Annotated in this window: 96 protein-coding genes, 5 tRNA genes, 3 rRNA genes and 1 pseudogene (1 of these 105 running past the window's edge); 62 read left to right on the top strand and 43 right to left on the bottom strand. The window is 37.9% G+C overall.

What is annotated here, in order from left to right; all coding sequences use genetic code 11:
* The 4 genes from dnaA (at window position 1) to gyrB (ending at window position 6,279) form a co-directional block, all read left to right on the top strand.
* Window positions 1–1,392, top strand: a complete 1,392-nt coding sequence (gene dnaA, locus PYV58_RS00005; RefSeq protein WP_004818188.1) for a chromosomal replication initiator protein DnaA — start codon at window positions 1–3, stop codon at window positions 1,390–1,392.
* A gap of 110 nt (window positions 1,393–1,502) precedes the next feature.
* Window positions 1,503–2,651 (top strand): DNA polymerase III subunit beta, encoded by a 1,149-nt coding sequence (gene dnaN / locus PYV58_RS00010; RefSeq protein WP_004718933.1) that lies wholly within the window; start codon window positions 1,503–1,505, stop codon window positions 2,649–2,651.
* Window positions 2,652–2,675: 24 nt separating this feature from the next.
* Entirely contained in the window at window positions 2,676–3,758 is a 1,083-nt protein-coding gene (gene recF / locus PYV58_RS00015; protein ID WP_004718931.1) for a DNA replication/repair protein RecF, read from the top strand.
* Between the two features lie 52 nt (window positions 3,759–3,810).
* Window positions 3,811–6,279 carry a DNA topoisomerase (ATP-hydrolyzing) subunit B gene (gene gyrB, locus PYV58_RS00020; RefSeq protein ID WP_034613335.1) on the top strand — a complete coding sequence of 823 codons (2,469 nt, stop codon included), beginning with the start codon at window positions 3,811–3,813 and terminating at the stop codon, window positions 6,277–6,279.
* Between the two features lie 170 nt (window positions 6,280–6,449).
* Here gyrB and PYV58_RS00025 read toward each other — a convergent pair whose 3' ends face one another.
* Window positions 6,450–7,457 carry a putative solute-binding protein gene (locus PYV58_RS00025; protein WP_004718925.1) on the bottom strand — a complete coding sequence of 336 codons (1,008 nt, stop codon included), beginning with the start codon at window positions 7,455–7,457 and terminating at the stop codon, window positions 6,450–6,452.
* 1,020 nt (window positions 7,458–8,477) lie between these two features.
* Entirely contained in the window at window positions 8,478–10,412 is a 1,935-nt protein-coding gene (locus tag PYV58_RS00030) for an ATP-binding cassette domain-containing protein (RefSeq protein WP_034613338.1), read from the bottom strand.
* Between the two features lie 452 nt (window positions 10,413–10,864).
* Here PYV58_RS00030 and PYV58_RS00035 point away from each other — a divergent pair, with 452 nt between their 5' ends.
* Entirely contained in the window at window positions 10,865–11,869 is a 1,005-nt protein-coding gene (locus tag PYV58_RS00035) for a putative solute-binding protein (RefSeq protein ID WP_004818191.1), read from the top strand.
* Between the two features lie 63 nt (window positions 11,870–11,932).
* Here PYV58_RS00035 and tyrS read toward each other — a convergent pair whose 3' ends face one another.
* A complete protein-coding gene (gene tyrS / locus PYV58_RS00040; protein WP_034613346.1) occupies window positions 11,933–13,147 on the bottom strand; it encodes a tyrosine--tRNA ligase in 1,215 nt (404 codons plus the stop codon).
* Window positions 13,148–13,229: 82 nt separating this feature from the next.
* Between tyrS and PYV58_RS00045 the strand changes: the two genes are divergently transcribed.
* On the top strand, window positions 13,230–14,357 hold the full coding sequence (locus tag PYV58_RS00045; protein WP_034613353.1) for an anhydro-N-acetylmuramic acid kinase: 1,128 nt from the start codon (window positions 13,230–13,232) through the stop codon (window positions 14,355–14,357).
* Between the two features lie 287 nt (window positions 14,358–14,644).
* Window positions 14,645–15,487, top strand: a complete 843-nt coding sequence (locus PYV58_RS00050) for an alpha/beta hydrolase (protein WP_034613356.1) — start codon at window positions 14,645–14,647, stop codon at window positions 15,485–15,487.
* Between the two features lie 70 nt (window positions 15,488–15,557).
* Here the strand turns inward: PYV58_RS00050 and erpA are convergent, their stop codons facing one another.
* The 3 genes from erpA to PYV58_RS00065 all read right to left on the bottom strand — a co-directional run bounded on the left by erpA (window position 15,558) and on the right by PYV58_RS00065 (window position 17,862).
* Window positions 15,558–15,893, bottom strand: coding sequence for an iron-sulfur cluster insertion protein ErpA (gene erpA, locus PYV58_RS00055; protein ID WP_004718915.1), 336 nt, complete (start codon window positions 15,891–15,893; stop codon window positions 15,558–15,560).
* Between the two features lie 129 nt (window positions 15,894–16,022).
* Window positions 16,023–17,027, bottom strand: coding sequence for a putative solute-binding protein (locus PYV58_RS00060; protein ID WP_004818193.1), 1,005 nt, complete (start codon window positions 17,025–17,027; stop codon window positions 16,023–16,025).
* A gap of 370 nt (window positions 17,028–17,397) precedes the next feature.
* Window positions 17,398–17,862, bottom strand: a complete 465-nt coding sequence (locus tag PYV58_RS00065; RefSeq protein WP_004818195.1) for a hypothetical protein — start codon at window positions 17,860–17,862, stop codon at window positions 17,398–17,400.
* 202 nt (window positions 17,863–18,064) lie between these two features.
* On the opposite strand from PYV58_RS00065, the gene PYV58_RS00070 reads away from it, so the two are divergent.
* The 8 genes from PYV58_RS00070 (at window position 18,065) to PYV58_RS00105 (ending at window position 26,226) form a co-directional block, all read left to right on the top strand.
* The gene (locus tag PYV58_RS00070; RefSeq protein ID WP_034613359.1) at window positions 18,065–19,132 is read left to right on the top strand and encodes an alpha/beta hydrolase; all 1,068 of its coding nucleotides are present in this window, start codon (window positions 18,065–18,067) and stop codon (window positions 19,130–19,132) included.
* Between the two features lie 301 nt (window positions 19,133–19,433).
* The gene (locus PYV58_RS00075) at window positions 19,434–20,000 is read left to right on the top strand and encodes a peptidylprolyl isomerase (protein WP_034613361.1); all 567 of its coding nucleotides are present in this window, start codon (window positions 19,434–19,436) and stop codon (window positions 19,998–20,000) included.
* Window positions 20,001–20,424: 424 nt separating this feature from the next.
* Window positions 20,425–21,963: ribosomal RNA gene (locus PYV58_RS00080) — 16S ribosomal RNA — on the top strand.
* 59 nt (window positions 21,964–22,022) lie between these two features.
* Window positions 22,023–22,099 (top strand) — tRNA-Ile (locus PYV58_RS00085).
* 44 nt (window positions 22,100–22,143) lie between these two features.
* Window positions 22,144–22,219: transfer RNA gene (locus tag PYV58_RS00090), tRNA-Ala, on the top strand.
* A 337-nt stretch (window positions 22,220–22,556) separates the two neighbouring features.
* Window positions 22,557–25,447 (top strand): 23S ribosomal RNA (locus PYV58_RS00095).
* A gap of 167 nt (window positions 25,448–25,614) precedes the next feature.
* Window positions 25,615–25,729 (top strand): 5S ribosomal RNA (gene rrf / locus PYV58_RS00100).
* Together the 16S, 23S and 5S rRNA genes with 2 tRNA genes alongside form the textbook arrangement of a ribosomal RNA operon.
* Before the next feature lie 185 nt (window positions 25,730–25,914).
* Entirely contained in the window at window positions 25,915–26,226 is a 312-nt protein-coding gene (locus PYV58_RS00105) for an ankyrin repeat domain-containing protein (protein ID WP_275059684.1), read from the top strand.
* A 266-nt stretch (window positions 26,227–26,492) separates the two neighbouring features.
* Here the strand turns inward: PYV58_RS00105 and PYV58_RS00110 are convergent, their stop codons facing one another.
* Genes PYV58_RS00110 through tssH form a run of 6 tightly spaced genes read right to left on the bottom strand, consistent with a single transcriptional unit; the run spans window position 26,493 to window position 34,061 of the window.
* Complete coding sequence (locus tag PYV58_RS00110; RefSeq protein WP_034617178.1) at window positions 26,493–27,476, bottom strand: M15 family metallopeptidase; 984 nt, start codon at window positions 27,474–27,476, stop codon at window positions 26,493–26,495.
* Entirely contained in the window at window positions 27,473–28,069 is a 597-nt protein-coding gene (locus tag PYV58_RS00115) for a hypothetical protein (protein ID WP_034617181.1), read from the bottom strand. Before PYV58_RS00115 ends, PYV58_RS00110 begins: the two co-directional genes overlap by 4 nt.
* A gap of 11 nt (window positions 28,070–28,080) precedes the next feature.
* Entirely contained in the window at window positions 28,081–28,881 is an 801-nt protein-coding gene (icmH, locus tag PYV58_RS00120; RefSeq protein WP_004723567.1) for a type IVB secretion system protein IcmH/DotU, read from the bottom strand.
* 14 nt (window positions 28,882–28,895) lie between these two features.
* Window positions 28,896–30,260, bottom strand: a complete 1,365-nt coding sequence (gene tssK, locus PYV58_RS00125; RefSeq protein WP_004823587.1) for a type VI secretion system baseplate subunit TssK — start codon at window positions 30,258–30,260, stop codon at window positions 28,896–28,898.
* 6 nt (window positions 30,261–30,266) lie between these two features.
* A complete protein-coding gene (tssA, locus tag PYV58_RS00130; RefSeq protein ID WP_004723563.1) occupies window positions 30,267–31,370 on the bottom strand; it encodes a type VI secretion system protein TssA in 1,104 nt (367 codons plus the stop codon).
* An 18-nt stretch (window positions 31,371–31,388) separates the two neighbouring features.
* Complete coding sequence (gene tssH, locus PYV58_RS00135) at window positions 31,389–34,061, bottom strand: type VI secretion system ATPase TssH (RefSeq protein WP_034617184.1); 2,673 nt, start codon at window positions 34,059–34,061, stop codon at window positions 31,389–31,391.
* Window positions 34,062–34,426: 365 nt separating this feature from the next.
* On the opposite strand from tssH, the gene PYV58_RS00140 reads away from it, so the two are divergent.
* The 12 genes from PYV58_RS00140 (at window position 34,427) to PYV58_RS00195 (ending at window position 48,359) form a co-directional block, all read left to right on the top strand.
* A complete protein-coding gene (locus PYV58_RS00140; RefSeq protein ID WP_051671093.1) occupies window positions 34,427–35,077 on the top strand; it encodes a hypothetical protein in 651 nt (216 codons plus the stop codon).
* A gap of 29 nt (window positions 35,078–35,106) precedes the next feature.
* Window positions 35,107–35,616: a type VI secretion system contractile sheath small subunit gene (gene tssB, locus PYV58_RS00145; protein WP_004723560.1), complete on the top strand. Its 510-nt coding sequence runs from the start codon at window positions 35,107–35,109 to the stop codon at window positions 35,614–35,616.
* A complete protein-coding gene (gene tssC, locus PYV58_RS00150; RefSeq protein ID WP_004823591.1) occupies window positions 35,609–37,090 on the top strand; it encodes a type VI secretion system contractile sheath large subunit in 1,482 nt (493 codons plus the stop codon). The genes tssB and tssC overlap by 8 nt, the downstream gene beginning before the upstream one ends.
* Window positions 37,091–37,136: 46 nt before the next feature.
* The gene (locus PYV58_RS00155; protein WP_004723558.1) at window positions 37,137–37,640 is read left to right on the top strand and encodes a type VI secretion system tube protein Hcp; all 504 of its coding nucleotides are present in this window, start codon (window positions 37,137–37,139) and stop codon (window positions 37,638–37,640) included.
* Window positions 37,641–37,703: 63 nt separating this feature from the next.
* Window positions 37,704–38,177 (top strand): type VI secretion system baseplate subunit TssE, encoded by a 474-nt coding sequence (tssE, locus tag PYV58_RS00160; protein WP_034617192.1) that lies wholly within the window; start codon window positions 37,704–37,706, stop codon window positions 38,175–38,177.
* Between the two features lie 17 nt (window positions 38,178–38,194).
* Window positions 38,195–40,003, top strand: a complete 1,809-nt coding sequence (gene tssF / locus PYV58_RS00165; protein ID WP_034617195.1) for a type VI secretion system baseplate subunit TssF — start codon at window positions 38,195–38,197, stop codon at window positions 40,001–40,003.
* Entirely contained in the window at window positions 39,967–40,959 is a 993-nt protein-coding gene (gene tssG / locus PYV58_RS00170; protein WP_034617199.1) for a type VI secretion system baseplate subunit TssG, read from the top strand. The genes tssF and tssG overlap by 37 nt, the downstream gene beginning before the upstream one ends.
* A complete protein-coding gene (locus PYV58_RS00175) occupies window positions 40,960–42,351 on the top strand; it encodes a hypothetical protein (RefSeq protein WP_034617202.1) in 1,392 nt (463 codons plus the stop codon).
* A gap of 37 nt (window positions 42,352–42,388) precedes the next feature.
* Window positions 42,389–46,291, top strand: coding sequence for a type VI secretion system membrane subunit TssM (gene tssM / locus PYV58_RS00180; protein ID WP_259192033.1), 3,903 nt, complete (start codon window positions 42,389–42,391; stop codon window positions 46,289–46,291).
* 34 nt (window positions 46,292–46,325) lie between these two features.
* Entirely contained in the window at window positions 46,326–47,285 is a 960-nt protein-coding gene (tagF, locus tag PYV58_RS00185) for a type VI secretion system-associated protein TagF (RefSeq protein ID WP_004823596.1), read from the top strand.
* Window positions 47,278–48,054, top strand: coding sequence for an OmpA family protein (locus PYV58_RS00190; protein WP_004723550.1), 777 nt, complete (start codon window positions 47,278–47,280; stop codon window positions 48,052–48,054). Before tagF ends, PYV58_RS00190 begins: the two co-directional genes overlap by 8 nt.
* A gap of 38 nt (window positions 48,055–48,092) precedes the next feature.
* The gene (locus PYV58_RS00195) at window positions 48,093–48,359 is read left to right on the top strand and encodes a PAAR domain-containing protein (protein ID WP_004723549.1); all 267 of its coding nucleotides are present in this window, start codon (window positions 48,093–48,095) and stop codon (window positions 48,357–48,359) included.
* 226 nt (window positions 48,360–48,585) lie between these two features.
* Here the strand turns inward: PYV58_RS00195 and PYV58_RS00200 are convergent, their stop codons facing one another.
* Window positions 48,586–49,128: an NAD(P)H-dependent oxidoreductase gene (locus tag PYV58_RS00200; RefSeq protein ID WP_034617210.1), complete on the bottom strand. Its 543-nt coding sequence runs from the start codon at window positions 49,126–49,128 to the stop codon at window positions 48,586–48,588.
* A 159-nt stretch (window positions 49,129–49,287) separates the two neighbouring features.
* On the opposite strand from PYV58_RS00200, the gene PYV58_RS00205 reads away from it, so the two are divergent.
* Window positions 49,288–49,854 (top strand): 5'-nucleosidase, encoded by a 567-nt coding sequence (locus tag PYV58_RS00205; RefSeq protein WP_034617213.1) that lies wholly within the window; start codon window positions 49,288–49,290, stop codon window positions 49,852–49,854.
* Between the two features lie 103 nt (window positions 49,855–49,957).
* Here the strand turns inward: PYV58_RS00205 and PYV58_RS00210 are convergent, their stop codons facing one another.
* The 14 genes from PYV58_RS00210 to ubiG all read right to left on the bottom strand — a co-directional run bounded on the left by PYV58_RS00210 (window position 49,958) and on the right by ubiG (window position 63,130).
* Window positions 49,958–50,572 carry a TetR/AcrR family transcriptional regulator gene (locus tag PYV58_RS00210; RefSeq protein ID WP_016539535.1) on the bottom strand — a complete coding sequence of 205 codons (615 nt, stop codon included), beginning with the start codon at window positions 50,570–50,572 and terminating at the stop codon, window positions 49,958–49,960.
* A gap of 859 nt (window positions 50,573–51,431) precedes the next feature.
* Window positions 51,432–52,229, bottom strand: a complete 798-nt coding sequence (locus PYV58_RS00215; RefSeq protein WP_034618290.1) for an ATP-binding cassette domain-containing protein — start codon at window positions 52,227–52,229, stop codon at window positions 51,432–51,434.
* Between the two features lie 9 nt (window positions 52,230–52,238).
* A complete protein-coding gene (gene ssuC, locus PYV58_RS00220; RefSeq protein ID WP_004723544.1) occupies window positions 52,239–53,060 on the bottom strand; it encodes an aliphatic sulfonate ABC transporter permease SsuC in 822 nt (273 codons plus the stop codon).
* The gene (gene ssuD, locus PYV58_RS00225; protein WP_034618291.1) at window positions 53,057–54,226 is read right to left on the bottom strand and encodes an FMNH2-dependent alkanesulfonate monooxygenase; all 1,170 of its coding nucleotides are present in this window, start codon (window positions 54,224–54,226) and stop codon (window positions 53,057–53,059) included. The genes ssuC and ssuD overlap by 4 nt, the downstream gene beginning before the upstream one ends.
* A gap of 22 nt (window positions 54,227–54,248) precedes the next feature.
* Window positions 54,249–55,181 (bottom strand): sulfonate ABC transporter substrate-binding protein, encoded by a 933-nt coding sequence (locus PYV58_RS00230; RefSeq protein WP_227504294.1) that lies wholly within the window; start codon window positions 55,179–55,181, stop codon window positions 54,249–54,251.
* Window positions 55,182–55,275: 94 nt separating this feature from the next.
* On the bottom strand, window positions 55,276–56,235 hold the full coding sequence (locus PYV58_RS00235; RefSeq protein ID WP_004823603.1) for a sulfonate ABC transporter substrate-binding protein: 960 nt from the start codon (window positions 56,233–56,235) through the stop codon (window positions 55,276–55,278).
* Between the two features lie 335 nt (window positions 56,236–56,570).
* Entirely contained in the window at window positions 56,571–57,926 is a 1,356-nt protein-coding gene (gene argA, locus PYV58_RS00240; RefSeq protein ID WP_034618293.1) for an amino-acid N-acetyltransferase, read from the bottom strand.
* Window positions 57,927–58,611: 685 nt separating this feature from the next.
* The gene (locus tag PYV58_RS00245) at window positions 58,612–58,974 is read right to left on the bottom strand and encodes an RcnB family protein (RefSeq protein WP_004823605.1); all 363 of its coding nucleotides are present in this window, start codon (window positions 58,972–58,974) and stop codon (window positions 58,612–58,614) included.
* A 193-nt stretch (window positions 58,975–59,167) separates the two neighbouring features.
* The gene (locus PYV58_RS00250) at window positions 59,168–59,464 is read right to left on the bottom strand and encodes an RcnB family protein (protein WP_004723538.1); all 297 of its coding nucleotides are present in this window, start codon (window positions 59,462–59,464) and stop codon (window positions 59,168–59,170) included.
* A 207-nt stretch (window positions 59,465–59,671) separates the two neighbouring features.
* Complete coding sequence (locus tag PYV58_RS00255) at window positions 59,672–60,073, bottom strand: RcnB family protein (protein WP_034614751.1); 402 nt, start codon at window positions 60,071–60,073, stop codon at window positions 59,672–59,674.
* A gap of 281 nt (window positions 60,074–60,354) precedes the next feature.
* A complete protein-coding gene (locus PYV58_RS00260; RefSeq protein ID WP_167468963.1) occupies window positions 60,355–60,510 on the bottom strand; it encodes a hypothetical protein in 156 nt (51 codons plus the stop codon).
* 227 nt (window positions 60,511–60,737) lie between these two features.
* Window positions 60,738–61,484 (bottom strand): YciK family oxidoreductase, encoded by a 747-nt coding sequence (locus tag PYV58_RS00265; protein WP_004723535.1) that lies wholly within the window; start codon window positions 61,482–61,484, stop codon window positions 60,738–60,740.
* A gap of 261 nt (window positions 61,485–61,745) precedes the next feature.
* Entirely contained in the window at window positions 61,746–62,420 is a 675-nt protein-coding gene (locus tag PYV58_RS00270; RefSeq protein WP_171077781.1) for an HAD-IA family hydrolase, read from the bottom strand.
* Window positions 62,417–63,130 (bottom strand): bifunctional 2-polyprenyl-6-hydroxyphenol methylase/3-demethylubiquinol 3-O-methyltransferase UbiG, encoded by a 714-nt coding sequence (gene ubiG / locus PYV58_RS00275; protein ID WP_004723533.1) that lies wholly within the window; start codon window positions 63,128–63,130, stop codon window positions 62,417–62,419. Before ubiG ends, PYV58_RS00270 begins: the two co-directional genes overlap by 4 nt.
* 229 nt (window positions 63,131–63,359) lie before the next feature.
* On the opposite strand from ubiG, the gene PYV58_RS00280 reads away from it, so the two are divergent.
* Window positions 63,360–63,977 carry a thiol:disulfide interchange protein DsbA/DsbL gene (locus tag PYV58_RS00280; RefSeq protein ID WP_004723532.1) on the top strand — a complete coding sequence of 206 codons (618 nt, stop codon included), beginning with the start codon at window positions 63,360–63,362 and terminating at the stop codon, window positions 63,975–63,977.
* An 81-nt stretch (window positions 63,978–64,058) separates the two neighbouring features.
* Here the strand turns inward: PYV58_RS00280 and PYV58_RS00285 are convergent, their stop codons facing one another.
* The gene (locus PYV58_RS00285) at window positions 64,059–64,703 is read right to left on the bottom strand and encodes a TetR family transcriptional regulator (RefSeq protein WP_004823610.1); all 645 of its coding nucleotides are present in this window, start codon (window positions 64,701–64,703) and stop codon (window positions 64,059–64,061) included.
* Window positions 64,704–64,877: 174 nt separating this feature from the next.
* Here PYV58_RS00285 and PYV58_RS00290 point away from each other — a divergent pair, with 174 nt between their 5' ends.
* The 6 genes from PYV58_RS00290 (at window position 64,878) to PYV58_RS00315 (ending at window position 71,181) form a co-directional block, all read left to right on the top strand.
* On the top strand, window positions 64,878–65,900 hold the full coding sequence (locus PYV58_RS00290) for a ferredoxin reductase (RefSeq protein WP_034614758.1): 1,023 nt from the start codon (window positions 64,878–64,880) through the stop codon (window positions 65,898–65,900).
* A gap of 125 nt (window positions 65,901–66,025) precedes the next feature.
* The gene (locus PYV58_RS00295) at window positions 66,026–67,159 is read left to right on the top strand and encodes an acyl-CoA desaturase (RefSeq protein ID WP_171077784.1); all 1,134 of its coding nucleotides are present in this window, start codon (window positions 66,026–66,028) and stop codon (window positions 67,157–67,159) included.
* A gap of 360 nt (window positions 67,160–67,519) precedes the next feature.
* The gene (rph, locus tag PYV58_RS00300; protein WP_004723527.1) at window positions 67,520–68,236 is read left to right on the top strand and encodes a ribonuclease PH; all 717 of its coding nucleotides are present in this window, start codon (window positions 67,520–67,522) and stop codon (window positions 68,234–68,236) included.
* Window positions 68,237–68,455: 219 nt separating this feature from the next.
* Window positions 68,456–68,584, top strand: a complete 129-nt coding sequence (locus PYV58_RS00305) for a hypothetical protein (protein ID WP_262087376.1) — start codon at window positions 68,456–68,458, stop codon at window positions 68,582–68,584.
* Window positions 68,585–68,604: 20 nt separating this feature from the next.
* Window positions 68,605–70,785: a phospholipase C, phosphocholine-specific gene (locus PYV58_RS00310; protein WP_034614766.1), complete on the top strand. Its 2,181-nt coding sequence runs from the start codon at window positions 68,605–68,607 to the stop codon at window positions 70,783–70,785.
* A 231-nt stretch (window positions 70,786–71,016) separates the two neighbouring features.
* Complete coding sequence (locus PYV58_RS00315; RefSeq protein ID WP_171077782.1) at window positions 71,017–71,181, top strand: hypothetical protein; 165 nt, start codon at window positions 71,017–71,019, stop codon at window positions 71,179–71,181.
* A gap of 14 nt (window positions 71,182–71,195) precedes the next feature.
* On the opposite strand, the gene PYV58_RS00320 is transcribed toward PYV58_RS00315, so the two are convergent.
* The 3 genes from PYV58_RS00320 to nadC all read right to left on the bottom strand — a co-directional run bounded on the left by PYV58_RS00320 (window position 71,196) and on the right by nadC (window position 75,404).
* Window positions 71,196–73,073: an alkaline phosphatase family protein gene (locus tag PYV58_RS00320; RefSeq protein WP_034614768.1), complete on the bottom strand. Its 1,878-nt coding sequence runs from the start codon at window positions 73,071–73,073 to the stop codon at window positions 71,196–71,198.
* A gap of 171 nt (window positions 73,074–73,244) precedes the next feature.
* Window positions 73,245–74,408, bottom strand: coding sequence for a tetratricopeptide repeat protein (locus PYV58_RS00325; RefSeq protein WP_034614771.1), 1,164 nt, complete (start codon window positions 74,406–74,408; stop codon window positions 73,245–73,247).
* Window positions 74,409–74,558: 150 nt separating this feature from the next.
* Entirely contained in the window at window positions 74,559–75,404 is an 846-nt protein-coding gene (nadC, locus tag PYV58_RS00330) for a carboxylating nicotinate-nucleotide diphosphorylase (RefSeq protein ID WP_004823617.1), read from the bottom strand.
* 154 nt (window positions 75,405–75,558) lie between these two features.
* Here nadC and ampD point away from each other — a divergent pair, with 154 nt between their 5' ends.
* Both ampD and murJ read left to right on the top strand, forming a co-directional pair.
* Window positions 75,559–76,146: a 1,6-anhydro-N-acetylmuramyl-L-alanine amidase AmpD gene (gene ampD / locus PYV58_RS00335; RefSeq protein ID WP_034614773.1), complete on the top strand. Its 588-nt coding sequence runs from the start codon at window positions 75,559–75,561 to the stop codon at window positions 76,144–76,146.
* A gap of 74 nt (window positions 76,147–76,220) precedes the next feature.
* Complete coding sequence (gene murJ / locus PYV58_RS00340) at window positions 76,221–77,771, top strand: murein biosynthesis integral membrane protein MurJ (protein WP_171077783.1); 1,551 nt, start codon at window positions 76,221–76,223, stop codon at window positions 77,769–77,771.
* Window positions 77,772–78,041: 270 nt separating this feature from the next.
* Here murJ and PYV58_RS00345 read toward each other — a convergent pair whose 3' ends face one another.
* From PYV58_RS00345 to PYV58_RS00365, 5 genes are all read right to left on the bottom strand, one after another.
* Window positions 78,042–78,731 carry an FKBP-type peptidyl-prolyl cis-trans isomerase gene (locus PYV58_RS00345; protein WP_034614777.1) on the bottom strand — a complete coding sequence of 230 codons (690 nt, stop codon included), beginning with the start codon at window positions 78,729–78,731 and terminating at the stop codon, window positions 78,042–78,044.
* Window positions 78,732–78,777: 46 nt separating this feature from the next.
* On the bottom strand, window positions 78,778–79,485 hold the full coding sequence (locus PYV58_RS00350; RefSeq protein ID WP_004723516.1) for an FKBP-type peptidyl-prolyl cis-trans isomerase: 708 nt from the start codon (window positions 79,483–79,485) through the stop codon (window positions 78,778–78,780).
* Window positions 79,486–79,676: 191 nt separating this feature from the next.
* A complete protein-coding gene (locus PYV58_RS00355) occupies window positions 79,677–81,872 on the bottom strand; it encodes a polysaccharide biosynthesis tyrosine autokinase (RefSeq protein WP_034614780.1) in 2,196 nt (731 codons plus the stop codon).
* A 21-nt stretch (window positions 81,873–81,893) separates the two neighbouring features.
* Window positions 81,894–82,322, bottom strand: coding sequence for a low molecular weight protein-tyrosine-phosphatase (locus PYV58_RS00360; RefSeq protein WP_034614783.1), 429 nt, complete (start codon window positions 82,320–82,322; stop codon window positions 81,894–81,896).
* Window position 82,323: 1 nt separating this feature from the next.
* Window positions 82,324–83,433, bottom strand: coding sequence for a polysaccharide biosynthesis/export family protein (locus tag PYV58_RS00365; RefSeq protein WP_034614786.1), 1,110 nt, complete (start codon window positions 83,431–83,433; stop codon window positions 82,324–82,326).
* 435 nt (window positions 83,434–83,868) lie between these two features.
* Here PYV58_RS00365 and PYV58_RS00370 point away from each other — a divergent pair, with 435 nt between their 5' ends.
* The 14 genes from PYV58_RS00370 to galE all read left to right on the top strand — a co-directional run bounded on the left by PYV58_RS00370 (window position 83,869) and on the right by galE (window position 98,934).
* Window positions 83,869–84,891, top strand: a complete 1,023-nt coding sequence (locus PYV58_RS00370) for a polysaccharide biosynthesis protein (RefSeq protein ID WP_034614835.1) — start codon at window positions 83,869–83,871, stop codon at window positions 84,889–84,891.
* Window positions 84,892–84,895: 4 nt separating this feature from the next.
* Window positions 84,896–85,984, top strand: a complete 1,089-nt coding sequence (locus PYV58_RS00375) for a DegT/DnrJ/EryC1/StrS family aminotransferase (protein ID WP_034614788.1) — start codon at window positions 84,896–84,898, stop codon at window positions 85,982–85,984.
* A 23-nt stretch (window positions 85,985–86,007) separates the two neighbouring features.
* Entirely contained in the window at window positions 86,008–87,048 is a 1,041-nt protein-coding gene (locus PYV58_RS00380) for an aminotransferase class V-fold PLP-dependent enzyme (protein ID WP_264673506.1), read from the top strand.
* A 16-nt stretch (window positions 87,049–87,064) separates the two neighbouring features.
* Entirely contained in the window at window positions 87,065–87,565 is a 501-nt protein-coding gene (locus PYV58_RS00385) for a GNAT family N-acetyltransferase (protein WP_034614795.1), read from the top strand.
* A 123-nt stretch (window positions 87,566–87,688) separates the two neighbouring features.
* Entirely contained in the window at window positions 87,689–89,194 is a 1,506-nt protein-coding gene (locus tag PYV58_RS00390; RefSeq protein WP_051671030.1) for an oligosaccharide flippase family protein, read from the top strand.
* Complete coding sequence (locus PYV58_RS00395) at window positions 89,191–90,405, top strand: glycosyltransferase (protein ID WP_034614798.1); 1,215 nt, start codon at window positions 89,191–89,193, stop codon at window positions 90,403–90,405. The genes PYV58_RS00390 and PYV58_RS00395 overlap by 4 nt, the downstream gene beginning before the upstream one ends.
* A 175-nt stretch (window positions 90,406–90,580) precedes the next feature.
* A complete protein-coding gene (locus PYV58_RS00400; protein WP_051671032.1) occupies window positions 90,581–91,522 on the top strand; it encodes an EpsG family protein in 942 nt (313 codons plus the stop codon).
* Window positions 91,523–92,293, top strand: coding sequence for a glycosyltransferase family 2 protein (locus PYV58_RS00405; protein ID WP_034614804.1), 771 nt, complete (start codon window positions 91,523–91,525; stop codon window positions 92,291–92,293). It begins immediately after the preceding gene.
* A gap of 8 nt (window positions 92,294–92,301) precedes the next feature.
* The gene (locus PYV58_RS00410) at window positions 92,302–93,468 is read left to right on the top strand and encodes a glycosyltransferase family 4 protein (RefSeq protein ID WP_034614807.1); all 1,167 of its coding nucleotides are present in this window, start codon (window positions 92,302–92,304) and stop codon (window positions 93,466–93,468) included.
* A complete protein-coding gene (locus PYV58_RS00415; protein ID WP_034614810.1) occupies window positions 93,452–94,072 on the top strand; it encodes a sugar transferase in 621 nt (206 codons plus the stop codon). The genes PYV58_RS00410 and PYV58_RS00415 overlap by 17 nt, the downstream gene beginning before the upstream one ends.
* A gap of 17 nt (window positions 94,073–94,089) precedes the next feature.
* A complete protein-coding gene (gene galU, locus PYV58_RS00420; RefSeq protein WP_034614813.1) occupies window positions 94,090–94,965 on the top strand; it encodes a UTP--glucose-1-phosphate uridylyltransferase GalU in 876 nt (291 codons plus the stop codon).
* Window positions 94,966–94,979: 14 nt separating this feature from the next.
* Window positions 94,980–96,239: a nucleotide sugar dehydrogenase gene (locus PYV58_RS00425; protein ID WP_034614816.1), complete on the top strand. Its 1,260-nt coding sequence runs from the start codon at window positions 94,980–94,982 to the stop codon at window positions 96,237–96,239.
* A complete protein-coding gene (gene pgi, locus PYV58_RS00430) occupies window positions 96,236–97,897 on the top strand; it encodes a glucose-6-phosphate isomerase (protein ID WP_034614819.1) in 1,662 nt (553 codons plus the stop codon). The genes PYV58_RS00425 and pgi overlap by 4 nt, the downstream gene beginning before the upstream one ends.
* Before the next feature lie 17 nt (window positions 97,898–97,914).
* Window positions 97,915–98,934 (top strand): UDP-glucose 4-epimerase GalE, encoded by a 1,020-nt coding sequence (gene galE / locus PYV58_RS00435; RefSeq protein ID WP_034614822.1) that lies wholly within the window; start codon window positions 97,915–97,917, stop codon window positions 98,932–98,934.
* 41 nt (window positions 98,935–98,975) lie between these two features.
* Here the strand turns inward: galE and PYV58_RS00440 are convergent, their stop codons facing one another.
* On the bottom strand, window positions 98,976–100,502 hold the full coding sequence (locus PYV58_RS00440; protein ID WP_275059685.1) for an acyltransferase family protein: 1,527 nt from the start codon (window positions 100,500–100,502) through the stop codon (window positions 98,976–98,978).
* Between the two features lie 16 nt (window positions 100,503–100,518).
* Between PYV58_RS00440 and PYV58_RS00445 the strand changes: the two genes are divergently transcribed.
* A protein-coding gene (locus tag PYV58_RS00445) for an IS3-like element ISAba21 family transposase (protein WP_085947552.1) occupies window positions 100,519–101,684 on the top strand; the annotation gives its coding sequence in 2 pieces (ribosomal slippage) (window positions 100,519–100,777 and window positions 100,777–101,684; 1,167 coding nt in all).
* Between the two features lie 42 nt (window positions 101,685–101,726).
* On the opposite strand, the pseudogene PYV58_RS00450 reads toward PYV58_RS00445, so the two are convergent.
* Both PYV58_RS00450 and PYV58_RS00455 read right to left on the bottom strand, forming a co-directional pair.
* Window positions 101,727–102,164 (bottom strand): annotated as a pseudogene (locus PYV58_RS00450) (acyltransferase); the annotation flags it as partial.
* Between the two features lie 125 nt (window positions 102,165–102,289).
* Window positions 102,290–103,660 (bottom strand): phosphomannomutase/phosphoglucomutase, encoded by a 1,371-nt coding sequence (locus tag PYV58_RS00455; protein WP_034614842.1) that lies wholly within the window; start codon window positions 103,658–103,660, stop codon window positions 102,290–102,292.
* Window positions 103,661–104,077: 417 nt separating this feature from the next.
* On the opposite strand from PYV58_RS00455, the gene PYV58_RS00460 reads away from it, so the two are divergent.
* The 3 genes from PYV58_RS00460 to PYV58_RS00470 are packed head-to-tail and all read left to right on the top strand — an operon-like array spanning window position 104,078 to window position 109,028.
* On the top strand, window positions 104,078–105,643 hold the full coding sequence (locus PYV58_RS00460) for a TolC family protein (RefSeq protein ID WP_034614829.1): 1,566 nt from the start codon (window positions 104,078–104,080) through the stop codon (window positions 105,641–105,643).
* Complete coding sequence (locus tag PYV58_RS00465; RefSeq protein ID WP_034614832.1) at window positions 105,640–107,775, top strand: type I secretion system permease/ATPase; 2,136 nt, start codon at window positions 105,640–105,642, stop codon at window positions 107,773–107,775. The genes PYV58_RS00460 and PYV58_RS00465 overlap by 4 nt, the downstream gene beginning before the upstream one ends.
* Window positions 107,772–109,028 (top strand): HlyD family type I secretion periplasmic adaptor subunit, encoded by a 1,257-nt coding sequence (locus PYV58_RS00470; RefSeq protein ID WP_096735387.1) that lies wholly within the window; start codon window positions 107,772–107,774, stop codon window positions 109,026–109,028. Before PYV58_RS00465 ends, PYV58_RS00470 begins: the two co-directional genes overlap by 4 nt.
* Before the next feature lie 182 nt (window positions 109,029–109,210).
* On the opposite strand, the gene PYV58_RS00475 is transcribed toward PYV58_RS00470, so the two are convergent.
* The 3 genes from PYV58_RS00475 to PYV58_RS00485 form a co-directional block, all read right to left on the bottom strand.
* Window positions 109,211–109,286, bottom strand: a tRNA-Gly gene (locus PYV58_RS00475).
* A 45-nt stretch (window positions 109,287–109,331) separates the two neighbouring features.
* Window positions 109,332–109,407, bottom strand: a tRNA-Gly gene (locus PYV58_RS00480).
* Window positions 109,408–109,453: 46 nt separating this feature from the next.
* Window positions 109,454–109,526: transfer RNA gene (locus PYV58_RS00485), tRNA-Gly, on the bottom strand.
* Between the two features lie 217 nt (window positions 109,527–109,743).
* Here PYV58_RS00485 and PYV58_RS00490 point away from each other — a divergent pair.
* The 4 genes from PYV58_RS00490 (at window position 109,744) to PYV58_RS00505 (ending at window position 111,811) form a co-directional block, all read left to right on the top strand.
* On the top strand, window positions 109,744–110,052 hold the full coding sequence (locus PYV58_RS00490) for a BolA family protein (protein WP_034614975.1): 309 nt from the start codon (window positions 109,744–109,746) through the stop codon (window positions 110,050–110,052).
* Window positions 110,053–110,069: 17 nt separating this feature from the next.
* The gene (locus PYV58_RS00495) at window positions 110,070–110,462 is read left to right on the top strand and encodes a SirB2 family protein (protein WP_004823649.1); all 393 of its coding nucleotides are present in this window, start codon (window positions 110,070–110,072) and stop codon (window positions 110,460–110,462) included.
* An 85-nt stretch (window positions 110,463–110,547) separates the two neighbouring features.
* Window positions 110,548–111,384, top strand: a complete 837-nt coding sequence (locus tag PYV58_RS00500) for a ParA family protein (protein WP_004723483.1) — start codon at window positions 110,548–110,550, stop codon at window positions 111,382–111,384.
* A 13-nt stretch (window positions 111,385–111,397) separates the two neighbouring features.
* Complete coding sequence (locus PYV58_RS00505; RefSeq protein WP_004823650.1) at window positions 111,398–111,811, top strand: hypothetical protein; 414 nt, start codon at window positions 111,398–111,400, stop codon at window positions 111,809–111,811.
* A 67-nt stretch (window positions 111,812–111,878) separates the two neighbouring features.
* On the opposite strand, the gene PYV58_RS00510 is transcribed toward PYV58_RS00505, so the two are convergent.
* The gene (locus PYV58_RS00510; RefSeq protein WP_004823651.1) at window positions 111,879–112,529 is read right to left on the bottom strand and encodes a DedA family protein; all 651 of its coding nucleotides are present in this window, start codon (window positions 112,527–112,529) and stop codon (window positions 111,879–111,881) included.
* Window positions 112,530–112,725: 196 nt separating this feature from the next.
* Between PYV58_RS00510 and PYV58_RS00515 the strand changes: the two genes are divergently transcribed.
* The 3 genes from PYV58_RS00515 to guaA all read left to right on the top strand — a co-directional run.
* The gene (locus PYV58_RS00515; RefSeq protein ID WP_004823652.1) at window positions 112,726–113,142 is read left to right on the top strand and encodes a DoxX family protein; all 417 of its coding nucleotides are present in this window, start codon (window positions 112,726–112,728) and stop codon (window positions 113,140–113,142) included.
* Window positions 113,143–113,266: 124 nt separating this feature from the next.
* Window positions 113,267–113,893 carry a hypothetical protein gene (locus PYV58_RS00520; RefSeq protein ID WP_034614972.1) on the top strand — a complete coding sequence of 209 codons (627 nt, stop codon included), beginning with the start codon at window positions 113,267–113,269 and terminating at the stop codon, window positions 113,891–113,893.
* Between the two features lie 120 nt (window positions 113,894–114,013).
* Window positions 114,014–115,343, top strand: partial view of a glutamine-hydrolyzing GMP synthase gene (gene guaA, locus PYV58_RS00525; RefSeq protein ID WP_004823655.1) — the 5' portion only. It continues 239 nt past the right edge of the window; only the first 1,330 of its 1,569 coding nucleotides appear in the window; it begins with the start codon at window positions 114,014–114,016; its stop codon lies beyond the right edge, outside the window.

Here is a 115,343-nt window from a genome sequence, read left to right on the forward strand (position 1 = left end):
ATGCTTTGGACGGACTGCTTAACTCGCTTGCGACAAGAGCTCTCTGATAATGTCTTTGCCATGTGGATTCGTCCTTTGGTTGCAGAAGAAGTCGAAGATACTTTAAAACTGTATGCACCCAATCCATATTGGACTCGCTACATTCAAGAACATCATTTAGAACTGATTTCTATTTTGGCAGAACAATTATCTGAAGGTCGTATTCGTAAAGTCGAAATTTTAGTCGACTCGCGTCCTGGTGCAATTCTTTCTGCTGCTGAACAGCCTGCTACCACAACGGCGGCGCTTGAAAGTTCTCCGATGCCTACACAGCATGTCAAAGCCAAAAAAGACAAAGAATATGAAGTTGTTTCTGCAAAAAATGTCAAGAAACGTCAACTTAACCCATTATTTAACTTTGCTTTATTTGTTGAAGGTCGTTCAAACCAAATGGCGGCTGAAACTTGCCGCAAAGTTTTAACACAACTCGGTGAATCTCAACATAATCCACTCTTTTTATACGGCCCTACAGGCTTAGGTAAAACGCATTTAATGCAAGCGGTTGGGAATGCATTATTACAGGCAAAGCCAAATGCGCGTGTGATGTATATGACTGCGGAAAGCTTTGTCCAAGACTTTGTCAGCTCTTTGCAAAAAGGCAAGGTTGAAGAATTTAAAAAGAATTGCCGTTCTTTAGATTTATTGTTGGTTGATGATATTCATTTGTTGGCAGGTAAAGAAGCCAGTCTTGTTGAATTTTTCTATACATTCAATGCTTTATTGGATGAATCTAAACAAATTATTTTGACCTCTGACCGTTATCCAAAAGAATTAACTGAATTGGATCCGCGTTTAGTCTCGCGTTTTTCATGGGGACTATCGGTTGGGGTTGAACCACCAGATATTGAAACACGTATCGAAATTTTGCTGAAAAAAGCCGAAAGCAGTGGCATCGATCTGCCTCGAAATTGCGCTTTATTTATTGCACAACAGGTTGTTGCCAATGTGCGAGAGCTTGAAGGTGCTTTAAACAAAGTTGTGGCAATCTCACGCTTTAAGGGGTCTGCAATTGATCTAGAAGTGGTTCGTGAATCATTGAAAGATGTTTTGGCGATTCGTGCCCGTACCATCAGTACTGAAAATATTCAACGCGTAGTGAGTGAATACTTCCGTATTCCATTGAAAGAATTGGTGGGGCCAAAACGCACACGTATTTACGCACGACCACGTCAGTTGGCGATGGGGCTTGCGCGTGAGCTTACTGGAGACAGTTTCCCTGAAATTGGGATGGCTTTTGGCGGTCGTGACCACAGTACGGTCATGCATGCCTGTGAAAAAGTGCAAAGTTTACGCGATGAAGATCCAATTTTTAATGAGGATTATAAAAACCTCATGCGCCTGTTACAAAGTTAAAATTTGTACAAATTATGCGCTTGCAATGCGGCATAAACTGCCGCATAGTACGTCATTAAAAAAAATTTATTACCCACATTTTTGTCATATTTAGTTAGAGGAATTCCACCGTGCGTTTGAAAATCGCGAAAGAGAGCTTACTTAATGTTTTGTCCCATGTGGTTGGAGCAGTTGAACGTCGCCATACTTTAAACATTCTTTCAAACGTGAAAATTCAAGCTACAAATCAAGCCCTTACGATTACAGGATCGGATTTGGAAGTGGAGCTTGTGGCAAGTACAACTCTAGCTGAAGGTGCATGTTTACAAGCAGGGGAAACTACAGTTCCTGCACGTAAGTTGGTCGATATTTGTAAATCTTTACCAGCAGCAGCTTTGATTGATTTGCAGATCACTGAAGATCAACGCTGTATTTTAAAATCTGGAAACAGCCGCTTTGTTTTAGGAACCTTACCTGCTGAAGATTATCCATTGTTAACCAATGAAAATAGCCAAGGCACTCAAGTTCAAGTCACTGAGCGTGAATTAAAACGTTTATTTGAAAAAACTTCATTTGCCATGGCTGTGCAAGATGTACGTTTTTACCTGACAGGTACATTATTGGAAATTGATGAAAATCAATTACGCGCAGTCACTACCGATGGGCACCGTTTAGCGCTGTGTGAAACATTGGCGTCTTCAACCGCTGCACAATTGGTTCAAGCCATTGTTCCACGTAAAGCAGTCGGTGAGTTACAACGTCTTTTAAGTATCGAAGATGAGCAACTGACCTTGTTAATTGGTCGTGAATTGTTAAATGTTACCATTCAAACCTCTAGCCGTGACAAAGAACAAGGCGATATTACAGTACGTTTCACAACAAAATTAATTGATGGGAAATTCCCTGATTATCGTCGTGTGATTCCACGTGGCGGTGACAAAGTGGTAAATATTCCACATGATGTATTTAAGCAATCTTTACAACGTGTTGCGATTTTAAGTAATGAAAAATTACGTGGTGTATTCTTAAACTTTAATGCTGATTCTTTGCAATTACGTGCCAATAACCCTGAGCAAGATGAAGCAATTGAAGATTTAGCTATTCAATATGCCAATGCGCCGATGGAAATGTCGTTTAATGCGCAATATATTTTAGATGTATTAAGCGTTTTAGATGGTGATGATGTCGCAATGACAATGTCTGAAGCGAATCAGTCGGTATTGGTACAAGATCCAACCCAATCTAATCAAACTTATGTTGTGATGCCGATGCGTGTTTAATTGATTTATTTTTAAATCATAGCCATGCATATTACGCGTTTAAATATACAACGTGTTCGAAACCTCAAGACGGTTGCTCTGCATGAGTTGCAACCGTTTAATGTTTTTTATGGACAAAATGGTTCAGGCAAAACTTCGATTTTAGAAGCCATTCATTTATTGGCAACAGGTCGATCTTTTCGAACACATATTCCTAAAAATTACATTCAAAATAATCAATCAGACGCCATTGTTTTTGCCCAATCTTTGACTGAAAAGATTGGTATGCAAAAGCTGCAAAGTGGTGAGCAGTTAATTAAAGTCAATGGTGATACTGTTGCAACCCAAGGGCAGCTTGCCAAAATCTTACCGTTGCAACTGATTGACCCATTAAGTACCGATATTATTGATCATGGGGCAAAACCACGTCGCCAATTGTTGGATTGGCTCATGTTTCACGTGGAACCAGATTTCTATCATGCGTGGCAATATTATTCACGCGCTTTAAAGCAAAGAAATAGCTTACTTAAAACCAAACGTAATCTAACTTTGCTCGATTTAGAGCCGTGGAACAAAATGCTCAGTGATTATGGTGAAATGTTGCATTCTCAACGGGTCGAGATTGTTGAGCAATGGAAGCTATATTTGCAAGAAGATTTGGCGCAGTTGCTACCCGATTTAAAGATTGAAATGGAATATAGTGCAGGGTTCCATGTGGAACATGGTTTGGCCAATGACCTGATTCAATATCACCAAAAAGATGTTGATCGACGTTATACCGAGTATGGACCGCATCGTGCAGATATCCGATTAAAAACCCCATTAGGCGAAGCGGATGTGGTACTGTCTAGAGGGCAGAAAAAGTTATTGATAATGGCTTTAAAACTATCACAAATTGCCATGTTACATGCCTGTAATAAAGAAACTGTGGTATTATTAGATGATGTGACAGCAGAATTAGATTTAAGCGCACAACAACGTTTAATTGAGCGATTGAGCCAACTTGGTAGTCAAGTTTTTATTACCACACTAGACCATGAATCAGTAAAAAAACATTTACATGATTTGTCTATTTCCTACCAGTTATTCAATGTTGACCAAGGTCAGGTAAGTGTTGTTGCAACATGATTTTAGATTTTAGCCAATTTTGGAAAGACCTATTTTTCACTAGGGAGAAACCATGAGTTCAGAAGATCAAATAGCTTCTCAAACAGAACCAACCATTGAAAAGGCTTATGATTCCTCTAGTATCAAAGTATTACGTGGTCTAGATGCAGTTCGTAAACGCCCAGGTATGTATATTGGTGATACTGATGATGGTTCAGGCTTACACCATATGGTATTTGAGGTCGTCGATAACGCGATTGATGAAGCTTTAGCTGGTCATTGTGATGAAATTTTAGTGACGATTCATGAAGATGAGTCAGTCAGCGTTGCAGATAATGGACGTGGTATTCCAACCGATATTCACCCGGAAGAAGGTGTCTCTGCTGCAGAAGTAATTCTTACGATTCTGCACGCAGGTGGTAAGTTTGATGATAATAGCTATAAAGTTTCAGGCGGTTTGCACGGTGTAGGTGTATCTGTAGTTAATGCACTTTCAAGCAAACTTGAACTTACGATTCATCGTGCTGGTCATATTCATCAACAAGAATATAAACATGGTGATCCGGTTTATCCGTTAAAAATTGTGGGTGATGTCGAAACCACAGGGACCATTGTTCGTTTCTGGCCAAGTACTGAAACGTTTAGCCAAACGATTTTTAATGTCGATATTTTGGCACGTCGCTTACGTGAACTTTCATTCTTGAACGCGGGTGTACGTATTGTCCTACGTGATGAACGTGTTGCCTTAGAACATGTCTTCGATTACGAAGGTGGTTTATCTGAGTTTGTAAAATATATCAACCAAGGTAAAACCCATCTCAATGAAATCTTCCATTTCACCACTCAAGCTGAAAATGGCATAGGTGTTGAAGTTGCTTTGCAATGGAATGATACCTATCAAGAGAATGTTCGTTGCTTTACCAACAATATTCCACAAAAAGATGGTGGAACGCATTTAGCTGGTTTCCGTGCAGCGTTGACACGTGGCTTAAACAGCTACATGGAAAATGAAAACTTACTCAAAAAAGAGAAAGTTGCGGTCACTGGTGATGATGCGCGTGAAGGCTTAACGGCAATTGTTTCAGTTAAAGTGCCTGATCCTAAATTCTCATCACAAACCAAAGAAAAATTGGTGTCGAGTGAAGTTAAACCTGCTGTCGAGCAGGCAATGAACAAAGCCTTTTCTGAGTATTTATTAGAAAATCCTCAGGCTGCAAAATCTATTGCAGGCAAAATCATTGATGCTGCACGTGCGCGTGATGCTGCGCGTAAAGCACGTGAAATGACACGTCGTAAGAGTGCGCTTGATATTGCCGGTCTTCCAGGTAAGTTGGCAGACTGTCAGGAAAAGGATCCAGCACTTTCAGAATTATACTTGGTCGAGGGTGACTCTGCGGGGGGTTCTGCAAAACAAGGCCGTAACCGTAAAATGCAAGCCATTCTTCCGCTCAAAGGTAAAATCCTGAATGTGGAACGTGCACGTTTCGATAAGATGATTTCATCACAGGAAGTGGGTACGCTGATTACTGCATTAGGATGTGGTATTGGCCGTGAAGAATATAACCCAGACAAGTTGCGTTATCATAAAATCATTATTATGACCGATGCTGACGTGGATGGTTCACATATTCGTACCCTGCTTTTGACTTTCTTCTTCCGTCAAATGCCAGAACTTGTGGAACGTGGTTATATTTATATTGCACAACCACCACTGTATAAACTGAAAAAAGGTAAGCAAGAGCAGTACATTAAAGACAATGATGCTTTAGAAACTTATTTGATTTCAAATGCGATTGATGAACTTGAATTACGTGTCAATGCTGAAGCGCCTGCAATTCGTGGCGTAGCATTAGAGAAAGTGATTGCTGATTATCAAACCTCCCAAAAGAGTTTGCAGCGTTTAACCGTACGTTATCCTGCGACCTTGCTGGATGGTTTATTGAGTCTTGAGCATTTTAAACTTGATCAAAATCATGACCAAGATTATGTACAACAATGGGGTGAGAAACTTCGTGCTGCGATTGAAACAACGCAACCAAGTTTACGCCCAGTGTTGAGCTTGGAGTCGTTTGATAAAGAAACTGCTGATGGGCTTAAAACGACGATTTATTTCCCGCGTATAACGATTTATGTGCACAATTTACCGCATAGCTATTTATTAGACGCAGGTTTATTGGCATCGGGCGAATATAAGCGTTTATTGCAAAACTCGAAGAGCTGGTTCACTTTGTTAGAAGAAGGTGCTTATCTGCAAAAAGGCGAACGTAAAATCAACGTTTCGACTTTCCATCAGGTTTGGCAACACATTTTGACAGATTCACGTCGCGGCATGATGATCCAACGCTATAAAGGTTTGGGTGAGATGAATGCTGAACAGCTTTGGGAAACCACAATGGATCCTGAAAACCGTAATATGCTGCAAGTGACCATTGATGATGCAATTGAAGCCGATCGTATGTTTGCATGTTTAATGGGCGATGATGTAGAACCACGTCGTGCGTTCATTGAAGAAAATGCATTAAATGCAGATATTGATGCTTAATTAAACTCATTTAAATCAATAAAAGGGAATAAACCTCGGTTTATTCCCTTTTTTATATCCGCTATTTTAATTTTGATAGTGCGACTGCTTCTATTTAAAAATTTCAAGCAAAAAAACCAGCTTATTAAAGCTGGTTTTTTTGTAGACTTTAGCTTATTTCAGCTAAAGTATTATTCACCACCAAGCGTACATTCAAAGTTGGCTTTATCTACTGAACAACGTGCCTTTTTCAACACAGACATCATACCTGCATCATAAATACCTTGTTTAGTTAGTTCTAAACGGCCATCACGCATTAATTTTTGATATTTCAGCTTATCTTCAGCGGTTAAATTCATTTTGTATTTTGCTGGAATAGTCGCTTCTAGGCGATTAATCATAGCAAAGCTTTTTGGCAAGTTTTTCACAAAATAATCACGAGATTTTTGACCAAAACCTGCAGGGAACTTTTCAGGACGGATGACAAAGTCAGCAGTTACTTGTAATACAGGGAAGTTAAACATTGCCCCATTTGCGCCTAAACCTTTTTGAATTTCAAGCGGTTTGTAGGCATAAGCTGGTGCACCGACCATATCAACTTGACCATTGTTGAATTTTGCAACAAAGTTGGTGATATCTGAAGGAACTGCTTGTGCACCAACACGTTGTACTAGAATTTTTTGAGCGCTGTCATAGCTTAACACAGCAAACTTTTTCCCAGCGGCTTTTTCAATCGAGTTGATATTTTTATCACGGACAAAAATAAATGCTGAACCAAGTGGTGCAATACCAGCAACTTCGTATTTTTTACCACCCAAGGTTGTGGTCATTTTTGCAGCATTACGCGCATCTAAGGCAAAAGTAATGGCTTTTTGTGCAATCGCATTACTTGGCACACCACCAATAGAGTCGATTGAACCCACAAATTTATTGTATTGACGCGCACGCATTGCAGTCATAAATACGCCATCGCATTTGCCTGCTTTAAAGTCGTTATCTGCAACAGCCTCATCTTGTTTTGGAATGAGATTGATATCAGCGCCCCAGCTTTTTGCTGATAATGCCCATTCTTGTGCCATTTGAAATGATTCACCTGACTTACCTAATAAGTCAAATACGCAGACATCTGTCGCAGCTTGAGATGCTGAACTAAATCCAACGATTGAAGTTGCAGCAATAGCGAATGCAATTTTTTTCATATTTTCGTCCTTATCTATTTATCCATCTTTAGGAACTTTTCCATAAGCGCAATATTAATCAGCTTTGTTTGAAAAAAATAGAGCATTTACTCCATTTATTATTTTTTTTTTGACAATTATTGTGAATTAGCGACTTAACTCTCATTTCATCGACAATCTTTTTATAAGTAAATCAGTTTTTTAAGTCTGAGTTATGCTTTTTCATTACAAATTGTTCGAAATTCATGATCTATGTAATTTTAAATAATTTTGCTGAAATCAAAAAAAATTAGATGAATGTTCATTATAAAAAGCGACGAACGGTTAAATTTTGCACTTGAATTTTGTTCTATTATTAACCAAAATAATGTTGATAAGTATGTGGGTAACTTTGCAATTAAGCCTAAATTCGATCAATACAGACTGATTTAATCACATATAAAACTTCAAAATCATTAAAAAATGCTCTCAAAGAATGAGTTAGAAGAACTGTTTTAAAATTTTAACTTATCCACAAGCAATTGATAAAAAACATTTTTAAATTCAAATGAATTGTCTTTTTTAAAGTCTTTTTTGCTATTATTTAGGTGTACTAATATGTTCCACGGTGGAAATTGTCTATTATAAATAAAAGTTATGATTGTATTTTGTCGATTTAAAGATGCTTTTAGGCTTGGACGCGGCTGTTGGATGTGGTTTGGAGGTTGAATAAAATAAGCTTATGATTTTTATTGGATTATTGTGATAAAAAGCCTTCTTTTTGATCTGGGGAAATCTAAAGTAATGAGAAACAACACCTGAGTGTGTTTGCATAGCGTGGCTATGTATTGAATTACTGATGATTTATGAGAAGAGGTATAGAACTTTAAATTTTGTTAAGGCGATGAAATTGCGGTTAAAACTTTAAATAAATAGTTTTATTGATTAACTTATTGATTTTTAATTTTATTTTATTAAAAAGCTAGAAAAGGCATTTGCCTATTTCTAGCTAATTTGAGGGGCTTACTGTCTTTAAAAGCACTTTTTAATTAAAAGCGCCTTTTAATCGAAAGAGCTTTCTAATGTTTCTAGTTCCATCATCAGTTCAAGCATTTTTTCTTCAGCTTGTTCTAATTTTACTTTTAACTCTGTCTGTTCATTCATGAGTTTGAGTAAATCATCTTTACGGTTTGCCTCATAAAGGGCTGAGTCTGCAAGTAATGTTTCAATTTCTGCAAGTCTAGGTTGAATTTTTCCAATTTGGCTTTCAATTTTCTCGATATTTTTACGAATAGGACGGCTCAGTTCGCGTTGACGAGCAGCTTCTTTACGTTGTGCTTCTTTATCGAGTTTTGAAATACTTGGCTTTTCAACCACCTGAGATTGAACAGGTGCACTAGGCTGTTGTCCATTCTTGATCATATCGATACGTGCTTGACGTAACCACGTTGCATAATCTTGTAAATCTCCGTCAAATTCCTTGCTTTGACCTGCATGAACCAAAATAAGTTCATCACAGACTGAAGCGATCAGCTGACGTTCATGGGAAACTAAAACCACAGCACCTTCAAAATCCTGTAAAGCCATCGTCAGTGCATGGCGCATATCTAAATCTAAATGGTTAGTCGGTTCATCGAGAATTAAAACATTTGGACGCAGCCAGACGATTAAAGCCAAAGCCAAACGCGCACGTTCACCACCAGAGAAGCTTTCGCTTGGGGTGTCCATACGTTCACCACTAAAGCCAAAACTTCCTAAAAAGGAGCGTAATGCTGCTTCACTGATCTTTGGGTCAGCAATGCGAGAAAGTTGTAACATCGGGCTGGCATTGCCATCTAAAGCATCCATTTGGTGCTGGGCAAAATAACCAATGTTGAGTAACTCAGAATCTTTACGTAAACCTTGAATCAGCGGTAAATCACCGACTAAAGATTTAATTAAGGTCGATTTACCTGCACCATTCATTCCCAGTAAACCGATACGACTGCTTGGTGTAATCTGTAAATTTACATTGGTGACAATTAATTTATCGCCATAGCCAATATCTGCATGTTCGAGTGTGAGCAGCGGTGAACTCATTTTGCTTGGTTCACGGAAACTAAAGGTAAATGGATTATCGACATGCGCAGGGGCAAGCTCTTGCATACGTTCAAGTTGTTTAATACGGCTTTGCGCTTGTCGTGCTTTAGTCGCTTTGGCTTTAAAACGGTCAATAAATTTTTGTAAGTGCGCTTTAGCTTCTTGTTGCTTTTCAAACGCTTGTTGTTGTTGTGCTAATCGCTCAGCACGTGTGGTTTCAAAAGTAGAATAGTTACCAGTATATAAAGTCAGTACTTGATTTTCGATATGTAAAATATGATCTGTGATTGCATCTAAGAAATCGCGGTCATGTGAAATTAAAATGAGTGTGCCTTCATATGCCTTGAGCCAATCTTCTAACCATAAAATTGCATCTAAATCTAAATGGTTGGTCGGTTCATCGAGTAATAGTAAGTCTGAGCGACTCATCAGGGTGCGAGCAAGATTTAAACGCATCCGCCACCCACCAGAGAAACTTGAAACCAAGAGTTCTGATTGATGCTCAAAAAAACCTAAACCGGCCATCAGTTGAGATGCTTTAGATGCAGCTGTATAGCCATGAATTTCTTCAAAACGGCTATATAAATGTGCTAACTCATCATTACTCAAATCTTCAGAATGGTTTAGTTTGTCTTGTATCAGCCAATATTCTTCATCACCAGATAACACAAAATCAATAGCTTTCATATCTAAGGCTTTGATTTCTTGAGCCATATGGGCAACGGTCCATATATTTGGACGGGTTAAGCTACCGCTGTCTGACTCCATTCCACCCAAAAGTGCTGAGAACAATGTGGATTTACCCGCACCATTTACACCTGTTAAACCAATTTTCCAACCAGGATGAAGTTGCATAGACGCTTTTTGGAATAAAATGCGTCCACCACGGCGAATTGAAAGTTGGTCTAACTGAATCATAGGAAACTGACTATTGAATATCGGATGCGGTATAGTAAAGGATAAATGGTAGAGTTCAAAAAATGTATTTGATAAAAGAAGTGACAAAATGTCTTTTCTTGAGTGAAAAGCACAATAAATTGGGTAAATAGGATCAATTCAAAAAAACAAACAATGCTTTATTGTGAATGCTTCAATAAAAAATGCGTATATCTCCCAAATCAGCAGCAATCATTAGAATATTTTAATTTTAAAACCGCTCAATCAAATCAGCTCAGCCGCTTATTTTTATCAGAGTTTTGTCCTGAATTTTTTATCTCATCTAAAAGTTGGTTAAAAAACTAACACAAAATATTCAGTTTATGTAGAATTAATCACAGTATCACCTAAAAATGTGTAGTTAAAGTAAAAGACTCGGATTGCTTTTACATCTACAAGGATAAATCTATTTATAAAAATATGGACGTTAGATGATGAATAAAATAGGATATTTACCGATTGTTTTTTCAGTTTTTTTTTCACCTCTGCTACAGGCAAAACAAAATGTGTGTGTGTTTGATTTACTGGGTAAAGCGGGTGAGTCTTATAAACTCATGGAAGAATGGGCTTTAGCAGCCAAAGCATGGGGCGCTGATATTAATTTAACCGTGTATCAGTCAGAAGAAGCCGTGGATAAAAATTTTAAAACCAATAAATGTGATGCCGCGGCAATGACCACGATGCGTTCACGTGAATACAATAAATTTGGTGGTTCTATTGATGCTTTGGGCGGAATTCCCAACAATGAAATTGCCAGAAGAGCGATCAACTATGCCTTGGATAAACGCAATGCAAAAAGATTGGTTTCTGAAAAAAATGGGCTCAAATATGAATTGGCAATGATTACCCCGATTGGTATTGCTTATATCTTTGTTAAAGATCGCGCAATGAATACTTTAGAAAAGGGCAAAGGTAAAAAGTTTGCCTATCTGCATTATGATCTTGCACAAAAGGTTGCCGTTGAACGTGTAGGCGCAATCGGGGTTCCTTCTGATATTTTTAATTTTGTGAAAAAATTTAATGATGGTGAAGTGGATGCGATTGCTTCACCAGCCTATGCCTATAAACCATTGGAAATTTATAAAGGTTTAGGTAGCAATGGTGCAATGTTTACTTATCCCGTAGTGAATGTGACTGCCGATTTAATTATTAAACCTGAGCAGTTTCCAGAAGGTTTTGGTATTAAGTCACGTGAGTGGGCTGTGAAGCAGTTACCAAGTTCATTTAAGAAAATAGAAAAAATGGAAGCTGAAATTCCAGCAAAATATAAATTAAATGTATCTAAGGATGATGCACTCCGTTATCAGAAATTATTGCGAGAAGGGCGGATTGAGTTAACAAAAAGAGGGGTGTACGATCCTGTGATGATGTCGGTACTGAAAAAAGCACGCTGTACGGTAGATCGCACCAACTTTGAATGTTCACTTGCAGGTGAATAAATTTATTCAATAAAAAAGCCATCAATGTTGATGGCTTTTCTGGTTTTATTGGGTTAGACGGGACTAATCGGTAAAGGTCACTTTTGCAATGGCTTTTTTACTTGCCTGAATAACTAAAGTAACATTTTCTTTCACAGTGAAGTTTGCATCCACAACTTCCCAATCTACTTTTACGGCTCCACGTGAAACAGCATCTTTAGATTGTGCTGAATTCTTGGTTAAACCTGCGGCACGTAGAATAGACACAATCGAGATTTCTCCATTGTATTCACCACGAGAAATAGTCACTTCAGGCGTACCTTCAGGTAGCTCGCCTTCTGTGATTAAGTTACCCGCACCTTTATGTGCATGTTCAGCAGCTTCTGCGCCATGGAAGCGTTCAACCAACTCAAGTGCAAGAATTTTCTTAATGTCTTGCGGATTACGACCTTCAGCCATTTCTTTGAGAAGAACGTCAATTTCGTTCATAGACTTAAAGCTGAGTAATTCAAAATAGCGTTCTATCAGGCTGTCAGGCATAGACAATACTTTTTGGTACATTGCGCCAGGGGCATCAAATACACCAATATAGTTGCCTAAAGACTTCGACATTTTATTAACGCCATCCAATCCTTCTAGGATTGGTACGGTAATACATACTTGCGCTTCTTGATCATAACGACCTTGCAGAGTACGCCCCATAAGTAAGTTAAAGGTCTGGTCTGTACCACCAAGCTCAACATCGGCTTCAAGCGCGATAGAGTCGTAACCTTGAACCAAAGGATATAAAAACTCATGAATAGCAATCGGTTGATGGCTATTATAGCGTTTAGTAAAGTCATCACGTTCGAGCATACGCGCAACAGTTTGCTGCGAAGCCAATTGAATCAAATCAGCAGCGGTTTTTGTTGCAAACCACTCAGAGTTAAAACGAACTTTGGTTTTATTTGGATCAAGAATTTTAAACACTTGTTCTTGATATGTTTTGGCATTTTCTAAAACTTGTTCACGCGATAGCGGTGGACGAGTCGCACTCTTACCTGTTGGGTCACCAATCATGGCGGTATAATCACCAATCAAGAATGTGACATCATGACCAAGATCTTGAAATGCTTTTAATTTGTTAATTAAAACAGTATGACCCAAATGTAAATCTGGGGCAGTTGGATCAAATCCTGCTTTAATTTTTAAAGGACGATTTTCTTTTAGTTTCTTCAGAAGATCTTCTTCAGAAATAATTTCGTGAGTGCCTCGGCGAATGAGGGCAAGTTGTTCTTCAGCCGGCAGGAAATTTGACATTACAAAAACCCAAATACTTCAGTTAGACTATTTGTGCGATATACTAACATTTTTTCAGCATAATGCAGGCGAAGAATATCTCATGACAACAATCTATATTGGCGTAATGACTGGAACCAGCATGGATGGCGTCGATTTTGTTGCTGCTTCATTTGATCCTTTACATATCCATGCCACGCTTACAGTCGCTTTTGATCCTCATTTACGCGATGAATTGATGGCATTGACCTTACCTGATGATAATGAAATCGATCGAATGGGTAAGGCGGATGTCGCTCTTGCAACTATGATTGGCAATGGCATTAACCAACTTATACAAGAAAATAATTTAGATAAAAGCCAAATTAAAGCGATTGGTTGTCATGGACAAACTATTCGGCATCGCCCAGAACACGGGTTTACTTTACAAATTGGTGATCCAAATATTATTACGGAAATTACTCAAATTCCTGTGATTTCAGATTTTCGTCGTCGTGATATGGCGGCAGGTGGGCAGGGTGCTCCTCTAGTTCCAGCGTTTCATCAAGCTTTATTCCAACATTCAACCATTCATCGAGTGATTCTCAATTTAGGGGGGATTGCCAATGTCAGCATGCTGCCTGCTGGTGATGAGCAGAATGTTTATGGTTTTGATACAGGTCCTGCCAATATTCTTATGGATGCGTGGTGTCATCGTTATACTGGGCAACCTTATGACGAAAATGGCAATTGGGCAGCTTATGGTCAACCGATACGTTCATTGTTAGATCGCCTTCAATCAAATGAATACTTCTCTAAAGAACCTCCAAAAAGTACAGGGCGTGAAGACTTTAACTTGGAATGGTTAGATGAGCAGATTTTAGATTGGCGCAATGATTTAGAATATGATGAATTAGAAGATACCCCTGAAAATATTCAGGCAACGTTGATGAAACTCACGACACGTGCCATCAAGAAAGCCATTTATCGTTCGCCTCTAGATACGGGTGAGGTCTATGTTTGCGGTGGAGGTGCTTATAACTCACATCTACTTGAACAACTCCGTTGGCGTCTACGTAAGCACAATTGGTCTGTACAATTGACTTCTGCATTGGGCTTAGCACCGACATGGGTAGAGGCAACCGCATTTGCGTGGCTCGCCATGCGTTTTGACCAACAGTTAAGTGGCAACCTACCTGCTGTTACGGGGGCAAAAGGCTATCGTATCTTAGGCACGATTACAGCAGTTTAAAACTGAAATGATTGCTAAGGTGAGTGATACACCTTAGTAATCAATATTTAAAACAAGAACAAGTGCGGTATAAAAACAAATGAAAGCAACCAGAATGGGACAAATTTTGCTGATCTATAACGACTACTGATCATTGTTCTTGAAAATGAGAATTCATTTTTGCTTGGTAGCCTGAGATATTTTGTAGAACAATGATCGACCTGTTTAGCGCTGAGATTGTCCTTTACTGCTGTTAAAAAATAGCGCATAAGCTTCCACTATCAATAAAAATTAAAACTGAGATCACAATGAACTTAGCGATACAGAAACAGCGCATAGAATCATTTCAAAGAGAAGGCTTCAGCTTTGATGTGATAGATTCGGGTCCTTTAGATGGACAGCCTTTTGTCTTGTTACATGGTTTTCCTGAAACCAATAAAAGCTGGCAAGAAACTGCAGAGATCTTGAATCAAAACGGTTATCGTACTTTTGCTGTTAATCAACGTGGTTATAGTTTAGGCGCACAACCGCAAAACCGCCGTGATTATAGAAGTTCTACTTTGGTTGAAGATGTAAATGCTTTAATCGATATGATTCAACAACAGGTTTATTTAGTTGGACATGATTGGGGAGCTGTAGTGGCTTGGGATGTTGCTCAACGCTATCCTGAAAAAATAAAACATTTGATTACGATTTCTGTACCGCATAAAGCAGCATTTATGCGTTCGATGTTCAGCAGTAATCAATTGTTAAAATCTTACTATATTGGTTTATTCCAGTTACCTAAAATTCCAGAATTATTATTCGAGAAATTACCGAAGTTGGGTCTAGGTTTATTAAAAGATTCAGGAATGACCGCAAAACAACTCGAAGATTTCCAACAAGACATCGTGGTGGAAAAGCGTCTAAGTTCTGCATTAAATTGGTATCGGGGACTTCCATTTAGTTCAAATAAAAATTTAACCCAACCAGTTTGTGTGCCGACTTTATTTATTTGGGGCAAACATGACTCGGCGATCGGTTCTAAAAGCGTTGCCTTAAATCATCATTATGTAAAAGCAGCTTATAAAGAAATTGTGATGGATGCGACGCATTGGATTCCAGTGCAGAATGCAAAACAATTGAGCCAACATATTTTAGAAACGATTTAAGCTTGATGTCTCAACCATAAAAATGCCCTCATAAGAAGAGGGCATGATTTGATTCAAAATATGCTTTGAATTAAATGGAGAATGATGAACCGCAACCGCAAGTTGTTGTTGCATTCGGGTTTTCTACAATAAAACGTGAGCCTTCTAAGCCTTCAATATAGTCAACTTTAGAACCGACGAGATATTGATAACTCAACGAGTCAACCAACATTTTTACATCACCATTTATAAATTCAGCATCATCTTCATTCATACTTTCGGCAAAGTTAAAACCATAAGAAAATCCTGAACAGCCGCCACCCGTTACATAGACACGTAACATCAGATCTTGATTACCTTCGCTATCACGAAGTTGGCGAACTTTATTTGCAGCATTGTCAGTCAGCTCAAGTGCTTGGGCGGTCATGATATTGTTCCTCAGATTTCAAATGGCTTAAATGAAAAGACCATATATTCAGTATAACATACTCAATATATGGTCAGTGAGTGAACTTTAAAGTAAATTCAGACTAAATTTATCGGATTTAATCTAGAATTATTTGTAGTTCTCATCTTGTAGCGCACATTCAAAGTTTTTCGGATCGTTTTTACAACGGAATTGCCAAAGGATTTTCATCATTTGTTTGTTATAAACGCCTTGTTTGGTCAAGCTGATACGCGATTCACGCATGAGTTTTTGATAACCAGGCTTATCACCATCTGGAACTTGCATCCAGTATTTCGCCGGAATATCTGCTTTCATTTTTCCAATGATAGTGTTTGCACGAGGCAATTGCGTTTTAATCCAATCACGAGATTTTTGACCATAGCCAGCAGGGAATTTATCTGGACGAATGATGATATTACCTGTGACTTGTAGCAGTGGGTAATTCACAATAGCGCCTTTGGTTCCTAAACCCTTATGCAGCTCTAAAGGTTTAAATACCGCTGCAGGTGCACCAATAATATCAACCTGACCATTATTGAATTTACTGCCAAAATTTGTAACATCCGCGGCAACTGCTTGGGCACCAATTTGTTGAACCATAATTTTTTGTGCTTGATCATAGTCGAGTACCGCAATTTTTTTACCTGCTGCTTTTGCAACGGTATTGATATTGCGGTCATTGACCATCAGGAAAGCATCACCGACTGGAATAACACCAACAACTTCATATTTTCCGCTGGTCATGTATTTTGCAAAGTTTGGATTTGCTAAGCCTTGCATGACTTTTACCGCGAGATTGAGATCTGGAATCGCACCAATTGCATCTAAAGAACCGGTGAAACTATTAAATTGGCGGCCACGCATACCTGTGATACTGACAGCATCACATTTACCCGCTTTAAAATCTTCTGCAATAACAGATTCATTTGAATTCACTTTTAATTCCAGATCCGCACCCCAGTTTTTCGCTGCAAGTTGATAATCTTTCATTAAGGTAAACACATCACCATTTTTGCCTACTAAATCAAATACACACATGACTTGTTTTGCTTGAGTGGCAGATGTTGCAAGCAAAAGACCCGCAGCAGCAATGAGAGCATTAGACCATTTCATTATTTTTTTCCTTTCCATGATCAATATTATTCATGTTCAATTGAATCGAAGAGCTTCGACCAATAGAACTTTGTGACATCAAAAATGTATCTAGTTTAGAAAATCGTTTATTGCTAAACCCAACATGATCTATTCTGAACAATCGATTTTCCAAATCAATTGTTCGAGTTCAATGATGAATTGATGTTATTGAAATCATTACTTGAAATGAGTCGGTTCGCAATGACCCAAATGACAAAATTTCCTCAGCAAAGAAGAAATGTCAGAAGCTATTAATTACTGAGGAAAATCATTACTTTTGCTTTTATAAATGAATAAATTGTTTGCTAAAAAGACAAAAGAATCTGGGTTAGCCCCAGATTCTTGAAGATTAATCTTGGTTTTGATCTCTGTTTTTACGCTCATCACGTCTTTTATCACGTTGCTGTTGTTGATTTTGACGATCACGCTGTTGCCACTGTTTTTGATCAGGTCTATTGTCCCAGCGATGGTCACGATTTGATTTATTGTTCCAATCTTTTCTATGTTGTTCCCATTGCTGCTTTTTCATTTGATCACGTTTGGCTTGTTCATATTGCCAGCGTTGTTTATCCCAGTTCTTTTGGCGCCGTTCTTGTTCAATGCGCATTTGTTGTAAACGATAAGCTCGCTCGCGTTCCCAACGTTGGCGATCATTGTTTCGGTCATATCTTGGATCATAGCGTTGTCCATAGCCATAATCTCGATATACGGGTTGCCCATAGCCGCGAGAGTCATAACCATCTTCAGGAAATGCAACACAACCAACAGCAATAATAGATGTTATGAATGAAACAATTAATGCTTTTATAGCCATAAGTTGTCTCCATTTAACAAGCAAAATAGCAAAAAAAAATTCAGATATAGCAAAATAGTCAATGACAAGTCATTTAACTCAGATTAGCGTATTTAAAAATTATATTTGTATATCGATGATGAGACTTGTATAAGATTATAGTCAGTCGATGCCTGATCATGTAGACAATATGAAGAATTTGAACATTTAAGGAAGAAGCGTAATGGTTGCTTTTCAACGTAGTATTCATGATTTAGTCGAAAAAGGGCAGGGTTCGGCAGGTAGGGCTTTAGATCGTTTGCCTACATTCGCTCAAGAGTCATTAACCAAGTTATTGGGTTACCCGTACCAGTTTCCTCAATTGGATAGTTTCACCAAATGTTTGATGGCAGCTCAACTTAAACAGGGCAAAGTGGGTTTTATTGGCGCAGATGTAGAGCGCTCTAGAAAGCAATTTGAATCACAAATGCAATCTATTATAAACAAACCGACCCATATCCAATTTGTTGAAGATATTCGTCTTCCGCTACAAAGTGGCAGCGTCTATGCACGCCATTACCATCCTGCACCAAATAAAAAATTGCCAATGATTGTATTTTATCATGGCGGTGGTTTTGTGGTAGGTAGTGTAGACACCCATGATGAAGTGTGTCGCTTAATTGCTGCTCATGCAAAAGCTCAGGTTTTAAGTATTGAATATCCACTCGCACCTGAGGTTGGCCCACGTGACTTAATTCAATCTTGTGAAGATGCTTTGGCTTGGGTGTATCAAAATCGCCGTCAATTTAAAATTCTCAAAAACCGGATTGCGGTTGCAGGAGATAGCGCGGGCGGAAATATTAGCGCTGTTGTTGCACAACGCACAGTCAATACAGTGTTTGCGCCTCAAGCCCAGTTCTTGATTTATCCTGCCGTTGATTTTAAGAGTCGACATCCATCTTTCTTTGCTTATAAAGATGGCTTGGTGTTGACAGGCTCAGATATTGATTATGTGACCGACTATTATGCGACACGTTTTAATATGGCATTGGATGATCCAATCATTTCACCGACCAATGGGCAGTTAAAGAAACTTGCCCCTGCATTTGTAGTAACGGCTGGACATGATCTTTTGCATGATGAAGGTAAAATTTATGCTTATAAGTTACGTCAAAATGGGGTAAAGGTTCATTATCAGGATTATGAAGATCAAACCCACGGATTTATTAACTTAACCCCTGTTTCACGTAAAGCTAAAAAGTACGTTATAGAGATGAGTAAAGAGTTCCGTAAATTCTGGGATAAGCAATAACATAATATCCACTTGTACAAGTCACTTTTGTTTCACGTGGAACAAAAGTGACTGATTAAAAAATAATCAAATAAGAGTAATTGTTCTATAAAGGCTAAGCACACGGATTTATCCATACAGTTCTTTTGTTGATAAAGCATCATCAACATATTCAACAACCAATAAGGCTTATGACAGCTATATAGATATAGTCGTGAATACTGTTGAGTATTGGTAAACGTGTTTAAATGTCATTTTTCAACAGAATAAAAGCAGACTACTATGAGAGGCTTATTAATTTAAAATGTTTAAGGAAAAGAGAATGATCAAAAAAATAGGCATCGGTCTTGCTTTAGTGGTTTTAGTGAATCAAGCGTTCGCCAATACAGATATGCAAATTAAAACCAATTTAGGCAACATCAATATAGAGCTTTATGATGATCAAGCACCGATATCAGTAAAAAATTTTAAGAGCTATGTAAATAGTCAATTTTACAACGGCACCATTTTCCATCGTGTTATCCCTGGTTTTATGATTCAAGGCGGTGGCTTTGATAGCAACATGAAAGAGAAGGCTACTCAACCAGCGATCCAGAATGAATCTAACAATGGCTTAAAGAACGTTCGTGGGACTTTGGCTATGGCACGGACTAATGCGCCAAACTCTGCAACCAGTCAATTCTTTATTAATGTTGCAAATAACGACTTTTTAAATAAGTCTGCTGGAAACCCTGGGTACGCCGTATTTGGTAAGGTGACACAAGGACTGGATATCGTCGATAAAATCGTACAGACACCAACACAAACAGTGGGTATGCACCAAGATGTACCTAAACAAGCTGTAAAAATCATCAGTATTCAAACAATAAAAACAAATGTGAAAAAATAGTTAAAAAATAAAGCAGAAATATTTTGTTCATATTTCTGCTTTAATATTAAAAGCTTACGCGACAAAAAGCCTAAAAATGAACCAAAACAGTGCATAAAAATACAACACTCAATAAAACAATCAGTTAAAAGCACTTGCGTGTGTAAGAAATTGCCCTATAATGAGCTCATCCCGACGCGATACAGCAAACGAACTTAGCTTAGAGGGTTAAGTTGTTAAATGTTTATTGCGTCTTATTTATCACTGACGAAGTGATAAATTAATCATTAAGAGAATATGAAGAACAACTTGTGTGGATTTTTACTGATTGATTGATCGAAATATTATCATTGATTGATTGGTTTAAATTACTCGAAGTTTATTTGAGAGAATTTGTCAGTACATTGATGAGCCAGAATTGTGACCTTAAGTCACTAATGATTTTTAACTGAAGAGTTTGATCATGGCTCAGATTGAACGCTGGCGGCAGGCTTAACACATGCAAGTCGAGCGGGGGAGATTGCTTCGGTAATTGACCTAGCGGCGGACGGGTGAGTAATACTTAGGAATCTGCCTATTAATGGGGGACAACATCTCGAAAGGGATGCTAATACCGCATACGCCCTACGGGGGAAAGCAGGGGATCACTTGTGACCTTGCGTTAATAGATGAGCCTAAGTCGGATTAGCTAGTTGGTGGGGTAAAGGCCTACCAAGGCGACGATCTGTAGCGGGTCTGAGAGGATGATCCGCCACACTGGGACTGAGACACGGCCCAGACTCCTACGGGAGGCAGCAGTGGGGAATATTGGACAATGGGGGGAACCCTGATCCAGCCATGCCGCGTGTGTGAAGAAGGCCTTATGGTTGTAAAGCACTTTAAGCGAGGAGGAGGCTCTTCTAGTTAATACCTAGGATGAGTGGACGTTACTCGCAGAATAAGCACCGGCTAACTCTGTGCCAGCAGCCGCGGTAATACAGAGGGTGCGAGCGTTAATCGGATTTACTGGGCGTAAAGCGTGCGTAGGCGGCTTTTTAAGTCGGATGTGAAATCCCCGAGCTTAACTTGGGAATTGCATTCGATACTGGGAAGCTAGAGTATGGGAGAGGATGGTAGAATTCCAGGTGTAGCGGTGAAATGCGTAGAGATCTGGAGGAATACCGATGGCGAAGGCAGCCATCTGGCCTAATACTGACGCTGAGGTACGAAAGCATGGGGAGCAAACAGGATTAGATACCCTGGTAGTCCATGCCGTAAACGATGTCTACTAGCCGTTGGGGCCTTTGAGGCTTTAGTGGCGCAGCTAACGCGATAAGTAGACCGCCTGGGGAGTACGGTCGCAAGACTAAAACTCAAATGAATTGACGGGGGCCCGCACAAGCGGTGGAGCATGTGGTTTAATTCGATGCAACGCGAAGAACCTTACCTGGTCTTGACATAGTAAGAACTTTCCAGAGATGGATTGGTGCCTTCGGGAACTTACATACAGGTGCTGCATGGCTGTCGTCAGCTCGTGTCGTGAGATGTTGGGTTAAGTCCCGCAACGAGCGCAACCCTTTTCCTTATTTGCCAGCACTTCGGGTGGGAACTTTAAGGATACTGCCAGTGACAAACTGGAGGAAGGCGGGGACGACGTCAAGTCATCATGGCCCTTACGACCAGGGCTACACACGTGCTACAATGGTCGGTACAAAGGGTTGCTACCTAGCGATAGGATGCTAATCTCAAAAAGCCGATCGTAGTCCGGATTGGAGTCTGCAACTCGACTCCATGAAGTCGGAATCGCTAGTAATCGCGGATCAGAATGCCGCGGTGAATACGTTCCCGGGCCTTGTACACACCGCCCGTCACACCATGGGAGTTTGTTGCACCAGAAGTAGGTAGTCTAACCGTAAGGAGGACGCTTACCACGGTGTGGCCGATGACTGGGGTGAAGTCGTAACAAGGTAGCCGTAGGGGAACCTGCGGCTGGATCACCTCCTTAACGAAAGATTGACGATTGGTAAGAATCCACAACAAGTTGTTCTTCATTGATGTATCTGAGGGTCTGTAGCTCAGTTGGTTAGAGCACACGCTTGATAAGCGTGGGGTCACAAGTTCAAGTCTTGTCAGACCCACCAAGTCTACTGAACACAGAAGAGCAGATATATTAAGATCTTAAGCTGGGGACTTAGCTTAGTTGGTAGAGCGCCTGCTTTGCACGCAGGAGGTCAACGGTTCGACTCCGTTAGTCTCCACCACTAATTAAAGACTAAGTGATTACAGAACTTAGTAAGCCGATAGCTTATTAAGTTCTGTGATTTATCACAGTTAACTACTCGCTGACGAGGCGGTAGTGAATCATTAACAGAATATATTTGAGTTGAAATAATTGTTTAAACTCGTTTTAGTTGATGTTAGCAAGTAATTGTTAATGTTGAGTGAAATGAGCACTAGCGATAAAACTGAATCAAGCGTTTTGGTATATGAATTAAATTGAAGCTGTATGGTGATTAAGTTCACAGGCAACAAATAGAAGTGATTAAGTTCACATTGTTGATCCTCCTTGTAGGGATTAACGACTGTTTGGGGTTGTATAGTCAAGTAATTAAGTGCATGTGGTGGATGCCTTGGCAGTCAGAGGCGATGAAAGACGTAATAGCCTGCGATAAGCTTCGGGGAGGCGGCAAATATCCTGTGATCCGGAGATTTCTGAATGGGGAAACCCACTTACCATAAGGTAGGTATCGCATGATGAATACATAGTCATGCGAGGCGAACGAGGGGAAGTGAAACATCTCAGTACCCTTAGGAAAAGAAATCAATTGAGATTCCCTCAGTAGCGGCGAGCGAACGGGGATCAGCCCATTAAGTTATATGTGTTTTAGCGGAAAGCTCTGGGAAGTGCTACCGTAGAGGGTGATAGTCCCGTACACGAAAGGGCACATATAATGATGACGAGTAGGGCGAGGCACGTGAAACCTTGTCTGAATATGGGGGGACCATCCTCCAAGGCTAAATACTCCTGACTGACCGATAGTGAACCAGTACCGTGAGGGAAAGGCGAAAAGAACCCCTGTGAGGGGAGTGAAATAGATCCTGAAACCGCATGCATACAAGCAGTGGGAGCCGACTTGTTCGGTGACTGCGTACCTTTTGTATAATGGGTCAGCGACTTATATTCAGTAGCAAGGTTAACCGCATAGGGGAGCCGTAGAGAAATCGAGTCTTAATAGGGCGTTTAGTTGCTGGGTATAGACCCGAAACCGGGTGATCTATCCATGAGCAGGTTGAAGGTTGGGTAACACTAACTGGAGGACCGAACCCACTGTCGTTGAAAAGCCAGGGGATGACTTGTGGATAGGGGTGAAAGGCTAATCAAACTCGGTGATAGCTGGTTCTCCCCGAAAGCTATTTAGGTAGCGCCTCGGACGAATACCATAGGGGGTAGAGCACTGTTTCGGCTAGGGGGTCATCCCGACTTACCAAACCGATGCAAACTCCGAATACCTATGAGTACTATCCGGGAGACAGACTGCGGGTGCTAACGTCCGTAGTCAAGAGGAAAACAATCCAGACCGCCAGCTAAGGCCCCCAAATTATAGTTAAGTGGGAAACGATGTGGGAAGGCATAGACAGCTAGGAGGTTGGCTTAGAAGCAGCCACCCTTTAAAGAAAGCGTAATAGCTCACTAGTCGAGTCGGCCTGCGCGGAAGATGTAACGGGGCTAAAACTATATGCCGAAGCTGCGGATGTATACTATGTATACGTGGTAGGGGAGCGTTCTGTAAGCCGATGAAGGTGTATTGAGAAGTATGCTGGAGGTATCAGAAGTGCGAATGCTGACGTGAGTAACGACAAAACGGGTGAAAAACCCGTTCGCTGAAAGACCAAGGGTTCCAGTCCAACGTTAATCGGGGCTGGGTGAGTCGACCCCTAAGGCGAGGCCGAGAGGCGTAGTCGATGGGAAATTGGTTAATATTCCAATACTTCTGTGTAATGCGATGAGAGGACGGAGAAAGTTAAGTCAGCCTGGCGTTGGTTGTCCAGGTGAAAGGCAGTAGGCATGCATCTTAGGCAAATCCGGGGTGCTCTATGCTGAGAGCTGATAGCAAGCTAGTTTACTAGCGAAGTGGCTGATACTATGCTTCCAGGAAAAGTCTCTAAGCTTCAGTTACACAGGAATCGTACCCTAAACCGACACAGGTGGTCAGGTCGAGTAGACCAAAGCGCTTGAGAGAACTCTGCTGAAGGAACTAGGCAAAATGGTACCGTAACTTCGGGAGAAGGTACGCTGCTGACGGTGATAGGACTTGCTCCTTGAGCTATTGGCAGCCACAGAAACCAGGCCCCTGCAACTGTTTATTAAAAACATAGCACTCTGCAAACACGAAAGTGGACGTATAGGGTGTGATGCCTGCCCGGTGCTGGAAGGTTAATTGATGGGGTTAGCGTAAGCGAAGCTCTTGATCGAAGCCCCAGTAAACGGCGGCCGTAACTATAACGGTCCTAAGGTAGCGAAATTCCTTGTCGGGTAAGTTCCGACCTGCACGAATGGCATAATGATGGGGGCGCTGTCTCCAGCAGAGGCTCAGTGAAATCGAAATCGCCGTGAAGATGCGGTGTACCCGCGGCTAGACGGAAAGACCCCGTGAACCTTTACTGCAGCTTGACATTGAACTTTGATCTTACTTGTGTAGGATAGGTGGGAGGCTTTGAAGTAGTGACGCCAGTTGCTATGGAGCCATCCTTGAAATACCACCCTGGTAATATTGAGGTTCTAACTCTGTCCCGTTATCCGGGACGAGGACCATGTCTGGTGGGTAGTTTGACTGGGGCGGTCTCCTCCTAAAGAGTAACGGAGGAGTACGAAGGTGCGCTCAGCGTGGTCGGAAATCACGCGTAGAGTATAAAGGCAAAAGCGCGCTTAACTGCGAGACCCACAAGTCGAGCAGGTACGAAAGTAGGTCTTAGTGATCCGGTGGTTCTGTATGGAAGGGCCATCGCTCAACGGATAAAAGGTACTCTGGGGATAACAGGCTGATACCGCCCAAGAGTTCATATCGACGGCGGTGTTTGGCACCTCGATGTCGGCTCATCTCATCCTGGGGCTGAAGCAGGTCCCAAGGGTATGGCTGTTCGCCATTTAAAGAGGTACGCGAGCTGGGTTTAGAACGTCGTGAGACAGTTCGGTCCCTATCTACCGTGGGCGTTGGAAATTTGAGAGGATCTGCTCCTAGTACGAGAGGACCAGAGTGGACGAACCTCTGGTGTACCGGTTGTGACGCCAGTCGCATCGCCGGGTAGCTATGTTCGGAAGGGATAACCGCTGAAAGCATCTAAGCGGGAAGCCTACCTCAAGATAAGATTTCCCTAGGACTTTATGTCCTCTAAAGAGCCGTTGAAGACTACGACGTTGATAGGTTGGATGTGGAAGTGCGGTGACGCATGAAGCTGACCAATACTAATTGCTCGTGAGGCTTGACTATACAACACCCAAGCAGTTGTATATGAAGCATCATTTGATTCATAAAAGATCAAACATACTTGATTTAGTTGAAAAGCTAGTTACAATACCCAACTCAAATGTTCTGTTAAACTCATTTGGTACGAAGTAAGGCATTTAAATAAGACCCGAACAAGTCCATAACAGTTTGCTGGCGACAATAGCAAGAGTGAACCACCTGATCCCTTCCCGAACTCAGAAGTGAAACCTCTTAGCGCTGATGGTAGTGTGGGGTTACCCATGTGAGAGTAAGTCATCGCCAGCTTTTAAATCTAAAACACCCCGATCTCTAGCGAGAGCGGGGTGTTTTTTTATGCGTGGTGTTTATTAGCGAAATGAAACAGATCTATTTATATTGAGCTAATTGATGACTGAATTCATTGAATAATGAACTGTTGACCTTTAAAATTTTTAGCTAAATAATAATTGAACAAAAATTTGGTATTTCTTATGAAACTTAACTCATTCTCACCGCTTCCTAATAATGATGAAGAATTACATCTTCCTGAACTGGTGTATGCTGCATCTTTAGGAGAGTTTGAACAGGTCGAACAACTATTATCACAAGGTGTTGATGTCAATCAAACTGATGATGAGGGCTATAGTGCGCTACAAGCTGCGGCGGAAAATGATCATTTAGATATCGTTAAATTATTAATTTCTAAAGGCGCAAACAAAGACTATAAAAGCCAATTTACCGCATTAGAGCTTGCAGAAATGGCTGAAAATCAACAGATTATTACGTATTTAAATGGTTTATAGATTCTCAAACAATATGATGTGAATCAGATATTCTATAGATATAAAAAGAAAACCCCATCATCCTGATGGGGTTTTCTTCGTATTGGTGTGTTAGATCTGACTCCTGTCGAATCTCACGTTCCTGATGCTCAGACGCTTTATTGTTGTTTTATGTCTGGGAAACTTCCTGTTCCCTATAACTATAGAATATAAGACTAGGCTTTGATCGTATAGATGACAATCGCTGTGATTGCTGTAAGCATTTTCCTACACAGACAACATGGCTATTAATTTACATCGATATTATTTGCCATAAGCCCTTTGCCTTGTGCTTCAGCAATCAAGCGTTCAGCAGATTCACGGTTTTTACGCAGTCCTGGCATACGGAACTCAGTATGACCATAGTCGTGAATGCGTGTCCAACGCCCACCCCATGTTAAACCTACAGATTCAGCAACAACCCCATACAATTGATAACCTTTCCATGCCCAAGGATCTCGTTCAGAAATAACAACTTTACCATCTCGTTTAAAGGCAACATCGGCTGCTAAACCAAATTGATGATAACTTTGATAGGCTTTGGCTAAAGTCGTGGCTGTGTTGCCAGATAAACGAGTTTGACGTTCTGGACTACGATAACCTTCTAAAAGCACCATTTCATAACCATGGCGCTCTTTCATGATTTTAAAGACCATGAGTAAACGCTGCTTATAACTTGGATGCATTTTGTCCCATTTACGGTCAACCATTGCTGTATCGAAGCTGCTACGTTGATCTCCAATCCCTTCATTATCTATAGCTGATGGATTTACACTCGGAAATTGATGATTTGGAACAGGATTTTCTCTTTCCAATATCTGTGCTTGAACAATCGCAGCATCAATTAAGCTTTCATCCACTGCTGGAGGAGGGGTTAAAACCTCACCATTTAATAGCGCATAAATTTGAGGGTCAGCTTTTCTTAAATATTCTGCTTCAACCTTTGTCGGATCAATTGGTCGTGTAAATGCAAAAACAAGAATGCTGGAAAGTAAAAAGAAACCCGCAATTAAAATCCACCATTGCTGTAAATGCCAATGGGTTTGGGTTTGATTGGCTGAGGCTGCTTGATTCATTTGTTCTGCAAAGTGCTTTGCAGAAGCCAGCTTTCTCTTACCTTGTGGTAAAAGTGTTTTAAGGTAGTCTAAAGTTTTATGTCTAATTTCATAAGACATCAGAAAAGTTAGACCAAGCACCAAAAAGATAAAACAAATGACAACAAACAAAATCATGGTTTGTTTTCTATGACTTTACGGTCTATCGTCACTTTCACTGTACCTTCAGGGGAAGCTTCTTGCGCTTCCTCTTTTTTAGGTGCGGCTTCTTTTTCAGTAGGTTTAGCCGCAGTTTCTGCTTTTGCTTCTACTTTCGCTTTTGGTACTGGTTTTGCGGTTATTGCAGCTTGTGGTCTGGTTGCAGCTGGCGGTGGCACTGCTGGTTTCGCCTCTGGTTTTAGCATTTGTTCAAACGGGGAGGCATTCGGATTTGGATTTTTCTGAGCAGCAACCTTATTTTCATGTTTAAAAATCTGATTGAAATCTTTTTCATTGATATGCTGCTTATATGCACCAGCATTTTCATCGTGATGATTGGTTGCTGTTTCTTCAGCATGCACATCGCGTAGTTCAGGTTCTTGTGTTGCAACCGACTCCGTATTGGTACTGTTATTTTCTGTTGGGTTGATATTGATAAAAACAAAAAAGAAAATAGCAGAGATAACCATCCCAGCAATTAAACCAAGTAGAAAAACAGATGATTTCCCCAATGTTTTTTTAGCGGGTTTACTTTGTAATATACGAATAGATGTTTGTTTTTCTTGTGTCATAATTCAACCTGTCAAGGCAATTGAATAGTGATATGTGCTTGTTCAGCAGGTGCAGAAATCACATTATTAAATTTCGCAATAGAAGCATTTTCCGTCTTATTCAACATGAATTTTAGGCCAGCGAAAGCCAGTACAGCAAATAACAACAGGAAAATTAAAATCCAAACAAAGGGTAATTCTTTATGAATAATATTTTTGATTTGATCTGGTAAAGCCGCAAAAGGAGAAAAGGCCGTCTTTTTGCCTTTTAAATAATCGATTTCATCACCGACTCGTGCCACAAGATGATTTAAACTTTCAATTGATTCAATACGATACTTACCTTGGAATCCAAGCAATAAGCAATAATGAAAAACTTCGAGAGAAGCCAATCTTTCTTTACCACGAGCACGAATCAGTTCGAGAAACTCAAAGAAACGATAACCTGCAAGCTGTGAACCAAATAAAGTTAATTGGAGTGGACTGATTAACCAATGATTTTGTAGGTTAAAGAATGATGGATCTTGTTGAGTAACAATGGTTTCATCAATTAAGGCGCAATATGCATATTTTGCATCATGAATATCTTCAGGAGAAAACTGCAGTTTTTTTGCTTGATGTTCAAAACGATTCAACAAGTCTAAAATTTTGTCTTTAAAGCCGTTTGCATTTTCTGGCACATACTGATTCTTTAATAAGAAAACAATATAAAATCCGTCATGTAGAAGGTCGACTAAATTGGTTGCTTGTGTGATTTTGGACTGTTGCGGTAAAGATCCTCCACCAATTTGTCCATCATCAAACAGTGAGGGGGCAATATTATTCTGGCTCATGATATACTCCTCGCTTAACCATTCATCACTGCAATTAATTCAATACTGATATCTTGGAAACCTGCAGGGACATATATACAGATGGTTTCAGAATCAAGCATACGTTGATACATTTCATGATGTGGTTCAATTTCAAAATAATTCACACCAGAACGTACCGGGATAGCAGTTGGAATTTGGACTAAATGATGAATTGGGATTGCAGGAAGTGCTGCAACAACACGTTGTTCAACATCGACAGTATTCCCGACTTTGAAACGCAGTGGGACAATTTGAATCAGTTCATGGGTTTGCATCATGCTACTAGAAACAGCGATATAAAGTCTTGATTCTTTAGTGATTTTATCTGTTTCTAAGCTTCCCACCCAATAAGATGGGCGAATTTCTTTTAGCGCAATACTGATATAACGACTTGAAATAATCGTATCGAGCAATTCGCGTAAAATTTTATCAAGCTGGCTAAAGCTATCTTGCAAGTTATGATGTTGATATTGTGGTAAATGTTCAACTTCATATGCGGTCGAGAATGTCAGCAATGAACCCGTTAAACGCAGAAGTTCAAAAAATAGTTTTTCAGGGTGAATCTGCGGATTTTGTAACAGATGATTCAAGGTCGCATGAGCAGTATTTAGTGCATTGACCAACCAGAATGAAACAATATCACCCGATCTAAACTCAATGAGCTTTTGTTCATTTTCACGGTTATTGGTTTGAATCATTTTAATTTTGGCACGAACAACGTTCAACGTTCGCTTCAAATTTGCCAATAAGGTTTCATTTGACTGAATATGTAAAATTGGTGGGATATATTTTGAATCAATCTCAAAATTCCCTGAACTATGACGTCGAATTTTTCCGATGGCGAGATATAAAAAACCATCTAAATCTTGATTTGGATCTGCTTGAACATCAAAAAGTTTAAATTCCGTTCGGCGTCGAAGAAATGTAATTTCAGCAGGGGATGCGTCTGTAAAAAGATCGTGAGTTTCATTCAAATATGAATGGTAGCGAGCAGGTTGTTTATCCTGTTCATCAGAGATGTTCTTCTTATTCGGTTGTAAAATAGGCAATGCTAAGTAGATTAACATTTCCCCACGTAAGTTCAGTTCATCCAATAAAATCGGTTGTGGTAACAGATCTTTGGCCGGCGCTTGGTAAATTTCACCATCCTGCCAAATCATATCAATTTGCTCTAAAGCAAGCACATGTGTGCCCAGCTGTGTTTCGTCAAATCGAAGATTTTTAATTCCATAAGGATAAGGAATCGTTGAACGAATGGTGTGGTTAAGTCGTTGTTCTTGATACGTATCTTGTAATTGGAAGTGTTGTGGTCTTAAAAATAAACCTTCACCCCAAAGAACTTTTTCTGCTTTAAACATAGATGATTACCATTCAGAAGATTCATTATTTTGGTTTACGCCCAATAATTCTTGAATAGAATCAAGGGGATTATCATTTTTAATGACTTGAGTTAACCATTCATGTAAAGGCATTTGGCTCCATTTAATTGTTTTTTGCAGCATATAACTCACAGGACTATGCGGCTCATTGGTTTGAAAGTAATCGGCAATCTCTTGTAAAACCCGCATTGCCTGTTCACGGTTTTGTAAATGGCTTTGTGGTTGAGGTTGAAATGTTTGCGCTTGTGGAATTGGCGCTGAATGCGTTGTTTCTGTTACTGGCATTGTCATTTGAGCTGGGGTATCTTCAACTGCAGCTGTATTGGTGTTGTTTCCAAATGAGTCTGCTTTATAGATTTTTTTCAGATTCATTTGAATATTTTCAAACTGTGAATCGATGCTCGCAAAACTTGGTGCTTCCAGCTCCATCAGTGCATCTAATGTTTGTTTGATAATATTCCAATGCTGCAAAATTTCTTGAAATTGCTGATAATTTTGATATTGAAAAGTGCGTGAGGTGTTGAATAGCGCCTGATTGAATTGATCTAATTCTAAGGACGCTTCTACACTGTCAGAATCTTCGGCTTGCTTACGACGATTATTCTGTAAATGTAAGAATTTTTCGTATTGGGCAAGTGAATAAAATGGTTGAATGTTGATGAGCGGAACATTCTTTACCAAGCTCGGTAATTGGGTGGTAAAACCTTGCAGTAAGCCTAGGCGTTGATCTAAGTCGTCATCTTCAATTTCAGGATGAATCTTTAACCAGAACTGTTCTAAAACACGGTGACTCAGTTCCAGTCCTTTGATTAGACCTTCAAAGCCATAGAGGTTTGTCCAAGCTTCAGTAAGCCATGTTAATAAACGAATATCTTTGGTTTTTTGCGTGAGTAATTGGATTGATTTTTCTGCAACAAATGACCAGTCGGCTTGCTTTGGCTCAGAAATCCAATCACCTTGGTCTAATAAAGGATCATCATGGGTACGTGCTTTTTTAATTTCGTGAAACTCATTGGAAAAAGATAAATCTTCTCCACACGGATGAGCATCAGAAATAGGCTCTAATAAGACGTCTAAATTTATATCCATTTTCTATACTCGTATATATTAAGCTTCCACAACTTTTGACTTTTTGCTCGACTTTTTCTTTGCTGGCTTCGCTTGTGGATCTAATAGGTAAATGATTTCATCATCTTTCGTATCAATATGAATGACTTTTGGTATTTTTTGTTCAGCCAAAGCCACCAATATTTCAGTGGCCAAAGCAGGTAACACTGAGGCATTTAAAATGTTATTAACATTACGAGCGCCACTATCAACTTCAGTACAACGACTTAGAATTAATTCGATTAAATCATCGCTATATGTCACTTTGGTTTCATACTGTTTTTCGAGTCGTGCTGTAATTTTTCCTAGTTTATGCTCAATAATTCTGACTAACAGATCATCATGTAATGGGAAATAAGGGACAATTCGCATACGGCCTAAGAATGCCGGCTTAAATTGTTTGTATAAGCTTGGTTTGAGTTGTTCAGTCAGCTCTTCAGCACTTGGCCATTCTTCGACAGGTTGATTTAGGCATGCCTGCATGATGGCATTTGAGCCCGTGTTTGACGTCAGTAATATCGTGGTGTTTTTAAAATCAATCACACGACCTTCACCATCTTCGAGCGTACCTTTGTCAAAAACTTGATAGAACAGTTCTTGGACATCGCTGTGTGCTTTTTCAATCTCGTCTAATAACACAACGCTATACGGATTACGTCGAACGGCTTCAGTCAAAACACCGCCTTGACCATACCCGACATATCCTGGAGGCGCGCCTTTGAGTGAAGAAACCGTATGCGCCTCTTGGTATTCAGACATATTGATGGTGATTAAATGTGACTCACCACCATAAAGTTCATTGGCAAGTGCTAAGGCAGTTTCTGTTTTACCTACACCACTTGGACCAACAAGCATGAAAACACCCTGTGGTTTATTTGGGTCTTCTAAACGTGCTTTTGATGTTTTAATACCTTGAACCAACTGATGTAGGGCATAATCTTGTCCCATCACACGTTTTTCAAGTTTTTCTTCCAGACTGAGAATTTGCTTAATTTCATCATTGACCATTTTGCCAACAGGAATACCCGTCCAGTCTGAAATAATTTCATTAATAATTTGGGCATTTACACGTTCAAAGACCAATGGCTGCTGACCTTGTAGCTCAGCTAACTGCGTACGTGTATTGAAGATCTCATCTTTGTTAGAATCAGCCTGTTCAGCAGTTTCTAATGCTTGGATTTTTTGAATCAGTGCCAATTCAGCTTGCCATTGTTGTTCTGTTTGCTGAATTTCTTGATCAAGCAATTCCAATGATGATGTTAACTGAGCTAAACGTTCTTCATGAATTGGCTGGTGGCGGTGTTCATTTTCAATAATATTGAATTCAAGATTTAAATTATGTTGTTGTGCTTTAAGTTGATCGAGTTTGACCGGTTGAGCATTTTGGGTTAGCGCAACACGAGCCGCAGCGGTGTCAAGCACACTAATGGCTTTATCCGGGAGTTGGCGACCACTAATATAACGATGTGAAGAATGAACAGCGGTGATAATTGCTTCATCATCAATGCGTAAATTAAAGTGACTAGCCATCACTGGAATCATGGCGCGTAGCATATCGATCGCGACTTCTTCAGTTGGCTCTTCTACTTTGACCACTTGGAAACGACGACTTAAAGCAGCATCTTTTTCAAAATACTGTTTATATTCAGCCCAAGTTGTTGCTGCAATTGTGCGTAACTCACCGCGTGCAAGTGCAGGTTTTAATAAGTTCGCAGCATCATTTTGCCCAGCTTGGCCGCCTGCACCAATCATGGTGTGAGCTTCATCAATAAACAAAATAATTGGATGAGAAGACTGTTGCACTTCTTGAATCACTTGTTTTAAGCGGTTTTCAAACTCACCTTTAACACTTGCACCTGCTTGTAACAGGCCCATATCCAAAGAGTGTAATTGGACATTTTTTAACGCATCGGGCACTTGGTTCTGTGAAATTTTTAATGCCAGACCTTCCACAACTGCGGTTTTACCCACACCAGGCTCACCCGTTAAAATTGGGTTGTTTTGACGACGACGCATTAAGATATCAAGCATTAAACGGATTTCATATTCACGACCAATGACTGGATCAATCCCACCTTTTTGGGCTTTTTCAGTCAAATTAATGGTGAACTGATCTAATGCAGGCGTCTTTTTGCTTGAAGCAGAATGGTCTGTTGGTTGATTCTTAAGTTCAGCTTCTTGTTCTTGAGCGGTTGTTGGAATATTTTCAGCGCTGTTTACACAAATTTCCAAAAATTTATGCTTCATCGTATCAATTGGAAACAGATCAAATAAACTCGATGCTCGAATGGCAATTTGATAAAGATCAGATGCTGTTAAAAGCGCAATCAATAAATGACCGCTTCGGATCACTGGGTCTGGTTCAGCCGAAGCAAGTAACCAAGCTTGCTCTAGAAGTCTAACAATTGATTTGGAAAAAATAGGTGTGCGGGTATTTCCTTTAGGAAGTTGAGAAATACACTCTAATAAATCCGTTAAAAGTGCATCTTTTGAAATTTTGTATTTATTAAGTAGAAGTTCAAGATCATTGGATTGTTGTTCTAATAATTTGACAAAAAAATGTTCGATTTCGATTTCAAAATTTTGATGGTTTACACATAAATTGGCGGATTGTTCTAAAGATGTACGTGAAGATGCTGATAACTTTTTAATCAAAACTTTTAGATCTGTCATTTTCTGTCTCTCTCAAAAAACTTTATTTCTAGGCAAATAAATTCTAAATTTTCTAGCCTATAAATTTGGCATTAAAATTAGTATATTGAAATCAAATATTTAATAATTTTTTAAAAATCACTGGAAATATTTTACATAAAAAAAAACTTTTGTGAAGACAGGATATTATGTATATTATACAACCAATTAAAAAAGTCATTTTTATCAAACGGTTAAAATATTGATACGAAATTTAACTTGACGAGAGCACGTTTTTTTAGTCTTATTTTTAAGTCTTTAACGAAATTGCTTAATTATACATATTTATAAAACATCAAAAGTAAATCTATTGAATAACTGAATCAAGTAAATATTGAGGTTGGATTTTGAAGAATTTTATTCCATATATTTTAGTTCTTGGAGCATCATTGGCGACTACATTGGTCTACGCGGATGATGAAATCAAACTAAAAAGATCCTGTATAAAAGATTACCCAATGGTCGAGGGAGAAACCAATCCTGAGTTGTTGGCGGTCTATTCACAATTGTGTGATAAGAAAAATAAAGACAATAAAAACAAACTGTTGGTCTCGGCGGCAGAAAAGTTTCAGCAAATTGGGAAAAATGATAAAGCCATCCAAATTGTCAATTATTTAGAAACGCAAAACATCCAAAGCAATGAATTAACAGATGTCAAATTCCTTGCAGGAATTGGCTTAGCTTCTGACGCGTTGAGTAAAATGCGCACGCGTGAAATGAGATATTTGACCGAGGATAAAACCTATCCTGTTGCGAAAAGTTTTACTGACGCAGTTAGACAAGCAATGCCAGCAGCAGTTTTGGTTGAAAAAAATCAGGAAAGTGCCCCAGTTGTAGAGCGTGCTCGTCCTCAGAAGGTAAGTCGCCCTCAGAAGAGCCGTACTACACCAACACGCTCAACGCCTGCTGCAAAACCAGCGACAAAGCCTACTGCGACGCCTGCAAAACCAAAGCCAGCAACGTCGAATCCAGCAGCGAGACCTAATTTCCCAACATAATTTATTGCCCAAATTAATGGATAACAAAAATGTCAAAACGTGAAAGTGTACAGAAGAAATTACAGCGAATCCGACCACCACGTGTTCAACTGACTTATGATGTTGAAGTCGGTGATGGTAAAGAAATTAAAGAGTTACCTTTTGTTGTCGGTGTTTTAGGTGACTTTTCTGCTGCTTCTGAGTTAGAAAAAACCAAATTAAAAGATAAAAAATTTATCAATGTCGACTTAGAAAACATTGATGAAGTGATGGAGTCGTTGTCTCCACGTGCTGCATATCAAGTTGAAAATACGCTAACTGAAGAGGGTGGGCGTATGTCGGTCGATTTAACCTTTAAATCGATGGAAGATTTCAGACCAGAACAAGTGGTACAACAAGTAGAACCATTGAGAAAATTAGTTGAAGCTCGTGAACGTTTAACGGATTTGAGAAATAAGATTTCAAATAGTGAGCGTTTGGAAGATTTACTTGATGAAGTCTTACAAAATACTGATCAGATTCGTAAATTAAGCGCTGAGGCGGGTCCTGAAAATGAGTAATTTACAAACCAATACCGTGCAAGATGCAGCCGTAGAAGAAGTAAGTTTACTTGATTCTATTGTGGAGCGTAGCCGCATTGCACGTAATGACGAAGAGCATGACCGTGCGAAAAGCTTGATTGGTGAATTAGCCAAAGAAGTGATGGCAGGAACAATCACTGTTTCAGAAAATATGTCTTTATCGATTGATAAGCGTATTGCTGAAATAGATGCGTTGATTTCAAAGCAGCTCAGTAAAATCATGCACAATGAGCAGTTTCAGAAAATTGAATCGACTTGGCGTGGTTTGTATTACTTCTGTCAGGAGTCACCTTCAAATCCATTGATCAAAATTCGTATGTTAAATACAACGAAAAAAGAATTGGTTAAAGATTTCCAAGGCGCGACAGATTTCGATCAGAGTACCTTGTTTAAAAAAGTTTATGAAGAAGAATACGGTTCATTCGGTGGCGCACCTTATGCGACATTGATCGGTGACTTCGAGTTTGACCGTACTCCTTCAGACATGTATCTGTTAGAACAGATTTCACATGTTGCAGCAGCGGCACATGCTCCGTTTATTTCGGCAGCAAGCAGTAATATGTTAGGCCTTGAATCATTTACAGATATTGATCGTCCTCGTGATGTTTCAAAAGTATTTGAAACAGCAGAATATGTACAGTGGCGTTCTTTCCGTGAAAGCGATGACGCTCGTTATGTTGCGTTGACAATGCCACGCGTTTTAGGCCGTTTGCCTTATGATCCAAAAGAAGGTTGGGCGACTGAAGGCTTTAACTTTGTGGAAGAGGTTTCAGGGCAAAACCATGATGAATATTTGTGGATGAATGCCGCGTATGCGTTCGGTACTCGTTTGACCAATGCATTTGACCTCCATGGTTGGTGTGCTGCGATTCGTGGTGTTGAAGGTGGTGGTATGGTCGAAGGCCTACCAGTACATACTTTCAAAACCAATGATGGTGAAGTTGTATTTAAGTGCCCAACTGAAATTGCGATCACTGACCGTCGTGAGAAAGAGTTGAGTGACTTAGGTTTTATTCCACTTGTTCATTGTAAAAATACAGATTACGCAGCATTTTTTGGTGCACAGTCTACGCAAAAACCGAAGAAGTATGACAGTGATACGGCAAATGCGAACTCGTCATTATCGAGCCAGATCCAATACATCATGGCAGTTTCTCGAATTGCACATTACTTAAAAGCAATGATGCGAGATAAAGTCGGAAGCTTTGCTTCAGCGGGTAATGTAGAAGCATTTTTAAATGAATGGCTATCACAATATGTATTGCTTGATGATGGTGCTTCACAAGAAGCTAAAGCGCAGTATCCATTGCGTGAAGCTTCTGTAAAAGTTGTAGAGAATCCTGCAGAGCCAGGGCACTACAAGTCTGTGGTCTTCTTAAGACCGCATTTCCAGCTAGATGAGTTGTCGGTTTCTTTGCGACTTGTCACTGAGTTACCTCAGTCCTCGAATTAAAATAGAGCGTGGCTAAATAATAACTTTAAAAAATAAGGGTAATCCAATGAAAGATATATACGTTCAATTTCAAGGCAAGTACAAGGTTGATGGCGAGTCACGTGATTCTGAGCACAAAAATTGGCTAGAAGTTAATTCTTGGTCTCATAATATTCGCCAGCCGAAATCTGCGACTTCTTCAAGCGTTGGTGGTCATACTGCTGAACGTGTAGAACACTCAGATATGCTTTTTGTTAAAGATTTGGATGCAACTAGTCCAAAACTTTGGGAAGCTTGTTCTGCGGGTTATACATTTGATGAAGTTCAAATTGACTTCTACCGTGCAAATGGTGACAAACGTATTAAGTACCTTCAAATCAAACTTAAGCATGTACTTGTTTCAAGTGTAACGCCTACGGTAAATGAAGAAGGTGTTCCAACTGAAGCATTTGGTCTTAAATATGCTGCGGTTGAGTGGACTTATAATCAACAAGATATTAACGGTTCTGCTAAAGGTGCCGTTACTAAGAAATGGTCTCTTTCTAACAATACTGCATCTTACGCTGCTTAATTGTTTGTTGGAACAGATAGGGACTCGGGTCCCTATCTGTTTCATATTATTAGAATATACATTATGAATTTAGATCAACTATACCCATATGGATTTCGATCTACACTATTTGATCGTTTAATTGTTGAAGATGATTATATCAAAGGGCTTTCGATTCATGAGTTAAGAGAGTCTGTTGCTCATGATTTAGAAGACTTATTAAATACACGCATTGCCAAGCTAGATTTGGAAATCGATGATTTCCCTTTAGTAAAAAAGTCTATCATACAATTTGGCATTATTGATTTTGTTGGGCTTTCAACAGCGAATCCAACCGATCGAGATACCATCTGCCAGTCCATAGAACAATCGATTGCTGCACATGAACCACGCTTAAAACAAATTAAAGTAGAAATGCAGTTAGATGACCAAAATGTTGGTTCGTTATGCCTAAGCATTCAAGCTTATTTAAATATCCACCCACTTTATGAACCTGTAATTTTTGATGCCTTACTTAAGCCAACAACACAGCAATATGTGATTTCTGCCAGATCTTAAAATAAAGTAGGTATGTCGTGATAGAAGAACTTTTACCGTATTATGAAAAGCAATTACAAGAATTTGGACAGCAGTCGCGTGCCTTTGCAGATAAATACCCAAAAATTGCACAACGATTATCTTTAAATCAAGAACAAATTGATGATCCACATATTGAACGCCTGATACAGGCATTTTCTTTAATTGCCGCACGTATTGATAAAAAGTTAGCGGATAGTTACGACATCTTTACACGCTCTTTATTTGAGGTGATGTTTCCTCAATATTTACGCCATTTTCCGGCGTGTTCAGTTGTGAGTTTTGAAGACTTAAACAAACAAAAACAGTTGACAGATGTTCATATTATTCCCAAAGGGACCACTTTAAAATCGAGAAGTTTCAAAGGTGTCCAATGTGAGTTTAATACCAGTGCTGAAGTTAAATTGCTGCCGATCCAACTGGAAAGCCTGAGTTTCCAAACCAATCCTAGTGCACATATTCATTTAAACCAAAATGCGACATTAAATTTAAAATTTGAGTTATTAAACCCTGCTAAAAATTGGTTGAAAAATGAAAAGCTGCCCATTTATTTGGATGCGATTTCAAACTTTCCTTTGCAAGTCTTGGATCATATTTTTCATAAAGAGACCAGTTTTAGTCTTCGTATCAATCATAAAGTTGTAGCGATAAAAAATCCGTTTGAAGTGATGGGCTTTGATGAAAATGAAAGTTTATTGCCGGTTGATCAACATACCCATCATGCTTACCGATTATTAATCGAATATTTCTGCTTTCCTGAAAAGTTTAGTTATTTAAATTTGAATTTAGATTTTTTAAAATTATTAAAAGAAGATAATCTAAGTTTTGAAGTGCAGATCCATTTAAAACTGAATTTAAATGATCAAGCCATTATTCGCAATTATTCAGAATTGAATGTGGCAAATTTTAAGTTATTTACTAGCCCTGTCGTCAATTTGTTTGAGAAACAAGCTGAGCCACAAAAAATCAATCATAAAAACTTAGAATATCCTTTGATGACGGATGCACATCATCCTGAGTTCTATCAAGTGTATTCAATCGTTGAAATGAATTTGATCCGTGAAAAAAGTAACCAAGATCAAGTGGTTTATCCGATTTTACCTTTCTTTGCCATGAGTCATTATCACGGTGACGATATTCAGTTTTTTTATGCATTAAATCCAACCGTTTTACAAAATCAATATGTCGAAACGGGCTATTCGATTATTTCTAAACAATTAGAACCGCACAGTATTAAGTCTGATTTTGTCAGTTGTAAATTGTTATGTTCCAATCGTGAATTACCGCACGAAGCTTTAGGCCAGTCAAATAATGTCTTGAATTTGAATGACAGTACCGTTGCTCGTCGTGCATTGGTGTTAAAAAGACCTACTGCACCGTTCCAATTTGAAAAAAATAAGAATGAACAATGGCGTATTATTTCGCATCTTTCATTAAATACTTTAGCGTTAATGAAGGGTGATGCTGTCAGCCATATTAAAGAATTATTAGAGCTTTATAACCTACCAAAATCTAAAGAAAATCATTTAATTATTGATGCAATTAAAAAAATTGAGTTTGAAATCACCAATAAACTGGTTGAAGCCAAACCCTTTCCAATGTTTGTACGTGGGGTGAAGGTTTTAATGGATGTAGATGTCCAAGTCTTTAGAGGGCATAGCTTATATATTTTCAGCGAATTGATCAGTCATATCTTTAACTTAAAAGTACAGATGAACAGTTTTGTTGACGTTTTTGTTCGAGATTTAAATACAAAACAGGAGTTATACCAATGCGTACAGAACGTTGGTGGCAAGAAGCTTCTGTAATTGATGAGCTTTTTAAAACCCCTACAGCTTTTGAATTTATCCAAACCACACGATTATTTAGACATGCGCCCAATACTGCTGTTTTAAAGAATTGGTCTGACGATTTTCTTTTTGAAAGTTCATTAAATTTGAACTTCCCAAAACATGAAATTGAATTACTCGAACAACAAGATGAAAAAATTCATCTTACCAATTTGATTGTCGGTTTAACTGGTATGCAAGGCGCAATGCCGTATACCTATACCAATAAAGTGAAACAAGCACCGCGTAAACAGCGTGTTGAAGTTCAAAAGTTTTTAGGCTTATTTAATCATAAGCTTACAGCTCAATTTGTTGAAGCCAGTTTAAGTTATAACCTGCCTGTACGTTATGAGGTTGAGAAAGAAAATAATTACTTAGAAATCCTGCATGCATTAAATGGTTATATTCGGACACAACATCAACAGAGTGATTTAGACGATTATTTTGCTGAATTTTCTGGGCTGATGCAGGGGCAAAACAATACAGCCCATGCACTAAAGACAATGCTGACCTGCGTATTCAATCAACACGTTGAAGTCAAAGAATATATTACCGAAAAGTTTAAACTCGGCGATGATCAGAAAACTACTTTGGGAGGCAAGCAGCCTTTTTTGTTAGGTGTAAATACTTTTTGTGGAGAAACGATCCGACAAATTGATGGGAAAATTGAGATTCAAATTGGACCATTGAGCCATGCACAGTATTTAGAATTTTTACCCAAGAAAAAATTGAGTAAGAAGTTAAAGAAAATTCTGCAAAGTTGGTGTAGTCCCACCTTACTTGTCGATCTACGTTTAGTCTTGGCAAAAGAGGAAGTCCAGCCTTTACAACTGAGCTCAACAACACAAATCGGTTTGGCACAAGGTGCTTTTGTGATGCCAAAAACTCAAAGTGACAATGATGAAACCTGTTATGCACTGATTGGAGTGTCATAAGTGATCAAAATAATTTTAGGAACTTTAGTCAGCACAATATTACTGGTTTCGGTAATCGTGGTGTTTTATTGGCGTGATATTAAATATGACCCAAATGGGCAAGATTTTCTGATTTTCTTTGGGGTGATTCCAGCGGCGATTACTTTGTTAATTCTAAGCCCAATGTTGATCAAAAAGATTTATCAAAGCCGCCAAGAGAAGAAAGAACAACAAAGAATTGAGGCAGAACAACGTTCAGAACAACAACAAACCACTGAAGCTAAAGTTGAAGAAAAAATTGAATGGGTAGACTTGAAAGTTTATTCAGCGACAAGTTTAAGTGCCTTAGGCGAAAATGAAGCACAGCTTGATCAGCTTCAAGATGTGGCAAGTCCTGAACTTGATTCGCAATTGGTCAATGGCTATGGCTTACCGATTCTTTCATTCCGTGTTCAAGAGATTGAAGAACCGTTAGAGGATGAGGCATCTAGTCTTTCCAGTCGTCAAAAACGTATAAGTGCATTAATTCAGCAGCAATTAGAACAGAATACTGAAACGTTGTATCAAATTGCAGAGCACCTAAAAAACTCAGCGCTCTTTTATGATGCCAAACTTGCACATGAATATCGTATGCATCCTGCTTGGATTGACCCTCATCGTGACTATGAGGATGAGCCGATAGAACAACAGGTCGCAGAAGCAGTGCCGCGACTTAATCGTTTGAATATCCATGTTATTTTGCCAGAAAACTTATTCCATAGCTGGGATGAAAGTTCAGCTTCAGAGTTGGTTCACCACTATCTTACTGAGCTGGGCATTCTCGATCAGCAATTTGGCACTGAATATCATTATTGGGGTGAGACAACCGCATATAAAGATTGGATTAAGTTGCTGAAAAGAACCCAACTCTTAGATGCTGAGGCATCACTGTTTATTGCAGTAGATTCAGAAATTGATCAAGAAACCATAGATGATCGGACGTGGATGACTGAAAAATATATTCCATCTGAGTATATCAGTACCTGTTGTATGACAAATACCCAGGTCGAATTGCAAAATTTACAAGCAATAAAGTATATTCGAATTGCTTTAAATTCTGATCAGGCATCTAAAACATTAAAAGAGTTGAATTTAGACCAAGCAGAACAGTTTGATCAAGAACAGCCCTTTGTCTTGGTCTTAGACGACCCAGCAGAGATCAAGCTGTTAAAGAAACTTGAACAAAACTTTGCCGAAACAGCGATTGAAGCGCATCATTATCTTTATAGTAAAAATAGCCTAGGCCATACCCAACCCTTAGCCAAAGTTTTTGGTTTTATGTTGAGTTTGCACTTTAAAGATGAGTTGTACGGTTATGTTTATAGTGCTGAACATCAGCAAACCCAAGTGCTTGTTGGGACTGAGTTTGCATAGAACTTACAGATAAATTTAGAAAGAAATAGAGAAAATGATACAAACAATTTTAAGCTATGCATGGCAGTACATCACAAACCCGAAACTGGTGATTGCGCTTTCGATTCTGGTTGCGCTCGTTTCTTCATATAGTGTAGTGCCGCGTCAGTACTTCTTTATGATGGTTGCAGCTTACATTCTTGGATTGGTGATTTACGGCATCTACTGGTTGATCCAGCGCCGTAAACATGCAGAACAAGGTGAAGCATTGGCTGAAGCGATTCAACAAGACACCACTGCTGAATATGGAAAACAAAAAGATAAAGAAGAATTAAATCTGATCAATCAGCAGATGAAAGATTCGATCCAATTGATTCGTAAGTCTAAATTGGGTGATAAAAGTGGTAATGCGGCACTCTATGAGTTGCCTTGGTATATGGTGATTGGTAACCCTGCTGCGGGAAAAAGCTCGGCAATTTACCATTCTGGACTAAAATTTCCCTTTGAAGAGACCCATCAAAAAGTGGTGTCTTCAGGACTCAGTGGTACCCGAAACTGCGATTGGTTTTTCTCAACAGAAGGGGTCTTGCTGGATACAGCTGGTCGATACTCTGTATATTCTGAAGACCATTCAGAATGGTTAGGCTTTTTAAATATTCTGAAAAAGAACCGTTCTAAAGCACCGATCAATGGCTTAATTGTGATTGTTAGTGTGGCTGAGTTGGTCAGTCAAAGCCCTGAAAAATCAATCAAATTGGCGAAAAGTTTAAGAGCGCGTATTCAAGACTTAACTGAACGTTTAGAAATTTTTGCACCTGTTTATTTGGTCTTTTCTAAAATGGATTTGATTGCAGGATTCACTGAATTTTTTGAATGTTATGAATCTGCTGAGTTTGATCAAGTGTGGGGCGCGACCTTACCCTATGATTCTGAATCATCACAGAATGCCGTAGAACATTTCGAGAAGCACTACAATATTTTATATGATGGATTAAAAGGGGTCAGTACCACCCATTTAAGTCGCCGTCATGCGCAAAATATTTCGCCAAGTGTGATGACTTTCCCTCTTGAATTTAAGACCTTAAAACCTGTATTAAAAACGTTTATTGGTACTTTATTTGAAGAAAATCCGTATCAATTTAAACCGGTCTTCCGTGGCTTTTACTTTACCAGTGCTTTACAAGAGGGCGTGATAGAAAGCCCGATGACTGAACAGATTGTTGATGATTTTCAGCTGACTAAAATCCCCAACAGCGAACATGGTATTCCACAAAATTCAATTTCTCAGAATCATGGCTATTTCTTAAAAGGGCTATTTTCAGAAGTCATTCTCAAAGATAAAAACTTAGTCAAACAACATATTAACCCGACCACAAAACGTAAACGTTATTTGGCGTTTATTGCATCATTATTGGGTGTTTCCATCATTTTAGGTCTATGGGTATGGTCTTATCGTAATAACCAACAATTGATTGCAGATGTTCAGGCCGATTTAAATAAAGTTGTGCAAATGGAGCAAACTTCGGGTCAAGAGCTCTCTACCCAAATCGATGCTTTACTGATTTTGCAACAACGTTTAGAGCAATTGGATGATTTTGATCAGCATCGCCCGTTGAAGTTTTCGTTTGGTCTATATCAAGGCAATGACTTAAAAGAAAAATTAAAAGCTGAATATTTAAAAGGTGTGAAACAAATTGTTTTAGCGCCGAGTCAGCAAAACATTGCGCAATATTTACAGCGTGTAAAAGGCAATGAGCAGACACTAAAACAAAATCATGTCAATGTAGAAATTAAACAAGCATCTTCGACACAGATTGCATCAGAACCTTCTGATACCAATCCACAAGATGCCTACAATGCGTTAAAAGCCTATTTGATGATGAGCAATCCACAATATATGGATGCGAGTCATTTAAGTGACCAAGTCACTCGTTTCTGGCGTTCATGGTTAGACACCAATCGTGGACAAATGCCACGTGGCGAAATGATTCAAAAAGCTGAAAAAATATTGAGCTATTCAATGACTTTAGCCAATGATAAGAAGTTTCCAGTGTTAGAGTCTGATGCGCAATTAGTCGATCAAACCCGTCAAGTGTTGCTCTCTGTTGTACGTGGAATGCCAGCACGTGATCGCGTTTATAATGAAATTAAAATGCGTGCGGCTGTTCGATTCCCTGCGGTGACGGTGGCGCAAATTGTCGGTGAAACCAATCGTAATGTCATGCTCGGTGGTTATGCATTGCCTGGTATATTTACCCAAAAAGCATGGGATGAATATGTCGATAAAGCGATTGAAGAAGCTGCGAATAAGCCAACAGATACCAAAGATTGGGTGTTGAATAGTACCCAGTCCGATGATTTAACTTTTAGTGGTAGTCCTGACCAAATTCGTAAACAGTTAACCCAGTTGTATAAGCAAGAATATATAGCTGAATGGAAGAAGTTTATTAATGCTACCCATTATGCGAAAGGTGCTGATTTTGTTCAGCAAGCCAAGGTCATGGATGTGTTGGGTGAGCCACAAAACTCTCCAATCCGTACCTATATTGACCGTGTTGCAAAAGAAACCAGTTGGGATAATCCAGTCGTTCAAGCTGAACTTGCTGCACCACAAACTGGCTTTATTGCTTGGTTTAAGCGTAAAGTTTTAGGTCAAGGTAAAACGGATGATATCCAACGTGCATCTAATCAAGCACAAGGGCAGATTTCTCAACAATTCCAAGTATTCTACCAATTGGTCCGTAAACGTGATGATTTACAGAACAAATCACTGCTGGATGATTATTTACAGAATATGGCGCAAGTCAGAAGTAAGCTGAATGATCTACGCAGTGCAGGTGACTTTGGTCCAAGTGCTTTGGCCTTAGCGAAACTGACCATTAATGATCAAAGTTCAGTTTTCAACACCACTCAAAAAGTCGTCGATGAAAAATTGACGGTTGGTTTGGGTGAGTTGGATCAGCAAATGGTTCAAAAATTGTTGGTGAGTCCATTAACGCAATCTTTTGACAGTTTGTTGACCCCAGCACAGGACGAAATTAATAAACTTTGGACTTTGCAGGCTTTCCAACCGTTTAGCCAAACACTTTCGCAAAAAGTGCCATTTAACTCATCTGGAACGATTCAAGCGACCAGTAGTGAAATTAGTCAAATTTTTGGTGATAACGGCAGCATTTCTAAATTTGTAAAAGAAACCCTTGATCCATTTGTTATCCGTCGTGGTTATACGTTGTCATCGAAGACATGGAAAAACATGGGTATAGGTTTAAATCCTGAATTCGTGATGAATTTTGAGCAATATACCACCCCAATCAATGGTGCTTCTGCGGGAGCAGCAGGTGGTGCTCCAGTTGCAGCCAATCAGTCAAATTTCCAATTCTATCCAATCCCAAACAACAAATTATTGTCCTATACCATTGATATTGATGGGCAGCGTTTGGTTTATGAAAATGGCATCCAGCAATGGGTTAACTTCATGTGGCCAAATCCTGGTGCAATACCGGGAGCACGGATTACGGCAATCGATTTAGATGGACAAACCCATACTATATTTGATGAGCCAGGTGAATACGGCATCAATAAATTAATTGATAGTGCACAACGTAAGTCATTGAATGGAAGCTTTGAAATGACATGGGCAAGCAAACAAAACAGTGATTTGTTTGTGAAACTTCAATTCCGTTTAATTAGTGGTAATGCTTCAAATCCAATTGGTTCTAATCGTGGCTATGTTGGATTAAAACTGGTTGATCGAGTCACAAGCCCTAAAGCACCATTGGTTGTTGCAGCACAGGCAGCGCCTGTTACCGTGAGTGCAAACTCACCAGCGGCTTCACCATTTGGCGGTGCGACTGCACCGACAGCAGCTGCACCTAAGCCTCAGACAACTGCACCAGCAAGCCCAACTGCGGCACCTGCTGGCAATGCGGCAAATGCTGCTGGAAAAGGAGTGGCTCAATGATTAAAGGGAACGATTTGACGCGAGGGATTAAAGTATGCAAACGATAAAGTCTACACCGTTGTATTATGGAAAATGTCCCGCACGTGGTGATTTTCTGAAAACAAAAGGGCAATATTCATTGATTCAAGTGATTGATCAATGGATTACGGAAGCTTTAGAGCTTGCAATGCGAGAAGAAAATTTTAATCAAGCTTATGAATCATTAGCACCTTTAGACTTCTTTATCGCAAACCCTAAGGAAAGAATGTTTCTTGCAGCAAATATGGTGACCAGTGAAGACAGTTCTGGTCGTCAATTTCCAATGGTTTTAAGCCAGTTATTAGAAGTTGATCACCCTTTTCAAAACTTACTCTATGCACCGTTTAAATATAAACCTGTATTGATTGATTTATTTCAAAAAAATCGAAGCATCCGAACCATTCGTGATCCAGAAGTATTGATCAATAAGCTGGGTGAAATTGATCATGAAATACAGGTCTTGCCTGAATTAAAAACGCAGGACTTTTTTGAAAATCATACCATGCATTCATTTGCACAAATGATGAAGATCACGCCGTATGAATTGGCGCAAAGTATGCTGGGTTTGGGCTTATTACTACAGCCTGTGCTTAAACACGGTACCAGTAAGTTATCTAAGGTGCTTATTTTACCGATTAATAATCATAATTATTGCTATGAAATTGCCGCATTTTGGGTCAACTTAATCGGACGTTTTTTAGAAAAAAGTAATACAGAGATCTTAATTGGTATTCTTCACCAAGAGTCTCCAATTTTATTATTTGGATTCCAAGGGGCAGATATCACGGCTTTGAGTAATATTTTCACTCAAAATATGCAAAATGATCATTGGGTATCTTTGGTCAAACCGCTATGGATTGATGCCTATTTGGAACAGAATGCAGGTCTAGCAGCACTTGAACAGTCTTTATGCGAACGTCAATTGAGTCTGGTTCAAGGCATGAAAATTTTTAGACAAACATTTATAGATGAATAATGATATGAAAAATAAACAAGTCAAAATATTGAAAAAATTTGCGCTTATTTCTAGCTTATTTTGTTCATTCAATGTGTTTGCTGCACCGATTGTGGTTGAAGGTGCTGTGCCGAATGACATGACCAAACAAGCAATCTTGGCGAAATTAAAAGCGGTTTATGGCGATGATCAAGTTGTTGATAAAATCCAAATTCGAGCCGTATCCGCACCAAATGGCTGGAGTGATTCGGTTACACGTGTGATTACTCCAGATTTAAAGAAGATTAGCCAAGGTAAACTCTCTGTACGAGGCACACAAGTTGAATTGGTTGGAAAAATGGGTGTGCAAACTGATATTCAGCCAACCACCAGTTTATTCCAATCTTTAGTTCAGCCACCTTATCGATTTAATTCTCAAATTTCAGTGAATGCTGCTGAGCAATCTGTGATTGATAATGCCCTAAAAAATCGAATTATTGAGTTTGAATCTGGCAAAGCTGTACTTACCGCAACAGGTACACAAATCTTAGACGAGATGGTGGTTGCATTAAATAAAGTCCAAGGTAAAAATGTTAAAATTGTGGGACATACTGACAGCCAAGGTAATCCACAGAAGAATCAGGATTTGAGTTTGCAACGTGCTGAAGCGGTGAAGCAGTATTTAACTACGAAAGGCATTGCACCGACTCGTTTAAGCACAGCTGGTCTGGGTTCAACCAAACCGGTTGCTGATAATGCAACTGAAGATGGGCGTAAAAAGAACCGCCGTATTGAGTTCGATGTTTTATAAATTTTTATTCCATAACAAAACAATAAAAGGTAGGCACTATGGCACTTCCATATATCACGTTAGGGTCACCCACGACAGGTGGTGGAAAAATTATTTCTGCACAGTCTTCTTTTCTGATTGATGGTAAAGCGATTGCATGTGTAGGCGATAAGGCGACTTGTCCCAAGCATAAATGTGTCGCCAGCATTGTTGCTGGTGATAATCATATGTTGGTGATGGGAAAGCCCGCTGCACAGCATAATTCACCTTTATCTTGCGGATGTAAATGTATTGGTGACCAGTCATTAACCGTCGGGCAAAATTAAATAGTTCAGCGTATAAAAAAAGCCCCATCATCCTGACGGGGCTTTTTCGTATTGGTTCGCTAGGTAAACTCCTGTTCTACCTCACTTCCTGATGTACAGACCGATTATTATTGTTTTATGTCTGGGAAACTTCCTGTTCCCTATGACTATAGAATAGGGGATTTGCTTCAACTTCCCTAGCCGTCAATGCATGCAAGTGATGTAAGCTAAAGCGTACAATGTGATTTTAGACATTGGCATATTGGATGAGTTTGTTTACCACAGACTTGACTGCTTTATTATCAAACTCATTTCCCTCAAAGGTTTCACTCTTACCACGTTGCCCAATATCTCGCAGTTCAATGACTGCATTAGAGTCAATCATGCCAATAAAAGCACAGACTTGTTTGATTTGATCAATTGAACGTGAACCGTTGGTACCGCCATAACTGACAAAAGCCGAAGGTTTGCTTTGCCATTCTTTATAAACGAAGTCGATGGCATTTTTCAGTACAGGACTATAGCCGTGATTGTATTCTGGGGTAATGAAAATAAACGCATCTCCAGAAGCAATTTTTTTCGCCCATTCTTGCTGTTTGGGCTGATCATAGATTCCTGAGGCGGGTGAATTTTTCCCAGCAAAGAAAGGTAAATCCCATTCTTTTAAATCTACAATTTCAACATTGAGGGTACTAAAATCGAGTTTTTGGATTTCTTTAAGCAACCATTCTGCGACTTTAATGGCAACACGACCTTCTCGAATACTGCCCACGATGATTTGGATATTCATTTATTTTCATCTCTATTTTTTCTATTAAAACATTATGCGCAATCAAGGTCATAGGTACAGTAGTGATTTGTATATGATTTTAAAATTTTGAGTTAACAATAAGATTGATCAGGATTTGAATTTCCATTCTAATAAGTAAAATTTTAATTCTGAATCGATATGAAAGACGACATTGCACTGATTATGGCTTTACCCAATGAATCTAAAGGGTTATTTGAACAAGCAGGTATCACTGTCCATTATAGCGGGATTGGCAAGATTAATGCAGCCTATACGGCATTCGATGTTATTCAAAAAACCGGCTGTAAAATCATACTGAATTTAGGTAGTGCAGGAAGTTCTTTCTTTGATGCCCATGAGTTGATTGAGGTAAAAACCTTTGTGCAACGTGATATGGATGTTTCCCCACTCGGTTTTGATGTGGGCGTTACGCCAATGGATGAGCAGTTTCCACGCGAAATTCATTTAGAATCGTATTTTCGACATTTAGCGCAGGGTGTTTGTGGTACAGGGGATAGTTTTGAAACAGGACAACCCAAAGTGAGCTGTAACTTGGTCGATATGGAAGGCTATGCACTGGCTAAAGTCTGTAAAAAATTAGATGTGCGTTTAGTTTCGATTAAATACATTACAGATGGTGCAAATGACACCGCACATTTAGATTGGGAAGATAATTTATTATTGGGTGCACAAAAGTTGTTAAAACTATATCAGTCTATTTATTAAAGACTTAGTTTGTTTGAGTATTATATAAAGTTTAAAATTGAGTCTTGGCGACCATAGAACTCTATGGCCGTTTGCCAAAATAACCAATAAGTATATTGGATGATTAATTGCGCGGTAACACACCATATAAAGTCATATGGATTGTATGTTCAATTGCGCGTTGACACATACTTTTATTACGCAAAGTTTTACCAGTCACCATTTCGATTTGAGTACTAAAGTCTGCATAATTTTGAGTCAATGCCCAAATATTAATAATCAGCAATTCGGCATCGATTTGATCTGATATTTTACCTTGCGCCTGCCAGTTTAAAATCACTTTAGCTTTGCGTTTAAAGAGCTTTTTAAGCGGGCCTTTGAGGATCGGTAAAATATGTGGTGCGCCTTGAATCACTTCTAACGCGAAAAGTTTTGAAGCTTTAGGCTGAGTTCTAGAGATTTCAATTTTGGTCATGATGTAATGTGACAAAGCTTCTGTCGGTTCCAATTCTGACTCAAGCGACTGCAACGGTGCTAACCATTTCTGCATAACTGTCGTTAGCACTTCAACATATAAGGCTTCTTTATTTTCATAGTAGTAGAAAATATTGGATTTATGCATATCTGCTAATTGAGCGATTTCATCTAGACTTGCGCCGTTGAAACCATAGACAGAAAATACGTCAAGTGCAGCATTGAGCAGCTGCTGGCGTTTTTGAGCACTCTTTTTTTGTTCCATCGCATCTTTAATCGAAAAACTGATTATTAAATTGTACGGTAAAATGTTTGATTTGTGCACAGAAAGCAGCATTATTTTGGTATATTTCTGATAAATAATGATGAAGTTTTATTATTAAGTCGATCGTAGATCCCTATTATCTAATTTTGCACTAAACTGGAGCAAATCTTATTTTAAAATTCTGTCAGTTATGACTTAATATTTAAATTTTGTGACATTTTTTAGTATAAGGTTAATTTTTGAGTTAATTTAAAAATTAGATAATCTTAAATAGCATGATTTAATTTTCATTTAAGAAAACTGACTTGCTTTAAAATACCCAGCTCATTTTTAATCAATAGAAACAGTTGAAAACTTAAACATATTTGTGACAGCGAACATTTTCTATCCGATCAAAATGACAAAATATTCGATTTAATTATTCAAGATCAGCAACATGGTTCCGCAAGGTTGGGGTTTGTTGGCATTTCATAAATGGTTTGCGTTGTAGGTTAAAATTGAGCATGAGACGTATACGTCGTAAAGCATGAATGAGAATAGCGAGACTATTTTCGAGTTTCATAACGAAGACTGAGATAATTTTAGCCACAACCCTGAGCAAGAACAAAGCACTGCTTTGTTTGCAGCGCAAGGCGCAGCGGGGGACTTGTGTGTTTTTTGCCGCTACTTCGTTACCTTGCGAAACGATGTTTCTCATCATTTAGAATGACTAAATTTCGTATTTCGCGCCTAGTATCGACTAAAAAATACACGTAGTCGCAAACATAGACGAATTGCCAGCAAACCCTAATATGTAAAGACAAAAATATTCTGCCCGACAATACCTTGCGTTACCAACAAAAGGGTCTTTTGTTGCTGTTCATGTCGCAAGCACAGCACTGAGTACCTGTTGTTCAAGTTCTGCAAATGCCACACCTTTTTGACGTGGACGTGGTAAATCGACTTGAAACTGTTGTGCAATATGCCCTTTATCCAAAAGAATAATACGATCTGCGAGTTGAACTGCTTCATTAACATCATGGGTAACCAGAATGGTGGTAAAGCCTTGTTCTAACCATAACTTTTCAATTAAATTCTGCATTTCTAGTCGCGTCAATGCATCTAAAGCACCTAAAGGTTCATCCAGTAATAAGACCCGCGGTGTATGTGACAAAGCACGAGCAAGCGCCGTTCGTTGACGTTGTCCACCAGAAAGCTGTGATGGCCAAAGTCCAGATTTCTCCTTTAATCCGACCTTTTCTAATAATTGCTCAGCTTTAGAAAATTGGTTTTTGGCTAGACCCAATTGCACATTTTTTAGGATACTTTTCCATGGCAATAAGCGTGGATCTTGGAACATCACCCGAATATCATCTGCAATGATCCCTTCACGGAAATTTAATAAGGATTTAAATTTGATTTCACCATAACTGGGTTGTTCTAAATCGGCAATTAAACGCAGTAGGGTACTTTTACCACAACCACTACGTCCCACAATTGCAACGAATTCACCAGCTTCAATGTTTAAATCTAAGTCCTCAAGAACTTTAACTTCACCATAATATTTATGCAGTTGTTCGATCGAAATTTCTGCACCAATTTTTGCTTGTTGTTCTTCAACAATCTCGGTTGGTGCCACCAAGTCATTGGCATATTGGCTAATGCTTAAATCGGTCATATCAGACTCCTATTTTTGATAACCTGCGTGCCAACGCAATAGGTATTTTTCTAAAAATTGTGCAAATACATCGGCAAGTTTGCCTAAAAGGGCATACAGCAAGATACCCACTAGCACGATATCTGTTTGTAAAAATTCACGCGCATTCATGGTCATATAACCAATTCCAGATTGTGCGGAAATTGTTTCTGCCACAATCAGCAGTACCCAAACCAACCCCAGTGAAAAGCGTAAACCCACTAAAATTGAAGGCATTGCGCCTGGTAAAATAATGTCTTTATACAATTGCCATCTGCTTAATCCATAGCTTTTTCCCATTTCAATCAATTGAGGATCAACTGAACGAATTCCATGATAGGTATTGATGTAGATCGGGAAAAACACACCGACAGCCACTAAAAAGAGTTTTGCAGACTCATCAATTCCAAACCATAAAATAACCAATGGAATCAGCGCTAATGCTGGAATATTTCGGATCATTTGCAAGGTGGTATCCAATAAGTTGGATGCAACTTTTGATGAACCATTAAGCAGTCCCAAAAATAGACCGAGCCCACCACCAACTAAGAGGCCAAGTAGCGCGCGACCAGCACTGACTTTGACGTGCTGCCAAAGCTCACCGCTGACCAAAAGTGTCCAAAATGCAGAGACTACCGCTGTCGGTGCAGGTAAAACACGGCTTTCAAGCAATCCTGTTTTAGACGCAATTTGCCAAATGACAATCAGTAAAATCGGCACAATCCAAGGCAGCAAACGCTGCCCAATTTGTTTCGTTCCACGTGAAACGGCAGTGCTTTTGGCTGGAGCAGCATTGTTAATTAAGGCATTCATGCAGGCTCCTGTAATGGTTTTTTATTTTCTTCAGGGATGTAGTTATTGGCAACGATTTCGCCAAATGGTCCAGTCAAATTAGGTTGCGTGAGTTTCTTGCGTGTTTCCAACGGCAGTAATGGGAATACCAGTTCAGCAAAGCGAATGGATTCTTCTAAATGTGGGTAGCCTGAGAAAATAAAGGTATTGATGCCTAAATCAGCATATTCTTGGATACGATCTGCAACAGTCTGTGGATCACCAACCAAAGCAGTACCTGCACCACCACGAACGAGTCCAACTCCTGCCCAAAGATTTGGTGATACTTCAAGCTTACTACGATCACCATTATGTAGTTCAGCCATACGGCGCTGACCGACGGAATCCATTTGTTTAAATTTTTTCTGTGCAGCGGCGATCGTCGCATCATCTACATATTGGATCAGTTCATTGGCGGCTTGCCATGCTTGTTCATTGGTCTCGCGAACAATGACATGTAAACGAATACCATAATTAAGTTGACGACCTTTGGCATCGGCTTTCGCTTTCACTACTGCAATTTTTTCTTTGACCGCAGCAGGTGGCTCGCCCCAAGTCAAATAGGTATCAACTTGCTCAGCAGCCAATTCAATCGCATCTTCAGAAGAGCCCCCAAACCAGAGTGGTGGGTAAGGTGCTTGAATCGGAGGATAAAGCAGTTTGGCATCATCTACACTTAAACGTTCGCCATGGAAGGTAAATGATTCACCGGTATGTGAACGTTTTAAAATTTCACGCCAAATCGTGGTGTATTCAGCTGCTGTTTTATAACGTGAAGCGTGGTCTTCGTATACGCCATCACCTTTCAATTCTTGCTCATCACCACCTGTAACGAGGTTGAGTAAAACCCGTCCATTGGATAGACGATCAAAAGTTGCAGCCATACGTGCTGCAAGCGCTGGTGTTGTTACGCCTGGACGTAACGCAACCAAGAATTTTAAATTTTTAGTCGCATCAATCAGGCTCGCAGCAGTAATCCATGGATCTTCACACGAACGTCCCGTGGGAATGAGTACACCTTCATAGCCCAAATTATCCACAGCTACAGCAATTTGTTTCATATAAGCATGGTCCACTTGGCGAGCGCCTTTGCTTGTACCTAAATAACGACTGTCACCGTGAGTAGGAATAAACCAGAAGATTTTCATTTCATTCATCCTTAGAAAAATATTATTTCGCTGTCCAAACGGCTTGTTTGATATCAATGCTGTTTGGAATAATTTTGAGTTCGCTAAAACGATTGGCCAGCTGTTGTTGATCTGCAATCACTTTTGCTGAAAGCGGTGCTGCACCCGAAGGTCTTGGGCGTCGTTCAATAAAAGTTTGACTAACTTTCGGTTTTAAACCAGTGCTTTGCCCGATGGCTTGCGCTGTTGCAACACGATTGGCTTGTACCCATTTATCAGCAGTATTAATTTGCTGGATAATGCCTTTAATAGCTTGAGGATATTTTTTTACAAAATCTGGCGATGCCAAATAGAAGGTATAATTTGGACTTAAACCCTGCCCAGAGGCGAGGATACGCGCTTGATCTTCGACTTGAGCAGAAGCAAAGAATGGGTCCCAAATCGCCCAAGCGTCGACAGCACCTTTTTGAAATGCAGCACGAGCATCCGCAGGGGTTAACCAAATTGGTTGAATGTCTGACCATTGCAAACCAGCTTTACGGACAGCTTGTACCAATAAATAATGCGCACTTGAGCCTTTCTGCAACGCAATACGTTTACCTTTCAACTCATTCAGTTTGGTGATTTTTGAATCTTTAGGCACTAAAATTGCTGAAGCCAACGGCTTGGCTGCTTCATAGGCAATGTAGTACAGCGGTTTATTCGCAGCTTGAGCATATACTGGTGGAGTATCGCCAGTGACACCAACATCCAACGAACCTACAGCAAGAGCTTCTAAAATTTGAGGACCCGCAGGGAATTCATTCCAAGTGATTTTGGCATTTGGGAATTCTTTCTCATACAGCTTTTGTTGTTTGGCGATTGCAAAATTAATAGAACTTTTTTGAAAGCCAATACGTAATTCTTTTACCGTTGGATCGATTGCCCATACAGAGGCTGAACCCAGCATTGCGCTACAGATCAACATCGTGGTCATGGCATGAGTCGTTGCATTGAACCTTGATGCTGTGTTTTGTTGTGCGATTTGCTGGGTCATATTGATGTCCTCTTTAACGGCGCTGTTGGCGAAATTAGTTCGCTAAAACAGCTGCTTGAATGTTGATTTTATTGGGAATGAGTTTTTGTTGATAAAAAGCATCTGCGACAGCTTGCTGTTTCTTTACCACGTCGTTAGAAATTGGAGTCACACCAAAACCCATACGAGAAATTGAGGTATTCAAAATATCAAGCGGTAAGCCTGTCGGTTTTTCTAAGAGTTTTGCTGCATCGGTTTGATGTTGAGACACCCACTGCGTTGTCGTATTCAGTTCATTGACCACAATTTTTAAAACATCAGGATGTTGTTCAGCAAACTTACGATCAGCCAAATAGAATTGATGGTTGTTGACCAAGTTTTGACCTGTCGCAATGACTTTGGCATTGAGTTGTTTTTCTGCAGCAGCAAAGAACGGATCCCAAATGACCCAAGCATCTACAGCACCTTTTTCAAAGGCAGCACGTGCATCAGCTGGAGGTAGGTAGACCACTTGAATATCATCAAGTTTTAAATGATTTGCTTCTAAAACTTTGAGTAAAAGATAATGTACATTTGAACCTTTATTCAAAACTACACGCTTACCTTTTAAATCTTGGACTGATTGAATGGCTGAATCTTTTGGCACAATTAAGGCTTCAGCCAAAGGTGCAGCAGGTTGATTGGCAACATAGACCAGATTTGAGTTTGCAGCTTGGGCGAAAATAGGCGGTGCTTCCCCAGATTCACCAAAGGCGACACTACCGACATTTAAACCTTCTAGCAGTTGAGGACCAGCAGGGAATTCAACCCATTTCACATTTACCCCTTTTTCCTTTAAGGCTTTATCTAAGTCGCCACGTGCTTTGATAATGGGCAAGACCCCATATTTTTGAAAACCGATATTTAAGGTTGTGGTTTCTTGTGGTTTTGAGCATCCAGTAAGCATCATGATGGTGGCAAGGCTAGCACTCATAAGGGTGATTTTTTTCCACGAAGGTTGAAATAAGCTCGCCATGAGTCACGATGCTCCTATAAAGTCAGAAAAAGGCATGAGCATCAGCTTAAAAGGCTTTGTATTTTCAAAAAAATAAGTTTTTAGTGATTGCTAATGAAAAAAAAAGATAAATAATTAACTGCTAAGCTTAGCTATAAATGAGAAATATAAAGTGGATATTCTATAAAAATATAATGTTATAAGAATTTGAAAATTATGATGTTATTTGTATTATTCAATCGCCATATATAGATTCCACCCTCAAGAATAAGAAAATATTCTGCTTGATGGAATCTATAGCGATAAGCTTAGCAGCAAATGTGATAATTGATTGAGAATAAAAAAATTCATCAATTTTAAGCAATTGATTTTTTAAACACCATCGAATTACGTTGATAGTTATACAGCGCTTGTCGCGCTTCGGGTAAATCATCAACATTGGCCAGTTCAAATCCATGCTCTAAGAACCAGTGTGCGGTTCGCGTGGTTAATACAAACAGTTGTTGAATACCCAATTGACGTGCATTTTCTTCTAGGAAATGCAAAATTTGGCTACCACGATTAGATTTGCGATAGCTTGGGTGTACGGCTACACAAGCAATTTCGGCCGATTGCACTTCATTGTCTGTTGATGGAATCGGGTAGAGCGCTGCACAGGCGAGAATTGTTCCATCTCGCTCAATGACGGCAAACTTTTCGATTTCATTTTCTAAACGTTCACGTGAGCGATAGACTAAAATACCTTCATCTTCTAGAGGGCGTAATAGATTAATCAAACCGCCAACATCACCAATATTTGCCATACGAACTTCTTCATAATGGGCATCGGTGATCATGGTGCCATGTCCATCACGGGTGAAGAGCTCTTTAATCAATGCACCATCATCGCTATAGGAAAGCAGATGAACGCGATTTACGCCTTTTAGTGAGGCTTCTTTTGCATTGTGCAAATGCAAAGCGATTTCAAAATTTGAATCTTGGTATTTTTCAATATGCTTATCGAGTTGCTGCGGGGTAATTTCACGTCTCAATTGCCCATATTCATCCATTAAGCCTTGTTGATTGCCTAAAAAAATCAATTTATCGGCTTTGATATGAATGGCCGTTTTTGTCGCAACTTCTTCTGCAAGTAAGTTAAATACTTCACCCGTGGTGGAATACCCTGTAGGGCCAAGTAACACAATATTTTGATTGCCTAAATGGCCTTGAATGGCTTCAGTATCAATCGTGCGGACTTCGCCAGTGAGTTGGAAATCGACACCATCACGAATGCCATAGGGCTTTGCTGTGACAAAATTACCTGAGACCACATCAATGCGTGCGCCAAACATGGGTGAATTGGCAAGCCCCATAGACAATAATGCTTCGATTTGTAGACGAATCGAACCAACGGCACTCATAACACAAGGCAGCGATTCACGTGTGGTGACACGACGATTGATATGGATCGGGCTTTGAATTTTATTGTGAAGCAAGTTGGCCGTAATTTGCGGGCGAGCGCCGTGGACTAAAATGAGTCGTATGCCCAATGAATGCAGTAGCGCAATATCATGAATAATATGCTGAAAATTTTCATGTTCAACAGCTTCACCACCAAACATCAATACAAAAGTTTTACCACGATGGGCATTGATATAGGGTGCAGAGTGACGAAACCAATGCACGTATTCTTGCGTTGTGCTTTGTATTGTTTCTAAACTGTCGGTTTGCATGCCTATCTCAGTATTGATGATTGCGATACAGCGATTCTAAACAAAAATAGTGCAAGAATAATAGGGTCTGCTGACAATTCGTCTATGTTTGCGACTATGCGGTTTTTTAGGTGATACGAGGCACGAAATACGAAATTTAGTCATTCTAAATGAGTAGATCGTAACGAAGTAGCGGCAAAAAAACACGCTAGTCCTGAAAGGTTGTAGCTAAAATTATCTCAGTCTGCGTTATGAAACTCGAAAATAGTCTCGCTATTCCCTTCGTTTCCTGCCTTGCCTGCTCAATTTTATTCTACAACGCAAGCCATTTATGAAATGTCAACAGACCCTAATCAATAAAAAAAGCACTCGAACGTGGGAGGACGAGTGCAAAAGGGTCATATGAGTGTTGCGATTCAGATTAGATTATTGAGTTAAAAACCAAATATTTTAAGGATTACTGTTCATTGAAATGACATAATCTAATCTTTTAATTTTGAACAATTTACTGAGGATATTTGCCTTTTTAGCTAATTCAATAATTAACCAGTTCAGATTCAATCTAATCGTAAAATATAGAGAAACTATGGAGATATAAATGAAAGTGTGTAGTTTATTTATTTGCCCAATCAATTAGATTTTAATCATATTCTCAAAATGTGAAAAAACCCAAGCTGAGTTGGGTTTAAAAGTTAAAATATAGACATTAACCAATCACACGAATAATACGATTATTTCGCTCATTTACCAGCACATAATCACCATTTACTTTATACCATTGCTGATATCTTCCAGGTTTAGGTAACTGGCGGTAGTTTTTATAATTGACATGATAACGCGACGAATTGAATTGAGTCGGGAAGTATTGCCCAGAGCGCCAGCGCTGACTCGAATTTACTCGGTTGTCATAATGGTTGTTGTTATTCCAACGATTGTCATATTTATGATCCCAATGGTTTTGTTGATAGCGATTGTGATCATTTCGATGATAATCATGCGGTGCAGCCATCGCAGACGTTGCAATCAGCGCACTCATCGATAAAGCCAGTGTCGTTAAGATATTTTTCATTTGATTCACCTGAATTGAACTTTTGTCCTTTGATCTAATCAAATTACTCAATAATTTGAGATAAACGGTGAGCAAGATTTAGGTGAATTGTGAAATGTATGAAGACTTGATGAAGAGACCCATTGGGTTTTTTCTTTTCATAAATAAAAAAGCCCAAAAAAGAATTTGGGCTGTAAATATTGTAGTTTGGATATTATCGAATCACACGGATAATATGATGGTTGCGTTCATTAACCAGTACATAACGACCATCTACTTTATACCAGCGTTCAAATTTAGCCGGTTGATGCAGGTTTTTGTATGCACGATAATCATTTACGTAATAGCGATTGTCATGGTAACGATCAGGTAAAATGACACCTTCTCGCCATTCAAATTTTTCATGTGATGCAACAGGGCGATGATTTTGACCATGATCCCAGTCAGCCATTGCTGAAGTAGCAACTAAGGCACTGAGTGATAATGTGATTGCGCTTAGAACTTTTCTCATTTGAATCGACCTTTTCAGACGGATGCTTTATCCGATCATTCAAATTACAATTTAAGTTAAGATAAAAAATGGAGAAATATCATCTAATTGTCAATTTTATGGAGGTTTCTAGCGTTTTTTAAAAACAGATTGTAAAAGCTGAAATTTAGACAAAAAAAAGCTCAAACAAAAAGGTGTTTGAGCCTATGAAACCAAAATATTTAAAAACTACATTCCTCGGATATTCACAATATTATTATTGTCTGAGTCGACCAAGATATAGTCATTGTTAATCTTATACCACTGTTGATTACGTGAAGGTTTTGGAAGATTTTCTTCTTTATAATCAACTTTATAACTATTACCACGATAATGCTGTGGCATTACATAACCCATTTGCCATTTGTGCTGTTGCAAACGTTTTACACCACGTTCTTCACGTTCACGACGTTGTTCTTGAATGTTGTCATCGTCATTACCACGATCACGATGATTGCGTCCACGATCTCCACGGTCACTTTTGCCACGATCAAAACCATTGTCATCGTCAAAATGAGGACCTGCACTGCTGATCTGAGCCGTCAACAGCGTTGATAAAGAGATGGCGATGATCGCTAAAATCTTTTTCATAATCGTCCTCGCTTATTCAATATGTTTATTTTGACCTCACTACTGTACTGCTAAATTGCAGAGAAACTGTGAAGAAAGTTCAGTTTTTCATTTAAAATGACAGACATAATAAAAACATATTTATGTAAAAGTGAAAAGGGTTATTGCAAAGCTTTGAGCTGTAATGCATCGCAGCAAATTTTTTTTAGCGGAATATGTGACTAAAAAATGTAAATATTTATGAAAATAAACTTGTATGCAGGCTTAGAGAGATGACCCCGCTATAAATTGAGCCTGAATGATTAATACCACTGCTGATTCATCTGCTTTAAACAATTGATTGCTTTGATCATCTCTTTAGCTTGATGGGCATCATCTAAGGCCTGAATAAACTGATTTGGGAGCTGTAATTGTTCGATAGAACGAATCATCTCTACTTTATGTTTTAAATCTTTCATAAAAAAACGCCTCAAATTGATCTGCTTAACTTGAGTACCACTATAGAGTAAGCGTTGTTATTTAAGAAACTGAATAAAATTATCATTTTTATTGGGTAAAACGATTTTTATATGGGCTTTTATTAAATTTTTATTTTGACTCTATGACCAATATTTTAAATGACAGAATCCCTTATGATTTTCTCCACACTTCGAAAAGTGTGGAGAAAGAGAGATGTCAATAGACCCTAATCTTGTGCGTCGATACTCTCACCATTCAACGCAAGGCTATCATCTCCCATAAGGTAGAGATAAGCAGGCATGATGGCTTCAGGTGATGGTAAAACCTTTGGATCCTCATCAGGATAAGCTTTGGCACGCATAGCGGTACGGGTCCCACCTGGGTTGATACAGTTATAACGAATATTTGGATAAGTATTTTCTTTGGCAAATATTTTACTAACCGCTTCAATCGCAATCTTTGAAACTGAGTAAGCGCCCCATTGCGCACGTGCTTCGCGTCCTACACCAGAGCTGGCGAAAACGACTGATGCATTTTCAGATTTTTCCAGTAAAGGCAGTAATTCTTGGGTGAGCACAAAGGGTGCACGTAAATTCACCGCCATAACATCATCCCAGACTTCTTCTGGATAATGTGCCAACTCAACACGCTCGCCTAAGATTCCGGCATTATGCAAAATACCATCTAAGCGGCCAAATTGTTGCTCTAGAGTATCGACGAGCAGTTCATAGTCACGTGAAGAGGCAGTAGAAAGCTGCAAAGGAAGAATGGCGGGTTGCGGGGCACCAAGTGATTCAATTTCATCATAAATGACTTCAAGTTTATTGAGCGTGCGACCATGTAACACGACTGTTGCGCCGTGTAAGGCGTAGCTGAGCGCAGCTGCACGTCCAATACCGTCTCCCGCACCCGTAATGAGGATAATTTTATCCTTCAATAAATCTGGGCGAGGTTGATATTCTGAATACTTCATGGGAGACCTCCTATAGTTGTTATGATGTCATTTAGGCTTTAGACGCAATGTCGTTACCCGATTAAACAATGTTTCTCATCATTTAGAATGATTAAATTTTATATGTCTTACTTTGCCTTGTTAGAAAAGTACTGCTTCTCGTAAAGCAAGTCGAAGTGCCAACAGCGCTATCTTCTATATAAAAACATTGAAACATCATATTCAAGATGTTTCAGTGTTATTTATCATGTTGTTGGGTAAATTGAATGATTTTCTTGGACTTCAACTATTCACAAGTTTTCGAATAACTTGATGTAATTCATCGACATTCTCTACGATACAGTCGGCTTGCCAAGCATTTAAATCATCTTTGTACTGTAATGGTAAATAACCATATGCTGCGAGGATTGTATACATTTGCGCATTACGTCCTGCATCAATATCTCGCGGATGATCACCGACATAGATACATTGTTCAGGTGCAATCTCAATTTGCTTTGCCGCCAGATACATTGGCTCAGGATCTGGTTTGGTCTGAGCGACATCTTCAGGGCAGACCAGAACAGCGCAACGTTGTGTGAGGTTCAATGCGTTCAATAATGATTCACTTAACCAACGTGGTTTATTGGTCACAATACCCCAAGGGATCTGTTGACTTTCTAACTCTGCCAAAAGTGGATACATACCCGCAAACAGATCTGTGTCTACAGCAATGTCATCACCATACTGATCTAAAAAGCGTTGGCGATGCGCTAAAAAGACTGGATCATCCACTTCAAGTTCTGGATAAACCAGTTTTACCATTGCACGAGCGCCTTCAGACACCTGAGTGCGGATCAAATCCGCATCAACCACTGCACGTCCTTCTTCTTGACACATATTTTGAATAATACGGATAAAATCCGCAGCCGTATCAATCAGTGTCCCGTCTAAATCAAAAAGAACAGCTTGCATCAAACACCTTCATTCACAGTATAAACCATGTAATTCACATCAACATTGGGCGCAAGCCAATAATGTTTTGTGAGTGGGTTGTAGTGTAAGCCAGTCATATCTTTAAGTTTTAAGCCTGAGTTACGAATGTCATCTGCAAGTTCAGACGGTTTAATAAATTTATGATAATCATGAGTGCCTTTTTTCAATAAACGTAATACATATTCCGCACCAATAATTGCGAATAAATAAGACTTAGGATTACGGTTAATTGTTGAGAAAAACACATGACCATTTGGTTTAACTAACTTTTGACACGCTTGGATGATAGATGCTGGGTCAGGAACGTGTTCCAACATTTCCATGCATGTAACAATATCGTATTGTCCTGCTTGTTCTTCTGCGAGTTGTTCCACAGGAACTTGGCGATATTCAATATTTTGAACATTTTCCTGTTCAGCGTGTAAGCGAGCCACATTCAATGGTGCTGCACCCATGTCGATACCTAAAACATCGGCACCACGACGTGCCATACTTTCAGCCAAAATCCCGCCGCCACAGCCCACATCAAGAATTTTTTTGCCTGTAAGACCATTGGCATGTTCATCAACCCAATTTAAACGCAGTGGATTGATTTGATGTAAAGGTCTGAACTCAGAGTGTTGATCCCACCATAAGGCAGCAAGTGCTTCAAATTTAGCAATTTCCTGTGGATCAACATTAAGTTGCGACATGCCGGGCACCTCTAAGTAAATTGTTTTAATCAAAAATTAAGTTCAGTTATGCTAGTGTTTGTTAACACTTCGTCTATTTATGAAATATCAACAGACCCTAGTGTAACCATAAATCCAGAAAAAGCGATGAATCGTGTAAAAAACTTCACAGAAGGAAAACGATTTTCCCATATTTGTTTTATAGTGAATGCATAAGCTATACGAGATGACTACGAGGACAATAAAGTCAATGAAAAAATTTATTTTAGGTGGCATGACTGCCATGGTGATGGCATTTTCTGTAAATGCCATGGCTGCCGATTTTGTTGCAGGTAAAGATTATACCGTGGTGCAAAACCCAGGAAAAGTTTCAGTTCCGGGTAAAATTGAAGTACGTGAGTTTTTTTGGTATGGATGCCCTCACTGCTTTACATTAGAACCGCATATGCAAGCGTGGTTAAAGAAGATCCCTAAAGATGTTAACTTTATCCGTACACCTGCAGCAATGAATCCATTATGGGAACAAGGTGCTCGTGCATATTATGTGAGTGAAGCATTGGGTGTACGTAAACGTACGCATTTGCCTTTATTCCATACCAATCATGCAGGTAATCAGCAAGTTCTACAAAAAGATGCTTTTGCTAAATTCTTTACTCAGTACGGTGTGCCTGAGGCGAAATTTAACAGTATGTATAGTTCTTTTGCGATCACTGCAAAAATTGCTGAATCAAACCAATTGGCACAACAGTACCAGCTTTCAGGGGTGCCTGCTGTTGTGGTAAATGGTAAATATGTGGTTCAAGGTGAAGATGGTAAAGTGACGCAAGTTGTTGACTATCTGATCAATAAAGAACGTAAAGCCAAATAAGCTTTGCTGTTTTTAAAACCCGCAATTGAATTGCGGGTTTTTTATTGCTAGTGATATAAGGGGAGGAGTTTGTGAGATAAATTAAGCTTTATCTCGGTCCCAATTTTCGATGCCTTTAAAAATTAAGCGGATTTGCGTCACCGATTGTTTTTTAAGCACCATTTTTTGTAACTCAAGTTCTATGCCAGAGTATTGGCGAGATAAGTTGATCCATGACATTGCCCAAGTAAAAGATAAATTAATCAAAATATTGGTGATCACTTTTAAATCATTTTCATCATGAAAATTTGCGATAACTTCAAACTTTTTTAACGCGTTGGCAAGATCATCATTCAGAAAGTCAATTTCACGAGCGATGGCTTTACGCACCACCTCTGAACCACCCCAACGTTCTGCAATCATAAAAATCCATTGTTGCGGATTGCTGTCTACAGCCTCAAAAAACAGCGCCATGCTGGTTTTGGTTTTCGCTTCAGGATGCGCTAGGCCTTTGCCTAATTGATGTAAGACATTCTTTAAATAAAGCGCAACTTGATCCACCAGCTCTTTACCCAACTCATCCATATCTTGGAAATGGCGATAAAACGCTGTCGGAACCAAACCGACTTCACGGGCAACTTCTCGCAAACTGATACTCGAAAATGAACGACCCGATGTGCTTAGGGTTAAAGCAGCATCAAGTAAAGCCTGACGGCTTTGTTGTTTTCGTTCATCGCGTATCGACATTCTGATATCCAAAGATTTTTGTTGTGATGAGTCTATCAAAAATAAAAACAAATTAAACGACGAATGTCAGTGTACAGCTGTTGACTGAATTTAAAAAATGATTATAGTGTACATATGTTCACTAAAAGAACGTTTGTTCACTCAATAAATAGCAAGCACAAAGAGGAACGTCACATGAGTAGCTATATGCAGTATCAGCCAGAATGGGTTCGTGAGGATTTTGTCGATTTTATCGCTGAAAAAATCAATCCTGTTTGGGCTTGGAAAAAGGTAAAAGCCACGATTATTAAAACTCGTGCATTAAGCCCTGATTTTTATCAAATTCAATTGCGTCCAAATCGTAATTTTAAGCATCAGCAGTTTAAAGCGGGACAATCTGTTCTTGTCACTGTTGAAATTGCGGGTATACGTCAACAACGCAGTTACTCTGTGGTTAAATTTTTGAATAATGGCGATATGATCATTGCTGTAAAACAGCAGGGTAAAGTCTCCAATGCACTGAGCCAAATGGCTTTTGGTAGCATTGTAGAACTGTCACAAGCTCAAGGTGATTTTGTTTTAGCTCAAGACGCATCACCATTGTTATTGATTGCGTCAGGCAGTGGAATTACCGCAATCCACTCTTTATTGCTTGAAGCACTTAAAGATTCAAATCGTCCAATTGATTTAATTTATTTTAGTCGTGACGAGGCTTTTCATGCAGATCTAGAACAGCTTTATCAGCAACATGCGTTGTTGAATTATCACTATATTCACACAGCTCAGCAAAAGCAGCATTTAACTGTCGAGTTATTGGAAAGTTTGGTTCCTGATTTCAAGCAGCGTCAAAGTTATGCGTGTGGTGCACGTGCAATGATGCAAAGCATCAATCAAATTTTTCAAGATTTGAATATCACAGATCGTTTGAAACAAGAGTATTTCCAGATTGCGGTAGATGAAAGCCTAGAAGCACAACCGATTGTTTTTTTACGCTCACAACAAGAGTTTGCTGCGAAATCAAACCTACTTGAAAGTGCTGAACAAGCGGGATTAAAGCCAACTCATGGTTGTCGTATGGGGATTTGTAATACCTGTACTTGTACCAAAGTGAGTGGTTCGACCAAAAATATGCTGACAGGTGAAATTGACCATGCTTCAAATACACAGATCAAATTGTGTATCAGCCAAGCGATAAGCCCTGTGGTCATTAATCTGTAAATTAAAACAATCATTTCAATAAATTAAAACAACTTCTCGGTCTGTTGAACCTAGGCGTAGGAAGTTGTACCCAAAATTCAGCTAAGGCTTCTAAAAATGAAGCGCTGAGGAGCAAGACAATGAATATGTCAGTTACTTTTCCAAACAGTAAATCGAAACATTTAAACGCAGAACAAACCGCAGAATTTGGTCGCCGTGTTGATGAAATCCGTCGTGAAATCATGGACAGTTTAGGTGAACAAGACGCCAAGTATATTTATAAAATCCGAAATTTTGTTCGTTATAGTGAAATTGCTTCACGTGCTATGTTGATGTTTGGCGGATGGATTCCACCCGTTTGGGTGGTGGGTACGGGATTGTTGGGGATTTCCAAAATCGTGGAAAATATGGAGCTGGGGCATAATGTTATGCATGGTCAATTCGATTGGTTAAATGACCCAAGTTTGAATGGTGCAAACTACGACTGGGATACCATGGCAACAGGTGATGATTGGAAATATACACATAATTATGTGCATCACACCTATACCAATATTGTCGGTAAAGATCATGATGTGGGTTATGGTTTACTCCGTGTTAGTGAATCGCAAAAATGGGAACCGCGTTTTTTGTTTAACATCCCTTTAGCGATTCAATTGATGGTGTTTTTTGAATGGTATGTTGGCTTACAAAATCTACATTTGGAAGATGCACTGATCTATAAAACAAAAACATGGAAGCAGGTCTGGGCAGATGCGGCAAAATTTCGTAAAAAAGCCCGTCGTCAAATTCTAAAAGATTATGTGTTTTTTCCTGTGATTGCAGGGCCCAATGCTTTGCCAGTGTTAGCTGGGAATGCCATTGCCAATGTGATCCGCAGTTTGTGGTCTTCAGCGGTGATTTTTAATGGTCATTTCACTGAAGATGCAGAGACTTTTGAAGCAGATAATGTGGAAAATGAAACCCGTGCTGAATGGTATTTACGTCAGATTCGTGGTTCTAGTAATTTTACTGGAACAGACTGGTTGCATATTTTGAGTGGGAATTTAAGTCATCAGATTGAACATCATTTGTTCCCTGATATGCCAGCCAATCGTTATTCAGAAGCTGCTCCAAAAATTAGAGCTTTATGTGCAGAATATGGCATCAACTATAATGAAGCAGATTTCCTGAAACAGTTTGGCAGTGTATGGGTACGTTTAGCCAAATGCTCTTTGCCAAATAGTTTAACAACCACCATTACTCAGTCTTTACAAAAGTTGAAGGGTATTTTTGCTTAAACAAAGTTTTTGCGATGTGTAAGCATTGGTGTTGCTAAGGTGTTTATCTCGCTTCATTCAACTGGTGCAATAGCTGTTGAAAATAGCTTCTCAATTGTTGTTAGAAGAACCTTATTGAGTTAGATAAGGTTCTTCTATTGCTTTTAAAGTGAAGTTTAAATTCGGTGATTTTTAATTTTTTGGCTAAATTTCGAAAATTTTAAAACGTGGTTTGTATATCTGTTTGTATAGACGTTTATTTAAGTCGCCACATATAGATTTAGCGAGCAATTTCAAAAACCACCATCTTGTAACAAAACCATCGCTCTGTGATCTGTTATAATAAGTCGCAATATTTTTTGAATCCCATAAGGACAAGCTATGCGTATCGACCAACGTGCATTAGATCAATTACGTGAAGTTAAAATTACCCGTAACTACACCCGTTATGCGGAAGGTTCAGTATTGGTTGAATTTGGTCATACAAAAGTGCTGTGTACTGCAAGTATTGACAATTCAGTGCCACGGTTCTTAAAAGGTCAGGGCCAAGGCTGGGTGACTGCGGAATACGGTATGTTGCCACGTTCTACCCATACACGTAGCGACCGTGAAGCTGCTCGCGGTAAGCAATCTGGTCGTACTCAAGAAATTCAACGTTTGATTGGTCGTAGCTTACGTGCAATGGTGGATTTGAAAAAATTGGGTGAAAACACCATTACCATCGACTGCGATGTGATTCAGGCAGATGGTGGTACACGTACTGCTGCAATTACAGGTGCTGCGGTTGCATTAATTGATGCCATGAATGTACTTCTTGAGAAAAAGAAAATTAAGCACGATCCATTAAAAGGCCTCGTTGCTGCAATTTCTGTCGGCATGTATCAAGATGAAGTATTGCTTGATCTTTGCTATGAAGAAGATTCAAACTGTCAAACTGACTTGAATGTGGTGATGACTCAAGCAGGTGAATTTATTGAAATTCAAGGGACTGCAGAAGAAAAACCATTTACCCGCGCTCAATCCAATGCAATGCTTGAAATGGCTGAAAAAGGTATTCAGGAATTGGTAAAAAAACAACAAGAAGCGCTTGGTTGGTAATTCGAAAATATTGATATATTTTTATAAACAAAACGCATCTTCGGATGCGTTTTTTATTGCATAAAATTGTTGTAACCTATGTCGCTTATTTATAAATTAAAACAAATATTTGATATTTATCATATTTTAGTAAATATTCATCAAACTGCCATAAAAACTTCACTCTAGCGTCATACCAGTTGTATTGACTATCCCTACCTTTATTTCATGGATAGGACAATGCGAAATTTTTTGCTGATTTTAGTGACCAGTCTGAGTGTCTTACTCAGTGCTTGTAATGATGATAATGAAAGCTCAACGACGAATCCACAGCCACCCGCTGCTTGTAAAGTACATTGCGCACCATAATAAAAAATAAGGAAATAGAGATGAACCGTCGTGATTTTTTAGTCAATTCAACAAAAACAATATTTGGTACAGCCGCTTTAGCCAGCTTTCCAGCCAGCATCCAAAAAGCCTTAGCCATTGACGCCAAAGTCGAAACAGGCACGATTAAAGACGTAAAACATGTCATCATTTTGACGCAAGAAAATCGCTCATTTGATAATTATTTTGGAACATTAAAGGGTGTTCGTGGGTTTGGTGATCGTTTTACGATTCCGCTATCCGATAACCGTAAGATTTGGGAACAATATGATAAAGATAAGAATAAAATCTTTCCCTATCATTTAGACAGTACGCGTGGCAATGCACAACGTGTTAGCGGTACGCCACACTCATGGACTGATGGGCAATTTGCTTGGAACCATGGCCGTATGGGCAATTGGGTACAATATAAACAACCCCAATCTATGGGATATTACAAACAAAAAGAAGTTGAATTTCAGTTCTCACTTGCCAATGCCTTTACCCTGTGTGATGCATATCATTGTGCAATGCATACTGGAACCAATTCGAATCGTATGTTCTTATGGACAGGTTCAAATGGTCCTAAAGCTGCGGGTGTTGCCAGTGTCGTCAATGACTTGGACAGTATTGGTGCATCAAGCACAGGCTATGATTGGACCACCTATCCTGAGCGCCTACAACAAGCGGGTGTGACGTGGAAAGTTTATCAAAATATGCCCGATAACTTTACCGACAATCCTTTGGCTGGCTTTAAACAATATCGCCGTGCCAATGAGTTATCTGGTAAACCTGTAAACAATGACAGCACGTGTCCTGCTTATGATCCTGCTATTGATGCAACACAACCGTTGTATAAAGGAATTGCCAATACAATGCCTGATGGTGGATTCCTTGCTTCATTTAAAGATGATATTGCCAAAGGTCAATTACCTCAAGTCAGTTGGATGGTTGCACCTGCGGCCTATAGTGAGCATCCAGGACCATCAAGCCCTGTACAAGGTGCTTGGTATATTCAGGAAGTTTTAAACGCTTTAACGGAAAACCCTGCGATTTGGAGTCAAACGGTTTTATTGGTCAACTTTGATGAAAATGATGGCTTTTTTGACCACGTTCCATCACCAAGCGCACCTTCAAAAGATGCTTCAGGTGTAATGCAAGGTAAAACCACTTTGAGTGATGAACAAATCTCATATGAATACGCTACGCATCCTAAAGCTTCAGCAGGGCAACCTAACTTTACTGATCCTAAAGTCAGCAATGGCGTGGGAGTCTATGGTCCAGGAATCCGCGTACCTATGTATGTGATTTCTCCGTGGAGTCGTGGTGGTTGGGTAAATTCACAGGTTTTTGATCATTCGTCTGTTATTCGTTTCTTAGAGCAACGTTTTGGCGTGCAAGAACCGAATATTAGTCCATATCGCCGTGCTGTATGTGGTGATTTAACCACAGCTTTTGACTTTAAAAATCCAAATACCACCGCTATTTCGGACTTAATGGGTAAAAAAACCAAGAATGATGCAGATGCGATTCGTAATGCGCAAGCATTATTGCCGCCAGTTTCCCGCCCTTTAAGTCAGGTCTATCCTGTTCAAGAGTTAGGAACACGATTGTCTCGGGCATTGCCTTATATTTTACATAGTAGTGCGAAAGTTGATGTGGCAACAAAAACGGTGAAGTTAATGTTCTCCAATACAGGAACACACGCCGCAGTTTTCCATGTTTATGACAAATTGAATTTAGATGCGATTCCTCGTCGTTATATGGTTGAAGCTGGTAAGCAATTGGACGATGTATGGAACGCTTCAAATGGACTCTATGATTTATGGGTATTGGGTCCAAATGGCTTCCATCGTGGCTTTGCAGGAGATTTAGTCAAGTCTGCACAAATAGAGGCATTGCCAGAAGTGCGTGTATGTGTTGAAGAGTGTGATCCTAAACTCTATTTAAAAGTTCGTAATGACGCTGCGAAAACAGCAAAATTGACAGTAAAAGCCAATGCTTATCTACCCAATAAGACATGGAATATCGAAACGGCTTCTACAGAAAAGGAGTTGAATTGGAATATGTCTGATTTCGGTGGTTGGTATGATTTTACTGTAACAATAGAGGGTGATAGCACCTTTAAACGTCGTTTTGCTGGGCGTATTGAAACGGGTAAAGACTCATTTTCTGACCCTTATATGGGCTTCATAGAATCTTAATTTTAAATAGCTAAATTTTTATGATTTAAATAAGGTGCGCTTTGCACCTTATTTTTGAGTTGATAAAAGACCACATAATTTGCGCAGACTTACATGATTAAGATTCCAATCATCTATTTACGTCAATAGATACATAAATCAGCTGAAATCCCTTGTTTCGTATACAGACTCTACAAATCTTTTCATCAACCGATATTTAGAATATTTCAAACTTTAGCAAATGGCAGGCTTATGAAAATACTCATTGTTCTATTCGCCGTGATTACCTTTGTATTGATGGCTGGAGATCCACGTCGTGAAGATTTCGAAAGCAAAGAATTTGACGCAAAAAATAATGAACCACAACAACATGCTGAACAGCAGCATGATCAAGAAGACTCTGGAGAATCTTCTTGATCATTTGGATAGGACTAGCTTTCAGCTTTTGATTTTAACATCTGATAAGTGAAATTCTTACCATTTAGCACATCCATATTCATGTCTTTATACTGTTGTAGAATCTCTGTTTGATCAAATTCACAAGATTTTTGCGTTTGCGTGCCTGTCTGATGCACGGTCGTATAACAAGCGCTCACCTTATTTACAAAAGCATAGTAAGGTGAAAGGGGGATATGCGCAGCTTCTAATACTTTGGGTGCTAAGAAATGTGCTGCCACAAAAGGCCCTTTAAATTGCTTTTGATCAATCGGGAAATTTGCCCAAACTGCAAGCGGTGTTTCAAAGAAGCGCACATCTTTTTTCTCAGCTTTTTCTTGCTCTGATTTAAAGAAGCCATACTCATCGTAAACGCTTTGTAGGTTGGGTAAATGGTCACCAAAGAAAATCACAATTGTTGGGCGATCAAGCTGTTTAACATGCTCAATCAGGGTTTTAAATTTATCGTCAGCACGTTGCATACCCGTTAAATAAGTATTCAGCGCGCGTTTACTGTTCTCACTCACACCATCTTTGGTGATTTTAAAATGGTCTTTACCAAAGCGATCATCACTGTACATTGGATGATTTTCAACACTGATCGCATAGATAAATTGCGGTTTATCCGTATTTTTAAGCTGATTTTCAATGCTGTTATAAATTAAATCATCAGTAGCCCAACCCGCAGCATTGATATATTTGGCGCGGTCAGCCATGTTGATCATATTTTCAATTGAAGTAAAACGGTTAAAACCTAGATTTTGATAAACTGCGCTACGGTTATAAAAATATTTGCCGTTGTTATGCATTGCAGTTGTTTCATAACCCAATGTATTTAAATACATTGGTAATGAATAAGTTGGACGTTTTAATTTTGAGACATAAGCCAGTTCATTATGATTTAAATAGGTATTTAGACTGGTTAATACTTCAAACTCAACATTAGCAGTTCCTCCACCAAAACTTGGAGACAATAAGCTAGAGACCTGATTTTTAGCAATTGTTGGAGTGATGTTAGGTGGAATGCTTTTGTCTAATTTTCTGGCATCCCAATGCGACTCGCTCATCACAAAAACGATATTTGGCAATTGTTTTTGTTGTGACTGATCATCTGATGCTAGATTCGATGTAGGTTCTTCATCATGCTCAACCGTCATTGGTTGATAAAAAGCAGCAACTTTTTCTTCAGGAATAACTTGTGTTTGGAAAATTTTATTGTTTAAGCCATCTACGGTTTTGGAAAAAAAGAAGGTCGAAAAACCTAAGTATTTAATGGTTAAATGATCACCGATCCAGTCACCACGGGTATTGGGTAAATATTTTGCATATTGGCAAAGTGAGTTTTTTGCTGCATTGGCACAAGCTTCACTAAAATTATTTTTAAAATTCGCAGTGATAAAGAAACCAAGGATGGCAAAAGATAAAATGCTGTTTGTCAGGAGAAGAGGCTTCGTCCCTAATTTTTCTTTTTTATACAGAAATACAAATAGTCCAATAAACACTGTAATTGCTGCAAAGACTGCAATTTTGAGCATGATTGGAGAGGCGATAAAGGTTTCTTTGAATAATAAAAAATCACTAGGAACCAAGCTTGCAGAAAGATATTGCTCTTTCTTAATATTGATAAAGCTCAGTAAAAAAATAATAAATTGACTAAGTAAAATGGTCGCAAAGGTTTTTCTTAAGATTAAATAAAATAAACTAATAAAGGCGTAGTTTAAGAGAATTGAAAAACCATATTTATACAGACGTGGTTTTAGATAGATGTCACGTAATTGAAAGAAACGCGTGATATCTTCTTGGTATAAGAAAAAAGCAAATACAGATAAAAAAGCGACAAGTAAAAACAAAACTTGTTGTTTCAAAGTCTTCATTGGCCTAATTACAGGAATGTATTGGAAGCCAAAGATTATAGGCTTATTCAGACGGCTTTTCTATGTAAAAACTGCTTGTTTTGTAAGCAAAATTAAAACTAATCAGTAAAAAATAACAAACTAAAGCCTCAAAGTTGCCCAAAGAATGTAGATATCCTTTGGGCAATTTTTTTACGGGCTTACACGTTGTATCGCTTCATCATAAGTCGCGCTTGGTTTGTATTGATTGGCCAATTGGTAATGTTGCTTAGCTTGGGCATAATCTTGATTATTTTCATAGATTTTACCCATATTATAGTGAGAATAAGCTTTGGTATTGTTATTGGTTGCCAAAGCAATGGCTTTTTGATTTGCCCATAAAGCTTCTGAGGAACGATTGAGCTTTTGATAAGCAACGGCAAGATTACTATAAGTCTGGCCAACATTTGGATTGTAGTCGATAGACTGTTGATAGAGCATTGCAGCTTGTTCAATCTGGTTGTTTTGATAGGCTTTATCCGCACTTAAATTAAGTGTCTTGGCTCGTTTTTGCGCATCTGCTGAGACAGGAACGATATTTACCCGAGTGGTTTGATTTTGATAATTTGATACTGTTGAACCTACTTGGCTTGCATTAACCGTGGTTCCTGAAATACGATTGATATCTTGAATTTCACCTTCAGGGCTAATGCGGAATACCGTCCATAAATTACCCGTTTGACCAGTTGGAATATAATAAGAACGAATCAGTGATTCACCTGCATAGACCATGACTTTGGCTTGGCTATTGGATAAATTAGTCGTAGTTGGTTGAGTACGATCAGAAAAGTCATGTACTGAATACACATAATATTGACCTTCTAAACGTTTATCGATAGTGACGGTTTCAGGACCATAAGAGTCGGTGTCATCCACATCCAGATTTGCAGCCAAACCTTGTTTACTGTCCCAATATACATGCTGATTTTTATAACTTAAGTGTGAATCGAGATCTAAAGGGTTTTGCCCCCAATTCAGTACAATTCGCATACTGTTGAGATCTTTGAGTACAGGACTTAAGGCGTAGGTCATACCATCACATGGACATTTTGCAACCAGTGTTGAATAACCTGATTTTTTGATAATCAGTAAATTATCTGAACTGTCTATAGTATTACTATTGACTGAGGCTCGGCCGCTTGTATTGGTAGAACTTGAGGCAGAGCGCTCACCATTTTTTTGCAAAATTACTTCCGCATTGGCAATATTTTGATCTTTGACTGTTGCACTTAACACATGCACATTGACTGTGTCTGCATGGCTCAGGATCGGAATAGATAATGTGAATAGTGATGAATATAAAATATGTTTTTTCATTGTTTATCTCTTTTGTTGGTACACATAATTTGATTGTTATTTAGAAGATCTTTTGCATAAAATTAGCTGATTATTTATTGACTCATCGTTATATTTTGTAATAAAAAAGCAGTATATAGATACTGCTTCATGGCTCATATGCTTGAGTGATTAGGCATTAAAACGCATAGATAAATCAATCGCTTTAACATCTTTGGTTAATACACCCATCGAAATATAGTCAACACCTGTTTGTGCAACTTGACTTAAATTCTCAAGGGTTATATTCCCAGACGCTTCTAATTTACAGCGCCCTGCAACATGTTTAACTGCATCAATCATTTGTTGTTGGCTAAAATTATCTAGCATGACGATATCTGCTTTGGCTTCAAGTGCTTGATTCAGTTCATCCCATGTTTCAACTTCGACTTCAACAGGCTTACCTGGTGCGATTTGATGCGCTTTGGCAATTGCTTGAGCAATACCACCTGCAGCCATGATGTGATTTTCTTTAATTAAAAACGCATCGAATAAACCTAGGCGATGGTTTTGCCCGCCACCTACAGCAACTGCGTATTTTTGTGCAATCCGTAAACCCGGCAAAGTTTTACGCGTATCTAACAATTTGGTTGGAGTACCTTCTAGATATTTTACATATTCAGCCGTTTTGGTTGCGACCGCAGACAGGGTTTGCACAAAGTTTAATGCAGGACGCTCAACAGTCAGCAAACTACGCGCAGAACCTGCCAATTTATAAATGGTTTCATTCGCTTTGACCCAGTCACCATCATTTTTAAGCCAAGTAATTTGTACGCTTGGATCATACGCTTTGATCAGTGCATCGACCCAAGGTTGTCCCGCCAAGACCATATCTTCACGCGAAATGATCGTGGCTGTCGCTTGCTCATCTTCTGGTGTGAGTAGGGCAGTAATATCAGCATCGCCAATATCTTCTTGGAGTGCTTGTTGAATATTAATTTGAATAGATTGTTCAAGCAAAGATTCAGGTATGCTCATGGATATCCCTATTTTAGTCACCCTTAAAAACTGAGCGATATATTAGCACTCTCGTTGCAAGTTTGAAGAAGTTTTTATTTTATACAGATAAGAGTACACTAAAATATTGAAAATCAGCTTTATTGAAAATAGAAAAATTCTGTAGGAATAAGATATGCAATCTGCACCACAGTTTCAGGTCGTGAATGGTCAATTGATTGGCGCAAGACAGGTCCCATCTCCTAACTATAATCAACGTCCTGAAAATACAGAGATTCAGCTGATTGTGATTCACAATATTAGTTTGCCACCGTCACAATTTGGTGGTGGTTATATTGAACAGTTTTTTCAAAATCAACTGGATTGGTCAGTGCATCCTTATTTCCAAACCATCGAGGGTATGCAGGTTTCTGCACATTTATTGATTCTACGAACTGGTGAAATTATACAATTTGTTAATTTTAATGATCGGGCTTGGCATGCAGGACGTTCAGCTTATCTGGGTAAAGTTGAGTGTAATGACTATTCAATTGGGATTGAACTTGAAGGAAGTGATGATCGCGATTTTGAAGCGATCCAATATCAACAACTGGTTGATGTGGTTGCCGCTTTGCAACGCGCTTATCCAAAAACTGATCATCATTTAACAGGGCATTCTGATATTGCCTCAGGACGAAAAACTGATCCTGGACCACATTTTCAATGGCAGCAGTTTAGAGAAAGTTTGAATCAGAAAAAATTAAGAGTAGAACAACCGAAGTAAATAAGCGTTTGTTTATGATTTAACAACGCAATTTTAAGAATATTTAATTACAATAGCGACTTTATTTTAACTAGGTGAATACGATGGCGCTGTGGCGATCCACCTTTATTGTCAGTGCAATGACCATGTTGTCACGAGTCTTGGGCTTAGTCAGAGATATGGTTTTGCTCAATGTGTTTGGGGCAGGTAAGGATTTTGACACCTTTGTGGTTGCTTTTCGTATTCCCAATTTTTTCAGGCGTTTATTTGCAGAAGGAGCTTTTTCGCAAGCCTTTATTCCCGTACTCACCGAATATAAAACTACAAAACTGCATGCGGAAGTACAGATTCTCATTAGTCGTGTGTTTGGCTGCCTGTTAATGGTGATGTCACTGTTAACCTTGATCAGTATGATCATTGCACCTGTGATCTTGTATGTCTATGCACCCGGTTTTCATAACGATCCCGCAAAATTTGATTTGGCTGTAGATATGTTTCGTTTAACGATTCCCTATCTGATGTTTATGTCGTTGACTGCATTTGCCAGCAGTATTTTGAATAGTTATGGATCTTTTGCTTCGCCAGCGTTTTCGCCTGTATTACTCAACGTGGCAATGATTGCTGGTGCTTGGTGGTTAGCCCCGCATATGGCTCAACCGATCATGGCTTTAGGATGGGCCGTGGTTGCAGCAGGGGTTTTACAACTTGCCATTCAAATACCTGAATTATGGAATAAAAAATTACTGATTCCACCTAAAGTTGATTTTAAACATGAGGGTGTAGATCGAATTCTAAAACTGATGCTGCCCGCTTTGTTTGGTGTATCAGTCACTCAGATTAATTTATTGTTAAATACAATCTGGGCGTCATTCATGCAAGATGGTTCGGTGTCATGGTTATATAGTGCTGAACGCATGACCGAGTTGCCACTTGGATTGATTGGTGTTGCCATTGGTACCGTGATTCTTCCGTCCCTTTCCGTGAGTAAAGCAGAACAAGATCAGGCCAAGTTCCGTAGAATGTTGGATTGGGCTGCTCGTGTGATTGTCTTAGTGGGTGTGCCAGCCAGCATTGCTTTGTTCATGTTATCTACGCCAATTATTCAAGCACTTTTCCAGCATGGTGCTTTTGATGCACGTGATACGCAAATGACCGCTATGGCGTTGCAATGTATGAGTGGTGGTGTACTGGCATTTATGTTGATTAAAGTCTTTGCACCAGGTTTTTATGCAATTCAGGACACCAAAACACCTGTACGCGTTGGCTTAATGGCGGTTGCAGCCAATGCGATTTTAAACATTATCTTTATCGGTATTTTTAAATTGATTGATTGGCAAGCTGAGCATATGGCCTTAGCCATTGCTTCTTCAGGCTCAGCTTTGGTCAATGCAGGGATGTTATATTTTTATTTACATAAGAAAAATATTTTCCGTTTTGGTGCGCACTGGAAAAAATTATTTGTTCAATTTACCATAGCCAATATTGTGATGATTGGCGCGCTATGGTTTGCTTTAACTTGGTATGATGGCACAGCCTCACAATGGCTTCGAATTCTTGAAGTTGTCGGGTTATGTTTGGTGGGTATTGTGGCTTATGGTATTGCACTGCTTGCTGCAGGATTTAGACCAAGACATTTAAAGCACTAAAATTAAGACCAATCAACAGAATATAAATGAAACCGCTTTTACTTCGAGCATCATTTAATCATAAGTGATGTATCTAACGCATGGTGACAAGGATGTCTCCCATAGCGTGTGGGATAGAATTTAAATTCTAAATATAAAATACAGTACTGTAAGTTTGACCAAGGGATGAATTTACTTTTATGAAATATCGTAAGATTTTTATTATTAGGCCAAAAAAACATCGCAATTGAGCGATGCTTTTTTTGTTTTTAAAACTATTTCGCCTTGAAACTAAGGTAAAACTTTTAATAGTTCTACATCAAAGATTAATGTACTGTTTGGACCAATTGCATCACCCGCACCAATCTCGCCGTAGGCAAGTTTTGCTGGAATAAAGAAACGATATTTCGCGCCTTCTTTCATCAGTTGCAAACCTTCAGTCCATCCTTGAATTACTTGGCTAACTTGAAATTCTACCGCTTCATTTCGTGCAAAAGAACTGTCAAATACAGTGCCATCCAATAAACGACCTTCATAGTTTACAGAGACTTTAGATTTTGCAGAGGGTGATTTTCCAGTACCTTGTTGTAAAACACTATACTGCAAACCACTTGGGCGAGTAATTACACCTGTTTTCTTCGCATTTTCTACAAGAAAAGCTTCACCTTGTTTGGCATTTACATCTGCAGCTTGTTTAAACTCTAGCATTTGTTTTGCTTCAGTTTGCTGTTTATATTGTGCAAGTGCTTTTGCCATTTCTTCATCAGTTAAGCTTGCTTTCTGACCTGTAGAGCCTTCTTTGATCCCTTGGATAAAGGCATTTAAATTAATTTGTTTTAAGGTGTCAGCATTGGTACGTCCCATGACATAACCATAGCTATAACCCAGTTGATCTTGTTGGGAGCTTTTATTGTTAATCGGTGCTGAGAAAGCTGCGCTACTAAGCATACTAAGACTAAGCACAATAAGTGTTTTTTTCATAATTAAAATCCAAAAAAGGAGAGTAAATCTCTCCTTTTCTTAAATGTTATTTAACTTTAACAAGTTCAACATCAAAAATTAAAGTGCTGTTTGGAGGAATCGTGCCAGGAACACCTTGTTCACCATAAGCCAATTTTGCAGGGATATATAAGGTTGCTTTACCGCCTTCCTTCATGAGTTGTAAACCTTCAGTCCAACCTGGAATCACTTGATTTAAAGGAAACTCAACTGGTTGACCACGATCATATGAACTGTCGAATACTTTGCCATCTAACAACTGACCTTTGTAATGTACAGTGACTTGTGAAGTAGCAGCAGGCTGTTTACCCGTACCTTCTTTAGTGATTTTATATTGCAATCCTGAAGCTGTTGTTTTAACACCTTCTTTTTTCGCATTTTCAGCTAAGAATGAGTCATTTGATGAAGCTGTTTCTTTGCTTTGTTGTAATTGCTTTTGTTGCATTTCTTTTTGGAAGTCAACATACGCAGCTTGTAATTCTTCATCTGTATAGGCACGTTGTTTTTTAGCATGGCCGTCACGAATACCACTGATAAATGTATTCACATCGACTTCAGGTGGGGTTTGGCTCGCAACTTCATAACCAAGTGCATAACTAATTTTTTCTACAGGTTTAGCATTTTTTGACATTGAGTGACTGTTTACATCAGCAGGATGTTGAGATGCATAATAAACAGGTACAAGTGCAGCACCACCTAAGATTACAGCAATTGCGATGGGTAAGGCTTTACTCATAAAAATTTCCAAATTTTAATCTTTTAAGAGGCTAATTTGATCATTAGCATAATCTGCTCAAGCATATAACTTCTTCATCATAAACGATATAGTTATCTGATGACGACAACTAAAAATATACAGTTATATTGATCAAAAAATTGGCACAAAAAAGCCAGATTCAATCTGGCTTTTTTGCTACTCATTTGATATCAATCATCTTTGGATGCGGTGTAGGCATAAGCATAATTATAGCCATAATTACCGGCTACAGTTGCTCGGACATCATTGAGAATAATACCATTCACTTTGCTTCCCGCTTGTTCAAAGCGATTAATAGTTAATTCAAGTTCTTTCATCTGTGTTTTTGCATAGCGCGCAACAACAAGGTTTACACCCGCAAATTGAGAAATGATGATGCCATCAGTTACCGCTAAGATAGGAGGTGTATCAATAATAATATGATCATATTGCTCAGAAAGCTGTTCTAATAATTCGCTAAAACGATCAGAGTTGAGCATTTCAGAAGCATGGTTATGATTTTTACCACGTGGCAGAAAATCTAAGTGATTTACAGTGTCTGAATGGACAATACATTGTTCAAGCGTGCTTTGACCTGCTAAATATTCAGTTAAACCTGGAAAGGTGTCATGGCTGAAATATTTATGTAAGTAGCCTCGGCGTATATCTGCATCAATCAATAAGACTTTCTTATTAGCTTGTGCAAAAATTGCTGCGAGATTGGTAGAAATAAATGATTTACCAATTTCTGGAGCTGGTCCAGAAACTGCAATAATGTTATTTTTGGCTTTATTTAATGCAAAATGAATCGTGGTACGGATACTACGCAAGCTTTCAATCGCAATATCTTCACTATTTTTAGCCGCAAGAATAGGAATCGATTTTTTCTTTTTCAGTAACTGTACTCGGCTTTCTTGAATTGGAGAGCGAGGCACAGTGGCATAGACAGGGAGATCAAGTTCATTTTCAATTCGGCTTGAATCTTTAATCCCTGATGAAAGCATATTACGTAGTAGGGCAATCAAAACACCAATAAATCCACCCACAAAAATGGAGAGAAATAGCACAATCAATTTTCTAGGTTTAATTGGCTTAACAGGCTCTACTGCAGTATCAATGATACGCACATTACCAATTTCGCCCGCTTTTACAATTTTTAATTGCTGGTAGCTGTTTAAGAGTGATGTATAGAGTTGAGTATTTACTTCAACATCACGATAGAGCTGTAAATATAAACGTTGAGTTTCAGGTAAACGTTTAATCGCTTGATTCAGCTCCGTAGATTTTTTATCAATCGCAGCAAGCTGTGCATTGATTTCAGTCATTAGAGGATGGTCAGGAGTATATTTAGCAGAATATTCAGCTTGTTTTTGTTTTAACTCTATTCGCATTTTCTCTAATTCAATATTTTGCTTTAACATCAGCTCTGATTCTTGAGTGACATCCACAGTATTGTATTGTTCACGGAATTTATTAAACTTAATCTCGGATTCTTCAAGTTGCTGTTTTAGCTCGGGTAGTTGTTGGTCGAGAAAGCTTAAGGTTTGTTTAGATTCTAAGGTTTTACGTTCAATATTTTGTTGATGGTAGACACTTAAAATATTATTAAGAACTTGAGTAATATGCTGTTGATTATTTCCGCTATAACTCAGGCCAATAACACCTGTCATTTTACCTTTTTCAACAACCGAATAATTTTCTTGCATCAGTTTCACAGCTGAAGGAAGTGAAAGTTTAGTGATGGTAAAGTCTTGTTGAAATGGGGTGATACTATTGACTTGAACAGACCACAATCCTTTATTGTCTTGAGCTTGATTGAGCTGGTTGAGGGTACCTTTAAATACAACTTGATCTTGATAACTTAAACTAAATTGATTTTTATCAATAAAGTGTAGAGTGAGTTTTTTATCATAATAATATTCGGGAGTATCTAACTTTAAAATAGAAAAACTAGACTGTTTTTTTTGAAAAACAACCGCTTTGGCTGTATAACTGAGCTGAGTTTTTTCTTTAGAAACTAATTTATGTAAAAAAGTATCTGCATTGTCTTGAATTTGAATATTTAAATTCAAATTCTGAATCACTTTTCCAAGTACAAGCCGTGAATTTAAGATTTCAATTTCAGCATCAGCTGGGGATTTCTGTCCTAAGCCACTAGAAATGTCTTTTAACTCACCCATCAGAGCAGCGGATGCAGCACTTTTACCATCTTCAACCTGAACCAGTGCATCAGTAGAATAGACTGGAGAAGTTACACGTAAATAGAGTAGAGCGCAGATTAAAGTTAAAATGACACAAAGGACAATCACTTTCCATTGAGCGATTAAAGAGAAAAACAACTCTTTTAAGTCAATCGTATCATCATTAGTTTTTGAATTTTGGTTCATAGGTAAACAACTAATTAAAATTTATAGATGTGATTGCCAGTCATTGGCATAAGCTTGGATATTTTTACATGTTTCGTCAAAAAAAGCTTGATCATGTTGATATGGGTCAGGCACATTGTGACCTTGCCAATGCCCTAAACGAAATACCTTGCCTTTAGCAAAAGGCCATTTCTGCTCAATATGTTGTGATTGATTTTTGCTCATCACTAGAACGAGATCAGCCTTTTTGATCAACTCGGCATCAATTTGGCGTGCAACATGGGAACGCATATCAATATTTAAAGCATCCATACATGCAATGGCTTTATTATCAGCTGGATGACCAACCATCGCAGAAAGACCAGCTGATTCTATATTTAAATTTGGATGACTTTGTTTTAAAAAAAATTCTGCCATTGGGCTACGACAGATGTTTCCAACACAGACTATTAATATGTTTTGAATCTGCATCTTATTTACCCAGTTGATCAAAGCTATATAAAGCACTTGAGAATGGAATCACTTGATTCATAATACGTTGCCAGCGGGTTAGACCTGTAGCATCAATATAAACAATATCATTTTTTTGCATTGCAAATTGATTTGCTAAGGCTAAATTGCCTAAGCTGCTTAAGTTAAGATGATAAATTGTTGATTGCTTGGTGCTAAGGTCAGTACGCATTACATAAATACGTGCAGCACTTGCTGAATAGGGACTAATACCTTCACTTTCACCCAGCACATCACTTAAGGTCATTCCTTGATCGCGGAGAGTTAGCGCTTGACTGCGACTTGATTCGCCCATGACATAGAGCTTTTGATCTTGTTTAGTATTCACAAAAATCGTGTCATTAGGTTGGATTAATAATTGATGTAGGGACAATCCTTGTTTTTCTAACTGAATGGTATTTAAATTATAGGTCTGTCCATTTCTGATCAGTTGGATATTGGTGGTATCACCTGTTTTGGTGTCTACACCACCTGCTTTACCCAATGCAGTATAGATACTGATCGGTTGGTCATTTAAAGTATATTGACCACTCTTCATCACTTGACCATTAACAAAGTAACGACGTCCTTCATAAGAAAGTACACGAACCACAACATCTGGGTGTTTTAAATATTTTGCAAATTGCTGGCGTAAAAAACGATTGGTTTCAGCTAAACTTTTACCTGCAATATAGACTGAACCAATTAAAGGTGCTTGTATATAACCATTTTGGTCGATTTGAAATCCATTTGCTAACACAGAGGTGTCATTGGTCATTTGAGTTACTGGAGGGGTTATTTCTGGGTATGCCCATAATTGAATTGATAAGATATCACCAGGGCTTAAATGATAAGTTGTATTTTTTGGACTAAATAAAGACACAAGGTTGTTTGAATTTAATCGATCAGCTGTATTTGGATTTGGAATGTTATTTTGATTAAGTTGTACAACTGAAAGTTCCGCCCCCTGATCTGTTTTATATTGACCTTGTTCAGGTAAATCATAGGTTTGAAGGCCTGAAGTGATCGCACAACCAGAAAAAGAAATCGAAATGGCTAAAATTGTAAACAGTGATGTGTACGGATACTTCACATTCAAAACCCTTATTTTATATTGCGTTGTTGCTTAGAATCTAATCTTGAACGTAAATTGTAAGCTAAAAAAGACCAGTTGGGTATCTTATTGTTTAAATGTAATTGTATTAAGTACGAAAATGTATGTATTTCTTTGTACATGATTTATCAAGAAACAATACTAAGTATTTAAACAGTATAAATAAAAATTAGCTATATTATTTTAAATGAAAGTTTCTTACAGATAAAAACTATTTTGAAGGTGAATTTGGATGTGTATTTTGCGTATAATGTCTTAGAATGTATAGTTTTGCAAAAAGTCACTGACAATTTTAAATTGTAACTTTGTTTCAGACAAGTAAGTGCTTTTTTGTTAAAAGTTTTTATTAAAAATGAAATTGTAATCAAAATTGAGGAAAAGATGGAAGCTAAAAAAGTTCAAGAACTGTCTGATATGTTTAAAGAAAAAACACTTTTGATTACTGGTGGTACTGGTTCATTTGGTAACGCGATGATTAAAGGCTTTTTAAATTCACAGCTTAAAGAAATCAGAATTTTTAGTCGTGATGAAAAAAAACAAGAAGATATGCGAATTGAGTATAAAAATGAGAAGCTTAATTTTATCCTTGGTGATGTAAGAAATTTTAATGATATAAATCAAGCAATGATGGGGGTCGATTTTGTTTTTCATGCAGCTGCTTTAAAACAAGTGCCTTCATGTGAATTTTATCCAATGCAAGCGGTTCAGACTAATATCTTAGGCGCAGAAAATGTGCTTGAAGCTGCTGCTCGTAACAATGTACAACGTGTTGTCGTTTTGAGTACAGACAAAGCAGTATATCCAATTAATACTATGGGAATGTCCAAAGCATTAATGGAAAAATTGGCAGTATCTAAAGCAAGAGATACGCGAGTAAAAAATATAGACGCAGTTTATACCGCAACGCGTTATGGTAATGTGATGTGTTCACGTGGCTCCATTATTCCATTATTTATTAAACAAATTAAAGAAGGTCTGCCTTTAACTATTACTAATCCCAATATGACACGTTTTATGATGTCACTACAGGACTCGGTAGAATTGGTTATGTTTGCTTTCAGTCAGGGTAATCCAGGTGATATTTTGGTGCAAAAATCACCAGGTGCAACAATTGAAGTTTTAGCTCAAGCACTTAAAGAACTCTTTAATGCAGACAATGAGATTAAAATTATTGGAGAGCGTCATGGAGAGAAACTGTTTGAAACGCTTTGTTCTAAAGAAGAAATGGCGAAAGCTGATGATTTAGGAGACTTTTACCGAATTCCTGCTGATTTTAGAGATCTAAACTATAGTAAATATGTGCAAGAAAATGCCCCAGCTTTACTTGATGACGAATATAACTCACATAATACGCATAGATTGAATGTAGAGGAGCTAAAAGAATTATTGCTCACTTTGGATTATGTTCAAGAAGAATTGAAGTCACATCAAGGATAATAAAATGTTGCCGCTTATAAAAACTAGTTTACCTGATAGAGATCTTTTAATCCCCCGCTTAGAGCAAGTTTTGTATAGTGGGTATATCGCTCAAGGCGAAATTGTTGAGAATTTTGAAAGAAAATTCGAAGAATATATTGGAAGTGGAAATACGCTGTCATTAAACTCAGGAACTGCGGCATTACATATTGCATTGATATTGGCTGGGGTTAGGCAAGACGATGAAGTAATTAGTACAGCATTGACTGCTGAACCGACCAATGTCGCAATTAAAATGGTTGGGGCAAAAGTTCGTTGGGCTGATGTCGATTATGAGACTGGCAATATATCACCCGACTCGATTGAAAAAGCAATCAATGCTAAAACGAAAGCAATCATTGTTGTAGACTATGCGGGTATTCCTGTTGATATAAAGAGAATTCAGGAAATTTCTAAAAAGTATGGCATTCCTGTAATTGAAGATGCAGCACATGCAATAGGTGCTAAATTTGATGGCAAAAAAACAGGCAATCATTTTCCATTTACCGTATTTTCTTTTCAAGCAATAAAACATCTAACTACTATAGATGGCGGGGCTTTACAGATTCAAGATAAGGCGCTTTACGAGCGCGGTAAAATTATAAGATGGTTCGGATTAGATAAAAAGAAAACCAGATTAGATAATAATATAACTGAGCAAGGCTATAAGTATCATATGAACAATGTGAATGCTTGCGTAGGTCTTTTACAGTTGGAAGGAATTGATAAAATTGTTGATAAGTATGTAGAGAATGGTAAGTACCTTGATCAAAATTTAAAAGGTGTACAAGGTGTAGAGTTACTTAATTACTATGATAACTCAGAGCCATCTTATTGGTTATATACATTAAAGGTTGAGAATAGGGCTGGCTTTATTAAAATGATGGAGGCAAATGGAATAGCTGCTTCTGAACTTCATAAACGCAATGATTTACATGAATACTTAAATGATAATCCTGTGGAACTACCAAATTTAGATCAGTTCTATGAAAAGATGGTGCACATTCCATGTGGGTGGTGGGTCACTAAAGATGACTGTGATAAGATGATTGAATTGATTCGGAAAGGCTGGTAATGATACCTATTTTTAAACCGTATATGCCAAATGATATTTTGCCTGAACTAGAGAATATTCTATATTCAGGTCAATTAGCATATGGAAAATATGGGAAACTATTTGAATTAGAATTAGCAAAATTTATAGGGAATCCGCACGTAATTTCTGTAAATTCTTATAATCAAGCTATGCTATTAGCCTTATCGATATTAGATTTAAAGCCAGGGGACGAGGTAATCGCCTCTCCTGTAAGTTGTTTGGCATCGAATCAACCATTTGTGATTAAGGGGCTCAAAGTTATTTGGGTCGATGTCGATCCAAACACTGGTTCTATCTGTGTTGAGGATGTCAAGAAAAGAATCACTGCAAAAACAAAAGCAATATTTCATAATCATTTTTGTGGTTATTTAGGTGATATATCAGCAATCAATCAAATAGCTAAAGAATATGATCTTTGGATTGTTGATGATTGTATTGAAGCATTTGGCTCAGAATATAATACTCAAAAAGCAGGAAATTTAGGTGCTGATTTAAGTGTATTTTCTTTCCAGACAGTTCGATTACCAAATACTATAGATGGCGCTGCAATAAGTTTCTCTTCTAAAGAGTTATATGAGAAAGCAATTCTCATGCGTGACTATGGTATAGATAGGAAAAACTTTAGAACCTCAACGGGTGAAATTAACTCAAATTGTGACATCACGTTAGAGGGCTATGGTGCAACTCTTAGTGAAATTAATTCATATATTGGTTTGAAGCAAATGTATAATTTGCCTAATTTGTTAGAGAAGCAGAGAAAAAATGCGATAGATTGGAATAATAAAATTCAAGAAATTCCATCTATAAAACCTCTAGAAATAATATCTGATACTCAGCCAAATTATTGGGTTTTTGGTGTTTTATGTGAGGATAAAGCACAAGCACTACAAAATTTCCGTAATCAAAACTGGTATGCAACTGGTGTTCATATCAATAATAATATTTACTCTGTTTTCAATAATCTTGAAAGCCTCAACGGAGTTAATGAATTTATGAATAAATTTCTAGCTTTACCATGTGGTTGGTGGGTACAGGAAATATAAAGATAGGTTAGTTAATATGTTTCATATCAAATTGATAGCACACAAAGAAATAACTGACGATGAGTTAAATGAAGTTATTAAAATTAAATCTGCTCAATGGCATTATAGTTATGAAGATCAATTACAGTGGATAAAGAAAAATATAAAAGATGCAGATATTCATGTACTGTTATATTTTAATGAAAATAGTGTGGCTTATTTAAATTTGATAGATATCGATTTAAAGCTGGGCGAAGTTTTTGTAAGAGGCTTTGGGGTAGGGAATGTCTGTGCAGTAGAAAAGGGAAGAGGATTTGGTTTTGAAATCATGAGTGAAGTAAATCGTTACATTTTAAATTCAAATAAAGTAGGTCTACTATTTTGCAAAGATCAACTATTAAAATTTTATCGCTCTTTAGGTTGGAAGGAGTTAGAGCCAAATGAATATAAGGTAAAGGGTGATAACTTAAAAGTTATGGCTATAAATATACAATGCTATACAGAGCTTTTAATTGAGTATGATGGTATTATTTTTTAAGATTAAGTGGATTGTTCAATAGAATTACTTGTTTAGATAGCTCAAATAATCAAAAAAATAGGTTTGAATCTTTTAATTTTTGTATTTAAGTGTTTTAAAGGTTAATTAAAAGGTTTTTATGAAGTGAATAAAGTAACTAAAAATATCATTGCAAACTATCTAGGTAAATTGTGGGGTTTTGTCTCTATATTTATTTTTGTTCGGTTTTATATTGATATACTTGGTGTTGAATCTTATGCCATTATAAATTTTTACACTGTGATATTAGGATTACTTGTATTTGCTGATGCTGGATTAACTGCTACATTAACAAGAGAGTTAGCTAGAGATATAAGTATGCAAGATAAATCCAATCTTGTATACACATTTGAACGAATTTATATTTTTATATGCCTGTTAGTTGTTTCTATTATAATAATTTCATCAAATTTTATAGCAAACAATTTTTTGTTGTCAACAACATATACGCCGAATTCAGTTGCATATTTTATAAAATTAATAGGGGTGGGGATTGCGATACAGTTATTTTCAACCCTATACGAGGGTGGATTGAATGGGCTCCAACAACAAGTTTTAACTAATAAAATTAGAATTATTTGGAGTTTATTTAGATCAGGGGTTGTTTTAATACCAATTTATTATTATCCAAAATTAGATGTGTATTTTTGGTGGCAAATAATATGTAATTTAGTTCTTTTATATATTTTTAGAAAAGCACTATATCAACTACTTTCAAGTAAAGAGTTGGTTTTTTCATTGGATTTGATTAAATCTACTGGAAAATATGCTCTGGGAATGATGGCAATTGCATTTATTTCAGCAATTAACATTCAAATTGATAAGCTGGTTACTAGTAAATATTTCTCAATGGAGGATTTTGGATATTATTCAATAGCTAGTACATTAGCGCAATTACCGAGTATGGTAGTTATGCCAATTATAATAGCGATTTTCCCTTTATTGTCACAATTTGTCTCTCAGCGAAATAATGGGGAGGTATCGAGAAACTTTCATAAATATTCTTTTTTAACATCAAGTATTGCAGCACCATTAGTATTTTGTATTGCTTTATATTCAGTTTCAATAATTACATTATGGACTGGTCGACCGGAAATAGCGTTGGCAATAAATTACGTTGTTAAAATGCTACTTATTGGAGGGTTGTTTCTATGCTTACAACTTACTCCATTTTATTTGGCACTCGCAAATGGATTTACGCGAATAAACTTATACTCAGGAATCGTTGGAATAATTATAACTGTTCCTCTAATGGTTTTTTCAATTCAGAATTATGGAATGATTGGTGTAACATTTCCATGGATCTTTATAAATGTAACTACTTTTTTTGTAGTAGGAATATTTATTGTCAATAAATTTTTACCTAAACAAGTGTATAATTGGCTGATATGGGATGTTAGTATTCCTGTAGTTGTAACATTATTGGTGATTTTTGTTGTTGAGTTTTCTTTTAAAGCTTTAAGTAATGATTATTTATTTATTTTTAAATCAATAATTATTGGCTTAATAAGCATTATTTTGAATTTATACATAAATAGCAAAAAATATCCAAATAGTCTATTTTTAAAACTTGTATCGATATTGAAAAAAGTTAAAGGAAACAGTAAGTGAAACCATTGATAAGTATTCTTATTGCAACAAAGAATAGACAAAAGTATTGCTTGAGTGCGGTTAAAAGTATATTAAAACTTCCAAACACTAATATTCAAGTTGTAGTACAAGACAATAGTGATGACATTACATTGAGTGAAATGTTAAAGCCTTTAATAAGTGATAGTCGATTAGTTTATCGGTATACGCCACCGCCGTTTTCATCAATTGATAATTTTAATGCTGTAATTGAATTAGCTACAGGAGAGTATATTTGTTTAATTGGTGATGATGATGGCATTAATCCTGAGATTATTGAAGCGACCGCATGGGCTAAATTAAATAATATAGACTGCTTAGTTGGTAATTTAAAAGCTAATTATCGTTGGGAAAATACTGGTGAAAGACAGTTTTTACATCTTAAAATAACTGGAAGTTCTCTAATTCTCGGTGATTTTAATGGTAATGCCAAACGCGTAGATGCAAAAAAATCTTTAGAACAATTGGTAAGAAATGGATGTACCAATTATATGGAGTATGACTTCCCTAAGCTTTACCATGGAATAGTCAAGAGAGATATTTTTGAAAATATAAAAGAAAATACAAGTGCTTATTTAAAGGGATTAAGCCCAGATATTTATGCAGCTATTTCTTTAGCATTTACTATTAAAAATTTTGTTGTTATTGATTATCCCTTAACAATTCCTGGAGTATGCTCAGTAAGTAGCTCTGTGCAAGAAGGGGAGCAGAAATCTAATTCTAAAGATATAGAAAATATTCCTCATTTAAAAGGCAGAAAAATCCCTTATGTATGGGAGGAGAGTGTGCCTAAAATTTATTGTGTGCAAACTATTTGGGCTGATTCTGCATTTGCTGCAATAAGAGAGTTTAAGCAAGAAAAATTATTAAATAACTTTGATAAATATATGTTATGTGCAAATATTTTAGATGCAGATTCCACTTTAAAATCAAGAGTATATGATTTTCTACACGTTTCTGAACCAAGCTTAAGTAAGCAAGCTTTAAACCAGAAAGTTAAACAAGCTATGTTTAAAGGCCCTTATAAGAAAAAAATTATAAGAATAATTGGGAGAATTAAAAGGGTATTAGGCTTTGAAAAGTATATTATTATTAATAATATAAAAGATATTGTCGATGCAACTAAAGAGTTGAATGTTTATTTAAAGGGAACTAAAATAAATATTATTGATAAATTGGATGAGTGTTTGTAAAGTGGTATTTATTTTTTTGGTGTGGATGAAGGTATAGTTATATATACCTTATATTAATTTGATCTGATGTTTTTAATTGGTGAGATAAAAGTTGATCTTCTATATTCTACCTTATAGTTTAATAATTCTGTTATCTATTTTATCTTTAAAAATTAAAGGTAGCGGATATAAGTTTTTGTTTTTAATATCACTTATTCCTGCTACCTTGGTTGTAGTACTTAGAGGGTTAACTGGTACAGATACTGCAACATATATAAGTATATTAGATCAGAATATTTATGATATTAATGAAAATATTAGAGATATTGAACCTTTTTTTATGCTTTTTGCTAAGATCAAATATCATTTAGATTTAAATGCACAATTAGTTTTAAATTTTTTCTCTTTTCTTATTATATTATTGCTTTATTCATTTTTTTCAAAGAGTAAGCACCGGTTTTTAATTTTTTCTTTTTTAATTTTTCCAATATTTTTTTATGACATGACCATGAATGGTCTTCGTTATGGAATGGCATTTGCATTAGCTTGTTATATAATTGTTGAACATAATAGTTTTTTATATAAACTTACGAAAAATAAATTTTTATTTATTTTTTCCTTTTTAAATCATAAAAGTTCGATAATTTTTTTGATTATAAAATTTATGCAAAATTTAAACTTTAGAACTTTTTTTCTTATTTTGGTTGTTTTTTTAACAGGATTTACCTTTTTAAATGATTACTTTATCTATAAGTTAACTGATTATTCTGAGCTATCATCACCATCAGTTTTTTCTGGTGCTCAACCGTTAGTACTTGTTACTTTAATTTTATTTTTTAACTCTATTTTCTTTAAGATTAATTTAAAAAGAAATTTATATTTATTTTTAATTCAATTAGCTTTTTATATTGTTACTCAATTTAGTTATGCTGGAATTCGCTTTCAGTTTTTAGAGTTGTTTTATATTTTAGTTATTCTTACTCAGGATGATGATCAAGTTCCTAATTATAAAATATACTTAAGTTTATTGTTTGTTGTTGGTCTTTTAGGTTTTTGTTTAAGGTTGAATAATTTTTATTCAGACTTTGGGGAGGGACTCTCTCCATTTTTACCATATGCATTTTATTGGGAAAACTAAATGAATGATATATCAGTTGTAATACCTCACTATAATAATGGTCATGAAATATGTAGAGCTTATAATTCAATTTTAGCTCAAAGCATTTTACCTAGTGAGATAATTATTATAGATGATTGTAGTTCGGATAAGAGTTTTTTGCAGGATATTGAAAAGAACCATAAAATTTTAGATGTTAAACTACTTATTCTATATTTAGAAAAAAATTCTGGTCCTTCAGTTGCTCGAAATATCGGCATAACTCACGCAAAATCTAAGTATATAGCCTTTCTTGATAGTGATGATGCATGGAATGTTGATAAGTTAAAGATACAATATGAAATTATGGAAAAAAATAATTTAAATTTTAGTTTTCATTTATACTCTGCATTTTATAATAATATCCATGTATCTAATAATTCATTGAAGAAAATTAGTTTACTAAATTTAGCAAAAAAACAAATAATTTGTACTCCTGCTGTTATGGTTAAGAAAAGTGAATTATGTGCATTTGATGAAGATATTAAATATTGTGAAGATTTTTTGTGCTGGGTTAAAACGAATAATAATGACTATTTTTATATGATTGACAGCGTTTTAGCATATGGTTTTAAAAATCAATATGGAGATTCTGGTCTTTCATCGAATATGAAAGCAATGCATTCAGGTTTTCTTCATGTATGTGGGAACTTATACAAAGAAAATTATATAAGTTTTTCGACATATTTTGTATTTATTTTATTAGAATATATTAAATATCCATTGCGATTAATTAAATTGAAGATAAGTTGAGATTTACTATGTCATCTAGAATATGTATTATTGGTAATACGGCTACAAGTGTTTTAGGTTTTCGTATTGATTTAATTAAAATGTTAGTAGCTAATGGGAATGATGTTTATGCTTTTGTTTGTGAATATAAAAGTCATGATTTAATGAAAATCAAAGAGCTAGGTGTAACACCAGTTATCTATATGATGAAAAGAGGAGGTTTAAATCCTTTTGCTGACTTACAATCTTTACGCGAATTAAAACAAAAAATTACAGAAATTAAACCTGATATTGTTTTTTCGTATTTTACTAAGCCAGTAGTTTACGGATCTTTAGCTGCAAGATTAAGTAAAACTCCAAAAATTATAGGAATGATTGAAGGCTTAGGAACCCCTTTTACTGTACATAAAAATGGACAAAGTTTAAAAGTCAAATTAATTCGTTTTATACAAATAAGGCTATATAAAATTGTTTTTCCATTTTTAGATAAAATTATTTTTCTAAATCCCGATGATCCTATAGACTTAATCCAAGAAAATGGTATTAAATATAAAAAAAATGCTATAGAAATTCTAGGACCAATTGGTTTGAGTCTAAAAGAATTTCCATATACTAAGTGGGATGATAGTCAGCAAGTTTCATTTATATTTGTTGCTAGATTATTAGCAGAAAAAGGTATATTTGAATATATAGATGCTGCAAAATTAGTTAAAAAAAAATATCCTAATATAATATTTAAAATTATTGGTGGCTTAGATACTGAAAATCCATATGGTTTAACTAAACAAGAGTTAGATGATGTGATATTTTCAGGGGCAGTAGAATATTCTGGTTTTGTAACAGATGTTGCTAAACGTATACAAGATAGTGCAGTTTTTGTTTTACCTTCTTATTATCGTGAAGGCGTACCAAGGAGTACACAAGAAGCTATGGCGATAGGACGGCCTGTGATTACGACAGATGTTCCTGGTTGTCGTGAAACTGTTGTAGATGGTATAAATGGTTTTCTTGTCCCTAAGTGGAATCCAGAAGCTTTGGCAGAAAAAATGTGTTACTTTATAGAGAACCCTGAGCAAGTGAATATAATGGGGTTGAAGAGCTATCAAATAGCTCAAGAAAAATTTGATGCTGAAAAAGTGAATTCCAAACTTATAGAGATCATGGGTTTAAAAGATCTAAATGAAAAGACTTGTTGATATCATTATTGCGTCAATAGCACTTTTATTACTGTCGCCAATTTTTCTAATTGTGGCATATAAAGTACGTAAGAACTTAGGCTCTCCTGTTTTTTTCTATCAAGAGCGCCCTGGAAAAGATTGTAAACACTTTAGAATGATGAAGTTTCGTTCTATGAAAAATGCTTTTGATAAAGATGGTCAACCCTTACCTGATGATCAGCGTATTACGCCTTTTGGAAAAAAGCTACGTTCAACAAGTTTAGATGAAATGCCACAGTTAATTAATGTCCTTAAAGGCGATATGAGTATTGTTGGACCACGACCACAACTTTCTGAATTTGTGGAACACTATACTCCTCATCAATTGCGCCGCCATAATGTTAAACCAGGGATGACTGGTCTTGCTCAAGTGAGCGGACGTAATAATCTTTCTTGGGAGGAAAAATTTGATTTAGATGTACAGTACGTTGAAAGACAATCAACGCTTCTCGACTTTAAAATTATGTTTAAAACAGTTGAAGTTATGTTTAAAAAAGAAGGCATAGATTCACCAGATCAAGCTGTTGGAGCAAGCCGTTTTTCAGGTTCAGATACAACTGATACCAAATCGACCAATCATTAATAGTGTTAAAGTAAATCATGATCAAAAAAGCCATTCTTCCAGTTGCTGGGTTAGGTACTCGTTTTCTACCTGCAAGTAAATCAATTCCTAAAGAAATGGTCACAGTGGTTGACCGTCCTGCAATTGAGTATGTTGTTAAAGAAGCTGTGGCTGCTGGCATTGAACAAATCATTTTAGTGACGCATTCTTCTAAAGCATCAATAGAAAATTATTTTGATCGTAATTTTGAACTGGAAACGACCTTAGAAAATAAGAAAAAAATTGATCTACTTAAAGAAATTACTGAAATTTTACCTAAACATGTCAGTGTGGTCAGTGTACGTCAACCTCAACCATTAGGTTTAGGGCATGCTGTTTTATGTGCAAAATCTGTGATTGGAAATGATGACTTTGCTGTGTTATTGCCAGATGTGTTGGTCAAAGAAGATAGTACAGAAAATGATTTAGCGCGAATGATTCATCGTTTTAATACATCTAAAGCATCGCAAATTATGGTAGAGGCTGTTCCAGATCATCTTGTGGATCAATATGGTATTGTCGATGTAGCATCTTTACCTGTTGAGGGTGAAAGTATCGTGATGAAAGGGATTGTCGAAAAGCCTGCAGTTGGTAGTGCACCTTCAAATTTATCTGTGGTGGGGCGTTATGTACTGCCTGCTAAGATTATGCAGTTATTAGAACAAACGCCCAAAGGTGCGGGCAATGAAATCCAATTAACTGATGCCATTGCTGCATTACAAAAATTAGAAAATGTCGAAGCGTATCGTATGAAAGGTCAGACTTTCGACTGTGGGAGCAAAATTGGTTATTTAAAAGCAGTATTACACTATGCTGTGGAGCATCCTAAGTTGGGTGAAGAATTCAAACAGCTCATCAAAGAATTGAATTTATAATAATTGGATCTGATATGAATATTTGTGTATTTGGCACAACACTCCAAGCTGGCGTACTCGCTGGCTTGTTTGCTGAATATGGGCACCGCGTGTATTGGTGTCCCCGAGTAGGCGCTGATCATCAATCCTCAGTACACTACCAAGATGAAGATTTAAATCAACTCATTCAAAAACAGATTAAGAATAATTCCATTCAATTGGTCGGGTTAAAACAACTTCAATTACAAAGTGAAGTTTTTTTATTTAGTTTTAATCCTTCTGAATTTGACCAAGCCAAACACTTGGCTGAAGAATTAAAACGTTTTCCTATCATTCATCCAAGACTGATGATCAATGGTTCTACATTCGGTTTACAAGGTACTGAAGAACTAAAACAAATTTTAGTGGCTGATCATTGGGCGTATTTGCCAGACACCATTCAAGAAGGTAATGCGATTCAAAGTTTTATCGATCTAAAGCAAGTAATTGTGGGTGTAGATCAACCTGCGACACAGCAGATTATCAAAGAATTATTAAGACCCTTTTTTCAGTTAAAACATCAATATTTGTTTATGCCATTTTTAGATGCTGAATTTACCAAGCTGAGTATTTCAGGCATGTTGGCTACACGCATCAGTTATATGAATGATATGGCGCAAGTCGCTGAAAAATTAAATATTGATATTCATAATGTTAAACAGGGATTGGCATCTGATAGTCGAATTGGCGCATCATATTTATCTGCAGGTGTGGGTTTTGGTGGAGAAAATTTCTCCCACGATATTTTAACCTTAACTGGTACAGTGGCGGGTTCAGGGATCAAAAGCCAATTACTGGATCAGGTTTGGAATATCAATGAACAACAAAAAGAAATTTTATTTAGAAAACTCTGGAATTACTATCAAGGGCAGTTAACAGGTAAAGTTGTGGCGATTTGGGGTGCTTCTTTTAAAGAAAATACCTCAAGTATTGAGAACTCACCAATTCATGCCATGCTTGCAGCGCTTTGGGCACAAGGCGCGATTGTACAGTTACACGATCCACAAGCCTTAGAGCGGGTAGCAAATTTCTATGGTGAACGCGCTGATTTGATTTTATGTCATGATCAATACCAAGTGGTAGAAAATGCACATGCATTGTGTTTATTGACAGCTTGGAAGCAATATTGGAGTCCTGATTATTCACAACTTTTACAGAAAATGGCCCATCCTTTGATTCTCGATGGTCGTAATATGTTAGATCCAGATTTCGTCAAAGCACAAGGTTTTGCTTATCAGGGTGTAGGGCGAGTATGACAAATTCTATATTAGACAATGATCAAAGAGAGCAGCATTTAGTACGATTGCAAAATCTTGCTAAAGAACAACAGCAATTGTGTTTAACCGATTTATTTGAGCAAGATCCGCAGCGGTTTGATAAGTTCTCAGTAAATTTTAATCAACTGAGTTTTGATTATAGTAAACATCGTATTGACCAAAATGCATGTGATGCCTTGTTTAAATTTGCAGATTTAAAACAATTAACGCAATGGATCAAACGTTTATTTACTGAAGAATCGATCAATTATACGGAAGACCGATCAGCAATGCATTGGGCATTGCGTTTACCGAAGCATGATCAAGATTACCCTGAACTGGCTGAATTGGTACATCAACAATTAGATCGCATGTATCAGCTTGTCGATAAAGTCCATGCAGGACAATGTCGTGGTTCGACAGGTGAAGTGATTCAAGATGTGGTCAATATCGGTGTGGGTGGTTCTGATTTAGGACCATTGATGGTGAGTCATGCTTTATCAGACTATAAAGTAAGTACCGCTAAACCATTAAAAGTACATTTCGTTTCAACTATGGATGGTAGTCAGCTTTCTGATTTACTACATCAATTACGCCCTGAAACTACCTTATTTATTATTTCGTCCAAGTCTTTTGGAACTATTGATACTCTATCCAATGCTCAAACAGTTCGGCAGTGGTTAGAAAAAGATTTGGGTACGCAAAACAGTGTGATCCAACATCATTTTATTGGGGTTTCAACCAAGCCTGAGAAAATGACAGAATGGGGAATCGCAGCAGAAAACCAGTTCTTACTTTGGGATTGGGTTGGTGGTCGTTACTCGTTGTGGTCATGTATTGGTTTACCGATTGCATTGCAAATTGGTGTTGATGGGTTTAAACAATTGCTCGCAGGCGCTTATGCGATTGATCAGCATTTTCAAAAAGCCTCATTTGAGCAAAATATTCCCGTATTGATGGGGTTACTTGGGGTTTGGAATAATAATTTTTTAAATATTCAGACCCATGCAGTATTGCCTTATGATGGTCGCTTAAAATATTTTGCCTCTTATTTACAGCAACTTGAGATGGAATCGAATGGAAAGTCGATTCAAAGAAATAATCAAAAAGTTGATTTAAACACCTGTCCAATTGTCTGGGGTGAAGTGGGGCCAAATGCGCAACATGCTTTTTATCAGCTCTTGCATCAAGGAACCCATGCAGTCAGTTGTGATTTTATTGCGCCAGTGCAGCGTTATAATTCGAATCAATTTACTTATGCCGAAAGTGCAGAATCCTTAATTGAGCAACATCATTTGGCTTTATCCAATTGCTTGGCCCAGTCGCGATTATTGGCTTTTGGTAACACAGCATTAAATGCCAATGAATTATCAGACCTACCCGTATATAAACAGTATGAAGGTAACCAACCAAGTTCGACATTGTTGTTACAAGAACTAAGCCCTTATAGTTTAGGTATGCTGATCGCATTGTATGAACATAAAGTGTTTGTACAATCTGTCATTTGGAATATCAATCCATTTGATCAATGGGGCGTTGAAAAAGGCAAAGAAATTGCCAATCAATTACTTCCTATCCTCAATGGTAAAGAAAAAGACGTGTCTCAACTGGATGCTTCAACACAAGGTTTAATTAAGATCTTGCTGGGTAAAGAGTAGATATACTGGAAAAATTTATGGCAAATATTTTAGTAACAGGTGGCGCGGGTTATATTGGATCACATACTTGTGTGGAGTTACTTGAAGCTGGGCATGAGGTTATTGTTCTAGACAATCTATTAAATAGCTCTGAAGAATCATTAAAGCGTGTCCAAGAGTTGACTGGGAAAACACTAAAATTTGTTCAAGGTGACATTCGTTATCAAAAAGATTTAGATCAAGTTTTTTCAAGCAATAAAATCGATGCTGTGATTCATTTTGCAGGTTTAAAAGCAGTGGGGGAAAGCCAACAAATTCCACTGACTTACTTTGATCATAATATTGCAGGATCAGTTCAGTTGGCACAAGCGATGCAAAGAGCGGGTGTTTTTAATTTAGTTTTTAGTTCATCTGCAACAGTTTACGGAGAAAGCAATTCTTCCCCTTATCAGGAGGATATGCAACTAGGTCTACCGAATAATAATTATGGTCATACAAAGCTAATCGTTGAGCAATTATTGGAAAAACTATCAATTGCGGATAAGCACTGGTCGATTGCACTATTGCGTTATTTTAATCCTGTTGGTGCGCATAAGAGCGGTCGTATTGGCGAAGATCCATTAGGTATTCCAAATAATCTTATGCCTTATTTGACTCAAGTCGCTGTAGGTCGTAGAGAAAAGCTTTCTATTTTTGGAAATGATTACCCAACTCAAGATGGAACATGTGAAAGAGATTTTATTCATGTTGTCGATTTAGCAAAAGCACATGTTTTAGCTGTTGAAAATAGAATAAAAAGCCAAGGGTGTCGTGCTTGGAATATTGGGACTGGTCTGCCTATTTCAGTACTACAAATTAAGAGTACTTTTGAAAAAATAAATAATATCAGTATAAATTCAGAATTTGTAAGCCGACGAGCTGGTGATTTGCCGAGTTTTTATGCTAATGCATTGCGAGCTAATATAGAATTAGGTTGGACGCCAAAATATACTTTGGAAGATATGTTGGCAGACAGTTGGAATTGGCAAAAACAAAATCCAACAGGCTATCAAGTATAAATTTAACAGTAAAAAATAGGCGCATTAAGCGCCTATTTATATTATTCAATATTTGGTTTTATGTAGTTATTTACCACATAAATTGATCCTTTTTTACTCAAATGACCATAATCAACTTGAAGTAGATCAGAACCTATCTTAGTTTCACAATAATATTTCGAACTCTTTAAGTCACACATTTGGTTGATAAGGGATATGTATTTGATTTGATGATCATTCAAATTGTTAACTATAATTTTTGCTTTAGCATCATGTTCTATAATATCCATATCCAGACCAGTATCATTAATTTTTGACACTATGGAATCAAAATGGGAATCTTTTACAATAACTTTAGGTAAAGATGGTCGCCATTGCGGTACAGCGCCAACAATCAATATTTTTTTTACGCCTAAGGATTCTAGCTTCTTTGTAATCGATTTCCAATCAGATAGATCATGACTATCAGCCTGAGCAATAATAACAAATGAGGGCTTTAATCGCTTTATTTCCTCTAAAGCTAATATATTGACTTTATCACACGCCTGTTTAAGCGCTCCTTTAAGTGTTTCAGTTGGAGTTAAAGATGCTTTACAACCTGAGGAGCCAATCTGATAAAAACTATAATCATTCAATGTTGTCCTAAGTCCAAGTGATAATGCTTGAGAGTGAGAGTCTCCCCATAAAAGGATTGACTTGGTTGATAGTGGTTGATTGATACAGGACTTATCAATACCATTAAATCCATATTTTGTTAAATTGGAATAAGCATCACACTGTAACCAATAAGCATCATCAAGATTTTTATGTTCATTAATGTATTTTTCAATCAAAAGAGCTTGAGGAGTATTTGCTGCACCTCTTATGCTTGAGTTACCTCCATTTGTTTTAAAAATAATTAAACCCAAACCAATAATTGATATACAAGACATTGAAATAATTAAGTTTGACTTGAATAGAGATGTTCCTTTTAATTGATTTCCAATAAATTTTTCAACGTATGTTGCTGATAAATAACCCAAAGCAATTGAAATAATAATACCTACTAATAGATAAATAATATTATTTTGTTGGTTTTTATGGAATAACCAAAAAACAATTGGCCAATGCCATAAGTAAATTGAATAAGAGGCATTACCTAAGAATTGTGCAATTTTATTGTTTGTAAAAATAGATTTTTGGTTTTGTGTATAAAGAATGAGAGCTGTCCCAATCGTTGGTACTAAAGTATAGATACTTGACCATGGGGTTTTCGCATTGAATAAGTATAGGGATGCTATTATTAAAGAAAATCCTATGATTTCTAATAAATATGATGTTGCATTTTTTAGATTAGGTTTAGGTAAAAAGTATAAAAAACCACCTAAAACCATTTCCCAAGCGCGAGTTGGTAAAAGGAAAAAAGAAGCAGATGGTCGATATGTTGAAATAACATGTGCTAAAGCTAGCGAGCAAATGAATAGAAGAATAAGAGAGTAAATGGTTTTATGTTTTAATAATTTATATGCAATGATTAAATATATTGGCAAAAATAAGTAATGATGTGTGCTGAGAAAACAGGAGGTTTTAACTTGGTAAACTATAGACACTCATCAGGAGTTTACCATGAGCAAGAAACAGAAGACTTACACCGCAGAATTTAAAGTTGAAGCAATAAAATTGATTGAAGCCAATCAAGGCAATGTATCGGAAACAGCCAGACAACTTGGCATTTCAATGCAAACTCTTTCAAATTGGAATAATAAAGCAAAGACTGGCACCTTAGCAGGCACTAAACAATATTCACCTGATCTAAATGCCTTACTCGAAGAAAATAAAAAGCTCAAACAACAGCTCAAAACAGCTGAAATGGAACGTGAATTTCTAAAAAAGGCAGCAGCGTACTTTGCGAAAGAAAGTCAGTAAGGTACGCCTATATGAAACAGCAAAGATATTTATTCCCGATTAGCTTTATGGCTAGATTACTTCACGTTTCAGTGTCACGATTTTATGATTGGCTAAAACGAGGCATGAATAAAAGATTGGTTCAGCGAAATCAACAGACAATTTTGGTCAAAATAGCTCATGAGGAAACTAAACAAAGCTATGGCTATATTCGATTAACTAAGCATTTACAAGCGCAAGGTATCAAAATCAGTACGTATGCTGTACGTCAAATAAAAAAGCTCAACCAGCTGTATTGTAAGCGTCATAAGCGTTTCAAAAGAACTACGAAGAGTGATCATAATCGAGCGATCTACGCAAATTTACTAGAGCAACAGTTTTCAATGACTAAGCCCAATCTTGCATGGTCAAGCGATATTACATACATTTGGACTGCTGAAGGTTGGTTATACTTGGCAGCAGTAAAAGACCTGTACACGAAACAAGTGGTTGGCTATAGCTTAAATGAGCGTATGACCGCACAACTTGTTTGCAATGCACTGACTATGGCGATTCGTAATCAAAAACCAACGAAAGGCTTAATTATTCATTCGGACAGAGGCAGCCAATATTGCAGCCATGAATATCGAAAGATACTGGAAAAATGTGATTTTCAAGGTTCAATGAGCAAACGTGGGGACTGTTACGATAATGCACCGATTGAAAGTTTCTGGGGCATACTCAAGAATGAATTAGTGCATCATTGCAACTATAAAACCAGAGATGAAGCTAAAGCAGATATTACAAAATACATTGTGTTATTTTATAATCAGCGAAGAATTCAAAAGAGTTTGGATTTTAAAACGCCAAATCAAATAGCAGAGAACTTTTATCGGTTAGCTGCCTAGCATATCCCAAGTGAAAGTCTCCTGCTAATTCAGCACATATCAGTAAAATTGCCATTCAACAGATAGAGACCATGTATGTAATAAAATTTTTTCATGTGAATCAACATCAAAATAACCAGACTCTTTCCAATAAATGATATTAGAAACAAATAAAAGACTACCGATTACATGTTTACTTAATGATCTATAATCTGAAGGAATGAGTTCAAACCATCCTAATACCAGTAGAAATATGCACAATACAGCTAAAGCAGGAATGATACGAACAGCTCGATTCGTATAAAATTGAAGAATAGAGAAGTTATTTTCTTGTAGACTGTCCATGATGATTTTTGTCATCAAAAAACCAGATATAACAAAAAAAACATCGACTCCAATAAATCCACCTGTAAAACCGAATATCCCAAAATGGAAAAGAACTACAAACAAAACTGCGTATGCTCTTAATCCATTAATATCGTATCTAAATTTGTTCATAATTTTTCACTAAAATGAGGAAACTGGGTCGTATATAGTTGAAGTAATATAAATTCTATGGCTCACTCTTTTTATTTTACATCATGCCGCCATACTCTGAAAGAATCGGGGTATGGCTTATAGCGATATTAACCCTGAATCAACTGAGTTAACTCATCTACATAGTTCTGCATTGGTTTTGGATTTTTATCTGCACGGCTTTCAATATTTAAGCGTAATAATGGCTCGGTATTGGATGCACGGACATTTAAACGCCATGCACCAAAATCAAGGCTAACGCCGTCTGTTTGATCAATTGCAGGGTTTAAATCAGCAAAATGATCGAAGATTTTTTTAATAGTTTTTTGCGTATCTTCAACTTTAAAGTTGATTTCACCACTGCAAGGGAAACGTTCAATCATCCCTTCGACCAGACTGGATAACGATTGTTGGGTTTCTGATACCACTAAAATCGCCAATAACCAAGGGATCATCCCGCTGTCACAGTAAGCAAAATCACGGAAATAGTGATGTGCACTCATCTCTCCGCCATAAGCTGCATTGTGTTCACGCATCACATCTTTAATAAAAGCATGTCCAGATTTAGATTGAACAGCAATCCCTTGATATTGCTCAATGATATCCAGTGTATTCCAGACTAGGCGAGGGTCATGTACGATTTTTTCACCCGCTTGTTTTAATAAGAAGGCTTGGGCTAATAATCCAACAATATAATAGCCTTCAATAAATTGTCCTTTTTCGTCGAATAAGAAACAACGGTCAAAGTCACCATCCCATGCGATCCCCATATCCGCATGATGTATTAAAACTGCATTGCGGGTGCTATCTCGATTTTCCACCAAGATTGGATTAGGAATACCATTTGGGAAAGTACCATGTGGATGATTATGGATTTTAATAAACTCTACTGGGATATTGAGCGCTTTGAATTTTTCTTCGATTGCGTCAACAACATGACCCGCGGCACCATTGCCCGCATTCATCACCAGTTTAAGTGGGCGGATTTTGCTTGGATCAATATAGGTGAGTAGGTGTTCAATAAATTCAGGGAGGATATTATATTTTTGAGTTGTACCCTTTTTCTCAACTTCAATGAACTGTTCAGATTCAGCCAACGATTGGATATCTTTTAGTCCCGTATCTGCACTGATTGGTCGAGCATTTTCACGAACCAATTTCATACCATTGTAATCCATCGGATTATGGCTTGCTGTGATTTCAATACCACCCTGAACATCGAGATGAAAAGCACCAAAGTAAACTTCTTCTGTTCCAGTCATGCCAAGATCAAGAACATCTACTCCAGCATCATTTAAACCACGAATCGTTGCTTGTTTTAAGTCTTCGCTGGTTAAACGGACATCACAACCAATGACAACAGTTTTGGGTTGATAGATTTGACCATAAGCACGGCCTATTTTATAAGCGATTTCTTCATTTAGCTCTGTGCCAAGTTTGCCTCGAATATCATAGGCTTTGAAACAAGTCAGTTTATTCATGTTCATCTTTATATTGTTTAAGGTTGGCTGGTAGTGAAACATCATTTTAACCTTAAAGTGTATAAGAAATTATATTGGAAGATGTAAATTTAGTTTGAAGAATAAAATTGAATACGTTTCGATTACACCAAGCCTCAATTTTAATAAGGTGTTTGCTCATCCATGATAATTTGCACATTGTGGATTTACAGCTTTTGCGATGATCTATGTAGAATTTTATAATTCATGTGATAATGTTCACATTTTTTCGCTGTTAGTATTTGAATTTAAAATATTTTATTAAAGAAATTTAACTTTAAAAAGTAAAAATAAGCATTTGATTAGGTTTTATAATGTGTAGAATAGAAATGAGGTAGGGAAATAATTCAAAATAATTCAATACCGATAATTAAAAGCTTTTCTAGGTGCCATTCGCGAATGTTAATAGCAAAAAAGCCCACTATATTGTTAAAAAGTTTGAGTGCTGTGAGTTTATTGGTTCTATTGCAGAACAATGGTTATACACAAGAAACAAGCTACTTAAAAAATATCAAAGAAGGTGTGACAGGGTTGATAAAACCCAAGGATGATCAGTCATTTAGAACTGTCCAGCTTAAGGATTTGACCGATTTTAAATATCAACCCGATGCACATATAGGCAATCAGAATCAACTCCCTGTTGTAAAGCCATATACTGGACAAAAGGCTTCGCTCAATAATTTATATTTAGAACAAGCGCAAACACAAACAACCCATGTGTATTCAAACCAAGCAAAAATCTTAAGTCTTGAAGATGCGATTCAGATTGCAGTAAAAAGAAACCCCAATATTGCTCAAACAATTTCAACACTGGCAGGACAAAATGCCAATATTGATGTGGCAAAAGCGCAATATTACCCACAGTTAAAAGCGGGTATGAATACAGGTGATTTTACATCCAATGATAAAGGTCGCCAATTGTATTCAGTTGAAGCCAACCAACTGCTTTATGACTTTGGTAAAGTAAAATCCAGTGTCACCACGCAACAAAATAAATTGGCAGTTGAGCAAGCCAATGTATTAATCAGTATTGATGATATATCGACCCAAACCGCACGAGATATTTTATCCTTATTGCGCTATCGCAATATTATCAAAATAGCGCAAGATCAATTTAATGGGGTTAGTCGTTTACATGAGATTGCACGCTTAAGAGCAGACGCAGGAATTAGTAGCAATGCCGATCCTGTGCAAGCACAAAGCTATGTTGAGTATGCACGTTCCTACTTAATTACTCAGCAAAATTTTTTAAAACAACAAGAACAAAAATTACGCACATTATTGGGTTTTGATGTGAGTCAAATGGATTTTAATATTCCTGATGAGTTTGTAAAACAATCAGGTCTTTATGATGATCCTGAAATGAATACCATCCCCACGATGATCGCAGCAAAAGCAGAGATTGATGTTGCACAGAGTCAGAAAAAACAAACCCAATTGAGTGCTTATCCCACAATTTCATTGGTGGGATCAGTCAGTAAAGCATTGAATGGTCAAAATCCAAATACCGGTTTAGAAAATGATACCGATGGTTCTGTTGGCGTGCAGATGTCGAGTAATTTTTATCAAGGCGGTGCATTGGGATCTCAAGTCAAGGCTGCAAATTTTGCTGAACAGGCTGCACGGGCAAAGTTGAATGCAACTTACTTAGATATTATGGATCAAACACAAATTGCACGAGAAAGTATTGAAAACACGGATAAGCAAATTTGGGTTCTATTGGATCGGGAGCGCTCAACAGCAAAAACTCGTGAGCTGTATGAAGAACAATATAAATTAGGCAAGCGTTCGATCTTAGATTTATTAAGTTCAGAACAGTCCTATCAAAGTTCAAGAATAGAAAGGGAAGCGGCACGTTTTGATATCTATGACACGATCGCGGTGTATATCAAGGTAACCGGTAAAAGTAGAAATGCTTATCATTTAAATAACATTCAAATTCAGGGGTTTGAAGTTCAACCATGAATACAAAAACATTAAATTATCAACCCTGGTTACAAGCGATCATTACGGTTGCGCAGCATTATCGAATGCAACCTGCTGAAGAACAAATTCGTCTGCAACTGGATTGGAATAAATACACAAATATTGACGACATGTTGTCCATTATTACCCGTCAAGTGGGTTTGAATGTTCGCAAAGCAGACTTTAGCACGGATGTACTGAATCCATGGCGATTGCCCGTTGTTGTTGAATTTAACAATGGTCAAGTTGCAGTTATCGAGAAAGTCGACAATGAGGGCAATGCAAGCTTACAGTTAAGTGGTGATCAAGGTCTTTCACAAACTTTTAATTTGCATGAACTTCAAGCCAATGCCAGTCGCGTTTATATTTTTCGACCAGAGACATCGATTCCCGATGCTCGTGTTGATGAATATATCAAACCTTATGAAAAAAGCTGGTTCTGGGACATCGTTTTAAAAGATTGGAAACGTTATACCGACATCATGGTTGCTTCAATGATTGCCAATATTCTGGCATTGGCGACCATTATTTTCTCTATGCAAGTCTATGACCGAGTTGTGCCTTCTCAGTCTATTCCAACCTTGTGGGTACTCGCGGGTGGGGTGTTGATTGCAGCTGTTTTTGAGTTTGTGTTGCGCATCGCACGGGTTTATTTGTCAGACATTATTGGTAAGCGTGCAGATCTCAAGATTTCAGACCGCGTTTTTGGTCATGCACTGCGTATCCGTAATAAAGATCGCGCCCGTTCAACAGGTTCGTTTATCTCACAGATTCGTGAACTTGAAGGTGTTCGTGAATTGGTGACTTCAACAACGATTAGTGCAATTGCAGACTTACCGTTTTTCTTCCTGTTTTTAGTGATCTTCTGGATTATCGGGGGCAACATCTTTTGGGTGATGTTACTGGTTGTTCCATTGATGATTATTCCCGGATTTTTGGTACAGAAAAAGCTGGCTCAGTTGGCCACTGAAGGGATGCGTGAGTCTGCGATTCGCAACGCGATTTTGGTCGAAGCGGTTCAAGGTATTGAGGATATTAAGTTATTACGTGCTGAAGCCAGATTTCAAAATCAATGGAATCACATGAATGAAGTGTCTGCAGATGTCAGTATGCGGCAACGTAAAATTGTGGGTTGGTTAAATGCTTGGACACAAAAAATTCAAGGACTGACTTATGCAATTGTGGTTTTAGTGGGGTGTTTTGCGGTGATGAAAGGGGATATGACCACGGGGGCTTTGGTGGCGTGTTCGATTTTATCTTCACGTATGCTTGCACCGATTTCACAAGTTACTGGGGTACTTGGTCGTTGGCAGCAAGCCAAAGTGGCTAAAAATGGTTTAGATGAGCTGATGCAAAAGCCAGTAGACCGTCCTGATCGAGCACAATTGATTCAGCGTAAAGTCCTCTCCGGTGATTATGATTTTAAAGGTGTGGTATTTAAATATACCGAAGATGATCCACGGCCAACTTTAGTCATTCCGCAGTTAAAAATCCATGCAGGTGAAAAAGTTGCAATTCTTGGACGCAATGGCGCAGGAAAATCCAGCTTATTACAGCTACTTTCAGGAATGCAATTGCCGGTACAAGGCAAGATCAGTTTGGATGGTGTCGATCAATCTTTGCTTGATCCCGATGATATTCGTCGTGATATGGCATTGCTGAATCAAAATGCGCATCTATTTTTTGGGACCATCCGTGAAAATTTAACTTTGGGTGCACCATTGGCAAGCAATGATGAAATTATCCGTGTATTACAAATCACCAATGCTTTAGAAATTGTGGAACAAAAAAAGGAAGGTCTAGATCATCTTATTCTTGAAGGGGGTGTAGGATTTTCTGGTGGTCAGAAACAAGCATTGTTACTCACACGATTATTGCTCCGAAATCCAAATATTGTGTTGTTGGATGAACCGACTGCTTCGATTGATGATGTTTCTGAAAAAGTATTGATACAGCATTTAAAAGAATGGCTAGGTCATCGGACCTTAGTGGTGGCGACGCATCGTCCTGCTGTTTTGCAACTTGTTGATCGTATTATCGTTGTGCATGAAGGTAAGATTATCAAAGATGGGCCACGTGATGCCATTCTAAATCCTGCACAGCAGGCAAATGCAGGAGGGACTTCCACATGAGTCAAGAAAAAAATGACCCAAATATCACAGTTCAAGAGGCTGAACCTGCTCAAGTCGACCATGCATCCAATATTTTACAACGGCCAACCAATCCCTCTGCGTTAAAGTTCTCAGAACCACCGTTACCCAAATCCACATTTATTATTTGGATTGTTGCCATCGGTCTGCTGGCTTTCTTGATTTGGGCTTGTTTATTCAAATTGGAAGAAGTTTCTACAGGGACAGGTAAAGTTGTTCCGTCATCCAAAGAACAGACGATTCAATCTTTAGATGGTGGTGTGTTGACCAGCTTGGATGTTAAAGAGGGCGATATTATCCAAAAAGGACAGACCCTTGCACAAATTGACCCTACTCGATTTGAGTCCCAAGTCGGTGAAAGTCAAATGAAATTACTTGCGACATTGGCTACAGCAGCACGTCTAGAGGCTGAGGTGAATGGTACCGCAATCAAGTTTCCAAAAGAGGTTTTGGCCGTGCCTGCTTTGGTGAGAGAGGAAAGTGCACTATATACTTCGCGTCGCGCAAATTTGGATGAATCAATTACTGGTTTAAAACACGCATTGTCTTTGGTTCAAAATGAATTACAAATGACACAACCTTTGGTGGCGAAAGGTGCTGCTTCTGAGGTTGAAGTGTTGCGTTTAAAACGAGATATCAATAATTTTGAAAATCAAATTAACGACAAGCGGAATGACTACTATGTAAAGTCACGTGAAGAATTGGCAAAAGCCAATGCCGATATCCAATCATTACAGCAAGTTGTTGCTGGTCGTAATGATTCGGTGAAACGCTCTACTTTTAAAGCACCTGTACGTGGTGTGGTAAAAGAAATTGCGGTGACAACCATTGGTGGGGTTATTCCACAAAATGGTAAATTGATGACGATTGTACCGATTGATGAGCAGTTATTGATTGAAGCGCGTATTTCGCCGCGAGATATTGCGTTTATTCATCCGGGTCAACCTGCATTGGTAAAAATCACAGCATATGATTATTCAATTTATGGTGGCTTAGAAGGGAAAGTGACGGTGATTTCTCCTGATACCATCCGCGATGAAGTTAAACAAGACCAGTTCTACTATCGAGTCTATATTCGGACCGATAAAGATAAGCTGACCAATAAGGCAGGGAAATCTTTCTCAATAACACCAGGTATGGTGGCAACAGTAGATATTCGTACCGGTCAAAAAACAATTATTGAATACTTGTTGAAACCGTTTAATAAAGCCAAAGAGGCGTTAAGAGAACGATAATTGCATCACATGGTGATTATTTTAAAAACCAATCTTCGGATTGGTTTTTTTGTGCTTTTACAGTTTTGTGATCAACACGCTGATTGAGTGAATACAGCATAAAGTGTGTAAGTATATTTTGATGATTTATAAACCAATAATGCAAAAAAAGCCCCAATCTTTCGATCAGGGCTTTTTAAATTTGGAGCGGGAAAGGAGACTCGAACTCCCGACCCCAACCTTGGCAAGGTTATGCTCTACCAACTGAGCTATTCCCGCGGAGTCTGTCCAATTTTTTAAATAAAAAACTGAATAAAAAAATTTTGGAGCGGGAAAGGAGACTCGAACTCCCGACCCCAACCTTGGCAAGGTTATGCTCTACCAACTGAGCTATTCCCGCGGAGTCTGTCCAATTTTTTAAATAAAAAACTGAATAAAAAAATTTGAGCGGGAAAGGAGACTCGAACTCCCGACCCCAACCTTGGCAAGGTTATGCTCTACCAACTGAGCTATTCCCGCATGCGGTGTATAATACATCAACAGATGGTAGGGTCAAGATTTTTCTGCAAAGGAAAATACTAATTGCATAAAATAAAGACATTTTTATGAAAAAAACTTCAAAATTTAATTTAAAAAATCAAATCGAACAGCAAAAGCTTTGCTGAACACACAGCGATGCTCAAAGAATCCGCTATACTATGTCATTCACCCATTGATCGATCTCTAAGGAATCAGCATGAGTTTAGAACAACAATTGATTGAAAGTTTAAATCAACTTGAGCCATCACATTTAGAAGTGATCAATGAGTCTGCTGGTCATGGCGGGTATTTTCCTGGAAAAGAGTCGCATTTTAAAGTGATCATTGTCAGTGAACAATTTGCAGGGTTACGTTTGGTACAACGCCACCAAAAAGTGTACGCAGAAGCCAAAGCCTTACTCAGCCCTGGAAAAATTCATGCCTTAGCCATCCATGCTTATCTTCCTAGTGAGTGGCAAGGTCAAGCCCCAGCAAGCCCAGACTGCGCTCATGCACCTAAAGCATAAAGTGCAGAGTAATTAAAATGGATACACATTTACTGATCAAAATCATTCATATGACCAGCGTTGGGTTATTAATCCTGGTTTTTGTTTTACGCGCTTCAACATTATTTATTGGAACACACAACCAGCAGCCGAATCCTAAAGGGCGGGTGGCTTTTGTTGCCTTGCAACATCTTTCCCTCACGGTGGTTATATTCACAGGGCTAACCTTATTAATTATGAACGAGTTTAAAGTGCAGCCGTGGTTCTATGCGAAAATTATTTTGTTTATGGTTTTTCTTTCCTCACAAATAAAAGCCTATAAAAAGGATGATACCGTTCTTTTAACACAACGCAGAGCAGGTTTAGTGATTGGTGGAATTGCTTTGTTTGCAACTTTAGTTTTGGTCGTGCTTAAACCAGTTTTTAGTTGATTGTTAGACATGAATTTCACACTTGTATAGCGTCTAGGTTAAACTAGATACAAGTTTAAAAATAATGATAGCTTAGGGAACTTGTATGCTAACTCGTGTGGTATTTAACCAAAAAGGCGGTGTAGGAAAATCAAGTATTACGGTGAATCTTGCTGCGATTAGTGCGTATCAAGGTTTTAAAACATTGGTGATTGATTTAGATCCTCAAGCAAATTCTAGCCAATATCTTTTGGGTGATGACGCCACCTATTCTGCTGAAAAAACGGCATTAGAGCCGAATATTGAAAACTTTTTTAATGACGTACTTGGGAATCATCAACAAAAAGGATTGATTGGCAATGCCATTGGTAGCCTTTTAAAAACAAAGAATAAAGGTTTTGAGCAATATATTCATCGTTCACCTTTTAAAGATTTGGATGTATTACCCGCCAGCCCGAGCTTAGGCGAGTTAGAACATGCGTTAGAATCAAAACATAAAATTTATAAGTTACGTGATGCGATTCAGACCTTAACCAGTCAATATGAGCGTATTTATATTGATACACCGCCAGCATTTAACTTTTTTACCTTATCGGCACTGATCTCAGCGGATCGTGTTCTAATTCCGTTTGATTGTGATGTATTTTCAAAACGTGCATTACAGACGCTTATTCAAAATGTCATTGAAACTCAAGATGATCATAATGATCGACTTGAAATCGAAGGGATTGTGGTCAATCAATATCAAGCTCAGGCAAAATTACCGCGTGAAGTGGTCCAACAGCTTAAAGATGAAGGTTTACCGGTTTTAGAAAATATGTTGCCACCTTCTGTATTAATGAAAGAATCGCATCATAAAAATCTGCCATTAATTCATTTGGCTACAGATCATAAATTGACTCAAGCCTATCAATCATTGTTCAATGAGATTGATAAAAAATAATTTCGAGATCGGGATGAAATCATTGAAAATGACTTCTGTTAAATTATCAGTCGTTGCCTTAACGGCGCTTGTCGTATCTGCTTGTACGACGACGGTTAAACCCACTTATGTGTCGCCTACGCAGTATCAGGCGATGAACTGTTTGCAATTGACGACAGAGTTTAATCGTATTCAGCAATACATTAATAATGGCGTACAACCTGCGAAACGTACAGGCGTGGGTGTTGGATTAGGTGTTGGTGGTGGTTGGGGCAGCGGTGGCTGGGGTTGGGGGATTGGTCCAAGTATTTCTGTAAACTTAGGGCAATCTTCAAATACCAAAAATACTGAGCTTTCCCGACTGTATGGTGAGCAAGATGCCTTATCTCAGGCGGCTCAATTTAAAAATTGTCCTTATGTTCCTAAACGTCAGGAAGTTAAAAAATAACGGGTTTTACCCTATAAAAAAGCCGATTTTAGAAATCGGCTTTTTTTATCATCTTTAAATATGCTGTTTATTGATTATTGGGCATTTTATTTTTATTAAAAAATTTATGACGTATATAACCAATCACACCAGGTAACACACTGAGAATAATGATACCGAAAACCAAATGGGTGAAGTTATCTTTCACAATTGGCATATTCCCGAATAAATAACCCAAGGTAATAAACGAGCCAACCCAGCAAATTGCACCGACTGCATTATAGGTTAAGAAATATTTATAATTCATGCTTCCTGCACCCGCAACAAAGGGTGCAAAAGTACGGGCAAAAGGGATAAAACGGGCAAAGATAATGGTTTTTCCACCATGCTTTTCAAAAAACTGTGAGGTTTTTAGCAAGTGTTGTTTGTTGATAAATTTAGAATCAATTTCAAAAACACGCGGTCCGACATATTTCCCAATATGATAATTGAGAGTATCGCCGAGCACTGCTGCAATAAATAGCAGAGTGATTAAAACCACAGGATCCATTGCACCCGTCGAAGCAGCTAAAGCGCCGGCAGCAAAAAGTAAGCTATCCCCAGGCAGGAATGGCATTACCACGAGACCTGTTTCAACAAAAATAATCAGGAATAAAATTCCATACACCCAGATACCATAATTTCTAATAAATTCAAACAGGTGTTCGTCTACGTGCAAAATAAAGTCAATCAGATCCATAAGGCAGAAACTATGCGAATTGGTGCACAAATCCTAGCAGTGTGAGTTATGAAAGTCAGTATTAAAAAGTAATTTTTTAAAACTTATTATTGTTCTTAATTTGCAACGATGAGTTTAGTTTTTAAGTATTTAACTTGAAATGTTTAGTGATTAATATGTATACATCTTCAGAACGAAATACAAATTAGGTCACACCATGTTTAATCCAAATGTTGTTGTTAAAAATATTGTGAATCAACCCACCGCCAATGCGAGCATAGCATTGATTGCACGTATTCTTATGGCATATATCTTTCTTGTTGCAGGTTGGGGCAAAATCACGGCTTACAGTGCAACTGTCGGTTATATGGAATCAATGGGTGTACCAGGTGCCATGTTACCTTTAACCATTCTGGTTGAGTTCGGTGGTGGTCTGGCATTGTTATTTGGTTTTCAGGCACGCTTTGCAGCATTTGGTTTGGGCGTATTTAGTTTGATTACTGCATTCCTATTTCATGGTGGTGAAGCAGATGCAATTAACTTTATGAAAAACTTCGCAATGGCAGGTGGTTTGTTTTTCTTGATGTTGCATGGTGCAGGGAAATTGAGTCTTGACTATGTAATAGAAAAATAATTTAAAGATAAATAAAGCTTTGAAAAGCCAGATCTGTATCTGGCTTTTTTGTGTGTTCATTTAGCCTTATTCAAATGGATCAATTGGTTTATGCTATCTAAAAATATTCAATTCAGTTTTAACAATGAAAAAAGAAATTCTAGACAGAATAAAAGCACTGGGCGGTAATATTGATCAAGTCAAAGGTGTGTCATGGATTGATGATCTGTGCGCTATTACCTTTAATACCGTTTTATATGAACGGCCTCAGGATACACCTTGGGCGGCAGCCGATGATCAAGAACCGATTTATGGCTTGGGTGATTATATTGATCAATATCAAGCCGAACTAGATCTAAATCCAGATGGATTTTTTAATCAACTGATTCAAGAGTATTATCAGTTAACAGAAGAAGGGCGCGGACAAACCTTTTGGCAAGCTGTGCGCTTTACTCCATATCAAGCTGGTACAGCTGATTTTGATGAATGGAACCGTGATTTTTTAGAGGATGATATTGATCTCAAAGCAGTGATTCAGCTGACCCAAAATCCAAAACCTGATTTTCTACAGTTGTTTTATCGTTATAGCTTCCCTGATCGATACTATATCTGCTTGTCTGATCCAGACCCTGAAAATCCAACATTATTTGGCACAGATCATGAAGTGTTTTTTACAGAAGTGACCGACGAAGGCTCCTTAGAAGATTTTTTAAATCGTTGTATGACCCCCAGTGAACTGATGAGCATCATTAAAGCCAAAATGAACCTATAAGCTGATTATTTAAAATGATTTTTTACAAAGCTAAGGAACTTGATTGAATGGAGTGCGTATGGCTTATAAAAATGATAGAATATGGCGCTTATATTCGTTTGCCTGCATAGTTGTTGACTCATGACTACCAATACTCAAATTACTGAAGATCGTATCCTTATCTTGGATTTCGGTTCTCAATATAGCCAGCTTATTGCACGCCGTGTACGTGAAGCTGGTGTATATTCTGAAATGTATGCTTTTGATATGTCTGAAGAAGACATTCGCGCGTTTAATCCGAACGGTATCATCTTATCTGGTGGTCCTGAAAGTGTGCATGAGGAAGGTAGTCCACGTGCGCCAGAAGTTGTGTTCAACTTGGGTGTACCTGTATTGGGGATCTGCTATGGTCTGCAAACCATGTCAGAACAACTTGGCGGTAAAGTAGAGCCAGGGACTGTACATGAATTTGGTTATGCAGCAGTTGACGTTTTAGTACGTGATCAATTGCTTGGTGATTTAAATGATGGTGATGACAAACTCAATGTTTGGATGAGCCACGGTGACAAAGTTTCTGCGATTCCAGCAGGTTTTAAAGTGACTGCAAGCACACCTAGCTGCCCATTTGCTGCCGTAAGTGATGAAACGCGCCGTTTCTACGGGGTGCAATTCCACCCAGAAGTAACACATACTGCCAAAGGCGCAGAGTTACTGTCTAACTTCGTTCATAGCATTTGTGGTTGCCGTAATCTTTGGAATTCTGAAAACATTATTGATTTACGTGTTGAACAATTACGTGAACAAATTGGTGATCAAAAAGTTCTTTTAGGTCTTTCAGGTGGTGTTGACTCATCTGTAGTTGCAGCATTGTTGCATAAAGCAATCGGTGACCAACTGACTTGTGTGTTTGTAGACAATGGCTTACTTCGTTTAAACGAAGGTGAGCAAGTGATGGACATGTTTGCGAAAAACATGGGGATCCGTGTGATTCGTGCTGATGCAGAAGAACGTTTCTTATCTGCACTTGCAGGCGAAGTTGATCCTGAGAAAAAACGTAAAATCATTGGTCGTGAATTTATCGAAGTTTTTGCTGAAGAAGCACGTAAGCTTGATGGCGTAAACTTCCTTGCGCAAGGTACGATTTACCCTGACGTGATTGAGTCTGCGGCAACTAAAAATGGTAAAGCGCATGTGATTAAATCACACCATAACGTGGGTGGTTTACCTGAAGATTTAGCATTTGAATTGGTTGAACCAATTCGTGACCTATTTAAAGATGAAGTACGTCGTTTAGGTACAACTTTAGGTTTACCACATGAAATGCTTTATCGTCATCCATTCCCAGGTCCAGGTTTGGGCGTGCGTATCTTGGGTGAAGTGAAAAAAGAATATGCTGATATTCTTCGTCTTGCTGATGACATCTTTATGCAAGAGCTTCGTGCAAGTGGTTGGTATGACAAAACTGCTCAAG

It is taken from the genome of Acinetobacter sp. TAC-1, from assembly GCF_029025845.1.
Lineage (GTDB): Bacteria > Pseudomonadota > Gammaproteobacteria > Pseudomonadales > Moraxellaceae > Acinetobacter > Acinetobacter guillouiae.

Bases quoted from the DNA above. Each gene is read 5' to 3' on its own strand.
- dnaA (WP_004818188.1), top strand. From the start codon at position 1: ATGCTTTGGACGGACTGCTTAACTCGCTTGCGACAAGAGCTCTCTGAT.
- recF (WP_004718931.1), top strand. From the start codon at position 2,676: ATGCATATTACGCGTTTAAATATACAACGTGTTCGAAACCTCAAGACG.
- gyrB (WP_034613335.1), top strand. From the start codon at position 3,811: ATGAGTTCAGAAGATCAAATAGCTTCTCAAACAGAACCAACCATTGAA.
- PYV58_RS00025 (WP_004718925.1), bottom strand. From the start codon at position 7,457: ATGAAAAAAATTGCATTCGCTATTGCTGCAACTTCAATCGTTGGATTT.
- PYV58_RS00030 (WP_034613338.1), bottom strand. From the start codon at position 10,412: ATGATTCAGTTAGACCAACTTTCAATTCGCCGTGGTGGACGCATTTTA.
- PYV58_RS00035 (WP_004818191.1), top strand. From the start codon at position 10,865: ATGAATAAAATAGGATATTTACCGATTGTTTTTTCAGTTTTTTTTTCA.
- tyrS (WP_034613346.1), bottom strand. From the start codon at position 13,147: ATGTCAAATTTCCTGCCGGCTGAAGAACAACTTGCCCTCATTCGCCGA.
- PYV58_RS00045 (WP_034613353.1), top strand. From the start codon at position 13,230: ATGACAACAATCTATATTGGCGTAATGACTGGAACCAGCATGGATGGC.
- PYV58_RS00050 (WP_034613356.1), top strand. From the start codon at position 14,645: ATGAACTTAGCGATACAGAAACAGCGCATAGAATCATTTCAAAGAGAA.
- erpA (WP_004718915.1), bottom strand. From the start codon at position 15,893: ATGACCGCCCAAGCACTTGAGCTGACTGACAATGCTGCAAATAAAGTT.
- PYV58_RS00060 (WP_004818193.1), bottom strand. From the start codon at position 17,027: ATGAAATGGTCTAATGCTCTCATTGCTGCTGCGGGTCTTTTGCTTGCA.
- PYV58_RS00065 (WP_004818195.1), bottom strand. From the start codon at position 17,862: ATGGCTATAAAAGCATTAATTGTTTCATTCATAACATCTATTATTGCT.
- PYV58_RS00070 (WP_034613359.1), top strand. From the start codon at position 18,065: ATGGTTGCTTTTCAACGTAGTATTCATGATTTAGTCGAAAAAGGGCAG.
- PYV58_RS00075 (WP_034613361.1), top strand. From the start codon at position 19,434: ATGATCAAAAAAATAGGCATCGGTCTTGCTTTAGTGGTTTTAGTGAAT.
- PYV58_RS00105 (WP_275059684.1), top strand. From the start codon at position 25,915: ATGAAACTTAACTCATTCTCACCGCTTCCTAATAATGATGAAGAATTA.
- PYV58_RS00110 (WP_034617178.1), bottom strand. From the start codon at position 27,476: ATGATTTTGTTTGTTGTCATTTGTTTTATCTTTTTGGTGCTTGGTCTA.
- PYV58_RS00115 (WP_034617181.1), bottom strand. From the start codon at position 28,069: ATGACACAAGAAAAACAAACATCTATTCGTATATTACAAAGTAAACCC.
- icmH (WP_004723567.1), bottom strand. From the start codon at position 28,881: ATGAGCCAGAATAATATTGCCCCCTCACTGTTTGATGATGGACAAATT.
- tssK (WP_004823587.1), bottom strand. From the start codon at position 30,260: ATGTTTAAAGCAGAAAAAGTTCTTTGGGGTGAAGGTTTATTTTTAAGA.
- tssA (WP_004723563.1), bottom strand. From the start codon at position 31,370: ATGGATATAAATTTAGACGTCTTATTAGAGCCTATTTCTGATGCTCAT.
- tssH (WP_034617184.1), bottom strand. From the start codon at position 34,061: ATGACAGATCTAAAAGTTTTGATTAAAAAGTTATCAGCATCTTCACGT.
- tssB (WP_004723560.1), top strand. From the start codon at position 35,107: ATGTCAAAACGTGAAAGTGTACAGAAGAAATTACAGCGAATCCGACCA.
- tssC (WP_004823591.1), top strand. From the start codon at position 35,609: ATGAGTAATTTACAAACCAATACCGTGCAAGATGCAGCCGTAGAAGAA.
- PYV58_RS00155 (WP_004723558.1), top strand. From the start codon at position 37,137: ATGAAAGATATATACGTTCAATTTCAAGGCAAGTACAAGGTTGATGGC.
- tssE (WP_034617192.1), top strand. From the start codon at position 37,704: ATGAATTTAGATCAACTATACCCATATGGATTTCGATCTACACTATTT.
- tssG (WP_034617199.1), top strand. From the start codon at position 39,967: ATGCGTACAGAACGTTGGTGGCAAGAAGCTTCTGTAATTGATGAGCTT.
- tagF (WP_004823596.1), top strand. From the start codon at position 46,326: ATGCAAACGATAAAGTCTACACCGTTGTATTATGGAAAATGTCCCGCA.
- PYV58_RS00190 (WP_004723550.1), top strand. From the start codon at position 47,278: ATGAATAATGATATGAAAAATAAACAAGTCAAAATATTGAAAAAATTT.
- PYV58_RS00195 (WP_004723549.1), top strand. From the start codon at position 48,093: ATGGCACTTCCATATATCACGTTAGGGTCACCCACGACAGGTGGTGGA.
- PYV58_RS00200 (WP_034617210.1), bottom strand. From the start codon at position 49,128: ATGAATATCCAAATCATCGTGGGCAGTATTCGAGAAGGTCGTGTTGCC.
- PYV58_RS00205 (WP_034617213.1), top strand. From the start codon at position 49,288: ATGAAAGACGACATTGCACTGATTATGGCTTTACCCAATGAATCTAAA.
- PYV58_RS00210 (WP_016539535.1), bottom strand. From the start codon at position 50,572: ATGGAACAAAAAAAGAGTGCTCAAAAACGCCAGCAGCTGCTCAATGCT.
- PYV58_RS00215 (WP_034618290.1), bottom strand. From the start codon at position 52,229: ATGACCGATTTAAGCATTAGCCAATATGCCAATGACTTGGTGGCACCA.
- ssuC (WP_004723544.1), bottom strand. From the start codon at position 53,060: ATGAATGCCTTAATTAACAATGCTGCTCCAGCCAAAAGCACTGCCGTT.
- ssuD (WP_034618291.1), bottom strand. From the start codon at position 54,226: ATGAAAATCTTCTGGTTTATTCCTACTCACGGTGACAGTCGTTATTTA.
- PYV58_RS00230 (WP_227504294.1), bottom strand. From the start codon at position 55,181: ATGACCACGATGTTGATCTGTAGCGCAATGCTGGGTTCAGCCTCTGTA.
- PYV58_RS00235 (WP_004823603.1), bottom strand. From the start codon at position 56,235: ATGGCGAGCTTATTTCAACCTTCGTGGAAAAAAATCACCCTTATGAGT.
- argA (WP_034618293.1), bottom strand. From the start codon at position 57,926: ATGCAAACCGACAGTTTAGAAACAATACAAAGCACAACGCAAGAATAC.
- PYV58_RS00245 (WP_004823605.1), bottom strand. From the start codon at position 58,974: ATGAAAAATATCTTAACGACACTGGCTTTATCGATGAGTGCGCTGATT.
- PYV58_RS00250 (WP_004723538.1), bottom strand. From the start codon at position 59,464: ATGAGAAAAGTTCTAAGCGCAATCACATTATCACTCAGTGCCTTAGTT.
- PYV58_RS00255 (WP_034614751.1), bottom strand. From the start codon at position 60,073: ATGAAAAAGATTTTAGCGATCATCGCCATCTCTTTATCAACGCTGTTG.
- PYV58_RS00260 (WP_167468963.1), bottom strand. From the start codon at position 60,510: ATGAAAGATTTAAAACATAAAGTAGAGATGATTCGTTCTATCGAACAA.
- PYV58_RS00265 (WP_004723535.1), bottom strand. From the start codon at position 61,484: ATGAAGTATTCAGAATATCAACCTCGCCCAGATTTATTGAAGGATAAA.
- ubiG (WP_004723533.1), bottom strand. From the start codon at position 63,130: ATGTCGCAACTTAATGTTGATCCACAGGAAATTGCTAAATTTGAAGCA.
- PYV58_RS00280 (WP_004723532.1), top strand. From the start codon at position 63,360: ATGAAAAAATTTATTTTAGGTGGCATGACTGCCATGGTGATGGCATTT.
- PYV58_RS00285 (WP_004823610.1), bottom strand. From the start codon at position 64,703: ATGTCGATACGCGATGAACGAAAACAACAAAGCCGTCAGGCTTTACTT.
- PYV58_RS00290 (WP_034614758.1), top strand. From the start codon at position 64,878: ATGAGTAGCTATATGCAGTATCAGCCAGAATGGGTTCGTGAGGATTTT.
- PYV58_RS00295 (WP_171077784.1), top strand. From the start codon at position 66,026: ATGTCAGTTACTTTTCCAAACAGTAAATCGAAACATTTAAACGCAGAA.
- rph (WP_004723527.1), top strand. From the start codon at position 67,520: ATGCGTATCGACCAACGTGCATTAGATCAATTACGTGAAGTTAAAATT.
- PYV58_RS00305 (WP_262087376.1), top strand. From the start codon at position 68,456: ATGCGAAATTTTTTGCTGATTTTAGTGACCAGTCTGAGTGTCTTACTC.
- PYV58_RS00310 (WP_034614766.1), top strand. From the start codon at position 68,605: ATGAACCGTCGTGATTTTTTAGTCAATTCAACAAAAACAATATTTGGT.
- PYV58_RS00315 (WP_171077782.1), top strand. From the start codon at position 71,017: ATGAAAATACTCATTGTTCTATTCGCCGTGATTACCTTTGTATTGATG.
- PYV58_RS00320 (WP_034614768.1), bottom strand. From the start codon at position 73,073: ATGAAGACTTTGAAACAACAAGTTTTGTTTTTACTTGTCGCTTTTTTA.
- PYV58_RS00325 (WP_034614771.1), bottom strand. From the start codon at position 74,408: ATGAAAAAACATATTTTATATTCATCACTATTCACATTATCTATTCCG.
- nadC (WP_004823617.1), bottom strand. From the start codon at position 75,404: ATGAGCATACCTGAATCTTTGCTTGAACAATCTATTCAAATTAATATT.
- ampD (WP_034614773.1), top strand. From the start codon at position 75,559: ATGCAATCTGCACCACAGTTTCAGGTCGTGAATGGTCAATTGATTGGC.
- PYV58_RS00345 (WP_034614777.1), bottom strand. From the start codon at position 78,731: ATGAAAAAAACACTTATTGTGCTTAGTCTTAGTATGCTTAGTAGCGCA.
- PYV58_RS00350 (WP_004723516.1), bottom strand. From the start codon at position 79,485: ATGAGTAAAGCCTTACCCATCGCAATTGCTGTAATCTTAGGTGGTGCT.
- PYV58_RS00355 (WP_034614780.1), bottom strand. From the start codon at position 81,872: ATGAACCAAAATTCAAAAACTAATGATGATACGATTGACTTAAAAGAG.
- PYV58_RS00360 (WP_034614783.1), bottom strand. From the start codon at position 82,322: ATGCAGATTCAAAACATATTAATAGTCTGTGTTGGAAACATCTGTCGT.
- PYV58_RS00370 (WP_034614835.1), top strand. From the start codon at position 83,869: ATGTTTAAAGAAAAAACACTTTTGATTACTGGTGGTACTGGTTCATTT.
- PYV58_RS00375 (WP_034614788.1), top strand. From the start codon at position 84,896: ATGTTGCCGCTTATAAAAACTAGTTTACCTGATAGAGATCTTTTAATC.
- PYV58_RS00380 (WP_264673506.1), top strand. From the start codon at position 86,008: ATGCCAAATGATATTTTGCCTGAACTAGAGAATATTCTATATTCAGGT.
- PYV58_RS00385 (WP_034614795.1), top strand. From the start codon at position 87,065: ATGTTTCATATCAAATTGATAGCACACAAAGAAATAACTGACGATGAG.
- PYV58_RS00405 (WP_034614804.1), top strand. From the start codon at position 91,523: ATGAATGATATATCAGTTGTAATACCTCACTATAATAATGGTCATGAA.
- PYV58_RS00410 (WP_034614807.1), top strand. From the start codon at position 92,302: ATGTCATCTAGAATATGTATTATTGGTAATACGGCTACAAGTGTTTTA.
- PYV58_RS00415 (WP_034614810.1), top strand. From the start codon at position 93,452: ATGAAAAGACTTGTTGATATCATTATTGCGTCAATAGCACTTTTATTA.
- galU (WP_034614813.1), top strand. From the start codon at position 94,090: ATGATCAAAAAAGCCATTCTTCCAGTTGCTGGGTTAGGTACTCGTTTT.
- PYV58_RS00425 (WP_034614816.1), top strand. From the start codon at position 94,980: ATGAATATTTGTGTATTTGGCACAACACTCCAAGCTGGCGTACTCGCT.
- pgi (WP_034614819.1), top strand. From the start codon at position 96,236: ATGACAAATTCTATATTAGACAATGATCAAAGAGAGCAGCATTTAGTA.
- galE (WP_034614822.1), top strand. From the start codon at position 97,915: ATGGCAAATATTTTAGTAACAGGTGGCGCGGGTTATATTGGATCACAT.
- PYV58_RS00455 (WP_034614842.1), bottom strand. From the start codon at position 103,660: ATGAATAAACTGACTTGTTTCAAAGCCTATGATATTCGAGGCAAACTT.
- PYV58_RS00460 (WP_034614829.1), top strand. From the start codon at position 104,078: ATGTTAATAGCAAAAAAGCCCACTATATTGTTAAAAAGTTTGAGTGCT.
- PYV58_RS00465 (WP_034614832.1), top strand. From the start codon at position 105,640: ATGAATACAAAAACATTAAATTATCAACCCTGGTTACAAGCGATCATT.
- PYV58_RS00470 (WP_096735387.1), top strand. From the start codon at position 107,772: ATGAGTCAAGAAAAAAATGACCCAAATATCACAGTTCAAGAGGCTGAA.
- PYV58_RS00490 (WP_034614975.1), top strand. From the start codon at position 109,744: ATGAGTTTAGAACAACAATTGATTGAAAGTTTAAATCAACTTGAGCCA.
- PYV58_RS00495 (WP_004823649.1), top strand. From the start codon at position 110,070: ATGGATACACATTTACTGATCAAAATCATTCATATGACCAGCGTTGGG.
- PYV58_RS00500 (WP_004723483.1), top strand. From the start codon at position 110,548: ATGCTAACTCGTGTGGTATTTAACCAAAAAGGCGGTGTAGGAAAATCA.
- PYV58_RS00505 (WP_004823650.1), top strand. From the start codon at position 111,398: ATGAAATCATTGAAAATGACTTCTGTTAAATTATCAGTCGTTGCCTTA.
- PYV58_RS00510 (WP_004823651.1), bottom strand. From the start codon at position 112,529: ATGGATCTGATTGACTTTATTTTGCACGTAGACGAACACCTGTTTGAA.
- PYV58_RS00515 (WP_004823652.1), top strand. From the start codon at position 112,726: ATGTTTAATCCAAATGTTGTTGTTAAAAATATTGTGAATCAACCCACC.
- PYV58_RS00520 (WP_034614972.1), top strand. From the start codon at position 113,267: ATGAAAAAAGAAATTCTAGACAGAATAAAAGCACTGGGCGGTAATATT.